Source organism: Pseudomonas sp. 273, assembly GCF_029201425.1.
Lineage (GTDB): Bacteria > Pseudomonadota > Gammaproteobacteria > Pseudomonadales > Pseudomonadaceae > Pseudomonas > Pseudomonas delhiensis.
Window position 1 is genome coordinate 1,675,865 of sequence record NZ_CP116775.1, and the last position, 112,962, is coordinate 1,788,826.

Annotated in this window: 100 protein-coding genes, 3 tRNA genes and 8 pseudogenes (2 of these 111 only partly in view); 66 read left to right on the forward strand and 45 right to left on the reverse strand. The window is 62.5% G+C overall.

Annotation, left to right across the window (positions count from 1 at the left end):
• The 11 genes and pseudogenes from PKO50_RS08080 to PKO50_RS08130 all read left to right on the forward strand — a co-directional run.
• Positions 1-27: the 3' portion of a 3-hydroxyacyl-CoA dehydrogenase gene (locus PKO50_RS08080; protein WP_058490384.1), read on the forward strand. The gene continues 879 nt to the left of window position 1, outside the view; the window shows 27 of its 906 coding nt (coding positions 880-906); its start codon lies beyond the left edge, outside the window; the stop codon is at positions 25-27.
• Positions 24-1,199, forward strand: a complete 1,176-nt coding sequence (locus PKO50_RS08085) for a thiolase family protein (RefSeq protein WP_058490383.1) — start codon at positions 24-26, stop codon at positions 1,197-1,199. Before PKO50_RS08080 ends, PKO50_RS08085 begins: the two co-directional genes overlap by 4 nt.
• A gap of 55 nt (positions 1,200-1,254) precedes the next feature.
• Positions 1,255-1,725 carry a carboxymuconolactone decarboxylase family protein gene (locus PKO50_RS08090; RefSeq protein ID WP_225617172.1) on the forward strand — a complete coding sequence of 157 codons (471 nt, stop codon included), beginning with the start codon at positions 1,255-1,257 and terminating at the stop codon, positions 1,723-1,725.
• Between the two features lie 162 nt (positions 1,726-1,887).
• A complete protein-coding gene (locus PKO50_RS08095) occupies positions 1,888-3,162 on the forward strand; it encodes a cytochrome P450 (protein WP_058490381.1) in 1,275 nt (424 codons plus the stop codon).
• A 151-nt stretch (positions 3,163-3,313) separates the two neighbouring features.
• Complete coding sequence (locus PKO50_RS08100) at positions 3,314-4,621, forward strand: amidohydrolase family protein (RefSeq protein WP_058490380.1); 1,308 nt, start codon at positions 3,314-3,316, stop codon at positions 4,619-4,621.
• Positions 4,622-4,720: 99 nt separating this feature from the next.
• Positions 4,721-5,869 (forward strand): acyl-CoA dehydrogenase family protein, encoded by a 1,149-nt coding sequence (locus PKO50_RS08105; protein ID WP_058490379.1) that lies wholly within the window; start codon positions 4,721-4,723, stop codon positions 5,867-5,869.
• Positions 5,870-5,871: 2 nt separating this feature from the next.
• Positions 5,872-6,915, forward strand: a pseudogene (locus PKO50_RS08110) (acyl-CoA dehydrogenase family protein); the annotation flags it as partial.
• Positions 6,916-6,937: 22 nt separating this feature from the next.
• On the forward strand, positions 6,938-7,738 hold the full coding sequence (locus PKO50_RS08115) for a crotonase/enoyl-CoA hydratase family protein (protein WP_058490377.1): 801 nt from the start codon (positions 6,938-6,940) through the stop codon (positions 7,736-7,738).
• A gap of 28 nt (positions 7,739-7,766) precedes the next feature.
• Entirely contained in the window at positions 7,767-8,891 is a 1,125-nt protein-coding gene (locus tag PKO50_RS08120) for an acyl-CoA dehydrogenase family protein (protein WP_058490376.1), read from the forward strand.
• Positions 8,892-8,909: 18 nt separating this feature from the next.
• A complete protein-coding gene (locus PKO50_RS08125; protein ID WP_082816376.1) occupies positions 8,910-9,803 on the forward strand; it encodes a cache domain-containing protein in 894 nt (297 codons plus the stop codon).
• Between the two features lie 95 nt (positions 9,804-9,898).
• Positions 9,899-10,834 carry a DMT family transporter gene (locus tag PKO50_RS08130; protein WP_275629297.1) on the forward strand — a complete coding sequence of 312 codons (936 nt, stop codon included), beginning with the start codon at positions 9,899-9,901 and terminating at the stop codon, positions 10,832-10,834.
• On the opposite strand, the gene PKO50_RS08135 is transcribed toward PKO50_RS08130, so the two are convergent.
• On the reverse strand, positions 10,835-11,854 hold the full coding sequence (locus PKO50_RS08135) for an amidohydrolase family protein (RefSeq protein ID WP_058490373.1): 1,020 nt from the start codon (positions 11,852-11,854) through the stop codon (positions 10,835-10,837). It abuts the gene before it with no gap.
• A gap of 157 nt (positions 11,855-12,011) precedes the next feature.
• Between PKO50_RS08135 and PKO50_RS08140 the strand changes: the two genes are divergently transcribed.
• Together PKO50_RS08140 and PKO50_RS08145 are read left to right on the forward strand one after the other, a co-directional pair.
• Positions 12,012-12,851: an oxidoreductase gene (locus tag PKO50_RS08140; protein ID WP_058490372.1), complete on the forward strand. Its 840-nt coding sequence runs from the start codon at positions 12,012-12,014 to the stop codon at positions 12,849-12,851.
• A 96-nt stretch (positions 12,852-12,947) separates the two neighbouring features.
• A complete protein-coding gene (locus tag PKO50_RS08145; protein WP_061562285.1) occupies positions 12,948-13,739 on the forward strand; it encodes a hypothetical protein in 792 nt (263 codons plus the stop codon).
• 813 nt (positions 13,740-14,552) lie between these two features.
• Here PKO50_RS08145 and PKO50_RS08155 read toward each other — a convergent pair.
• A complete protein-coding gene (locus PKO50_RS08155) occupies positions 14,553-15,245 on the reverse strand; it encodes a TetR/AcrR family transcriptional regulator (RefSeq protein ID WP_181926015.1) in 693 nt (230 codons plus the stop codon).
• Positions 15,246-15,375: 130 nt separating this feature from the next.
• On the opposite strand from PKO50_RS08155, the gene PKO50_RS08160 reads away from it, so the two are divergent.
• Positions 15,376-15,711 (forward strand): hypothetical protein, encoded by a 336-nt coding sequence (locus tag PKO50_RS08160; RefSeq protein WP_242425428.1) that lies wholly within the window; start codon positions 15,376-15,378, stop codon positions 15,709-15,711.
• Between the two features lie 251 nt (positions 15,712-15,962).
• On the opposite strand, the gene PKO50_RS08165 is transcribed toward PKO50_RS08160, so the two are convergent.
• From PKO50_RS08165 to PKO50_RS08175, 3 genes are read right to left on the reverse strand one after another with little or no spacing between them, the layout of a single operon-like run.
• Positions 15,963-16,517: a hypothetical protein gene (locus PKO50_RS08165; RefSeq protein ID WP_225617171.1), complete on the reverse strand. Its 555-nt coding sequence runs from the start codon at positions 16,515-16,517 to the stop codon at positions 15,963-15,965.
• The gene (locus tag PKO50_RS08170) at positions 16,510-16,755 is read right to left on the reverse strand and encodes a hypothetical protein (protein WP_141679811.1); all 246 of its coding nucleotides are present in this window, start codon (positions 16,753-16,755) and stop codon (positions 16,510-16,512) included. Before PKO50_RS08170 ends, PKO50_RS08165 begins: the two co-directional genes overlap by 8 nt.
• Entirely contained in the window at positions 16,752-17,390 is a 639-nt protein-coding gene (locus PKO50_RS08175; RefSeq protein WP_275629298.1) for a WYL domain-containing protein, read from the reverse strand. The genes PKO50_RS08170 and PKO50_RS08175 overlap by 4 nt, the downstream gene beginning before the upstream one ends.
• Before the next feature lie 130 nt (positions 17,391-17,520).
• Here PKO50_RS08175 and PKO50_RS08180 point away from each other — a divergent pair, with 130 nt between their 5' ends.
• From PKO50_RS08180 to PKO50_RS08195, 4 genes are all read left to right on the forward strand, one after another.
• Positions 17,521-18,711, forward strand: a complete 1,191-nt coding sequence (locus PKO50_RS08180) for a hypothetical protein (RefSeq protein ID WP_061562284.1) — start codon at positions 17,521-17,523, stop codon at positions 18,709-18,711.
• On the forward strand, positions 18,708-20,933 hold the full coding sequence (locus PKO50_RS08185) for a Mov34/MPN/PAD-1 family protein (RefSeq protein WP_061562283.1): 2,226 nt from the start codon (positions 18,708-18,710) through the stop codon (positions 20,931-20,933). The genes PKO50_RS08180 and PKO50_RS08185 overlap by 4 nt, the downstream gene beginning before the upstream one ends.
• A 77-nt stretch (positions 20,934-21,010) precedes the next feature.
• Positions 21,011-21,757 carry a hypothetical protein gene (locus tag PKO50_RS08190; RefSeq protein WP_275629299.1) on the forward strand — a complete coding sequence of 249 codons (747 nt, stop codon included), beginning with the start codon at positions 21,011-21,013 and terminating at the stop codon, positions 21,755-21,757.
• A gap of 30 nt (positions 21,758-21,787) precedes the next feature.
• A complete protein-coding gene (locus tag PKO50_RS08195; RefSeq protein ID WP_145923929.1) occupies positions 21,788-22,006 on the forward strand; it encodes a hypothetical protein in 219 nt (72 codons plus the stop codon).
• Between the two features lie 157 nt (positions 22,007-22,163).
• Here PKO50_RS08195 and PKO50_RS08200 read toward each other — a convergent pair whose 3' ends face one another.
• Positions 22,164-22,619, reverse strand: coding sequence for a PaaI family thioesterase (locus PKO50_RS08200; protein ID WP_116424773.1), 456 nt, complete (start codon positions 22,617-22,619; stop codon positions 22,164-22,166).
• A 449-nt stretch (positions 22,620-23,068) separates the two neighbouring features.
• Here PKO50_RS08200 and PKO50_RS08205 point away from each other — a divergent pair.
• Positions 23,069-23,314, forward strand: a pseudogene (locus tag PKO50_RS08205) (hypothetical protein); the annotation flags it as partial.
• Positions 23,315-23,335: 21 nt separating this feature from the next.
• Here PKO50_RS08205 and PKO50_RS08210 read toward each other — a convergent pair.
• The 3 genes from PKO50_RS08210 to PKO50_RS08220 form a co-directional block, all read right to left on the reverse strand.
• Positions 23,336-24,847, reverse strand: a complete 1,512-nt coding sequence (locus PKO50_RS08210; RefSeq protein ID WP_042913351.1) for an IS66 family transposase — start codon at positions 24,845-24,847, stop codon at positions 23,336-23,338.
• A 63-nt stretch (positions 24,848-24,910) separates the two neighbouring features.
• The gene (tnpB, locus tag PKO50_RS08215) at positions 24,911-25,246 is read right to left on the reverse strand and encodes an IS66 family insertion sequence element accessory protein TnpB (RefSeq protein ID WP_028629613.1); all 336 of its coding nucleotides are present in this window, start codon (positions 25,244-25,246) and stop codon (positions 24,911-24,913) included.
• Positions 25,243-25,578, reverse strand: a complete 336-nt coding sequence (locus PKO50_RS08220) for a transposase (protein WP_275628599.1) — start codon at positions 25,576-25,578, stop codon at positions 25,243-25,245. The genes tnpB and PKO50_RS08220 overlap by 4 nt, the downstream gene beginning before the upstream one ends.
• Before the next feature lie 250 nt (positions 25,579-25,828).
• On the opposite strand from PKO50_RS08220, the gene PKO50_RS08225 reads away from it, so the two are divergent.
• Positions 25,829-26,020, forward strand: a complete 192-nt coding sequence (locus PKO50_RS08225) for a hypothetical protein (protein ID WP_153562516.1) — start codon at positions 25,829-25,831, stop codon at positions 26,018-26,020.
• 243 nt (positions 26,021-26,263) lie between these two features.
• Here the strand turns inward: PKO50_RS08225 and PKO50_RS08230 are convergent, their stop codons facing one another.
• The 7 genes and pseudogenes from PKO50_RS08230 to PKO50_RS08260 all read right to left on the reverse strand — a co-directional run bounded on the left by PKO50_RS08230 (position 26,264) and on the right by PKO50_RS08260 (position 36,944).
• The gene (locus tag PKO50_RS08230) at positions 26,264-26,464 is read right to left on the reverse strand and encodes a DUF4158 domain-containing protein (protein ID WP_116424772.1); all 201 of its coding nucleotides are present in this window, start codon (positions 26,462-26,464) and stop codon (positions 26,264-26,266) included.
• A gap of 3 nt (positions 26,465-26,467) precedes the next feature.
• Positions 26,468-26,761 (reverse strand): annotated as a pseudogene (locus tag PKO50_RS08235) (recombinase family protein); the annotation flags it as partial.
• Positions 26,758-29,013, reverse strand: a complete 2,256-nt coding sequence (locus tag PKO50_RS08240; protein WP_145923928.1) for a hypothetical protein — start codon at positions 29,011-29,013, stop codon at positions 26,758-26,760. The gene PKO50_RS08240 and the pseudogene PKO50_RS08235, both read right to left, overlap by 4 nt.
• Before the next feature lie 24 nt (positions 29,014-29,037).
• Positions 29,038-31,728 carry an AAA family ATPase gene (locus PKO50_RS08245; protein WP_042929796.1) on the reverse strand — a complete coding sequence of 897 codons (2,691 nt, stop codon included), beginning with the start codon at positions 31,726-31,728 and terminating at the stop codon, positions 29,038-29,040.
• Positions 31,729-31,943: 215 nt separating this feature from the next.
• Entirely contained in the window at positions 31,944-32,315 is a 372-nt protein-coding gene (locus PKO50_RS08250; protein WP_042929798.1) for a tyrosine-type recombinase/integrase, read from the reverse strand.
• Positions 32,316-32,645: 330 nt separating this feature from the next.
• A pseudogene (locus PKO50_RS08255) lies at positions 32,646-33,892 on the reverse strand (ribonucleotide-diphosphate reductase subunit beta).
• Between the two features lie 160 nt (positions 33,893-34,052).
• Positions 34,053-36,944, reverse strand: coding sequence for a ribonucleoside-diphosphate reductase subunit alpha (locus PKO50_RS08260; RefSeq protein ID WP_089394613.1), 2,892 nt, complete (start codon positions 36,942-36,944; stop codon positions 34,053-34,055).
• A gap of 754 nt (positions 36,945-37,698) precedes the next feature.
• Here PKO50_RS08260 and PKO50_RS08265 point away from each other — a divergent pair.
• The 5 genes from PKO50_RS08265 (at position 37,699) to PKO50_RS08285 (ending at position 41,561) form a co-directional block, all read left to right on the forward strand.
• Positions 37,699-38,403 carry a response regulator gene (locus PKO50_RS08265; RefSeq protein WP_275629300.1) on the forward strand — a complete coding sequence of 235 codons (705 nt, stop codon included), beginning with the start codon at positions 37,699-37,701 and terminating at the stop codon, positions 38,401-38,403.
• Positions 38,404-38,572: 169 nt separating this feature from the next.
• The gene (locus PKO50_RS08270) at positions 38,573-40,186 is read left to right on the forward strand and encodes an ATP-binding protein (RefSeq protein ID WP_275629301.1); all 1,614 of its coding nucleotides are present in this window, start codon (positions 38,573-38,575) and stop codon (positions 40,184-40,186) included.
• A 79-nt stretch (positions 40,187-40,265) separates the two neighbouring features.
• On the forward strand, positions 40,266-40,697 hold the full coding sequence (locus tag PKO50_RS08275) for a YeeE/YedE (RefSeq protein WP_109931680.1): 432 nt from the start codon (positions 40,266-40,268) through the stop codon (positions 40,695-40,697).
• Between the two features lie 2 nt (positions 40,698-40,699).
• Complete coding sequence (locus PKO50_RS08280) at positions 40,700-41,125, forward strand: DUF6691 family protein (RefSeq protein ID WP_089394617.1); 426 nt, start codon at positions 40,700-40,702, stop codon at positions 41,123-41,125.
• Between the two features lie 73 nt (positions 41,126-41,198).
• The gene (locus PKO50_RS08285) at positions 41,199-41,561 is read left to right on the forward strand and encodes a DUF202 domain-containing protein (protein WP_275629302.1); all 363 of its coding nucleotides are present in this window, start codon (positions 41,199-41,201) and stop codon (positions 41,559-41,561) included.
• A 205-nt stretch (positions 41,562-41,766) separates the two neighbouring features.
• On the opposite strand, the gene PKO50_RS08290 is transcribed toward PKO50_RS08285, so the two are convergent.
• Positions 41,767-42,195: a TOBE domain-containing protein gene (locus PKO50_RS08290; RefSeq protein WP_275629303.1), complete on the reverse strand. Its 429-nt coding sequence runs from the start codon at positions 42,193-42,195 to the stop codon at positions 41,767-41,769.
• 95 nt (positions 42,196-42,290) lie between these two features.
• Here PKO50_RS08290 and modA point away from each other — a divergent pair, with 95 nt between their 5' ends.
• From modA to modC, 3 genes are read left to right on the forward strand one after another with little or no spacing between them, the layout of a single operon-like run.
• Positions 42,291-43,046, forward strand: a complete 756-nt coding sequence (gene modA / locus PKO50_RS08295; RefSeq protein ID WP_275629304.1) for a molybdate ABC transporter substrate-binding protein — start codon at positions 42,291-42,293, stop codon at positions 43,044-43,046.
• Between the two features lie 12 nt (positions 43,047-43,058).
• Positions 43,059-43,739: a molybdate ABC transporter permease subunit gene (modB, locus tag PKO50_RS08300; protein ID WP_109935355.1), complete on the forward strand. Its 681-nt coding sequence runs from the start codon at positions 43,059-43,061 to the stop codon at positions 43,737-43,739.
• Between the two features lies 1 nt (position 43,740).
• Positions 43,741-44,829 carry a molybdenum ABC transporter ATP-binding protein gene (modC, locus tag PKO50_RS08305; RefSeq protein WP_275629305.1) on the forward strand — a complete coding sequence of 363 codons (1,089 nt, stop codon included), beginning with the start codon at positions 43,741-43,743 and terminating at the stop codon, positions 44,827-44,829.
• A 351-nt stretch (positions 44,830-45,180) separates the two neighbouring features.
• Here the strand turns inward: modC and PKO50_RS08310 are convergent.
• The 3 genes and pseudogenes from PKO50_RS08310 to PKO50_RS08320 form a co-directional block, all read right to left on the reverse strand.
• Positions 45,181-46,541 (reverse strand): annotated as a pseudogene (locus PKO50_RS08310) (OprD family porin).
• A 241-nt stretch (positions 46,542-46,782) separates the two neighbouring features.
• Complete coding sequence (locus PKO50_RS08315) at positions 46,783-47,490, reverse strand: 4'-phosphopantetheinyl transferase superfamily protein (protein WP_275629306.1); 708 nt, start codon at positions 47,488-47,490, stop codon at positions 46,783-46,785.
• Between the two features lie 374 nt (positions 47,491-47,864).
• The gene (locus PKO50_RS08320) at positions 47,865-48,659 is read right to left on the reverse strand and encodes a dienelactone hydrolase family protein (RefSeq protein WP_275629307.1); all 795 of its coding nucleotides are present in this window, start codon (positions 48,657-48,659) and stop codon (positions 47,865-47,867) included.
• A 159-nt stretch (positions 48,660-48,818) separates the two neighbouring features.
• Between PKO50_RS08320 and PKO50_RS08325 the strand changes: the two genes are divergently transcribed.
• The 5 genes from PKO50_RS08325 to PKO50_RS08345 all read left to right on the forward strand — a co-directional run bounded on the left by PKO50_RS08325 (position 48,819) and on the right by PKO50_RS08345 (position 53,773).
• Positions 48,819-49,490 (forward strand): polysaccharide lyase family 7 protein, encoded by a 672-nt coding sequence (locus PKO50_RS08325; RefSeq protein ID WP_275629308.1) that lies wholly within the window; start codon positions 48,819-48,821, stop codon positions 49,488-49,490.
• A 77-nt stretch (positions 49,491-49,567) separates the two neighbouring features.
• Positions 49,568-50,701, forward strand: coding sequence for a lytic murein transglycosylase (locus tag PKO50_RS08330; RefSeq protein ID WP_275630442.1), 1,134 nt, complete (start codon positions 49,568-49,570; stop codon positions 50,699-50,701).
• A gap of 398 nt (positions 50,702-51,099) precedes the next feature.
• The gene (locus tag PKO50_RS08335; RefSeq protein ID WP_109933090.1) at positions 51,100-51,705 is read left to right on the forward strand and encodes an outer membrane beta-barrel protein; all 606 of its coding nucleotides are present in this window, start codon (positions 51,100-51,102) and stop codon (positions 51,703-51,705) included.
• A gap of 50 nt (positions 51,706-51,755) precedes the next feature.
• On the forward strand, positions 51,756-52,433 hold the full coding sequence (locus PKO50_RS08340; protein WP_089394853.1) for a response regulator: 678 nt from the start codon (positions 51,756-51,758) through the stop codon (positions 52,431-52,433).
• Entirely contained in the window at positions 52,430-53,773 is a 1,344-nt protein-coding gene (locus tag PKO50_RS08345; protein ID WP_275630443.1) for an ATP-binding protein, read from the forward strand. Before PKO50_RS08340 ends, PKO50_RS08345 begins: the two co-directional genes overlap by 4 nt.
• Positions 53,774-54,629: 856 nt before the next feature.
• Here the strand turns inward: PKO50_RS08345 and PKO50_RS08350 are convergent.
• Positions 54,630-55,631, reverse strand: coding sequence for an AraC family transcriptional regulator (locus tag PKO50_RS08350; protein WP_109935214.1), 1,002 nt, complete (start codon positions 55,629-55,631; stop codon positions 54,630-54,632).
• Positions 55,632-55,984: 353 nt separating this feature from the next.
• Between PKO50_RS08350 and PKO50_RS08355 the strand changes: the two are divergent.
• Positions 55,985-57,276: pseudogene (locus PKO50_RS08355) on the forward strand (dicarboxylate/amino acid:cation symporter).
• An 806-nt stretch (positions 57,277-58,082) separates the two neighbouring features.
• On the opposite strand, the gene PKO50_RS08360 reads toward PKO50_RS08355, so the two are convergent.
• The 3 genes from PKO50_RS08360 to PKO50_RS08370 all read right to left on the reverse strand — a co-directional run bounded on the left by PKO50_RS08360 (position 58,083) and on the right by PKO50_RS08370 (position 61,146).
• Positions 58,083-59,471: an adenylate/guanylate cyclase domain-containing protein gene (locus PKO50_RS08360; protein WP_109935946.1), complete on the reverse strand. Its 1,389-nt coding sequence runs from the start codon at positions 59,469-59,471 to the stop codon at positions 58,083-58,085.
• A gap of 131 nt (positions 59,472-59,602) precedes the next feature.
• Positions 59,603-60,181, reverse strand: coding sequence for an HD domain-containing protein (locus PKO50_RS08365; RefSeq protein ID WP_275629309.1), 579 nt, complete (start codon positions 60,179-60,181; stop codon positions 59,603-59,605).
• Positions 60,182-60,345: 164 nt separating this feature from the next.
• On the reverse strand, positions 60,346-61,146 hold the full coding sequence (locus PKO50_RS08370) for a LuxR C-terminal-related transcriptional regulator (protein ID WP_275629310.1): 801 nt from the start codon (positions 61,144-61,146) through the stop codon (positions 60,346-60,348).
• 194 nt (positions 61,147-61,340) lie between these two features.
• Between PKO50_RS08370 and PKO50_RS08375 the strand changes: the two genes are divergently transcribed.
• Together PKO50_RS08375 and PKO50_RS08380 are read left to right on the forward strand one after the other, a co-directional pair.
• Positions 61,341-62,705, forward strand: a complete 1,365-nt coding sequence (locus tag PKO50_RS08375; protein ID WP_109935943.1) for an APC family permease — start codon at positions 61,341-61,343, stop codon at positions 62,703-62,705.
• A 17-nt stretch (positions 62,706-62,722) separates the two neighbouring features.
• Entirely contained in the window at positions 62,723-63,823 is a 1,101-nt protein-coding gene (locus PKO50_RS08380; RefSeq protein WP_089394845.1) for a P1 family peptidase, read from the forward strand.
• 379 nt (positions 63,824-64,202) lie between these two features.
• On the opposite strand, the gene PKO50_RS08385 is transcribed toward PKO50_RS08380, so the two are convergent.
• The 9 genes from PKO50_RS08385 to gcl form a co-directional block, all read right to left on the reverse strand.
• Positions 64,203-65,201, reverse strand: a complete 999-nt coding sequence (locus PKO50_RS08385) for a sulfate ABC transporter substrate-binding protein (RefSeq protein WP_109935941.1) — start codon at positions 65,199-65,201, stop codon at positions 64,203-64,205.
• A 118-nt stretch (positions 65,202-65,319) separates the two neighbouring features.
• Positions 65,320-66,570, reverse strand: a complete 1,251-nt coding sequence (gene sstT / locus PKO50_RS08390) for a serine/threonine transporter SstT (protein WP_109935940.1) — start codon at positions 66,568-66,570, stop codon at positions 65,320-65,322.
• 237 nt (positions 66,571-66,807) lie between these two features.
• Positions 66,808-66,954, reverse strand: a complete 147-nt coding sequence (locus PKO50_RS08395) for a hypothetical protein (protein WP_275629311.1) — start codon at positions 66,952-66,954, stop codon at positions 66,808-66,810.
• Positions 66,900-67,685: an urea transporter gene (locus PKO50_RS08400; RefSeq protein WP_275629312.1), complete on the reverse strand. Its 786-nt coding sequence runs from the start codon at positions 67,683-67,685 to the stop codon at positions 66,900-66,902. Before PKO50_RS08400 ends, PKO50_RS08395 begins: the two co-directional genes overlap by 55 nt.
• A 466-nt stretch (positions 67,686-68,151) precedes the next feature.
• The gene (gene pyk / locus PKO50_RS08405; protein WP_275629313.1) at positions 68,152-69,582 is read right to left on the reverse strand and encodes a pyruvate kinase; all 1,431 of its coding nucleotides are present in this window, start codon (positions 69,580-69,582) and stop codon (positions 68,152-68,154) included.
• Positions 69,579-70,856, reverse strand: a complete 1,278-nt coding sequence (locus tag PKO50_RS08410) for a glycerate kinase (protein WP_275629314.1) — start codon at positions 70,854-70,856, stop codon at positions 69,579-69,581. Before PKO50_RS08410 ends, pyk begins: the two co-directional genes overlap by 4 nt.
• Before the next feature lie 259 nt (positions 70,857-71,115).
• A complete protein-coding gene (locus PKO50_RS08415; RefSeq protein WP_275629315.1) occupies positions 71,116-72,006 on the reverse strand; it encodes a 2-hydroxy-3-oxopropionate reductase in 891 nt (296 codons plus the stop codon).
• 183 nt (positions 72,007-72,189) lie between these two features.
• The gene (hyi, locus tag PKO50_RS08420) at positions 72,190-72,972 is read right to left on the reverse strand and encodes a hydroxypyruvate isomerase (protein WP_275629316.1); all 783 of its coding nucleotides are present in this window, start codon (positions 72,970-72,972) and stop codon (positions 72,190-72,192) included.
• Between the two features lie 127 nt (positions 72,973-73,099).
• Positions 73,100-74,875 (reverse strand): glyoxylate carboligase, encoded by a 1,776-nt coding sequence (gcl, locus tag PKO50_RS08425; protein ID WP_275629317.1) that lies wholly within the window; start codon positions 74,873-74,875, stop codon positions 73,100-73,102.
• Between the two features lie 109 nt (positions 74,876-74,984).
• Here gcl and PKO50_RS08430 point away from each other — a divergent pair, with 109 nt between their 5' ends.
• Together PKO50_RS08430 and PKO50_RS08435 are read left to right on the forward strand one after the other, a co-directional pair.
• On the forward strand, positions 74,985-75,899 hold the full coding sequence (locus PKO50_RS08430; RefSeq protein ID WP_275629318.1) for a LysR family transcriptional regulator: 915 nt from the start codon (positions 74,985-74,987) through the stop codon (positions 75,897-75,899).
• A gap of 186 nt (positions 75,900-76,085) precedes the next feature.
• Complete coding sequence (locus tag PKO50_RS08435) at positions 76,086-76,517, forward strand: heme-binding protein (RefSeq protein WP_089394834.1); 432 nt, start codon at positions 76,086-76,088, stop codon at positions 76,515-76,517.
• Between the two features lie 268 nt (positions 76,518-76,785).
• Here PKO50_RS08435 and PKO50_RS08440 read toward each other — a convergent pair whose 3' ends face one another.
• On the reverse strand, positions 76,786-77,439 hold the full coding sequence (locus PKO50_RS08440; protein ID WP_275629319.1) for a TetR/AcrR family transcriptional regulator: 654 nt from the start codon (positions 77,437-77,439) through the stop codon (positions 76,786-76,788).
• A gap of 179 nt (positions 77,440-77,618) precedes the next feature.
• Here PKO50_RS08440 and moaA point away from each other — a divergent pair, with 179 nt between their 5' ends.
• From moaA to PKO50_RS08465, 5 genes are all read left to right on the forward strand, one after another.
• Positions 77,619-78,614: a GTP 3',8-cyclase MoaA gene (gene moaA, locus PKO50_RS08445; protein WP_275629320.1), complete on the forward strand. Its 996-nt coding sequence runs from the start codon at positions 77,619-77,621 to the stop codon at positions 78,612-78,614.
• A gap of 85 nt (positions 78,615-78,699) precedes the next feature.
• Positions 78,700-79,218 (forward strand): hypothetical protein, encoded by a 519-nt coding sequence (locus PKO50_RS08450; protein ID WP_275629321.1) that lies wholly within the window; start codon positions 78,700-78,702, stop codon positions 79,216-79,218.
• 151 nt (positions 79,219-79,369) lie between these two features.
• The gene (locus tag PKO50_RS08455; protein WP_275629322.1) at positions 79,370-79,765 is read left to right on the forward strand and encodes a PA2779 family protein; all 396 of its coding nucleotides are present in this window, start codon (positions 79,370-79,372) and stop codon (positions 79,763-79,765) included.
• Positions 79,762-80,718, forward strand: a complete 957-nt coding sequence (locus PKO50_RS08460; protein ID WP_275629323.1) for a PA2778 family cysteine peptidase — start codon at positions 79,762-79,764, stop codon at positions 80,716-80,718. Before PKO50_RS08455 ends, PKO50_RS08460 begins: the two co-directional genes overlap by 4 nt.
• A 76-nt stretch (positions 80,719-80,794) precedes the next feature.
• Positions 80,795-81,709 (forward strand): formate/nitrite transporter family protein, encoded by a 915-nt coding sequence (locus PKO50_RS08465; RefSeq protein ID WP_275629324.1) that lies wholly within the window; start codon positions 80,795-80,797, stop codon positions 81,707-81,709.
• Positions 81,710-81,735: 26 nt separating this feature from the next.
• Here PKO50_RS08465 and PKO50_RS08470 read toward each other — a convergent pair whose 3' ends face one another.
• Entirely contained in the window at positions 81,736-83,019 is a 1,284-nt protein-coding gene (locus PKO50_RS08470; RefSeq protein WP_275629325.1) for an FAD-binding oxidoreductase, read from the reverse strand.
• A 184-nt stretch (positions 83,020-83,203) separates the two neighbouring features.
• On the opposite strand from PKO50_RS08470, the gene PKO50_RS08475 reads away from it, so the two are divergent.
• Together PKO50_RS08475 and PKO50_RS08480 are read left to right on the forward strand one after the other, a co-directional pair.
• Positions 83,204-83,280, forward strand: a tRNA-Val gene (locus tag PKO50_RS08475).
• Positions 83,281-83,336: 56 nt separating this feature from the next.
• A tRNA-Val gene (locus tag PKO50_RS08480) sits at positions 83,337-83,413 on the forward strand.
• 451 nt (positions 83,414-83,864) lie between these two features.
• Here the strand turns inward: PKO50_RS08480 and PKO50_RS08485 are convergent.
• Complete coding sequence (locus PKO50_RS08485) at positions 83,865-84,014, reverse strand: hypothetical protein (protein WP_275629326.1); 150 nt, start codon at positions 84,012-84,014, stop codon at positions 83,865-83,867.
• A gap of 259 nt (positions 84,015-84,273) precedes the next feature.
• Here PKO50_RS08485 and PKO50_RS08490 point away from each other — a divergent pair, with 259 nt between their 5' ends.
• A complete protein-coding gene (locus tag PKO50_RS08490) occupies positions 84,274-84,756 on the forward strand; it encodes a DUF4946 domain-containing protein (protein WP_275629327.1) in 483 nt (160 codons plus the stop codon).
• Positions 84,757-84,973: 217 nt separating this feature from the next.
• On the opposite strand, the gene PKO50_RS08495 is transcribed toward PKO50_RS08490, so the two are convergent.
• Together PKO50_RS08495 and PKO50_RS08500 are read right to left on the reverse strand one after the other, a co-directional pair.
• Positions 84,974-85,198 carry a hypothetical protein gene (locus tag PKO50_RS08495; RefSeq protein WP_074980397.1) on the reverse strand — a complete coding sequence of 75 codons (225 nt, stop codon included), beginning with the start codon at positions 85,196-85,198 and terminating at the stop codon, positions 84,974-84,976.
• Positions 85,199-85,631: 433 nt separating this feature from the next.
• The gene (locus tag PKO50_RS08500) at positions 85,632-86,000 is read right to left on the reverse strand and encodes a histone-like nucleoid-structuring protein, MvaT/MvaU family (RefSeq protein WP_275629328.1); all 369 of its coding nucleotides are present in this window, start codon (positions 85,998-86,000) and stop codon (positions 85,632-85,634) included.
• Positions 86,001-86,286: 286 nt separating this feature from the next.
• Here PKO50_RS08500 and PKO50_RS08505 point away from each other — a divergent pair.
• The 15 genes and pseudogenes from PKO50_RS08505 to PKO50_RS08575 all read left to right on the forward strand — a co-directional run bounded on the left by PKO50_RS08505 (position 86,287) and on the right by PKO50_RS08575 (position 103,118).
• Positions 86,287-87,119: pseudogene (locus tag PKO50_RS08505) on the forward strand (alpha/beta hydrolase).
• Between the two features lie 223 nt (positions 87,120-87,342).
• On the forward strand, positions 87,343-89,265 hold the full coding sequence (thrS, locus tag PKO50_RS08510; RefSeq protein WP_109933353.1) for a threonine--tRNA ligase: 1,923 nt from the start codon (positions 87,343-87,345) through the stop codon (positions 89,263-89,265).
• On the forward strand, positions 89,265-89,816 hold the full coding sequence (gene infC / locus PKO50_RS08515) for a translation initiation factor IF-3 (RefSeq protein WP_176450353.1): 552 nt from the start codon (positions 89,265-89,267) through the stop codon (positions 89,814-89,816). Before thrS ends, infC begins: the two co-directional genes overlap by 1 nt.
• A gap of 60 nt (positions 89,817-89,876) precedes the next feature.
• Entirely contained in the window at positions 89,877-90,071 is a 195-nt protein-coding gene (gene rpmI / locus PKO50_RS08520) for a 50S ribosomal protein L35 (protein WP_009617012.1), read from the forward strand.
• A 21-nt stretch (positions 90,072-90,092) separates the two neighbouring features.
• Positions 90,093-90,449: a 50S ribosomal protein L20 gene (gene rplT, locus PKO50_RS08525; RefSeq protein WP_003099086.1), complete on the forward strand. Its 357-nt coding sequence runs from the start codon at positions 90,093-90,095 to the stop codon at positions 90,447-90,449.
• A gap of 97 nt (positions 90,450-90,546) precedes the next feature.
• Positions 90,547-91,563 (forward strand): phenylalanine--tRNA ligase subunit alpha, encoded by a 1,017-nt coding sequence (gene pheS / locus PKO50_RS08530; protein ID WP_109933354.1) that lies wholly within the window; start codon positions 90,547-90,549, stop codon positions 91,561-91,563.
• Positions 91,564-91,600: 37 nt separating this feature from the next.
• Positions 91,601-93,979 carry a phenylalanine--tRNA ligase subunit beta gene (gene pheT, locus PKO50_RS08535; RefSeq protein WP_275629329.1) on the forward strand — a complete coding sequence of 793 codons (2,379 nt, stop codon included), beginning with the start codon at positions 91,601-91,603 and terminating at the stop codon, positions 93,977-93,979.
• A 3-nt stretch (positions 93,980-93,982) separates the two neighbouring features.
• Positions 93,983-94,285 (forward strand): integration host factor subunit alpha, encoded by a 303-nt coding sequence (ihfA, locus tag PKO50_RS08540; RefSeq protein ID WP_003090661.1) that lies wholly within the window; start codon positions 93,983-93,985, stop codon positions 94,283-94,285.
• Positions 94,266-94,622, forward strand: a complete 357-nt coding sequence (locus tag PKO50_RS08545; protein WP_009617038.1) for a MerR family transcriptional regulator — start codon at positions 94,266-94,268, stop codon at positions 94,620-94,622. The genes ihfA and PKO50_RS08545 overlap by 20 nt, the downstream gene beginning before the upstream one ends.
• An 85-nt stretch (positions 94,623-94,707) precedes the next feature.
• Positions 94,708-94,784, forward strand: a tRNA-Pro gene (locus PKO50_RS08550).
• 832 nt (positions 94,785-95,616) lie between these two features.
• Positions 95,617-96,351 (forward strand): WYL domain-containing protein, encoded by a 735-nt coding sequence (locus PKO50_RS08555; RefSeq protein ID WP_275629330.1) that lies wholly within the window; start codon positions 95,617-95,619, stop codon positions 96,349-96,351.
• Complete coding sequence (locus PKO50_RS08560; RefSeq protein ID WP_275629331.1) at positions 96,333-97,832, forward strand: Wadjet anti-phage system protein JetA family protein; 1,500 nt, start codon at positions 96,333-96,335, stop codon at positions 97,830-97,832. The genes PKO50_RS08555 and PKO50_RS08560 overlap by 19 nt, the downstream gene beginning before the upstream one ends.
• Complete coding sequence (locus tag PKO50_RS08565) at positions 97,829-98,506, forward strand: DUF4194 domain-containing protein (protein ID WP_275629332.1); 678 nt, start codon at positions 97,829-97,831, stop codon at positions 98,504-98,506. The genes PKO50_RS08560 and PKO50_RS08565 overlap by 4 nt, the downstream gene beginning before the upstream one ends.
• The gene (locus PKO50_RS08570) at positions 98,503-101,946 is read left to right on the forward strand and encodes an SbcC/MukB-like Walker B domain-containing protein (RefSeq protein WP_275629333.1); all 3,444 of its coding nucleotides are present in this window, start codon (positions 98,503-98,505) and stop codon (positions 101,944-101,946) included. Before PKO50_RS08565 ends, PKO50_RS08570 begins: the two co-directional genes overlap by 4 nt.
• A gap of 2 nt (positions 101,947-101,948) precedes the next feature.
• Positions 101,949-103,118: a Wadjet anti-phage system protein JetD domain-containing protein gene (locus tag PKO50_RS08575; RefSeq protein WP_275629334.1), complete on the forward strand. Its 1,170-nt coding sequence runs from the start codon at positions 101,949-101,951 to the stop codon at positions 103,116-103,118.
• A 1,022-nt stretch (positions 103,119-104,140) separates the two neighbouring features.
• On the opposite strand, the gene PKO50_RS08580 is transcribed toward PKO50_RS08575, so the two are convergent.
• The 4 genes and pseudogenes from PKO50_RS08580 to PKO50_RS08595 form a co-directional block, all read right to left on the reverse strand.
• Positions 104,141-104,542, reverse strand: coding sequence for a hypothetical protein (locus tag PKO50_RS08580; RefSeq protein WP_275629335.1), 402 nt, complete (start codon positions 104,540-104,542; stop codon positions 104,141-104,143).
• Positions 104,543-104,806: 264 nt separating this feature from the next.
• Positions 104,807-105,262 carry a hypothetical protein gene (locus PKO50_RS08585; RefSeq protein ID WP_275629336.1) on the reverse strand — a complete coding sequence of 152 codons (456 nt, stop codon included), beginning with the start codon at positions 105,260-105,262 and terminating at the stop codon, positions 104,807-104,809.
• A gap of 245 nt (positions 105,263-105,507) precedes the next feature.
• A pseudogene (locus tag PKO50_RS08590) lies at positions 105,508-106,027 on the reverse strand (Sir2 family NAD-dependent protein deacetylase).
• Positions 106,020-107,033, reverse strand: a complete 1,014-nt coding sequence (locus tag PKO50_RS08595) for a WYL domain-containing protein (RefSeq protein ID WP_275629337.1) — start codon at positions 107,031-107,033, stop codon at positions 106,020-106,022. The pseudogene PKO50_RS08590 and the gene PKO50_RS08595 overlap by 8 nt, the downstream one beginning before the upstream one ends.
• 137 nt (positions 107,034-107,170) lie before the next feature.
• Between PKO50_RS08595 and PKO50_RS08600 the strand changes: the two genes are divergently transcribed.
• The 3 genes from PKO50_RS08600 to PKO50_RS08610 are packed head-to-tail and all read left to right on the forward strand — an operon-like array spanning position 107,171 to position 108,781.
• Entirely contained in the window at positions 107,171-107,707 is a 537-nt protein-coding gene (locus PKO50_RS08600; protein WP_275629338.1) for a hypothetical protein, read from the forward strand.
• Positions 107,694-108,359, forward strand: a complete 666-nt coding sequence (locus tag PKO50_RS08605) for a hypothetical protein (protein ID WP_275629339.1) — start codon at positions 107,694-107,696, stop codon at positions 108,357-108,359. The genes PKO50_RS08600 and PKO50_RS08605 overlap by 14 nt, the downstream gene beginning before the upstream one ends.
• Before the next feature lie 41 nt (positions 108,360-108,400).
• Positions 108,401-108,781: a hypothetical protein gene (locus PKO50_RS08610; RefSeq protein ID WP_275629340.1), complete on the forward strand. Its 381-nt coding sequence runs from the start codon at positions 108,401-108,403 to the stop codon at positions 108,779-108,781.
• Positions 108,782-109,279: 498 nt separating this feature from the next.
• Here PKO50_RS08610 and PKO50_RS08615 read toward each other — a convergent pair whose 3' ends face one another.
• Genes PKO50_RS08615 through PKO50_RS08625 form a run of 3 tightly spaced genes read right to left on the reverse strand, consistent with a single transcriptional unit; the run spans position 109,280 to position 111,652 of the window.
• A complete protein-coding gene (locus tag PKO50_RS08615) occupies positions 109,280-110,224 on the reverse strand; it encodes a 5'-methylthioadenosine/S-adenosylhomocysteine nucleosidase (RefSeq protein WP_275629341.1) in 945 nt (314 codons plus the stop codon).
• A complete protein-coding gene (locus PKO50_RS08620; RefSeq protein ID WP_275629342.1) occupies positions 110,197-110,802 on the reverse strand; it encodes a hypothetical protein in 606 nt (201 codons plus the stop codon). Before PKO50_RS08620 ends, PKO50_RS08615 begins: the two co-directional genes overlap by 28 nt.
• Before the next feature lie 31 nt (positions 110,803-110,833).
• Complete coding sequence (locus PKO50_RS08625) at positions 110,834-111,652, reverse strand: WYL domain-containing protein (protein WP_275629343.1); 819 nt, start codon at positions 111,650-111,652, stop codon at positions 110,834-110,836.
• 339 nt (positions 111,653-111,991) lie between these two features.
• Here PKO50_RS08625 and PKO50_RS08630 point away from each other — a divergent pair, with 339 nt between their 5' ends.
• Positions 111,992-112,936 (forward strand): CBASS oligonucleotide cyclase, encoded by a 945-nt coding sequence (locus tag PKO50_RS08630; RefSeq protein WP_275629344.1) that lies wholly within the window; start codon positions 111,992-111,994, stop codon positions 112,934-112,936.
• A protein-coding gene (locus PKO50_RS08635; protein ID WP_275629345.1) for a hypothetical protein crosses the window boundary here: on the forward strand, positions 112,933-112,962 show its 5' portion. 462 nt of this gene lie beyond the right edge of the window; the window shows 30 of its 492 coding nt (coding positions 1-30); it begins with the start codon at positions 112,933-112,935; its stop codon lies off the right edge, out of view. Before PKO50_RS08630 ends, PKO50_RS08635 begins: the two co-directional genes overlap by 4 nt.

Here is a 112,962-nt window from a genome sequence, read left to right on the forward strand (position 1 = left end):
TCCGGCCTCAAGGCGAGTGCACTATGAAAGACATAGTGATCGTCGATGCAGTACGTACGCCGATTGGCCGTTTCCGCGGTGGTTTGGCCGGTGTGCGTGCCGATCACCTGGGAGCACTGGTGATTGGCAAGCTGCTGGAGCGCGTAGGCCTGTCGCCAGCGCAGGTTGATGACGTGATACTCGGCTGCGTCACCCAGATCGGCGAACAGTCGGCCAACATTGCCCGAACCGCGTTACTTGGTGCCGGCTGGCCGGTGGATATCCCTGGGCTGACCATCGACCGCAAGTGCGGGTCGGGAGAGGTGGCGGTGCATGTCGCCGCTGGCGCCATTGCCGCCGGGGGCGTTGACATCGTGGTTGCCGGCGGGGCGGAGAACATGAGCCGTGTACCGATGGGGAGCAACCGCGAGATCCACGGCGAAGCTTTTGGTTGGATGGCTGCCGAGCGTTATGAGCTGACCAGTCAGGGTGAGGCCGCCGAGCGTATTGCCGACAAGTGGTCGCTCAGCCGTGACGAACTGGACGACTACGCCTTCGTCAGCCATAGCCGGGCGGCCGCTGCGGCTGATTCCGGGTATTTCGCTAATGAAATCGTCGAAGTACCGGTCGAGGGTTTGCGCGAGCATGGGTTTAGCGAACCTGTAGCACCGCTGCGGGCGGACGAGACCATTCGTCGTGACACGTCCCGGGGTAAGTTGTCGACCTTGAAGACCAGTTTCCGCCCTGAGGGCGGCCGCATCACCGCCGGAAACTCTTCACAGATTTCCGATGGTGCGGCAGCACTGCTGTTGATGTCGGTGGAAACTGCTCAGCGTCTGGGATTGAAGCCTCGGGCTCGGATTCGTGCGTTCACCACGGTGGGGGCTGACCCGACGCTGATGCTTACTGGCCCGATCGCTGCCACCTACAAGGTGCTGCAGAAAGCTGGCCTGGGCATCAGTGATATCGATTTGTTCGAGGTCAACGAGGCCTTCGCTTCGGTACCGCTAGCCTGGATGCATGAAACCGGTGTCTCGCACGAGCGACTCAATGTCAACGGTGGTGCCATCGCCCTGGGCCACCCGCTTGGCGCTAGTGGCGCACGGCTGATGACCACGCTGCTGAACGAGTTGGAGCGGCGCGGTGCCCGTTATGGGCTGCAGGCGATTTGCTGTGCCGGAGGCATGGGGACCGCAACCATCATCGAGCGCCTTGGTTGAACAGATGGAGAGGGCTGCAGGCATAGCGCGAATTTCCATGGTACCGCTGGAGGATATGCCGGCCGAGCTGCGCGAGGCCATCGTGTGGGGGCAGGAAACCCGCATGCTCAGTTCGACAAGGCCGATCCAGGTCTGGGCGCATCGCCCTGGCCTGGCCCTGGCCTGGCTGGAGCTGATGGCCGGCTTCTATCGGGACAGCTTGCTGGACGAGCGCTTGCGCGAGCTGTTGCGGCTGAAGATCGCCAGTATCACCACCTGCCAGGCATGCCAGTTGGCGCGCAAGTCCGATGAGGTCAGCGAGGACGATATTGCCTGCTTGGCGACCGACAGTGAGCGCTTCACTCCTGCCGAGCGGGCTGCTCTGCGTTTTGCCGAACTGTTCGCGGGTGACTACATGGCCATCGACGACGAGCACTACGCACGAATGGCCGAATTCTTCAGTCCGGCTCAGGTGACGGAAATCAACCTCTATTGTGCCCTGATGCTAGCCGGTGGTCGTATGACTTACGTCCAGCAAGCTTATTGAACGCATTGTTCATACGCCTTGGCTGGGCATTTCTTTTCTTGATTTTGGGCAAAATGTAAAAAATCGTTCAGATTTATGCATAGCGTGCCTAATATGCCCGATAGGGCGTGTCCCTCACGGGGCCACGCATACCGGCTACGTACAACAAGAAAGGAGATGTCCATGTCCGCCCCGGCCCAAAGCAACTTGGAGCAAGTCTTCGCCAATGTCGCGAGCAACTACCGAGGTGCCGATATCGATCTGCACGCGGTATATCGTGAGATGCGCGAGAAATCCCCGGTTCTCCCGGAGAACTTCATGGCGCGCCTGGGTGTGCCGTCGATTGCCGGACTTGATCCTGACCGTCCGGTTTTCACGCTGTTCAAGTACGACGATGTCATGGCGGTGATGCGCGATGCCACGAATTTCACCAGTGGCTTCATCGCCGAGGGGCTGGGGTCGTTCTTCGATGGCCTGATCCTCACCGCCATGGATGGACTCGCGCACAAGAACATCCGCAGCCTGCTGCAGCCGGTGTTCATGCCCGAGACAGTCAATCGCTGGAAGGAATCCAAGATCGATCGGGTTATCCGCGATGAGTATCTGAAGCCCATGGTTGCTAGCAAGCGTGCGGATCTCATGGAATTCGCCCTGTACTTCCCCATTCGCGTGATCTACTCGCTGATCGGCTTCCCCGAGGACCGTCCCGAGGAGATAGAGCAGTATGCCGCCTGGGCGCTGGCTATCCTGGCTGGTCCGCAGGTTGATCCCGAGAGGGCTGCCGCCGCACGTGGCGCGGCGATGGAGGCCGCCCAGGCTCTCTATGACGTGGTCAAGGTGGTAGTAGCGCAACGTCGTGCCGAAGGCGCTGCGGGCGATGACCTGATCAGCCGTCTGATTCGGGCCGAGTACGAGGGGCGCTCACTTGATGATCATGAGATCACCACCTTTGTCCGTTCGCTGCTCCCGGCGGCGAGCGAGACTACCACTCGTACCTTTGGCACCTTGATGGCACTGCTGCTGGAGCGGCCGGAGCTACTGGCGCGTATCCGTGAGGACCGCAGCCTAGTGCCCAGAGTCATCGACGAAACGGTGCGCTACGAGCCGGTGGCCACTTTCAAGGTGCGCCAGGCGGCCAAGGACGTCGAGATTCGTGGCGTGGCCATTCCCAAGGGGGCCATGGTCTCGTGCATTGTCAGCTCGGCCAACCGTGACGAGGACGCGTTCGAGCAGGCCGACAGCTTCAACATCGACCGCAAGTCCAGGCCGTCGTTCGGTTTCGGTTTCGGTCCGCATATGTGCATTGGTCAGTTCGTCGCCAAAACAGAAATCAACTGCGCGCTTAATGCCGTCCTCGACCTGATGCCCAATATTCGCCTCGATGTCGGCAAACCGGCCCCACAAATTATCGGAGCGCAACTGCGTGGCCCCCATCACCTACATGTGATCTGGGATTGAGCCACGTGGCCCTGGTCTTTGCGGGGCGTGCTCGATGTGTTCCTGATAGAATATGTAGTTGAACATATTTAAAAAAAGTGTTTAATTTATCTCGGTCGTGCTCTATGATCGGAAACACATCAGGAACCCGTAAGCCAAGGGGAAAACAACAATGAAGATTGAAGATCTGATTCTTGTCAGCGTTGATGACCACGCGATCGAGCCGCCGAATGCCTTTGCACGTCACATGCCGGCCCGCTTCAAGGGGCGCGAGCCCCACGTTGTCAAGCGCGGAGAGCGCGATGTGTGGGTCTTCGAGGAGCAGGCCACCGGTTATATGGGCCTCAACTCGGTGGTCGGGCGGCCCAAGGAGGAGTACGGCATGGAGCCGCTGGGCTATGAGCAGATGCGCCGCGGCACCTGGAACATCAGTGATCGTGTGGACGACATGAACGCCAATGGCGTACTCGGCTCACTCTGCTTCCCGACCTTTCCTGGCTTCGCCGGCCAGCGCTTCCAGAACCACTCGGACCGCGCCGTGTCCCTGGCGGCCATCCAGGCCTACAACGACTGGCACCTGCACGATTGGTGCAATGCCGCGCCGGGACGTTTCATCCCGCTGATGCTGGTGCCCTGGTGGGACATGCAGGCCGCAGCCGCGGAGGTTGCGCGCTTGGCCAAGCAAGGCGTGCATGCCCTCTCGCTATCCGACAACCCGGCGATTCACGGCTTCCCGTCGATCCACAGTGACTACTGGGACCCGCTATGGAAAGCCTGCGCCGACCACAACGTGGTGATCTGCTGCCACATCGGTACCGGCGTCAAGGCCGAGCACGCCTCCGACCTGTCTCCGATCGACGCCTGGATCACCTCTATGCCGATCTCCATCGCCAACTCGGCGGCCGACTGGATTTGGGCGCCGATGTGGAAGAAATTCCCGAGCCTACGTATGGCCCTGTCCGAAGGCAGCATCGGCTGGATTCCCTACTTGCTGGAACGCGCCGACTTCACCCATCGCCATCACAACGCTTGGACCAATTCCAACTTCGGTGGACAGATGCCTAGCGACATCTTCAAGAAGCATTTCATCACCTGCTTCATCGAGGATAACTTCGGGCTGCAGAACCTGAAGTTCATGAACGAAGAGATGGTGACCTGGGAAAGCGACTACCCGCACTCCGACTGCACCTGGCCGAACTCGCCGGAAACGGCCTGGGAAGGCCTGAGGCACTTGCCCAAGGAGACCATCGACAAGGTCACCCACCTCAACGCCATGCGCGAGTTCTCCTACGACCCGTTCGCGATTCTCGGTCGCGAGAACTGCACGGTCGGCGCCTTGCGCGCCCAAGCTGCGCACGTGAAAACCGAGCCGGCGCTGGGCCTTGGTGGCGCCGACCACGGGCGTGCCGATGGCAAGCCGGTCACTTCTGGCGACATCAATGCGATGTTTGCGAAGGCAGACGCCGGCACTGCTCTCTGATAAGGCGCCTACCAGCCCTCTCCCTTAATGTCGGGGAGGGCTGGCGGGTTTCGGCTCACCTGTCAGTGATTGGCCTTGTGCCCCATTTCGAGAGTTCGCATGTCTATCGCTCAATTCACTTACAGCAGGATTCCCCACGAAGCGGAGTTGCTCCGCCACGAGGTGCGGACATTTCTCCAGGACTATCTTGCCGAGTATCCGGCGACCGCCCGGGCGCAATCCTGGATGGGGTTCGATGCGGGGTTCAGTCGCCAGCTCGGCGCCCGGGGCTGGGTCGGCATGGCGTTGCCGAAGCGCTATGGCGGCATTGAAGCCGGTCCTTTCTCTCGCTACGTAATCATTGAGGAGTTGCTGGCCTCCGGTGCACCGGTGTCGGCGCACTGGATTGCTGACCGGCAGAGCGGCCCGCTGATAAACCGTTTCGGCAGCGAGGCGCAGAAAGACCGTTACCTTCCGTCGATCTGCCGCGGCGAAAGCTATTTCTGCATTGGTATGAGCGAGCCGAACTCAGGTTCCGACCTAGCTTCGATCAAGACCTCCGCTCGTCGCAATGACGGTGGTTGGTTGCTCAACGGACAGAAGGTGTGGACCACAAACGCCCAGCACTCGCATTTCATGATCGCCCTGGTGCGTACCGGCGAGAAGCAGGCGGCGCGCCATGAGGGTATGTCGCAGTTCATCGTCGACCTCAGCCTGCCGGGGATCATCATCCGTCCCATCCGAGACCTGGCCGGTGGCGAGCATTTCAACGAGGTGTTCTTCGACAACGTTCAGCTCGATGCGGATGCGCTGATCGGTACCGAAGGCAAGGGCTGGGAGCAGGTCACCGCCGAGCTGGCTTTCGAGCGTAGCGGTCCGGAACGCTTCCTCAGCTGCATGGCCTTGTTCAGGACACTGATCGATGCACTCGGCCACAGTCCGGATGCCCTACAGTGCCGCGAGGTTGGCCGCCTCACGGCGAAGCTGCTGACCTTGCGCAATATGTCATTGGCAGTCACCGCGCAACTGGCTGCCGGCGAGCATCCGACCTGGGCTGCTTCCTGCGTCAAGGATCTGGGCAATCTGTTCGAGCAGGAACTGCCCGAGGTCGCCCAACTGCTGGTCGAGGCCGAGCCTCGCCTAGTTGGTGGCAGCGAACACGCCCGGGTCCTGGCCTATCTGATGCAGATGGCACCTTCCTTCTCTCTGCGCGGTGGTACTCGCGAAATCCTGCGCGGCATCATCGCGCGTGGCCTGGGGTTGCGATAATCATGCGAGAACTATTTGAATCGACCATTGAGCGCCTGCTCGGCAATCTGGCCACGTCGGAATACGTGCTCGGCTGCGAAGGTGGTGCGTGGCCAGCAGAACTCTGGAGCGTCCTGGAGGACTCTGGTTTCACACTGGCTGCCGTACCTGAAGCCCTGGGTGGGGGCGAGGCGGGGTGGGCTGATCTCTATGTGCTGGCTCGCGCCGCCGGCCGTTTTGCTGCGCCAGTGCCCCTGGGTGAAGCGCTGCTGGCCAACTGGTTGCTTGGCAAGGCCGGGCTCGAAGGACATAGTGGCGTCCTCAGCTTTGGCGCCAGCGTTCAACTCAGCCTGCGGCGCGACAAGGTGGATGGCTCCGTGCATGACGTGCCTTGGGGGCGGTATGTCGATGCGGTGGTGGCCGTTGCCGATACCGCTGATGGTCCACGTGTAGTCCTGTTGGACCGTGCCGCGGCGGCTGAACAGATCCTGGCCCTGAACGTGGCTGGAGAGCCACGCGATGGCCTGCGCTTCAGCTCGGCTCCGGTGCTCGCCAGTGCACCCCTGCCGGCGGGGATGCCGGGTGATGTTCTTTTGTTGGGGGGGGCGTTGCTGCGTTCCGCACAGATCGCCGGGGCCTTGCGAGCGCTGCTGGACATGACCTCTGACTACGCCTGCGAGCGCAACCAGTTTGGCCGCCCGATCGGCGCCTTCCAGGCTATCCAGCAACAGCTCGCGGTATTCGCCGAGCAGGCGGCGGCCGCTGGTGTCGCTGCGGAGGCTGCCTTCGTCGAATCGGACACTGACCTGGCCGCCCTCAGTATTGCTGTTGCAAAGGTCAGTACCGCCGAGGCAGCCAGCGTCGGCGCCAGTATCGCCCATTCTGTGCACGGCGCCATCGGCTTTACCCAGGAGTATTCGCTGCACCTGCTGTCGCGTCGCCTGTGGGCCTGGCGTAGCGAGTTTGGTTCGGCCAGCCTGTGGAGCCAGCGTATCGGCCAACTGGCCTGCGCCGCTGGTGGCCAAGGCTACTGGCCGTTGCTTACAGGGCACGCAACCCAATCTCTACCTGGACTCGGGGACATACAGCATGAATCCCTTTCTGCAGATCGAGCGGGACGGCGCCATCGTCACCGTGCGCATGAACCACCCGGAAACCCGCAACGCGCTGACCTCGCCGGAGCAAATCCAGGAGTTCGTCGACCTTTGCGCCGAACTGCGTCGGGATCACTCGGCGCGGGTTATGGTACTGACCGGCAACGGCAGCGCCTTCTGCGCCGGCGGCAACGTCAAGGACATGCGCAGTCGCGAGGGGATATTCGCCGGGTCCCCTTACGAACTGCGTAATACCTATCGTGATGGTATCCAGCGCATCCCGCTGGCGTTGTACGAGCTGGATATTCCGGTGATTGCCGCTATCAACGGCCCGGCGATTGGCGCCGGACTGGACCTGGCTTGCATGTGTGATATTCGCCTGGCGTCGACTTCGGCACTGTTCGCGGAAAGTTTTGTCCGACTGGGGATTGTACCGGGCGATGGGGGGGCTTGGTTGCTGCCACGCATCATCGGCATCCCCAAGGCAAGTCTGATGGCTTTCACCGGTGACACCGTCAATGCCGCCAAGGCTCTGGAGTGGGGGTTGGTGGAGCAAGTCTGCACCCACGAGACGCTCCAGGCCGAGGCCCGGTCGCTGGCACAGCGCATCTCTGTGAATCCGGGGCATGCCCTGCGCCTGTGCAAGCGATTGCTGCGAGAGGGCCAGCACATGCGCCTCGATTCGCTGCTGGAGTTGTCCGCCGCTTACCAGTCGCTGGCCCACCACACGGAAGACCATCAGGAAGCGGTCTCCGCCTTCTTGGACAAGCGCAAGCCGGATTATCTGGACCGTTGAGAAGACCGACTGAACTGGAGTGATAGTTATGCGTGGTGTTTTCCGTGAAGACCACAACTTGTTCCGCGAGCAGGCGCGACGTTTCGTCGATCGCGAGATCGTGCCTCACCTGCATGAGTGGGAAAAGAACGGCATCGTGCCCAAGGAGATCTGGCTGAAGGCGGGCGAGACCGGGCTGCTGTGCTCCACCGTGCCGGAAGAATATGGCGGCTCCGGTGGCGATTTCGGCCACTCCGCTGTGATGATCGAAGAGTTGGCCAGGGCCAATGCGACTGCCGTGGGCTTCACCACTCACTCGGAGATAGTCGCACCCTACATCGTCGCCTATGGCAGCGAAGAGCAGAAGCAGAAGTGGCTGCCACGGATGGTCAGTGGCGAGCTGATTGGCGTGATAGCCATGAGCGAACCTGGCATCGGCAGCGACCTGCGCTCGATGCGCACTCTGGCACGCCGCGACGGTGGCGACTACATCGTTTCCGGACAGAAGACCTTCATCACCAATGGCGGTAATGCCGGACTGGTAGTCACCGCCACCAAGCTCGACCCGGCGGCCAAGGAACTGACGCTGATCTGTATCGAGGAAGAGCGCAAGGGCTTCTCCAAGGGGCGCTTGCTGGAGAAGATAGGCCTCAAGGGCCAGGATACCGCCGAGCTGTTCTTCGACGAGGTGCGGGTACCGGCTAGCAACCGCCTGGGTGAGGAGGGGCAGGGCTTCAAGTATCTGACCCACCAGTTGGCCTGGGAGCGTCTGATCATCGCCATCCGTGCGGCGCAGTCAATCCATACCCTACTGGAAGAAACCATCGAATACACCCGCGATCGTAAGGTATTTGGTAAGCCGGTACTGGATTTCCAGAACACCCGTTTCAAGCTAGCCGAGGCCAAGGCGCAGGCGACCATGTTGCGGGTTTTCGTCGACGACTGCCTAGCCAAGGTTATGCGTGGTGAACTACCGGCGGATGTCGCCGCCATGGCCAAGTTGCTCGGTTCGGAGATGCAGGGCAAGTTGCTCGACGAATTCCTTCAACTGCACGGTGGCTACGGCTTCATGAGCGAATACAAGGTCAGTCGCGCCTGGGTGGATGCACGAGTTGCACGCATCTATGGCGGCACCTCTGAAATCATGAAAGAAATCATTGGACGTACCCTGTAATCGGAGGGCTTCGAGCCAATGACTATTGCTGACACCGAGGCCTCCAAGTTGTCTATTTTTCGCCATGTATTGCTACTGCTGCTCGGTGTGCTTTGCCTGTCCAGCGCCCTGGCCCAAGACGAAGGAAATTATGCGGCGGAGGCTATGCAGGCTAATCGTCTGTTGGACCGAGCTGTTGCCTACTACCGGGAAAAGGGGGAGGCTGCTTTTGCTGCCTTCAGTCGTCAGGGAGAGTTCGTCGATGGCGAATTCTATGTTTATGTCGTCGACACTAGCGGCGTGATGTTGGCCAGCGGAGGGCCGTCGGCGAACTTGGTGGGGCGCAATATCGGTGGCGTGCTTGACGCTGAATTGAACAAGTCCTTCAAGGCGGCGTTGGCGTTGCCAGAGGATGGTGAAACCCATAGCGCCGATTACCACTGGGTGAACTGGGTTGATGGCAAGACCGAGCGCAAGCGAGTGTTTTTCAGGCGTGTTGGTGAGCGGATCTTCGCGGTCGGCTATTACATGCCTCGCTCCAGCAAGCAGGAGGCTATCCAACTGTTGGAGCGCGCGAGTGCCGCGATAGCAGTCAACCCCGCGAAGGTGATCGAGCAGGTCAACAGCCTGGACATGGAGTTTATCCGTGATGATCTGTATGTCTTCATCGTCGACCTGGATACTCTGAAGTTCAGCGCCCACGGTTACAACCTGCGCTTGGTTGGTACTGAATTCCGTGCTTTGCAGTCCGCCGACCAAAAGCGGATCGGTATACAGATGCTCGATGCGCTGAAGAAGGGTGGTGGATATGCAGAGGTGAGCTATCTGTGGCGCAACCCTGCGAGCAATCGCCTTGAGCAGAAGAGCACCCTGCTTCGCCAAGTAGGGCGATACGCCGTGGCGGTCGGTTACTACATACGCCCTGGGACCTGAAGGGCGTTGTGGTACGCGAAGCGGGGAGCCTGTGGAGCTTGTCTGGATGTGCGCTGGTTTCCAGTGACTCCTGGGTTCGTTAGGACGGATGACTCATGATCTATCTGTTCCCCATTCTAGCTTCGCTGATCTGGGCCGGTAGCACGGTAGTCAATCGACTGGCCGTCGGTGCTATCGAGCCGGCGGCCATTTCCTTCTATCGCTGGCTCCTGGCGTTCATCTTGCTCAGCCCCTGGTTGCTGCCCAGGGCCTGGAAGCAACGGCGGTTGATCCGCCGGCACTTCTGGCAGCTGTTTGCCCTCGGAGTGTTGGGCATGGCCCTGTATCAGTCGCTAGCCTACTTCGCCGCGCATACGGTTTCTGCCACCTCGATGGGCCTGATTCTCGGTACCATGCCGCTGCTGACCACGCTGCTGGCATTACCGTTGATGGGGGTGCGGCCGACGCCTTCTGTCTGGCTCGGTTGTCTGGTCTCATTCTGCGGGCTCGCCCTGCTTATCAGTGCCGGACAGCCGAGTCGGCTGTGGCGGGAAGGAATGGGCTTGGGCGAGTTCCTCATGCTCATGGCGTCGCTGTCCTATGCGGTCTACTGCCTGCTGCTCAAGCGCTGGCAATTACCGATAGCGACCTGGGAGTCACTCTATGTGCAGGTGTTCTGTGGCTTGATCGTGTTGCTACCAGCGTTCCTGCTGGCCCCTTCGGTGCAACTGACAGCGCACAACTTGCCGCTGGTGGTCTATGCCGGTCTGTTCGCGTCGGCGCTGGCGCCCGGGCTCTGGAACCATGCGCTTGGGGAGATCGGAGCGGAGAGGATTGCGGTGTTTATGAACCTTACGCCATTGTTCACCGGCTTGCTGGCAGTGGTGCTACTGGGTGAGGAACTGCATGGCTATCACGCTATTGGTGGTGGCCTGATTCTGTTTGGCATCGCTGTGGTACAGGGACTCGTACCGATGCCGCGCAGGGGACCAGGACCGGTACGGGAGGGACGGGACCCAGGTGCTCCGACACCTGAGCCCGCTTGGGGATGATCAGCGGCTGACCTGGGGCTCCAGTTTGAGCAGGCGGATCGCGTTGCCACTGCGAATCTTCTCCCGGTCATCTCCGCTCAGGCCCAGGTTCTCGGTGAGGTCGCCATGGGCATAGGCTCCCCCGAAGTTAGTGCCGTAGACCAGCCGATCCACGCCGACGACCTCCACCACGCCACGGCGCAGGCCTAGCGCATGTACGTCGAGGTCGAAGTAGAAGTTGTCCAGGTAGTCCATCAACGGCCTGCGGTTGCGGGCATCCGGTGCCATGGCCTGGTTCAGTTCGCTGAGGCGGCCGAGCTGAAACACCGCCATACCGCCAGCATGGGTGATGTAGGCCTTGAGTTTAGGATACGCATCCAGCGCACCACCGCAGATCAGGTACCAGAAGAACAGCGTTTCATCGACGCAGTCACCAACGATCGAGGTGGTCTCGAACTTGTCGTCGGTGTGCTTCTCGCCCCAGTAGATGGACTGGTTGAAGCCGTGCACCATGATAGGCACATCCAACTGCTCGATTTTCTCCCAGACCGGAAACAGGCGTTCGTCATGGGTTTCGATACCATTGAAATTGGTACCGCCGACACAGACTCCCTTGGCGCCCAACTGCTGGACAGCGCGCTCGATCTCCCTTGTTGCTGCTTCCGGCTCGGCCAGGTTTGCATGGCACCAGAAGTCGAAATGCTGCGGATCCTGACGGCAATAGGCGGCCATTTCGTCATTGCATATGCGTGCGTATTCGGTCCCGAACTCACCTGCCCAGTACATGAATGCATGAGAGGGTACTGAAACTACCAGTTTGTCTACGCCGCGCTCGGCCATCAGGCGTCGGCGGCTTTCATGGGTCATGCGACCCAGTAGGTTGGCTTCGGCTTCCTCGTCGCTTCGCGCCTTGGACGGCTGCTTGGTGCCCAAGGAAAAGTGACCGACTGTAAAGCCTGTGGTCTTCATGAAGGGGCCCCAGAACTCATGGCGGTTCAGCATTCCCTTTGTCACGAGGTGGGCATGGATATCGATCAGCACGGTGTAGTCCTCAGGGTGGGTTGCAAGGCAGTGGCACGGATTTATAAAATCTTATTTGAACATAAATTAAAAATTTGTTCATATGCTTTCCAGGCAACCATCAAGCCGGCCTTCGACATTGGCTGGCCCAGGAATCCACCGAGCCCGGAGATCAACAATGAATAAGACTTGGTTCGTCACGGGGGCCACCCGTGGTCTCGGCGAGGCCATTGCCAGAGCAGCGCTGGAAGCAGGTGACAATGTTGTTGCGACAGGTCGCCATCTGACTCGTCTCGAACGGGTGTTCGAGCCCTTTGCTGAGCGTGTACTGGCTCTGCAATTGGATGTCACCGAGGCTGGCCAGGCGGCCGCCGTGGTTGAGGCAGCAGTACAACGTTTCGGGCGTATTGACGTTGTCGTGAATAATGCGGGATATGGCCAACTGGGTCCCTTCGAGGAGAACGACGCCGGAGCAGCAGAGCGGCAGTTTGCAACCAATGTCTTCGGCCTGTTCCATGTCTGCCGTGCAGTGCTGCCAACGTTGCGCCGACAGCGCAGTGGACACATCTTCAATGTTTCCTCCATTGCTGGTCTGACCGGTATGGCTGGTGCGGCGCTGTATTGTTCGGCGAAGTTCGCTGTGGAGGGGTTTTCCGAATCCCTTGCCCAAGAGGTCGCGCAATTCGGCATACGCGTAACTCTGATCGAGCCTGGCGCCTTTCGTACCGACTTTCTCGATGGCAGTTCGGCCGCTTTGGGTAGCAACAGCCTGGAGGACTATGCCGAGCTCAGTCGTCGTATCAAGGCGTCGTCGGCGGCTAACAATCACCAACAGAAGGGCGATCCCGCCAAGCTGGGTGTGATGCTTGTGAGGCTGGCCGGTGAAGAGCATCCGCCGCTGCGCTACCTGGCCGGTTCCGATGCCCTGCAAGTAATGACAGGAAAACTGGTGGCGTTGACTCGCGAAGTGGAGCAGTGGCGCGATTGGTCGGCACTCACCGACGGGAATTTCAGCTGAGGCCAGGGAGATCGTTGAGGGTGGGTTCGGCTCTGCCTGGAGCCGGACATTGCCATTGGGTCGAAGGCATCACAGGATTTGTGAAGGAACTTCTACTTGAATCGCGATAACAAGAAAGACAATCGGTTTCGGAGTTACCTGCTGATATTGATGCTGCTGGCTTGTGCCAGGGGAGAGGCTTTGGGGGCACAGGACCGACAGGCGTTGCACGGGATGCGCACTCTGGCGACCCGGGCGGCCGTCAATGCGCTGCTCTACTACAACCTCAACGGCACCCCCTATGAGGCAGAGAACATCGAAGTCTCCACCCGTGAACTGGAGCGCTTGCACGAAATGGCCACGCAAGTGGGGGATGCGTCTCTGATTGAGCAGGTCCGCCGGTTCGACAATGCGGTTGTCGAACTCAAGCACCTGCCACAAAGCATCGCTGACGCTCGCCAGGTTCAGGCAGCTTATACACGTTGGTTGCCCGCTGTCGTTGAGGGGTATTCCAACCTAGAAAGGTTACTGACCGAGCACTACGACGCTGCTCCTGATCCGGGGAAGATGCAAGACGAACTGCACGAGCTAAGTCAGAATATCGGGCAGATGTTGATCTCGTACCAACTGGCGTCCTTTCCGAACTTCGGCGGCGACCTCTGGATTCTCGACGATCAAGCACTCGCCTCGCTGGATAGCAGTATCGAACGGCACTTTGCTGAGCTATCCGCGCGCGGCCACGATCTGTCCACGACTCTGAACGCTCCACAGCGTGACTACCATTTCGTGCGTCCGCGCCTTCTGGAGCCGTCAAGGCACTGGGCGCCGAATGCGGTAGCGCTGTACCTGATGAAAGCGATGACCGCCCTTGATGATGAAGTACGGCGCTTGGGGACTAGGTCCAGATAATTCGCGCGTGTAGTTGCTTGGTCTCTTAGAAACCAGAAATTACCCTACCGGAGGACTGTAATGATGTTTACGCATTTGACTGTGGGCACCAATGACCTGGTAAAGGCGCACGCCTTCTACAATCTTGTTCTTCCCACACTGGGCTACGTCTGTTTGGCATCCATGGAAAATTCCGCAGTCTGGGGAGGAGCAGATTCTCGCTTCGTGGTCCTGAAGCCAACTGATGGCAATGTCGCAACAGTAGGTAACGGCGTAACGATAGGTTTCACCGCCCCACCCGGGCTGCGGTGGATGAATTTCACAAGGTGGCTCTGCAGGCTGGAGGCGTCGATGCGGGGGCCCCCGGTCCGCGGAACTACGGCCCTCACGTATATTCCGCGTATGTACGTGATCTGGATGGCCACAAGATCGTTGCCACTTGTCTGAACCTCGAATGAGTCGGGCAGACGTAGAGTGCATCCATGTGCCGACGTCAGTCGAGGTGTCGCAAATTCTGGCGGATGCCCGGTTGAGCGCTTCTGCCTGGCTAGTCCGGCAAATAGCCTGGTGTTGGGGCGGCTGCTCTGTGTCGATGGCGTCACCGAAGTTCTGGAGCGGGGGGGGGGCACTGGTAAGCCCGAAGTGCTAGGTTGTCAGGTTCAATGGAGTCGCTGTTGAAGATGCTGCGACTTTATTTAATGCAGCGGTTCGACAAACTGGTAATGGTTCAGGCATAGGCTGACGAGCCGGTTTTTTCCACGAGCTTTTGCTGTGACTTTGGAATGGCCTGTTTTCAGCGGTTGAAAAGAATGGTCATGACACTTGGTTTTGCCTCTAGGTGCGAGTACTTGGGGTGATTGTGGCTATGTCAAGTTGTTGAGTGTCGCTAGAGTAATTCTGGCCTGCCGCCAATAGACCTGCCAGGAAGAAACTATGGAAGAAGTCTAAGAGCGCGGCGGCTGTAGTTTTCTTCATGTCGATGGTGGGATTTTTGTAAGTGTTTTCCATGAGTAGAGCAATACAAGGTCCGACAATGCAGAGTACGAAGTACGGCAGGTCGGGAGCGGTTCTAGGAATGCCGCTAATCTGGCTAGAAATCTCCAGTAGTCTCGATATTTGAGCATCACCCTCTTTTTCAAAGAGCTTCTGAAGTCTCGAAGATGGCTGGAATAGTTCTCTTATAAGTATCTGGACATACCATATGTCTTTTGTTGTAATTATGTCGATCAGACGCTCTAAGGTGCGACGCAATTGTATCGATGCCGGGAGCCCTAGGTCAGAGGTAGGGCTCAGTTCTGGAAGGCGATCTATTCGCCTTTTAGCTTCGGAAATAACCTCCTCGTAAAGCTTTGCGCGACTGCCAAAATGGTAATTTATTGAGGCAGAGCTGGTGCCAGATTTCTCTGCAATTAATGCGCTTTTCACTCCTGCCAGACCGTACTTAGCAATAAGCCGACCGGCCTCCTCAATAATGTGCTCGCGAGTGGCAGCGCCGTCTGATCTTGATGAGGAATGACTGTTGGTCACGTGAGTCTCCGCTTTGATCTGCTTTGTGGCCTGATCCGCAACTGATGTGCAGTTAGTTAAGGCTATTACTTGCATTTCGCCGCTCAAACTCCATCGGACGGAGATTGCCCAATATCGAGTGGCGACGGAGGTGATTGTAAAGGTAGATGCAGTCGAGCAAGTCACTTTTCGCATTCTGGTTGCTGGTGTAGTGCGTCAGGTACAGCCGTTCTGCTTTCGGCGAGCGGAAGAAACGCTCCACCTCCGTATTGTCCCGGCAAGCCTCTGGTTGCGAGGGGCTGTGCAGGATGCGAATTTGCCGGGACCAAGGCTAAGTAGTCGTAGGTACAGCCGTACCAACCGTTCCTTCGCCGACTTCAACAACACCATGTGCCTGAGCCCGGCGCTGACCATCGACCGCGAACAGGCCGACCAGATCCTTTCGATCCTCGATGAGGCTCTGGCAGAGGAGGGGAAAGTTTTCTAATGAAGTCCCATGGGCAACGACGGGAAGCGGTGTCGATGGGCTTTGTCAGAGCGATTCCGGTGCTGTCCCTAACATGCCCCCTTGAAGTGAAAAATTCCAGCTCATAGTGACAAATGACGCAAATAGAGCAACGTGGTTACATCTTCACTTTCGCGGTTTCGACATAAAGAAAGTCGATCTCGAAGTAGTCAGATATACATATTTTTCACTCTAGATCACCAAAGTATCTGTGATTTTGCACATACTAACGATCAGGGTGTCTTGGAAGGCGTGGATGTTCCGCTGGGCGGCGGCGTTGGTTCTCCGGCAAGGGTTTTGGCGCTTCTTGATTTGTCAATCCCCCAAACGGCCTTCGCTACCTCTTCAATTTTTGCAACGAACTTGTCGACGTTGAAACCGGCGATGAATGCAAGGGCGAAGAAACCAATCTCGCTTGCGTCGGCCTTTGAGCTCGACTCCAGCACAAGGAGGCCAGCTTTGAGGAATAGAAAACTGACTGCCCCGGCAATAGTGCTGGTGATGGGGCGAATGAAATACCAGATGTGCCAGTCTGGGTCCCAACGCTTATGAACGCATTTGTTTAGGTATATCGCCCGGAAGCAATACAGCGCCCCGCCCACATAAGCGATAGCGCCACACATGAGCGGCACGCGCAATGGCGCGTAGGGGACTGGTAACCAACCTAATGCCATGGCACCTATCGAGTAGGTTGCGAAGATGAGCCAGCCCAATAGATAGAACAGGATCCCTAGGATCATCCATATGTGCTTGGCTGGAGCGTCCCCTGTTACGCCGTTATCACTCATTTTGCTGTGCCTCCCCTATAGGAATATGTTCCTCGATGCGAAGCATGACGATTTGCTGGGAGTCATTCACGGGGTCGCCCGCCTTGAGATTCAAGTTCAGGCGGCGATTGAGGTAGTAGAGCTGGGCTTTGCGGGCACGAAGCTTGGTTTCTCCATTTACCATTTGGTAGTCGTGCTCAATCGCTCGGCGCTTATTAGGGGGGTAAGTCGGATTGGGTCCGATGACTACGTCGATCAATGTTTCCCACTCTGCATCTCGTGGGATAGGTGAGGGGGGGGGGAGGAGTTGATGACCTCTGTAATTCGCCCCAGTACAAAGTCCTTGAAAATGAGCGACCTGAAACAGAATGCTCGGACGTGCCACCGGAAGCCGTCGCTTGCAAACGACGTCGGGTAAATGGTTCGTAGTGTCGGCTCATCGAAGTGAGTCATTGAGCGATAGTCAACGGTGAGCGCCTCACTTCTTTGGATCGCTCTGATCAGATGTATGAGTATTTGCGCGTCGACCTGTCGGGTAGGTGAGGGCAGGCTTGCCACTGGTGGTGCCCACCCAACGAAGCTGTCACTGGCAGCGACCGTACCAGTCTCTCGCAACAGCAGTTCATTGAGGTAATGGCTGCTGCTTGGATTAGTCAGGACGGGCCGAAATGCTGAAGTGGCCACGTAGGTCTTCAGCGTGCGGTCATAGACCATATTGCCTGGCGCCAGCTCTTGATAAGCCGCAAGGTCAAGTGATGCCTGGGGTACCGATATCCGGAAGAAGGTCGTCAGATCAGAGCGGTTAAGCCGCCCCTCCCAAAGCAATCGAAAATCGATGAACTCCAGGCGACGATCTTGTCCCCAGCGTCCGGTGCGAGCTGTTGGACTGGTCATAGGCGTTCCGCTAAAGTAATTGTGGGCATAAAAAATAGTCGCATAAAGTCTAGACGGGTAGTTTTTCTATGCGTATCTTAGCGTGCCTGTTGGCTTTCTCAAGCTCGCGTAGCGACCCGGGGAGGGTTTTATGGCGGCGAAGATCACATTTTTCCAAGTCGGCAATGGTGACATGACGCTTGTTCGTCTCGCGGACACGCGTGTTACAACTATTCTCATTGACAGCAATATTCGTGCAGCAGCTGATGATCCTGATGATGAGACGCCAGACGTCGCAAAGGCGCTTCGCAAGCGGCTGATGATCGACAAGGACGGACGTCCGTTTGTTGATGTGTTTCTGCTGAGTCACCCCGACCAGGACCACTGTCGAGGTCTGATTAAGCATTTCTGGCTGGGTGATCCCGCCGATTATCCCGACGACGATCTGGATCAGGCTGACAGGCGCATCCTGATCGGTGAGATCTGGTCTTCGCCCCTGATTTTCCGTCGTCGCTCAGCAAACCATACGCTGTGTAACGATGCCGGGGCATTCGACAAGGAAGCCCGGCGCAGGGTCAAATACTGGCGTACCTATAGGAGTGCCAGCACCGGCAACCGTATCCTCATCATGGGAGAGGACATCAAGGGTAAGACTGACGACCTTGGATCGATTGTCATCAAGTCGGGCGACAAGTTCAGCCGAATTGACGGAGAGGATTGCTCTGCATTTTTTAGAGCTCACCTGCTGGCCCCGACGCCGCATGACGATGATGAGGCGCTCGAGGAGCAGCTCAGCAAGAATGAGTCCAGCGTTGTCATGAATATGGAGATCTCTCAATCGGCGTATTCGCCTTCTAAGGCTCGTTTCCTGATTGGCGGTGACGCAGCGGTGCTTATCTGGGAGCGCCTGTGGGATCGTTTTGAGCGGTCCCCTGAGACCCTTGAGTACGATCTACTTCTTGCTCCCCACCATTGCTCTTGGCGCACCCTGTCTTACGACAGTTGGTCGGAGAATGGGGAGGACGCCAGGCTCAACGAAGGTGCGCGTAATGCCCTTGGCCAAGCCCGTAGTGGCGCAACCATTGTCTCCAGTAGCAAAGAGATTCTCGACGACGACATCGACCCGCCGAACATTCGTGCAAAGCGTGAGTACAAGGATATCCTGGACGGGGTGGATGGCTGGTTTGGCTGCACGGGAGATCTGAAGGATGAAGCAGTTCTGGAGTTCACGGTGGAGTCGGGCGGTACAGTCAGGCGGGCCACTGTGGCGGCGGTCCTGGCTGGGGCTGCAACGACTTCGGTAGCGGCTGCAGTCGCGCCGCGGGCTGGAAGCGGAAAATGATCGAGTACTTCGAGCTCGGCGACGCTGTGGCGTGCTTCCAGGAGGATGCACTCTATCCCGAGACGATCACGCTTCTGAACGCTTGTCGTGCGAGCCCGCACATCGATGTACGCGAATTGCGGTGTGAGACGATTGATGGGGCTCGCACGGATTACATTATCATTGATGCTGGCGACGGCACCGTAGACTCTGGAAACCCCGCTGGCATTCGTCGACGAGAGCGCTTGGCAATAGGGATCAATCCGCAGTATCGGGTACCTATTTTGGTACACACGCTGCGTAAGGATTTTCCTGCGCTCTCACATCAGCACCCGACCGTGCTTGGGCGTCCTAGGATGCTCTGCTTGTATGATTCTGCATGGGCAGCAGTGCAGCGCGGTTGGACGCCACAGCGCTTCATTGCACGGATGTTCTGGTGGCTAAGAGAGTCGGCACAACTCAAACTACATCGGGAGGATCAGCCTCTCGAGCCGCTTTTCTATATGAGCCCCTGCCAGCTGATTCTTCCTGCCAATTATGCGGATTACATCGCCTCAGATGATCAGGCACTTAACTTTTTGAGGGTGCCGTCAGAAGAATCGATCATCCTTCGGGCTGTACCAGCTGATCCGTCAAATCAATCCAAAGCCGTTAGGGTAATCTCCATCAACGTGCCACCCGTGGATTCAACCGCAGTGGTTGCTCTGCCTGGCACGCTTGGTTCATTGCAGGAGCAGTTGGAGGCCTGGGGGAGCGATCTAGCAGAACAGTTGTACACCAGTGTCTTTGACGCCATCCCAGATGGTGTTGTGCTCGCTGACGGGGCTGGTGAGGGGATGTTGATCCTCCTGTGGGTTCCTCGCACTCGCGCTGGGGCTCTCGAGCGGGCAGATGTGATCGGTTACTTGATGACTTCGTCCCTGCTTGAGCTTGCTGATGCGTTTGAGATGCTTGGTATGCCCGATCAGAATGGTCGTCGCTTGCGGATCGCTCTGCTTGATGGGTACCGGGGCTCTGGATGGCGCTCCCTGCCGCTATTGCCGGTAGAGGTGCGTTCGGCTCTCACTGCACAATTCGCTCGAGAGCTGTCTGCGGTGGAGCCAGAGAGCGCACAGTTCGACGGAGTCTTAGCCGGTGTAGGTGCGCTAGGTAGTGCTTTGGCTGACCTCTGGGTTCGTCAGGGCTGGGGGCGGTGGACGTATGTCGATCCGGATCGGCTCATGCCACACAACCTCAGTCGTCACCTAGCATCCGATGACTGCATCGGCTTTCTTAAAGCTGACGTCATGCGCGCATTTGCACGGGACATTTACCCCAATGAACTGGCGCCAGTTGCCATTGCAAAAAGCATTGTCGCCGATGACGAACAGGTCCATGCCGCATTGGATAAAGCTCAACTCGTCGTCGACGTTACGACTACCTTCGAAGTTCCTCGCGAGCTGGCTCATATGCAGGATGCACCTCGTACGGTGAGCCTTTTCCTGGCGCCGTCGGGGCTTTCGAGCGTGATGATTCTTGAAGACCAGGATCGAAAGCAACGCATCGATGGACTCGAGGGACAGTACTACCGGGCGATTTTGACCAGCGAATGGGGTAGCACACATTTAGCCAATCACTTGGGCGATCGCTGGGTCGGTGGTGGATGCCGAGATATTTCGGTACGGATGTCCAATGAGAGTGTTCATACCCACGCAGGTATTCTGTCGCGTCAGCTGCGGCAGTCGGTGCTTAGGCCGGACGCGCGCCTCTGCATCTGGACCTATGAGGAGCATTCCGGAGCAGTGTCTGCTCATGAAGTGCCGGTATGGGACGTAGTTTCCCGGGAGTCGAACGGCTGGACAATTAAATACGATACTTTCTTGGTCGAGAAGCTCAGGCACGCTCGGGTTGCGGCTCTTCCTAATGAAACTGGTGGAAGCGTCCTAGGTGTCACGGATTTTAAGTCCAAGACTATTGTTGTTGTCGACGTGCTTCCCACTCCGAGTGATAGTCGGGCTAGCTCCAGTCATTTCATTAGAGGGGAAGAGGGCCAGCAAGAGATGCTTGAGGAGGTGCACCGCCGAACTGCGCGAGTGGTGGACTATATTGGCGAATGGCATTCCCACCCAGATGGTTGTTCTTCTCGCCCAAGCCAAGATGATGAGAAATTGCTCGATACGTTGCACCGCAAGATGAGTGCGGAGGGCCTCCCTGCCTTGATGGTCATTGTCGCCAGGGATGAGGAGTCATTCCTTGTGCGTTAGCGCACTCCGCAGGCAAGCAGCGCGCATAGATTATGCTGTAGGGGGGGGATTTAGTCCTGCGCTAGGTGATTGATTGCTTGGAGTTTGGAGGTGTTCTTGAAAGTCTTTTGGTATTTGTTGAACTCAATATCTGGTATGTTTTTCATGGGGACATGCTACTTCAAACCGAAAAGGCTAGGCAGTTTATGCAAGAGGTTGATCGTGGTTATTTTTCGATGATCTCTATAGCTAGGCGTTCGCAAGTCTCGGTGGTATTGGTTTGGGTCGCCAAGGTCTTTGGTGGATTGGCTTTCTTTTCTTTTTTAATGATTCTAATCGCAGGCTGGTTTCGTTGGAGGCTGGATGGTATCGGCTTCGCTTTAGTTACCACGTTTCTTGGGGCTGTGCTACTTACAGGGTCTTTATTTTGGGTTCTCCGACATAGAATAATTATTCGGGAGTTTCTGGGGATTGCCGGATTTTTTGGGGGTTCCTGCCTGATGCTGCCAATGGGAGATATGCTATTGAATATAAATGTCACCCAAGGTATCGCATCTCTGATTGCTCGTGATTATGGCTACTTGTGGGGTGGTGCTATTCCTGTTGGTTTACTTCAAAGTGCTCTTGTTCTGGGGAGTATCTTTATTATATCGCTTGCGTGCCTATACCTGTTTGCCTGGGTGTACGCAGCACCAGTAGCTCTGTTTGCGATTTCTATTGTCGCCATGCCGATACTTTGGGCTCGGCTTAATTTGAGGTTGTTCCCGAAGCGACCAATAGTCCTTTTGTTTTTGGTTGTCTTTTTAATTAGTACTGCTGCTCTTGTTTTCTTCAATTGGGATTGACGTCTAGGTGATGGTTTGCCAGGTTTCTCGTTGAGCCTCGTCCGTGCTGTGCAGATACTTGCTTCTCATTTGTGTTTTCGAACTATCAATCTGTTCACCATCGGCAAAGAGTCACCTAGCTATGATAATGATGAGCTGTTCGTCAATCACGTGCTCAGGGACGATCGTGATGTCTTTCATACGCAGGCTACGGACACCGTAGTCGAGTTCGGCGTGACAATTTTGGCACAGGCAGATACTGATGGATGAATGCCAGCAAAGCTATGCGGAGACGTCGCATCCTGGGCCGAGTTTTAGCAAGAGGCATTGGAAGCGACGACATCTGTACCACAAATACAACAGAACCCACCGAACGGTCGTATGATGGCTTCTGGTTTTAGTTTTAATCTCGTGCTGACTCTTACGCTCACGCGTTAAAGCGAAATACAATCATCTCTCCCGTGGCACACACTTGGCCATTGGCACTCAGAGAAAGTTCTATAATCGCCTTTCTACCCTCCAGAGACTTAAGCTTCCCCTCGAGACTCAACTCGACACAGAGCGGGGTTGGCTTGCGATAAACAACCGTGAGTGTTCCGGTGACAAATCGAATCGCCTCAACCTCGTCGCCCATCTGGCGATTCTCAGCTAGATAGCAGAAGGCGGCTGCGCTTGCGGCACCGTGGCAATCGAGGAGCGATGCAATCAGTCCGCCGTAGGCATTGCCTGGATAACCACCGCTGTACATCGGGTCGGGAAGAAATCGTGCTTGCACCACGTCCCCGATTAGGTAGCTCTTCAGCTTGTGGCCATTTTCATTCTCCGTGCCGCAGTCATAGCAGTGTGCGAACTCCTCCGGATAGTGATCCTGAGTTGCCAACATACCGTTCCTTCTTTTGATTGGTCGTAAACGCACATTGATATTGCCTTCCTGTCGCAACGTATCAGAGCAATCTGCTGGTGGTCATCTATTAAATTGTGAGAATGCGCATGTGGGGACACTTGGATTGCAGCGAGGCTCAGGGCTGTGTGAAAGGTTGTTCGAAGAGCTCATCGGAGGCGAGACAGGCTTTGTGCCTGTTCACTTTCACTCATTCGATGACGGAAGGCAGTATGCCGTCTGTGTTTGAAATGGCTCAATACCGGCCTCGGACCGGTGAATGCCTGAATGCGGCCCAAGCTGTGTGAAAATCTCTGCTGAGTTCTGCCGCTGGTCCGGAGCACCGAAGGGCCGTTTTCGGGGAGCACATAACCCCACCGTGCAAGGCACCTGAAGGAGTATCGTGTGTCGGATAAACGATGTCGTACATGTACCCGAGCAGGAGGTTCTCAATGAAGATCACAGCTATGGAACAGACCGAATCGGTCAGAGATGTCCTATGCGACGTTTGTGGCGATAGCACGCGTGTTGAAGGGTATGGATTGCAATTTGGTACTCTTCGCGCCAGTTGGGGTTATGGCTCGTCCCATGATGGTGAGCGCTATGAGGTCCATCTGTGCGAGCCCTGCTTTTTTAGGGTGCTTTCCGGGCTCAGGCGAGAGCGCATGGTGAGCTTCATGTTCGGCGATGAGGACCAAGAGCTCGTAAGCGAACGGGCATCACACCTTGCCGGCGGGTACCCAGTTATGCGGCAGCAGCTCGGTCAGGGCGCTGGCCTTCTGCGTCGGCAGGCGCATGAGCACGTCCTTCAGGTAGGCGTACGGATCGTGCCCGTTCAGGCGGGCTGACTGGATCAGCGTCATCAAAGCTGCGCCACGCTGGCCACTGCGCAGCGAGCCGGCAAACAGCCAGTTGGAGCGCCCCAGGGCCCAGGGGCGGATCTGGTTCTCGATCCAGTTGTTGTCGATGGGCAGGTTGCCGTCATCCAGGTAACGCACCAACGCTGCCCAGCGCTTGAGGCTGTAGTCGAGTGCCTTGGCGATCGCGCTGCCTTCCGGCACCTTCTGCCGCTGCCCAAGCATCCAGCTATGCAGGCCCTCGATGATCGGCCTGGCCTTGTCCTGGCGCAGTTGCCGTCGCTCTTCGGCGAGCAGCTCTCGCCCTTCACGCTCCACCTCGTACAACTGTCCGATGTACTGGAGGGCCTGCTCGGCCAGTTGGCTCTGGTTGGCGGCATGCAGGTCGAAGAACTTGCGCCGTGCATGGGCCATGCAGCCGATCTCGGTCACGCCTTGCTCGAAGCTGGCCTTGTAGCCGGCGAAGTCGTCGCAGACCAGTTTGCCTTGCCAATCGCCCAGGAAGCTGCGCGCGTGCTCACCGGCCCGGCTCGGCCTGAAGTCGTAGACCACTGCCTTGAGATCGGCGAAGGGACTGGGTGCATAGGCCCAGACGTAAGCCCGCTGGGTTTTCTTCGTGCCCGGGGCGAGCATCTGCACTGGGGTTTCGTCGGCGAGGATAATGTCCTGCTGGAGCAGGCAGTCGCGCAGGGCATCGACCAGGGGTTGCAGTTGGGCACCGCAAGCGCCGACCCATTGCGCCAGCGTGGAGCGCGCGATGGCCAGCCCGGCGCGGGCGAAGATCTTTTCCTGACGGTACAGCGGCAGGTGATCGGCGAACTTGGCCACCATGACCTGAGCCAGTAGCCCGGCAGTCGGGATGCCCTTGTCGATCACCTGCGCAGGCACCGGGGCCTGGATCAATGTTTCACACTTGGCGCAGACCCACTTGCCACGGATATGCCGCTCGACGGTGAAGGTGCCCGGGGTGTAGTCGAGCTTCTCGCTGACGTCTTCGCCGATGCGCTTGAGTTGGCAGCCGCAGGCACACTGGGTGCTGTCCGGCTCATGGAGTATCAGCGTGCGCGGCAGTTCGGCTGGCAGAGGCGCCCGCTTGGGCTGCTGCCGTAGCTCACGCTTGGCTGCGGCCGGGCGCGCCGCTTCAAGCTCTGCCTCGATGGCGGCGATGTCAGCCTCGATCATCTCATCCAGCAAGTTGAGCTGGTCGGCATTGAGCTGCTCGCTACGGCGGGCGAAGCGGTGGCGCCGCAGCACGGCGAGTTCGTGGTTCAACCGCTGGTTGAGCGTTTCCAGATGATCGATGCGCTGACTCAACTGCGCGGCCAGTTGGCGCAGTTGCTCAGGCGTCAGATGATCGAAAGCGGCAGAATTCATGGCGCCGAGTGTGCGAATTTCTGGCCCCCTCGACGATAGGCCATTGGCCTAATTGCACCCCAGTTACAGGAGCCTGATCTCGGCATCAGGCCCAAGACGCTGCCAAGGCAGGCCGACCACCAGGGCCTGCAACTGCTCGGGGCTGAGTTCCAACTGCTGTCCCTGCCAATTGCCCGACCAGACGAAGCGACCCTTATTCAGCCTCCGAGCGGCCAGCCAGATGCCGAAGCCATCGTGCACCAGCACCTTCATCCGGTTGGCGCGCTTGTTGGTGAACAGGTAGGCACAGTGCGGCTGCGCCGCACCGAACACCTGAACCACCCGGGCCAACGCTGTTTCAGTGCCGGCGCGCATGTCCAGCGGCTCGGTGGCGAGCCAGATGCGCTCGATGCGGATCACTTCAGCAACTCGCGCAGGAAGCGGGCGCAGCCTTCAGGGTCGTTGCCCGGCCACTGCACTGACAGCTTGCCGGCCCGATGGGGAATGGCGATCTGGATGGCCATGTCGGCCGCACTCGGGGTAGCCGGCAGGCTCGGGACGAGAGGAATCGGAATAAAACTTGAGGGTACAGCGGGCAGCTGTGCCTGCTGGCGGCGAATCCACTTGTGCACGAGATTGGCGTTGAGGCCGTGGCTCAAGGCTACACCGGCAACCGAGGCGCCGGGCTGGGTACACTCATCGACGACCTGGGCCTTGAAGGATTTGGGATAGGAGCGGCGTTGGCCTGGCACAGGAGATCCTCCACAAGGGGCTTGAAATGGTGTCCACCAAAAACAGGTGGACACCATGCCGCTAGCTGGAAGAACCGGGGAGGTGTGTTGGCCGGACGCTTACAAGAGCTCAGCCATTTTGGACGCCTTGCTCGCGATGATTTCTTCAATGACTGCGGTAGCACGACCTCCTGATTTCCTGCTACGAGGGCTTTGCCCAGCGCTGGCATGCGGATATGCGGTGAGCGAAAGGCGGCAGGAGGAATAAGCCATGAAGGGAGTACTCCAGCCAGCGGCGCTATCGGTCGCCGAGCTGATCGACTGCCTGCGTCCCACGAACGAGGCGCCCTATTCGGTTGAGCACTATGCCGAGATCTTTGGCCTCAGCCCTGCCGTGTTTGCCGACCAGATCATTGCCTATCGTCGCAGCCACCTATCGCACTGTCTTGCGCTCCGTGGATGAGCGTTATGACGTTCGCGGCTATGACGGTGGCGGCCTACCTGGCGCACCGCGCCACCCTGCCTGAGGCGCAGCGGGCATACTTCGAGCAGCATGCACCAGCGGAGGTGGATGGCCTGCCTGGAAAAGTTCACGGCCAAGTTGCTGTTTGGCTGCAAGGGGCGCTTTTCGCCGCAAGAGTACCGTTACTAATGAGCGACTGATCTCGAGTTCGGAGTCGCATGCGAGAACCGCACGTCAAAATACCTACGATGACATCACGTGACGAGGACATGGGCCATAGTTGACCTCAGTACCTGGCGAGCGGTTGGCGTCGCCGCGCCGCTGGCGAATCAGCGACAGATCGGAGTCGTTGAAGGTGTAGTAACGGACCAGGTCATCCTGGCTTTCCGGCAGCGCGAGCAGGCTATCCCGCCCCGTGGCTGAGAGGATCAAGCGACGCGGCATGTATCAATCGTCCGTGCGGAGGTACTGATAGAGGGTTTCCCGGCTGATGTTGAATTCACGGGCGAGTTGCGCCTTGGACTGGCCGGCCCTCACCCGCTGCCGCAGGGTAACAGCTTGCTCGTCGGACAGGGCTTTCTTGCGGCCCCGATACGCGCCGCGTTGCTTCGTCAGGACAATACCTTCGCGCTGCCGATCACGGATCAGGGTGCGCTCGAATTCAGCAAAGGCCCCCATCATCGACAGCATTAGGTTGGTCATCGGCGAGTCCTCACCAGCGAATACTAGGCCCTCCTTCAGGAGTTCATGAGGAGATCGGCAGCTTCGTGAATATTTTTCGATCTCAGTTTTATATTTTCAGGCCGCCCAAGCTGAGTATATTTCAAGGTATCTACCATGCTTCCCCAAAACTTGCACCGCTCTACAGTCTCCTTTTCCTCAGCGACTGATCTTTTACAAATCTCCGCAACAACCTGTTCATACCAGTCAGCAGACATAGAGTTAATAGCATTATTTGCAATCAGTTGAATGCCGGGGCGATCTATTATATTAATTATTTTTGCCTCATTAATTAAATTTTCGATTAGCTCTGTGCAAAAAGTCATTCGCAGCATTCCGCTCATGAGCCCTCGCCAAGGCATGTAGCTTACATTTTTTACCACCATTGGAAGCAGCATTGACATGCGGAATAGAAGTCGAGCAATGAAGGAGGCGGATTGAACAGCGTTCACAGGTAGAAGCGTTCCAAGCACTGTCATAGCTCCTAGTGCAAGCATACCGCTAGCGGTTGCTCCGTGTCCGCCATCTACTGGAATAGTATCGCAAGCACTGAGCAATACAATAGGAGGCATATTGATCTGGCTCTGTAACTCCCAAACATTTAATTCCTCGCCCCCAACTATAATTGAGCCCATAGCAGAATCTGTTTTTAGTGAGCCGTGACCATCAAAAATCATCAGCGCCCCTTTGAAGCTATTAATTATAGCAACAAATTCTTCAGATGACTCAATATCAACAATCCTGTATTTTGGATATTCCTCATGCATGTTGGTCCAATGCTGAAGAGTGGTTTCAAGAGTGTATTTGATTTTGTCGCTTTCCGAGAAAGATCGAACAATCAATATCTCATCAAAGTCAGAGAGAGCTATTGTCTTATGTCGACTTCTAAGGGTTTGGAGTAAGTTTATATTGCCTGGAGTTGCTGGTATCCGGCTGACGTCACATCTTAACATCAATGGCAACCCCCTCAGCGGAAGCCATTCAAGTGGTAAATCAGTTACTATAGACACCCCGGAAAACTCGGGAAGCTTTTCTTTAAAAAAAGACAAAAATCGCTTGTCAACCAACAAGAGCATTCGCTCCTTAAGTGTCATTCCGAGCTTGTTTAATTTAAAATTGGCATGACAGCCATTCCCTCTGGCGCAATTGGCTAGATTGATTAAATCGCCTTTGATCTTATTTATTTTAGGCTCAATTCGGATGATCGGAAATAAATCAGACAAGCCCAATATGCCCAAGGAGATATTGAACAACTCAAGCTCTTGCCGATGTAGCGAAATAAAAGTTTTCCCCACAGAATCTGAGGTTATGGCAGCTATCGCTTCTGATTGATAGCCAACCAATCTTCTAATGTAATTCTCAGACTTTACAGCTGAGTTAACATAGATTCTGAGGGCGGCGACAAGTTCTTTTTTTAGAGAGCCATCAGGGAATAGCTTATCTAAATCTACCTTGTAGATTCTCCATAGAATCGGCTCTACACTGATACATAAACGGTTTTCAGTAGAAGCGTTATCTGTCAGGCTCGATCTGCTCCCCCATAGCGCTCGACTACTACGTAGTATCGCCGGGATGTAGTTTTCATTGCCGCTGGGCATGAGTCTCCCCTCGCGGACAATGTCCAAGCATAAACTTTCGGCTATCAATTCATTTGCATATGTCAGCCCATGACGATAGCCAGGGAAAGCTAATCGCTTCCAAGACTTTTTCTTGGGCCCTAGCACTTCACTTACTGCCTCAAAAAACTCTTGCGGCACTCTACCGTCTTCTAGAAGAGCAAGAGCTCTTGCTATGGCATAGTTACCTATTTTTCTTGGACTAAAATCCCTTTCTTCCTTGCTCGCTGATTTTGCGGTAGATATGTGCAAGAACCCATTCCCGTACTCGCTCGAGAGGAAGTCTTTGACGGGGAGATACATTCGCTCGTCGGATAGCACTATTTTTAATACTGGAGTTGACTTTGCGTGCGTGTACATTGACTCGATATTAACTGGTATGCACACAAAGCTAGTTATGCCAGAAGCTCTAGCAGTTGCCACGCTTTTCCTACTGGCCTTGATCTCTCTTACATCAAATGGAAGTTTTGCTGCAAAATCTAACAGCCATCTGGATTTTACAACTTCAGGCCAATACGCTAGAAAGAAAGTTTCCGTATTGTACTCACGAAAGTGCGGGATAAAATAACTGATAGCGAATCTTATATCTCGAAAATGTTCTTCTTCAAAAATCCGCTCCGCTAAATCAGATTCACTTACATATGATTTTCTTGTCATTTGAAAATCCTTTTCAATTACTCACTAGCCACCGAAAAGCTTCTTGCGTTGTGCGGTTCGTTCCCTGCGTAGGTTTTCGTAGGCGGTTCGCCGCTTGGCCGCTTCGTTGATTAGCTCCAAGATCAGAGTGATGTCGCTGTGCAATTCCTCGCGCGTGGGCAGTGGCAGTTGGCGTTCACCCGGGGTGTCATGGGCCTCAGTGGCTTCACAAGCCCGAGCATAAACCGCCAGCATCTTCTCCCACTCATCTGCAGGGTGGCCGATGACGGCGCCAAAGGCCTCGACGCTCACCACGTCGCTGAACGGTTGAACCGTATTGTTCAGGAAAACTTCCCGGATGGCGCGCTCGACGGTACCTCTGAGGCTTGAGTAGCCCGCAGCGATTTGCCGCTCAAGTTCATCATCCGGGTAGCTGTCTTCCGGAGCGCTCAACGCTTTCGCACGATCACGCAGATCAGCCAGGCGGGCTTTGGTGTCCATCGTGGCCCATGTTAGCCCTTCGCTTACCAGTCCTGGCGACTCATCCCAACCAATGGTCTTGTAACTGGCCGGGCGATCAGCGCGCTGAAGTGCCATGGCCAGTTCGGTCAGGAATACCGCGTCATGTGTGAACACCAACACCTGGCGGGTCTCGGCTAGCGCAACCAAACGCCGAGCGATGGCCCGACGATAAACATGGTCTAGAGAGGTTGAGGGGTCGTCAAAAATGACCGTCGAGGTATGTGGCAGAGATTCGAGTTCGGCGATGAACATGGCCATCCCCAAAGCACGCTGTTCCCCCTCGGAAAGCACTTTAGAAGCCTTCGCCGTGATTTCCTGCAGGCGTAGGGTAACCTTGGTCACCCCCAGCTCCGTGCGTCCGGTCAGGTCGGGTTGCACTCGGCGTTTATAGCCCAAGGCTTTCAATTCGGCATTCATGGCGGCGGCCAATGCCTCGGTTACATACGTCGCGGCCAGAGCCGTCAGCTTGCGTGATACCGTTCCAGGATTTAGGGCTGCATGACAGCGGCTTAACACAGCATGAGTCTGCTTGTCCTGAATGAAGCGCTCCACCGCGCCGAGCTGGCCGGAAAGGCGCTGACGCGCATCCAGGTCTGCCAGTTCTTGGCTCAGCGCTAAACGCACAGCAGGATCGGTGGAGGTCCGGAGGGTACTGGCGTCAGCGCGCAGCGAAGCAGCCTTGCTGGCGAACTCACTGTCTAGGTTCGCTTCCGGTGAAAGTGGCTCTGATTCAGGAGACCAGTCTCCCGCTTCCAATGTTTGACTGACCCAAGTGTGCCGGACGGCCCAAACCGAGGCCGCTGTAGTAATGGTGGCGTGTAGATCGGGGAGCCGCTCCGCCACTTCAGCCAGCGTGGGCGCATCCAGGATGCTGAGGTCAACGGCCTTCACTTTCCCCAGAGCGGTCATACGGGCATCGTTGGCTGTTTGTGCATCTGCTGTCGCAGTATCCGAGATAAAAGCTGCAAAACGCCGCATGCGTTCCGCTGCATCGACTGAGTAGGGTTGCTGGCAGAGCACGCAGCGTGCGTCGAGTTCCAGGTGCGGGAATAAATGTCCGGAATATGCTGCCCGCTGAGAGAAGGCTTCAGCGGCCCGGTACATCGTTTGCCAAAGCACATCGCCGGTGCCCTCTAACAGAGTGGCGGTGTGTGAAGCCAATGTTGGTGGTTCCGTGGTGTCCTGTGTCCCCCGCCCCTGGAGGCGCGCTTGTGCTAGTTGCATGGCGAGGTGTGCAGCTTTTTCCGCGGTGATGAGTTCCTTTGCCCTCGCAATGGCCCGGTCACCCACCCATCGTTGTGCCGCCTCGGCACGGCGTTGCGCTTGGTCCAGGCGGGTCGCCAGGCGCTCCAAGGCCAGCGCTTGGGGAGTAGGATCGGTTTCCAGCAGTGTCCGCTTCAGAAACTCAAGCCTTCGGAGTTCCTCGTCAGTGAGCGTTCCCAATCGAACCAGTACTGCGCGATCCGAGTCTGCCCCCAGGCTGGCGATGTAACGGCCGACTTCGGTATTACCCTTCAGCGGCTCGAACTGCTGGGAATCCAGAACCAACGCATTGCGCTCAGCTCCAATCCGGGTCTGCAAGTCGCGCTGCAGCAGGACCAGGCGCGTCAGGTGGATCAGTCCGTATGGCTGAAATGCCGGGGTGCCTTCCGCATCGATATAGTCGTTGGCACAGGCTACGTCGTATACCGATACCGCGCTCAAATGTGGATGGGCTGGCCCGCTCTGAACCCAACGCGCAGTTTCCGGCGTGCCATCCACCAGGATGGAGAATTCAGCAGATGGAGGCCGAGGTGGAGTTGCGGCCCCAAAGGCGTTGGGCAGCACCTCCACTCGATGTCGGGCTTTGCAGGCGTTCTTGAAGACGCGGGCATAGCCGGATTTGCCGGCCCCGTTGTGACCAAAAAAGATGGTCATGCCCTCCGGCACGAGGTCAAATGCTCGACCAGAAGGGAAACCGTTGACCTGATCCAGCCCGGAGACACCGGTCAGTCGCACGGTGGCGCCACTGCAGGCCCCCGGAACGTCATCCAATGTGAATGGTTTGGTGGCCCCTGTGGTCGCATTTTCCCGTTCTTGCTCGCGAACCATTTGCAGGATGGTTTCGATGTCATCTTGGGCGAGTTCGGGCCGCGTAAAAATCCGGCGCAGTGCCTCTTGTTGCCAGGGCCTAAGTCCACCAGTCCACGCGATGATCTCGTCCAGCAATGACATAGCAGTCTCCTTTGCCTGGGCACCCGATTAAAGGACGAGGCTGCACAAATGGCAAGTAGCCATCTGGGGTAGATCGAGGCCATCAGCTGACCGCTACGCACAAGAAATACCGCATGCTTCTGCCTCGGTATCCGTCCCGAACTGGTTGTTGCCAGGCGCCATAGCATCGCCCCCCGGAATCAGATCGATCAGTTATCCCTGTGCCTTCACTCCTGTCACCTGTCGATGTGAGCGAGCAAATGCGTCGAAGTGCCCACAGAGGATTCCAATGCTGGCCTCGCCGCGAGGCTACCGAAGGAGATCGCCGGGTCGGTGTAGCGCATCGCTGATTTAATGTCCTTCCAGCCCACGTAGGTCATCAGCGCTTTGAGATCCCAGCCATTGGCCGTGGCCCAGGTGGCGAAGCCGCGGCTCAGCGAATGACTGGTGTACAGCTCAGCCGGGACACCGGCGCGCAACAATATCTGGCGTAGCAGGCTGATCAGGCTGCCGGGGTGCAGCGCCTTGTTGTTCAGGTGCCCCCAGCGATCCAGGCGGCGAAACACGGCCCCGCGCGCCATGCCGGCGAACTTCGAGGTTCTTGGCATCCATCTGGTGACTCCTTTCCTGCGGCAGTCTGAGTCTAGCGTTCAGTCTCGTACGCAGCCTGTCTGCGATGTGCCGGGAGTGGCTTTATACACATAGGCCACGCCCGCTTAGATTTTTCGGTGTGTGGCGGACGCTTGCGTTTGGCGGGCATCATCAAAAAAAGGCCGGTGTGCATAGCAGCACTCCGGCCCTTTCGACTGCTCCTCTTCACCGCCATCCTTAACGGCTCCAAGGTTCTTGCTTGTTACACTCCGCACTCATTTGGTGCGTTTATTCCACTTTGAAGTGAATAAATTCCAATTCTTAGTGAAAAATGACGACTACTTCCGTCAGTCCCAGCTCAGCGCGCCGCCGGTCTGGTACTCGATCACGCGGGTCTCGAAGAAGTTCTTTTCCTTCTTCAGGTCCATGATTTCGCTCATCCACGGGAAGGGGTTGCTGGTGCCCGGGTATTCTTCCTTCAGGCCGATCTGGGTCAGGCGGCGGTTGGCGATGAACTTGAGGTAGTCCTCCATCATTGCTGCGTTCATGCCCAGGACGCCGCGCGGCATGGTGTCGCGTGCGTATTCGATTTCCAGCTGGGTGCCCTGCAGGATCATCTGCGTGGCTTCGTCCTTCATCTGGGCATCCCACAGGTGCGGGTTTTCGATCTTGATCTGGTTGATCACGTCGATGCCGAAGTTCAGGTGCATGGATTCGTCGCGCAGGATGTACTGGAACTGCTCGGCGGTGCCGGTCATCTTGTTGCGGCGGCCCATGGAGAGGATCTGGGTGAAGCCGCAGTAGAAGAAGATGCCTTCCAGCACGCAGTAGTAGGCGATCAGGTTGCGCAGGAACTGGCGGTCGGTTTCCGGGGTGCCGGTCTGGAACTGCGGGTCGGAGATCGAGCGGGTGTACTTCAGGCCCCAGGACGCTTTCTTCGCGACGCTCGGGATCTCGTGGTACATGTTGAAGATCTCGCCCTCGTCCATGCCCAGCGACTCGATGCAGTACTGGTAGGCGTGGGTGTGGATCGCCTCTTCGAAGGCCTGGCGCAGGATGTACTGGCGGCATTCGGGGTTGGTGATCAGGCGGTACACCGCCAGCACCAGGTTGTTCGCCACCAGGGAGTCGGCGGTGGAGAAGAAGCCGAGGTTGCGCATGACGATGCGGCGCTCGTCTTCGCTCAGGCCGTCCTTGCTCTTCCACAGGGCAATGTCGGCGTTCATGTTCACTTCCTGCGGCATCCAGTGGTTGGCGCAACCATCCAGGTACTTCTGCCAGGCCCAGTCGTACTTGAAGGGTACGAGCTGGTTGAGGTCGGCGCGGGCGTTGATCATCTGCTTGTCGCCGACCTGTACGCGGGCGGCGGAGCCTTCGAGGTCGTCCAGGCCTTCCTGGATGTCCAGGGCGTCCAGGGCCTGCTTGGCGCGGGCGACCGCGTCGGAGTCGCTGGCGGAGACGGCGCGGGCTTCTTCCACGGAGCCGGCGGCTTCGTCGTCCAGCTTGTCGGCGGCCTGGGCGGCGGCCTTGGCCACGGCCGGGCGGCCTTGGCTTCGGTGGGGTCTTCTTTGTCGAATTCGTCCCAGCTCAGCATTGGGGGCTCCTTTCAGTCGCAGCTACAAGCCACAAGCTTGAAGCTACAAGAGGTTTGGTGTTGCCGGTGAAGCCAGGGCGCACCTGGCTTCACCGTCGTCGAGCACGTTAAGGCAACTGCGGACGGCTTGCGGCCTGTCGCTTGCAGCTTGCCGCTGCTCTTATTGGCAGGCTTCGCAGTCCGGGTTGTCGATGCTGCAGGCCTTGGGCACCGGGGCCGGCTGCGGGGCAGCGGCCGGGGCGGCTTGCAGGCCTTCGTCAATCACCGAGCTCACGGCGTTCAGCTTGCCGGTGTTGATGGTGGACTTCTCGGTGCTGGTGGCGGCCAGGGCACGGAGGTAGTAGGTGGTCTTCAGGCCGCGGTACCAGGCCATGCGGTAGGTCACGTCGAGCTTCTTGCCCGAGGCGCCGGCGATGTACAGGTTCAGCGACTGGGCCTGGTCGATCCACTTCTGGCGGCGGCTGGCGGCGTCGACGATCCACTTGGTCTCGACCTCGAACGCGGTGGCGTACAGGTCCTTGAGGTCCTGCGGGATGCGCTCGATCTGCTGCACGGAGCCGTCGTAGTACTTCAGGTCGTTGACCATGACCGGGTCCCACAGGCCGCGGGCTTTCAGGTCGCGTACCAGGTAGGGGTTGATCACGGTGAACTCGCCGGAGAGGTTCGACTTCACGTACAGGTTCTGGTAGGTCGGCTCGATGGACTGCGACACGCCGGTGATGTTGGCGATGGTCGCGGTCGGCGCGATGGCCATGATGTTCGAGTTGCGGATGCCTTTGCGCACGCGCTCGCGCACCGGGGCCCAGTCCAGGCTCTCGCTCTGGTCGACTTCGATGTACTTGGCGCCGCGGGCCTCGATCAGCAGCTTCTGCGAGTCGATCGGCAGGATGCCTTGCGACCACAGCGAGCCGTCGAAGGACTCGTAGGCGCCGCGCTCCTCGGCCAGGTCGCAGGAGGCCTGGATGGCGAAGTAGCTGATGGCTTCCATGGACTTGTCGGCGAAGTCGATGGCGGCGTCGGAGCCGTAGGCGATGTGCTGCAGGTACAGGGCGTCCTGGAAGCCCATGATGCCCAGGCCCACCGGACGGTGCTTGAGGTTGGAGTTCTCCGCCTGGGGCACCGAGTAGTAGTTGATGTCGATGACGTTGTCGAGCATGCGGACCGCGGTCTTGACGGTGCGGCCGAGCTTCTCGACGTCGAGCTTGCCGTCGACGATGTGGTTGACCAGGTTCACCGAGCCCAGGTTGCAGACTGCGATCTCGTCCTTGTTGGTGTTCAGGGTGATCTCGGTGCACAGGTTCGAGCTGTGCACCACGCCCACGTGCTGCTGCGGGCTGCGCAGGTTGCACGGGTCCTTGAAGGTCAGCCACGGGTGGCCGGTCTCGAACAGCATGGAGAGCATCTTGCGCCACAGGTCCTTGGCCTGGACGACCTTGTGCAGCTTCAGCTTGCCGTACTGGGTCAGGGCTTCGTAGTACTCGTAGCGCTCTTCGAAGGCCTTGCCGTAGAGGTCGTGCAGGTCGGGGACGTCGGCCGGGGAGAAGAGGGTCCAGGTGCCGTCTTCGAACACGCGCTTCATGAACAGGTCGGGAATCCAGTTCGCGGTGTTCATGTCGTGGGTGCGGCGGCGGTCGTCACCGGTGTTCTTGCGCAGCTCGAGGAATTCCTCGATGTCCAGGTGCCAGGTTTCCAGGTAGGCGCACACGGCGCCCTTGCGCTTGCCGCCCTGGTTCACGGCCACGGCGGTGTCGTTGACCACTTTCAGGAACGGAACCACGCCCTGGGACTTGCCGTTGGTGCCCTTGATGTAGGAGCCCAGCGCGCGCACCGGGGTCCAGTCGTTGCCCAGGCCGCCGGCGAATTTCGACAGCATGGCGTTGTCGTGGATGGCGCTGTAGATGCCCGACAGGTCGTCCGGCACGGTGGTCAGGTAGCAGGACGACAGCTGCGGGCGCAGGGTGCCGGCGTTGAACAGGGTGGGGGTGGACGACATGTAGTCGAAGGACGACAGCAGGTTGTAGAACTCGATGGCGCGTTCTTCCTTCTGCGGCTCTTCGATGGCCAGGCCCATGGCCACGCGCATGAAGAACACCTGCGGCAGTTCGAAGCGGATGCCGTCCTTGTGGATGAAGTAGCGGTCGTAGAGGGTCTGCAGGCCCAGGTAGGTGAACTGCTGGTCGCGCTCGTGGTTCAGCGCGGCGCCCAGCTTGGCCAGGTCGAAGGTCTTCAGCTTGGGATCGAGCAGCTCGAACTCCACGCCCTTCTCGACGTATGCCGGCAGGGCCTTGGCGTAGAGGTCGGCCATCTCGTGGTGGGTGGCGCTCTCGACCACGCCGAGGAAGCCCAGGGCTTCGGCGCGCAGGGTGTCCATCAGCAGGCGGGCGGTGACGTAGGAGTAGTTCGGCTCGCGCTCCACCAGGGTGCGGGCGGTCATCACCAGGGCGGTGTTGACGTCCTTCTCGGCCACGCCGTCGTACAGGTTCTTCAGGGTCTCGCGCTCGATCAGGCCGCCGTCGACCTCGGCCAGGCCTTCGCAGGCTTCGCGGATGATGGTCTGCAGGCGGCCCATGTCCAGCGGCTGGGTGCTGCCGTCGGCCTTGGTGATGCGGATGCTCGGGTGCGGCTGGGCGACTTCGCCGGCGGCGCTGGCGGTCTTGCGCTCGGCGGCGCGGGCTTCGCGGTAGATCACGTAGTCGCGGGCGACCTTCTGTTCGCCGGCGCGCATCAGGGCCAGTTCGACCTGGTCCTGGATTTCTTCGATGTGGATGGTGCCACCGGACGGCATGCGGCGCTTGAAGGTCGCGGTGACCTGCTCGGTCAGGCGCGCGACGGTTTCATGGATGCGCGACGAGGCGGCAGCGGTGCCGCCTTCCACGGCGAGGAACGCCTTGGTGATGGCTACGGTGATCTTGTCATCGGTGTAGGGGACTACGGTGCCGTTGCGCTTGATCACGCGCAGCTGGCCGGGCGCGGTGGCGGCCAGATCCTGGGCGGATTCGGCGGCCTGCGGCGCTGCGGCCTGCGGGTTCTCGCGAGTGGTGTCGATTTGCATGGGTGGGTGTCTCCACGTTCTCGTAATGGGTTCTGTTACCGGCGCCGGGCGCCGTCCCGAAAAAAGAGCAAAAAGAGCGTGTGCGTCCGGCGTGGCCGGCCGCGCAAAAAACGTCTGGAGCAGGGGATGGGGACTCAAGCGCCTCCCTGGCCCAAGTCGGGTGTCCGGCTTTACGGGCCGGAACCACAATACCTAGTGGTGTTGACCGATCGGTTGCAACACCCGTACCGCATGGCCATCGACATCGATCACTCCTTTGCGGCCTGCGCCGCGTCGGACTTCCGTACGCCTGGATGCAGCTGCTGGGGGAACCGGAGGAGCCGTGGAAAAGGCTCGCGACTGCGTCTTTCTTCTTGTGTCCGGTTCCAGGTTGCGGACCCAACATGTAGGGGTTATCCGCAACGGGGATACAAGATAATGCGCTGCCGGGGGCTTTGCAAGATGACAGGCTGGGGGAAACCTGTGGATAAATTGTGGGTGGCGTGTGGGTGAGCGCGTATGGATCGCGCCAGGCCGCACCACCGCTGAATTTCGCCGTTCGTCACGGACGCGCAGGCTTTTTCGTACGCCGGCGCTGTGGGGCAGGGGGCGAACCCTACCACAATATCTTGTGGTCATGCCCGCGCGCGTTCCGCCCGTGCCATGGCGCGGCTTCCTGGCTACAATGCGGCACGTCCGCACGCGCCGCGCGGCGCCCCGGCGCCTGCCTCGCGGCGGTGCGCGGCGGACCCGTTCAGGTGCATTGGGAGGCGGTGTGGAGCAAGAGGCGCGAATCCTCATTGTCGAGGACGACCAGCGGTTGGCCGAGCTGACTCAGGATTATCTGGAAAGCAACGGCCTGAAGGTGAGCGTCGAGGCCGACGGCGCCCGCGCGGTGGACCGCGTGCTGGCGGAACGGCCGGACCTGGTGGTGCTGGACCTGATGCTGCCCGGCGAGGACGGCCTGTCGATCTGCCGGCGCCTGCGCCCGGACTACGACGGCCCGATCCTGATGCTCACCGCGCGCACCGACGACATGGACCAGATCCAGGGCCTGGAGATGGGCGCCGACGACTACGTGTGCAAGCCGGTGCGCCCGCGCCTGCTGCTGGCGCGCATCCGCGCCCTGCTGCGGCGCAGCGAGGGGCCGGAGGAGGCGCCGGCGGCGGGCAGCAAGCGCCTGACCTTCGGCAAGCTGGTGATCGACAACGCCATGCGCGAGGCCTGGCTGGACGGCCAGACCATCGAGCTGACCAGCGCCGAGTTCGACCTGCTCTGGCTGCTGGCCGCCAACACCGGGCGCATCCTCTCCCGCGAGGAGATCTTCAATTCCCTGCGCGGCATCGAGTACGACGGCCAGGACCGTTCCATCGACGTGCGCATCTCGCGCATCCGCCCGAAGATCGGCGACGACCCCATGCACCCGCGGCTGATCAAGACGGTGCGCAGCAAGGGCTACCTGTTCGTTGGCGAGCAGTAGGGGCAACGCTCTCGCCAGCGTCCGTGTTCACGTAGGATGGCGTGGAGCGCAGCGATACCCATCGATGGGAATCGCTTCGCTCATCCCATCCTGCGTGTTGCATCCATACTTCCCGGCGCCACCCCCGCGCCTCCACGCCGGCCGCTGAACCCGGCACAGGGCTTCGCCGATGAAATCCATCTTCCTGCGCATCTACGGCGGCATGCTGCTGACCCTGGTGCTGGTCGCCGCCCTCGGCGTGCTGACCCTGCACCTGGTCAACGAGGTGCGCGGCGACCGCTACCGCGAGGAACTGGCCCGCGGCACCTTCCGCCTGATGGCCGACGAGATGGCGCCCATGGAGGAGGTGGACCGCAAGCGCGCGCTGCTGCAGTGGAGCCGCCTGATGGGCATCCCGCTGAGCCTGCAGAAGCTCGACGCGCTGGGCATGGACGGCCGCGACCGCGCGCGGCTGATGAACGACCAGGTGCTGGTGGAGGCCTTCGGCCCGCACCAGGTGAATATCTACACCCAGGTCAGCCTGCAGGAAGGGCTGGTGCTCACCGGCGAGGTGGAGCAGGTCAGCGAGCAGCTGGCGCGGGCCACCATCTATATGCTGATGGACGAGCTGCGCCGCTTCCCTGCCAGCGAGCAGCCTTACCACCTGGCGCGCATCGTGCGCGACAAGCGCTTCGGCTTCGACGTGCACCTGCTGCGCCTGAAGGAGATCGACCTGGACGACGACCAGAGCCGCCGGGTGGAGGAGGGCGACACGGTGCTGGCGCTGGGCAAGAACGGCGACTCCATCCGCGTGGTGGCCGGCATCGTCGACACGCCCTGGGTGCTGGAGCTGGGGCCGATCTACCAGATGAACCCCTACCCGCCGCAACTGCTGCTGCTGATCGCCGCCGTCGGCCTGTCGCTGATCGGCCTCACCCTGTACCTGCTGGTCAGCCGCCTGGAGCAGCGCCTGCGCGGCCTGGAGTCGGCCGCCTCGCGCATCGCCCGCGGCAGCCTGGAGACCCGCGTGGAGGAGCGCGGCAGCGACTCGGTGGGGCGCCTGGCCGGCACCTTCAACCACATGGCCGAGCAGATCCAGCGCCTGGTCAGCGTGCAGCGCGAACTGGTCCGCGCGGTGTCCCACGAGCTGCGCACGCCGGTGGCGCGGCTGCGCTTCGGCCTGGAGATGATCGAGTCCGCCGAGGACGACAAGGCCCGGCGCAAGTACATCGAGGGCATGGACGGCGACATCCAGGACCTCGACCAGATGGTGGACGAGATGCTCACCTACGCGCGCCTGGAGCAGGGCTCGCCGGCGCTGAGCTACCAGGCGGTGGAGCTGGGCGCGCTGGTGCGCCAGGTGGTGGCGGAGATCGCCCCGCTGCGCCGCGAGGTGCAGGTGAGCTGCGAGGCGGGCGCGCTGGTGCCCTTCGACCAGGGCAGCTGGATCGAGGCCGAGCCGCGCTACCTGCACCGCGCCCTGCAGAACCTGCTGAGCAACGCCATCCGCTACGCCGAGACGCGGGTGCGGGTGAGCTACCGTGTCAGCCTGGACCGCTGCCAGGTGGACGTCGAGGACGACGGCCCGGGCGTGCCCGAGGACCGCTGGGAGCGCCTGTTCACGCCGTTCTTCCGCGTCGACGACAGCCGCACGCGGGTCACCGGCGGGCATGGCCTGGGGCTGTCCATCGTGCGGCGGATCATCCGCTGGCACGGCGGCCGGGTGTCCATCGCCCACAGCCAGGGCCTGGGCGGCGCCTGCTTCACCCTGACCTGGCCGCGGCGCCAGGCGCCCAGGGAATAGGCCGGCCGGCGGCCCTGGTTGATACTTTGCGAAAATACATTATATATTTTTGTATATTGTTTTCCTGGAAGCCCTGCCCATGAGCATCGACTGGAATGCCTTCACCCCCTGGAGCGCCCTGGCCGGCGGCGCGGTGATCGGCCTGGCCGCCGGCCTGTTCGCCCTGCTCAACGGCCGCGTGGCCGGCATCAGCGGGCTGCTCGGCGGCCTGCTGGCCAGGGGCGGCGCCGGCGGCGAGCGCCTGGCCTTCCTCCTCGGGCTGTTGCTGGCGCCGCTGTTGTGGCTGGCCTTCGGGCCGCTGCCGACGCTGCACTTCGACAGCGCCTGGCCGGCGCTGCTGCTGGCCGGGCTGCTGGTGGGGCTGGGCAGCCGCTACGGCGCCGGCTGCACCAGCGGCCATGGCGTGTGCGGCCTGGCGCGGTTATCGCCGCGGTCGCTGGTGGCCACGCTGTGCTTCATGGCCAGCGGTTTCGCCAGCGTCTTCTGCATCCGCCACCTGCTGGGAGCCTGAACATGGCCCGACTGAGCGCCTTCCTCTGCGGCCTGCTGTTCGGCCTGGGCCTGCTGCTGGCGGGCATGGCCGACCCGGCTAAGGTGCTGGCCTTCCTCGACCTGGCCGGGGCCTGGGACCCGTCCCTGGCCCTGGTGATGGTCGGCGCCATCGCCACCGCCCTGCCGTTCTTCGGCCTGGCCCGGGGCAAGGCCCATGGCCTGCTCGGCGGCGCCATGCAACTGCCGGCGCGGCGCGACCTGGACCGCCGCCTGGTGCTGGGCAGCCTGCTGTTCGGCGTCGGCTGGGGCATTGCCGGCATCTGCCCGGGGCCGGCGCTGGTCGGCCTGGGCGCCGGCCACTGGCAGGCGGCGCTGTTCGTGGTGGGGATGCTGGCCGGCATGGGGCTGTTCGAATGGCGCCAGCGGCGCGAGGGTGACGGGGCATGAGGCCGCGGCTGCTTGGACGCGCGGCGGCCCGCCGCCTACGCTACCGGGGAATTCCCCGGCAAACCGAGGCCCCATGTCCGACCTGAACGACCCCCGCGTCTTCTTCGCCGCCGAGCGCACCCTGCTGGCCTGGAACCGTACCGCCCTGGCGCTGATCGCCTTCGGCTTCGTGGTGGAGCGCACCGGCCTGCTGCTGCGCCTGATGCACGCCGGCCTCGAGACCGCGGCGGCGCAGCGCATGGCGTTCTGGGTGGGGCTGGGGTTCATCGCGCTCGGCTGCGTGGCCGCCTGCAGCTCGGCGCTGCAGTACCGCCAGGTGGTGCGCGGGCTCAAGCCGGTGGAGATTCCCGAGGGCTACCGGGTCAACGCCGGGCCCTGGCTCAACCTGGCGGTGGCCGGCCTGGGCCTGCTGCTGACGCTGTACCTGGCGTTGTAGCACCAGGTAAAGTTGACCTTTAAGTCAATAAATGCAGAATGCTGGCGTGCTCCCCGGCACGGACGCCCACGGCCAGGCTGATGGCGTTGCCCTTAATGGGTATTGCAGTGCCGCGGGTATCGTTATGTAATTTTTGATATAACGAATCTCCAGCGGCGGGCCCCGCTCTCGACCGGGGCCCGCCAGCGAGGTGCCGTGGCATCCATCAGGAAGGAACACCGAGAATCACATGGGAAGCCTTGATCACCGCCGTGGCCTTGACGCCGGCCGCCAGCCCCAGCTCGGCGACGGCGTCGCGGGTGACCATCGCCACCACTTCGCTGCCGCCGCCCAGGTCCAGCACCACCTCGGCGTTCACCGCGCCATCGGCCACCGACTTCACCGTGCCGGCCAGGCAGTTGCGCGCCGACAGGCGGATGCCCTCGGCGTCGGTCATCAGCATCACCCAGGGCGCCTTGACCAGTGCCACCACGTCCTTGCCCTGGGCCAGGCCGAGGCTCTTCACGCTTTCCTCGGTGACGATGGCCACCAGGTCGTTGCCGCCGGGCAGTTGCACCACCACCTCGGCATTCACCGCGCCGTTGCGCAGTTGCCTGACCTTGCCGCGGAACACATTGCGCGCGCTGACTTTCATGTCTTTCACTCCCTGGCTCCAGTGAGGTCAGGAAGGTATAGCAGAGCCGGCGCGCCCTTCGAAGCAGAACAACAGCCAACCACTGGAGCATATCGATGAAACACGCATTCGCCCGCCTTTCCCTGGCCCTGGCCGCCTGCCTGGCCGCCCACGCGGCGCTGGCCGACGAGGTGCAGGTCGCCGTCGCGGCCAACTTCACCGCGCCCATCCAGGCCATCGCCAAGGACTTCGAGAAGGACACCGGGCACAAGCTGGTGGCCTCCTTCGGCGCCACCGGGCAGTTCTACGCGCAGATCAAGAACGGCGCGCCCTTCGAGGTGTTCCTCGCCGCCGACGACACCACCCCGGCCAAGCTGGAGCAGGAGAAGGCCACCGTGCCCGGCTCGCGCTTCACCTACGCCATCGGCAAGCTGGCGCTGTGGTCGGCGAAGGACGGCTACGTCGACGCCAAGGGCGCGGTGCTGAAGCAGGGCGGTTTCCAGCACCTGTCCATCGCCAACCCGAAGACCGCGCCCTACGGCCTGGCCGCCACCCAGGTGCTGGACAAGCTCGGGCTGAAGGACAAGCTGGCCGGCAAGCTCGTCGAGGGCCAGAACATCGGCCAGGCCTACCAGTTCGTGTCCAGCGGCAATGCCGAGCTGGGCTTCGTGGCGTTGTCGCAGATCTACAAGGATGGCAAGGTGACCGGCGGTTCGGCCTGGATAGTCCCGGCAGACCTCTACGAACCGATCCGCCAGGACGCGGTGATCCTCGAGAAGGGCAAGGACAACGCCGCGGCCAAGGCCCTGGTGGACTACCTGAAGGGGCCGAAGGCGGCCGCTGTGATCAAGGCCTACGGCTACGAGCTGTAAACAGGGAAAACGATGCATCTGACCGCGGCGGACTTCACGGCGATCCGGCTCACCCTCGAGCTGGCCACCGTCAGCACCCTGATCCTGTTGCTGCTGGGCACCCCCATCGCCTGGTGGCTGGCGCGCACCCGCTCGTGGCTCAAGGGCCCGCTGGGCGCGCTGGTGGCCCTGCCACTGGTGCTGCCGCCGACGGTCATCGGCTTCTACCTGCTGGTCACCCTGGGCCCCCACGGCCCGGTGGGCCAGCTCACCGACGCGTTGGGCTGGCAGCGCCTGCCGTTCAGCTTCGCCGGGCTGGTGGTGGGCTCGGTGATCTACTCGCTGCCCTTCGTGGTGCAGCCGCTGCAGAACGCCTTCGAGGCCATCGGCACGCGCCCGTTGGAGGCCGCCGCGACCCTGCGCGCCGGGCCCTTGGACAGCTTCTTCAGCGTGGTCCTGCCGCTGGCGCGGCCGGGCTTCGTCACCGCCGCCATCCTCGGCTTCGCCCATACCGTGGGCGAGTTCGGCGTGGTGCTGATGATCGGCGGCAACATCCCCGGCCAGACCCGCGTGGTCTCGGTACAGATCTTCGACCACGTCGAGGCCATGGAGTACGCCCAGGCGCACTGGCTGGCCGGCGGCATGGTGGTGTTCTCCTTCTTCGTGCTGCTGGCGCTGTACTCCACGCGCCGCAGCCATTCGGCCTGGAACTGAGATGCCGGCAGACATCCAAGCGCGCTTCCTGCTCGAGTACCGCAGCTTCACCCTGGACGTCGACCTGCACCTGCCGGGCCGCGGGGTGACCGCGCTGTTCGGCCATTCCGGCTCGGGCAAGACCACAGTGCTGCGCTGCGTGGCCGGCCTGGAAAGGCCGCGCGAGGCGCGCCTGGTGGTCAACGGCGAGACCTGGCAGGACAGCGCCAGCGGCCTGTTCCTGGCGCCGCACAAGCGCGCCATCGGCTACGTGTTCCAGGACGCCAACCTGTTCGAGCACCTGTCGGTGCGGCGCAATCTGCGCTACGGCATGAAGCGCGTGCCGGCGCGCGAGCACCGCGTGGCCATGGACCAGGCCTGCGAGCTATTGGGCATCGGCCACCTGCTCGAACGCATGCCGCGCCATCTGTCCGGCGGCGAGCGCCAGCGGGTGGGCATGGCCCGCGCCCTGCTGACCAGCCCGCGGCTATTGCTGATGGACGAGCCACTGGCGGCCCTGGACCTCAAGCGCAAGGCAGAAATCCTGCCCTACCTGGAACGCCTGCACGACGAGCTGGACATCCCCATCCTCTACGTCAGCCACTCGCCGGACGAAGTGGCGCGCCTGGCCGACCACCTGGTGCTGCTGGAGGCCGGCCGCGCCCTGGCCAGCGGCGCGGTGGTCGAGACCCTGGCGCGCACCGACCTGCCCACCTCGCTGCTGGAGGACGCCGGCGTGGTGATCGACGGCCAGGTGCTCGGCCACGACGCCGGCTACGGCCTGCTCGAACTCGGCCTGCCCGGCTGTGCCGAACGCATCCGCCTGGCCCATGAGCCCCTGCCGCCGGGCAAGGCGCTGCGCATCAAGGTCCAGGCCCGCGACGTCAGCCTGGCCCTGCAGCGCCCGGCGCAGAGCAGCATCCTCAACCTGCTGCCGGCCACCGTGACCGAACTGGCCCCCACCGACACCCCGGCGCACCTGCTGGTGCGCCTGGACGTGGGCGGCAACCCGCTGCTGGCGCGGATCACCCGCTATTCCTGCGACCAGCTGGGGCTGCGGGTGGGGCAGGGGGTGTGGGCGCAGGTGAAGTCGGTGGCGCTGCTGGCTTGAGGGCGGATGGCTTTATGGCTTTTCGTAGGAGCGAGCTTGCTCGCGAACAAATGCGGTGCCATGCGGTTCGCGAGCAAGCTCGCTCCTACGAAGAACACCTCCGGCGCGGCCCGGTGGCTTTTGGGCTTTGGGGTGGCTCCGTTCCCTCTCCCCAGCCCTCTCCCTGAAGGGAGAGGGGGCTTGTCCGTGCCGGCGGAAAGCATGGCTTCAGCCGGACGCCATAATGTCCGGCTAACTCCGAAATACCCGAGCACTCCGAACGGTCCCCTCTCCCTTCAGGGAGAGGGTTAGGGAGAGGGGCTCTTGGCTTTTGGCTCTGTTGCTCTTAACAACCCCCTCCAGACCCAAGACCTAGAACAACGGCAACGTATAACTCACGATCAACCGGTTCTCGTCCTGGTCCCGCTGCGTCGCCGTGCCCGAGCCGCTGACCGGCAGGCCGCTGCGCATGGTGGCGTTCTTCCAGGCCAGGCCCAGGCCCTTGAAGGTGCCTTCGGGACCACGTAGCCCACGGCGATGTCGCGCTCCCACTCGCCCTGGTCGCCGCGGCCGGTCTTGATGTCGTCGGCGTTGAGGTAGAGCACGCTGAAGGTCAGGCCCGGCACGCCGAGCTTGGCGAAGTCGTAGGCGTAGCGGCCAATCCAGGTGCGCTCGCCAGCGTGGTTGAACTTCAGCAGCTGGGCGTCGGTGTGCAGGTAGGTGCTGGTGCCTTCGCCATCGCCGCGGTTCAGGTAGGGGAAGTCGCTGTCGCCGGTGAGCACCTGGTAGCCGGCGCCGAGGCTGTGGCCGCCGAGGCTGTAGGTGAGCAGGCCGCTGTAGACGTTGTTGTCCACCTCGCCCTTGGTCACGCCGCTGCCGTAGTAGCCGCTGCTGACGTAGCCGTCCTTGCGCCCGGCGGTGCTGCCGTTCTTGCCGTCGGAATCGCTGATGAACACCCGCAGGTCGGTCTTCAGGGTGCCCGGGCCGATCGCCCAGTTGTGCGTCAGGCCGAGGAAGTGCTGCTGGTAGAAGTCGGTCAGCTGGCCGTAGTAGTACTGCAGCGTCAGGTCCTTGGTGGCCTTGTAGTCGCCGCCGGCGAAGTAGAACTTGTTGCTGTCGCGGGAACTGGCGGTGCTGCCGTTGGCGCCGGCGATGGACATGCTGCGCCAGTCGGTGGAGTTGCGGCCCTTGGTGTGGCTGAGCTGGCCGCCGATCAGGGTCAGGTCCTTGAACTCGTTGGAGGTGACCTGGCCGCCCTCGTAGGTCATCGGCAGCAGGCGCGCGTCGTTGTAGACCACCACCGGCAGCTTGGGCTGCAGGGTGCCGTAGCGGAATTCGGTCCTGGAGACCTTGGCCTTGGCGGTCAGGCCCAGGCTGCTGAACTCGTCCACCGCGCTGCCGTCGCTCTCCAGCGGGAAGATGGTGCCCGGCTGGCGGTCGATGCCGCTCTTGCCGGACTTGCCGCCGCCGTCCAGGCGCACGCCGAGCAGGCCCAGGGCGTCGACGCCGAAGCCGACGGTGCCCTCGGTGAAGCCGGAGGCGTAGTTGAGCATGAAGCCCTGGCCCCATTCTTCCTGCTTGCTCGGCGAGGCGGGGCCGTTGCGGTTGTCGGTGTTGATGTAGAAGTTGCGCAGGCCGAGGCTGGCCTTGCTGTCCTCGATGAATCCGCCGGCACTGGCCTGCTGGGCGAGGGCCGCCGTGGCGATGGCCAGGGCGAGGGTGGATCGCTTCATTGTCATGCTCCTTGGTCCGTTCTTGTTCTGTCCTGCTGGGCGGGGCTTGCCGACGCCGGATTGGGCAGGGTAGCCGGGCTTTTCCGCTATCGCTATGTGTTTTTCTATATAGCGAATGGCGTGACGCTGGTCGTCATGGGGGTGGCGTCTTCAGGCTAGCGGAGGGCTACCGCCGGGTGGCGGGACGGCGTGCATGACGCCAGATTCTGACTTTAAAGTCAATAAATCCCGCGGCGGCCGTTCAGGCCGGCACCGCCACCAGGCTCAGCAGGCGCCCGTCGAACAGGACGTACTGCGCATCCAGTTCGCGGCCGCGGTGCCATTCCCCGGACAGGTCGCAGAGCAGGCGCAGGCGCGCGCGGCCCTCGGCGTCCCAGGCCAGCAGCTCGGCGTCCTCGAAGTAGAAGCGCCGGCCCACCAGGGGGTAGAGGGCCTTGAACAGGCTCTCCTTGAGCGAGAAAGTCAGGGTTACGCCCAGGCCCAGCTGCTCCGGCGCCAGGCGCTCGCGCTCGGCGGGGGTGAGGATTTCCTCCAGCAGGCGGCTGGCGCGGGCCGCGTCGAGCAGCGTCTCGACGTCCAGGCCCAGGCTGCGCCAGGCGTCGCGGCGGGCCACCACGGCGGCGGCCCAGTCGTCGCCATGGGTGATGGAGCCGGCCAGGCCGCCCGGCCAGATCGGCGAGCGGTCGGCCGCCAGGCCCGGCGTCTGTGGCAGCCCGGTCAGGCGCTGGATGCCGGCGCGGGCGCACAGGCGCCCGGCGAGGAATTCGGCGCGGCGCTTGGCCACCGCGCGGCCGATATTCGGCGGCAGGTCCACGCCATGGCGGCCGAAGGCCTGGGCGTCGAGCTTCTGCGGCTGGAAGCGGCAACTGTGGAGGAGGGCGCCGGGCAGTGCCTGGGGCAGCGGCCAGTGCGCCTGGGGCGGGGTGAGGAAGTCGTCGGTGTCGAGCATGGCGGGGATTCTGCCCGGCCGCCGGACGCGGTGCCAGTGGATTCGTGTGGCGAGTGACCGTCCAGTCGCGTCCGGGCGGTCACGAAGCCTTTACATTCGCTTGCAAAGGTTTACCGAAGCGCTACGGATCGGCGCCCGGGGAATTTGCCACACTGCGCCTCGCGTTCCTTTGCCGGAACGCAGGTGAGGTTGTTGTCGGAGCCGCGTGCTCCGGCTTTTTCACAGATCGTGGCGGGAGCCCCTTTTCGGGCTCTCGTTTTTTTTGCCCGGCCAAACGCCAACACCCTCGTAGGATGGGTTGAGCGAAGCGATACCCATCGCCACGACCGCATGGGTTTCGCAGGCTCAACCCATCCTACGAAGAGCATCCCGCTTCAGTCAGCCTTCTGCTGGAAGATGTCCTTGAGGAAGGCCTGCAGGTCGGCCCAGGACTTCTGGTCGGCGGTCTTGTCGTAGCCCACGTCCAGGCCGTGGCCCTTGTGCTTGTCGGCGTCGGGGTTGGTGAAGCTGTGCTTGGCGTTGGGCTGGACGACGAACCTGTAATCCACCTTGGCGGCGTCCATCTCCTGCTTGAAGGCGGCCACGCTGTCGGCCGGCACCAGGGTGTCGGCGCCGCCGTGCTCCACCAGCACCTTGGCGGTGACCGCGCCCGGCTGCGCCGGGGTGGCGGTGGCCAGCACCCCGTGGAAGCTGGCCACGCCCAGCAGCGGCAGGCCCTGGCGGGCCATGTCCAGCACCACCTTGCCGCCGAAGCAGTAGCCGATGGCGGCGATCTTCGCCGGGTCGGTCTGCGGCTGTTTCTTCAGCAGGTCCAGGCCGGCCTGGAAGCGCGCCTTGGCGGCGTCGGCGTTCTTCAGCGCCTCCTGCATGAAGGCCTGGGCCTGCTCGGGGTGCTCGGCCACCTTGCCCTCGCCGTACATGTCGATGGACAGCGCCGCGTAGCCCAGCGCGGCGAGGTCGCGGGCGCGGCGCTTGGCGTAGTCGTTCAGGCCCCACCATTCGTGGACCACGATGATCCCCGGGCGGATGCCGGATTGCGCGTCGTCGTAGGCGAAGTAGCCGACCAGCTTGGTGCCGTCGGTGGCCTGGTAGGGGATTTCCTGGGTCTTGACCTCCGCCTGGGCGGCGAAGCCCAGGCCGAGCAGCAGCAGGGTGGCGAGCAGGCGCATGGGCGTTTTCTCCAGAGGGTGGACTGAAAAAGATAGCCGGTTGTGCGGCGGCGGTCGGATTTTCCCGGCGCAACCGCTCAAGCCCGCGGCATCGCGTGAAAGCCGCGGCGCCATCGGCTACCCTTGCCGGGCCAGTCAGCCGTGCGGGACCCACAACGGATGTTCGACCTCAGTACCTGGAACCTCACCCTCCCCGAAGGCCGCCCGGCCAGGACCATCTCCACCCCGGCGCTGCAGCGCGACTACCAGAGCCCGTACTTCCACCGCAGCATCGACGGCGTGGAGTTCTGGGTGCCGGTCAACGGCAGCCACACGCCCAACAGCGAGTTCCCGCGCACCGAACTGCGCGAGACGCGCAGCGACGGCACGCCCTACACCTGGCGCTACCCGAACGTCGACAGCCTGCTGCGCGCCACCCTGAAGGTGGACGCGGTGCCCTCCATGCGCCGCATGGTGATCGGCCAGGTCCACAGCGACGGCGCCGGCAGCGGGGATGCCGCGCCACTGCTGAAGCTGGTCTACCAGCTGCGCCTGGACCAGGGCCGGGTGCTGGCGCAGATCCGCGAGCGCCCGGGCGACGCCACCGCCATCACCTACACGGTGCTCGACGGCATTCCTCTGGGGCGCAGCTTCGACTACCGCATCGGCGTCTCGCGCACCGGCGTGCTGAGCATCGAGGTCAACGACCAGCGCCTGGTCCGCCAGCTCGACCCGCGGTGGGCGCGCCAGGGCCTGTACTTCAAGGCGGGGCTGTACCTGCAGGATAATCGCGGCCCCGCCAGCGAAGGCGGGCGGGCGACCTTCAACGCCCTGTCGATCATGCACCGTTGAGGAACCGTCCCATGCTGCCTTCCCGAATCCTCCCGGCCCTGCTGCTCGCCGCCGGCCTGTCCCAGGCCCCGGGCGCCATGGCCGACGACTTCTCCGCCTGCCTCGCGCGCCTGCAGCCGCAGGCCGCCGCCAAGGGCGTGAGCGCTGCCGCCTACCAGCGCTACACCGGCGGCCTGGCGGCCGACCTCAGCGTGCTCGACCTGCTCAACGCCCAGCCGGAATTCGTCACCCCGCTGTGGGACTACCTGGCCGGCCTGGTGGACGATCAGCGCGTCGCCGATGGCAAGGCCATGCTGGCGCAGCACGCCGAGCTGTTCGAGCGCGTCGCCCGCCAGTACCGGGTGGACAAGTACACGGTGGCGGCGGTGTGGGGCGTGGAGAGCGACTTCGGCCGCATCACCGGCAAGCGCCCGCTGCTGGTCTCCCTCGGCACGCTGTCGTGCTACGGGCGGCGCCAGGCGTTCTTCCAGGGCGAGTTCTTCGCCACCCTCAAGCTGCTGCAGCAGGGCGACCTGCGCGATGCCGGCATCACCGGCTCCTGGGCCGGCGCCTTCGGCCAGACGCAGTTCATGCCCAGCACCTACGCGCGCATCGCCGAGGACTTCGACGGCGACGGCCACCGCGACCTGGTCAGCAGCGTGCCCGACGCCCTGGCCTCCACCGCCAACTACCTGCGCAAGGCCGGCTGGGTGCCGGGCGCGGCCTGGGGCTACGAGGTGAAGCTGCCGGCGAACTTCGCCGAATCCCAGGCCGGGCGCACCAAGCGGCGCACGGTGGCGGACTGGCAGGCCCTGGGCGTGAAGCGCATCGACGGCAGGCCGCTACCGGCCGGCGACGCCCGCGCCGCCATCCTGCTGCCCACCGGCAAGGCCGGCCCGGCCTTCCTGGTGCTGCGCAACTACGACGCCATCTATTCCTACAACGCCGCCGAGAGCTACGCCCTGGCCATCGCCCTGCTGTCCGACCGCCTGCGCGGCGAACCCGGCCTGCGCACTCCCTGGCCGACCGACGACCCGGGCCTGAGCCGCGCCCAGCGCAAGGAGCTGCAGCAACTGCTGCTGGCCCGCGGCCACGCCATCGGCGAGCCGGACGGGCTGATCGGCGACAACACCCGCCGCGCCATCCAGGCCGAGCAGCAACGCCTGGGCCTGCAGCCGGCCGACGGCCGCGCCGGACAGAAGATCCTCAAGGCCCTGCAAGCCGCGCACTGAACCGCCGCTTTTCGTAGGGCGAATAACCGTTCGCGGTTATCCGCCGGTACACCGAGGCCGCAGCCAACGCCCAGGTCAACCCCGGAGCCGCCGGGCACCGAGGCCAAACGGCGGATAACGTCGAACGTTATCCGCCCTACACCAGGCCCGACCTTGACGTAGGGCGAATAACCGTTCGCGGTTATCCGCCGATACGCCGAGGCCACAGCCAACGCCCAGGTCAACCCCGGAGCCGCCGGGCACCGAGGCCAAACGGCGGATAACGCCGTAGGCGTTATGCGCCCTACAACCGTTTTCCGTTCAGGCAAGGTTCAGCGGCCGGACAGGCTGCGTTCAGTGGCCGCCCCTTAACCTGCACTCCGTCAACCAGTTACAGACATCCCTGACGGAGAAACGCCATGAACATGCTGAAGCAGCTCACCCTCGCCACCGCCATCCTCGGCGCCACCGCGGGCCTCGCCCAGGCCTCGGAAAACTTCGCCGGCCTGACCTGGGGCGAAACCAGCAACAACATCCAGAAATCCGGCGCGCTGAACCGCAACCTCAACGATCCGAAGCTGGACAGCGTGATCAACAACAGCAGCACCTGGGGCGTGCGCGCCGGCCAGCAGAACGAGAACGGCCGCTACTACGCCACCTACGAGAACACCTCCGACACCTATCGCGGCCTGAAGCTGCGCCAGCAGAACCTGCTCGGCAGCTACGACGCCTTCCTGCCGCTGAACGACCAGGGCACCAAGGTCTTCGGCGGCGGCACCCTCGGCCTGACCAAGCTGGAGCAGGACTCCCGCGGCTACAGCCGCGACAGCGACATCGGCTACGCCATCGGCGCCCAGGCCGGTATCCTCCAGGACATCGGCAGGAACGCCTCGCTGGAAGGCGGCTATCGTTACCTGCGTACCAATGCCAGCACGGAGATGAGCCCCCACGGCGGCGACAAGGTCGGATCGCTGGACCTGCACAGCAGCTCGCAGCTCTACCTGGGCGCCAACTACCGGTTCTGACTGGCAGGGGGCCGGGCCCGCAGCCCGGCCCCGCATAAGGAGGAAGTTCCATGAAACTACTGGTGGTGGAAGATGAGGCGCTGTTGCGCCATCACCTGTACACCCGCCTCGGCGAACAGGGCCATGTGGTCGACGCCGTGGGCAATGCCGAAGAGGCCCTGTACCGGGCCGGCGAATACCATCACGACCTGGCGGTCATCGACCTGGGCCTGCCGGGCATGAGCGGGCTGGACCTGATCCGCGAGTTCCGCAGCCAGGGCAAGACCTTCCCGATCCTCATCCTCACCGCCCGCGGCAACTGGCAGGACAAGGTCGAGGGCCTGGCCGCCGGCGCCGACGACTACGTGGTCAAGCCGTTCCAGTTCGAGGAACTGGAGGCACGCCTGAACGCCCTGCTGCGGCGCTCCAGCGGCTTCGTCCAGGCCACCATCGAGGCCGGCCCGCTGCTGCTGGACCTCAACCGCAAGCAGGCCACGGTGGACGGCCAGGCGCTGGGCCTGACCGCCTTCGAGTACCGCATCCTCGAATACCTCATGCGCCATCACCAGCAGGTGGTGAGCAAGGAGCGGCTGATCGAGCAGCTCTACCCGGACGACGACGAGCGCGACCCCAACGTCATCGAGGTGCTGGTCGGCCGGCTGCGGCGCAAGCTGGAGAGCCACGAGGGCTTCCGCCCGATCGACACCGTGCGCGGCCAGGGCTACCTGTTCACCGAGCGCTGCCGCTGATGCGCTCGCTGCGCCTGCGCCTGATGCTCGGGGCCGCGGCCCTGGCGATCCTGTTCATGCTGGCGCTGCTGCCGGCCCTGCAGCGGGCCTTCAGCATCGCCCTGGTGAACGCCATCCAGCAGCGCCTGGCCTCGGACGTCGCCACCCTGGTGTCTTCCGCGCGCATCGACGGCGACCGCCTGAGCATGCCCAAGCACCTGGCGGTGGAGGACTTCAACCTGCCGGAGTCCAAGCTGCTGGGCTACATCTACGACCGCGACGGGCAGATGGTCTGGCGCTCCACCTCGACCCAGGACGAGAGCGTGCAGTACGTGCCGCTGTACGACGGCGAGCCCGACGTCTTCACCCGCGCCCGCGACGACCATGGCAACGAGTTCTTCGTCTACGACGTGGAGATCGACCTGGTGGGCGGCAAGCAGGCCGCCTACAGCATCGTCACCATGCAGCCGGTGAGCGCCTTCCGCGAGCTGGTGCACGGCTTCCGCGAGCAGCTGTACATCTGGCTCGGCGGCGCGCTGTTGCTGCTGCTCGGGCTGCTCTGGCTCGGCCTGGGCTGGGGCTTCCGCTCCATGCGCGGGTTGCGCGAGGAACTGGACCAGATCGAGGCCGGCGAGCGCGAAAGCCTGAGCGACGAGCACCCCAGCGAGATGCTGCGCCTGACCGACTCCCTCAACCGCCTGCTGGCCAGCGAGCGCAGCCAGCGCGAGCGCTACCGCAACTCCCTGGCGGACCTGGCGCACAGCCTGAAGACGCCGCTGGCGGTGCTGCAGGGGGTGAGCGAGAACCTGGCCAACGCGCCGGGCAACCGCGAGCAGGTGCAGGTGCTGCAGAGCCAGATCGAGCGCATGAGCCAGCAGATCGGCTACCAGCTGCAGCGCGCCAGCCTGCGCAAGAGCGGCCTGGTGCGCCACCGCGTGCAGCTGGCGCCGCTGCTCGACACCCTGGCCGGCGCGCTGGAGAAGGTCTACCGCGACAAGCGGGTGATCCTCGAACGCGACTTCCCCGAGGGCCTGAGCCTGCCGCTGGAGCAGGGCGCCTTGCTGGAGCTGCTCGGCAACCTGCTGGAGAACGCCTACCGCCTGTGCCTGGCCCGCGTGCGCGTCAGCGCCCGCCAGCGGGACGGCGGCTACGAACTGCGGGTGGAGGACGACGGCCCGGGCATCCCGCCGGACCAGCGCCAGCGCATCCTCCAGCGCGGCGAGAGGCTGGACACCCAGCACCCGGGACAGGGCATAGGCACGGCGGTGGTGAAGGACATCATCGACAGCTATGGCGGCAACCTGGCGCTGGACGACGCCGAGCTGGGCGGGGCCTGTTTCCGCATCTGGTTGCCGGGGTAGGTGTGTCGGAGCGCTCTTCGTAGGAGCGAGGGGGACGCCTGGTTCTTGCTCGCGAACCGCATGGCACCGCGTTTGTTCGCGAGCAAGCTCGCTCCTACGGGGGAGGAATACCGTGTTTCCCGGCAACCTGTAGGAGCGGGCCCTGCCCGCGAAATCGCGCGCAGGGCGCGCTCCTACAGGGAAATGGCGTGGGTGGGGCGGCGTAGGAACGGATCTCATCCGCGAATCGCGCCGGTGGTTCCGGCTATCGCGGACAAGGTCCGCTCCTACGGGGGAGAAATACCGTGTTTCCCGGCAACCTGTAGGAGCGGGCCCTGCCCGCGAAATCGCGCGCAGGGCGCGCTCCTACATGGGAATGGCGTGGGTGGGGCAGCGTAGGAGCGGATCTCATCCGCGAACCGCGCCGGAACCTCCGGCTATCGCGGACAAGGTCCGCTCCTACGGGGGAGGAATACCGTGTTTCCCGGCAACCTGTAGGAGCGGGCCCTGCCCGCGAAATCGCGCGCAGGGCGCGCTCCTACAGGGAAATGGCGTGGGTGGGGCGGCGTAGGAACGGATCTCATCCGCGAATCGCGCCGGTGGTTCCGGCGCGGTTCGCGGACAAGGTCCGCTCCTACGGGGGAGAAATACCGTGTTTCCCGGCAACCTGTAGGAGCGGGCCCTGCCCGCGAAATCGCGCGCAGGGCGCGCTCCTACATGGGAATGGCGTGGGCGGGGCAGCGTAGGAGCGGATCTCATCCGCGAATCGCGCCGGAACCTCCGGCTATCGCGGACAAGGTCCGCTCCTACAGGAGCAGGAAAAACACCGTCGTAGGATGGCGTTGAGCGCAGCGATACCCATCGCCCGCAAGGCCCTTCACTCCCCCTGCTGCGCCCGGTACGCCCCCGGCGTCAGCCCGGTCCATTTCTTGAACGCCCGGTGGAACGCCGAGGGCTCGGAGAAGCCGAGCTGGTCGGCGATGTCCTGGATCGACAGCTCGTCGCGGCCCAGGTGGTAGATGGCCAGGTCGCGGCGCAGCTGGTCCTTGAGTTCCTGGAAGTTCGGGCCTTCCTCGCGCAGGTGGCGGCGCAGCGTCTGCGGGCTCATGTGCAGTTGCTGCGCCACGCTTTCCAGGTCCGGCCAGCGCCGGCAGTCGCGGCCGAGCAGGCGGCGGATCTGGCTGGTCAGGCTGTCGCCGCCATCCGGGCGGGCCAGCAGGTCGGCCGGGGAGTCCTTGAGGAAGTGCTTGAGGCTGCGCTCGTCCTGCAGCAGCGGCATGTCCAGGTAGCGCGCCTGGAAGCTCAGCCCGGTGCTGTCGGCGTCGAAGCGCCGCGGGCAGGGGAACAGCAGGTCGTACTCGGCGGCGTGGGCCGGCTGCGGGTAGGCGAAGCGGGCTTCTTCCAGGCGGATGCGCTGGCCGATCAGCCAGCTGCCCAGGCGGTGCCAGATCACCAGCAGGCTCTCGGTGAGGAAGTGCTCCGGGTCCTGCAGCAGGCTGTGGTCGAGCACCAGCTCGGCGCGCTCACCGTCGCGGCGCAGTTCGATGCGCGGGGCGGCGGGGAACAGGTCGTAGAAGAGCGCGCCGCGGCCCAGGGCCTTCTCCAGGGTGCGGCACTGGATGATGGCGTGGCACATCATGGCGAAGGTGCCGCGCTTGCTGCGCACCTCGCCGAAGCCCATGTACTCGTCGTCGAGGTCCTCCCAGACCACCTGGATCAGCCGGCCGAACTGCTCCGGCGAGACCCGCGCCCGCGGCTCCTCGAGCAGCGCCGGCTGGATGCCGGCGGCGCGCAGCAGGGGCAGGATGTCGCGGCCCTGGCGCTGGGCGCCGCGCAGGGCGGCGCGGACGAAATGGCTGGCGATGGTGCGTTCACGCATGGGTTTTCCTTGTTCTGCTGCGTGTGTGCCGGGCGCCGCTTCGCGGCGGCCGTGGGGCAAATCTAAGGCACCCGGGGCCCTGGCGGATACCCGCCAAGTGGCGGGAAACCCGCCGCGGGCCTGGCGGGTTTCCGCCATCGGCCACTCTGCCCGGTCGTTACGTGTTTTTATAACTCATTGAAAATAAAGTAAAAATCAAGAAATGGCGATTTGGCACAGGGCTTGCCAATAGGGTTCCAAGGCCTGCCGACGGGCAGGACGAAAACAAATTCTCCCACAGAAGGGAGATAACGCTTCGGGCAACGCGCCGCCGCCAGGAAGGCGGGCCGCCAGCTCAAGAGGACCCTGCCGCAATGACCAAGCAACCCTTCTACAAGAGCCTGTACGTGCAGGTGCTGATCGCCATCGCTATCGGCATCGCCCTGGGCCACTACTACCCGCAGACCGCCGTGCTGATGAAGCCCCTGGGCGATGGCTTCGTCAAACTGATCAAGATGGCCATCGCGCCCATCATCTTCTGCACCGTGGTCACCGGCATCGCCGGCATGCAGAGCATGAAGGCGGTAGGCAAGACCGGCGGCATGGCCCTGCTGTACTTCGAGATCGTCTCCACCGTCGCGCTGATCATCGGCCTCGTGGTGGTCAACGTGGTCCAGCCCGGCGCCGGCATGCACGTCGACCCGGCCAGCCTGGACACCAGCAAGATCGCCGCCTACGCCGCCGCCGGCGCGAAGCAGAGCACCGTCGACTTCCTGATGAACATCATCCCCAACACCGTGGTCGGCGCCTTCGCCAACGGTGACATCCTGCAGGTGCTGTTCTTCTCCGTACTGTTCGGCTACGCCCTGCATCGCCTGGGCAGCTATGGCCAGCCGATCTTCCAGTTCATCGAACGCTTCACCCAGGTGATGTTCAACATCATCAACGTGATCATGAAGGTCGCCCCATCGGCGCCTTCGGCGCCATGGCCTTCACCATCGGCGCCTACGGCGTGGGTTCGCTGGTGCAACTGGGCCAGTTGATGGCGTGCTTCTACATCACCTGCCTGCTGTTCGTGCTCGTCGTCCTGGGCGGCATCGCCCGCGCCCACGGCTTCAACATCCTGAAGTTCATCAAGTACATCCGCGAGGAACTGCTGATCGTCCTCGGCACCTCCTCCTCGGAATCGGCGCTGCCGCGCATGATCGCCAAGATGGAGAAGCTGGGTTGCGACAAGAGCGTGGTCGGCCTGGTGATCCCCACCGGCTACTCCTTCAACCTCGACGGCACCTCCATCTACCTGACCATGGCCGCGGTATTCATCGCCCAGGCCACCGACACCCCGATGGACATCACCCACCAGCTGACCCTGCTGCTGGTGCTGCTGATCGCTTCCAAGGGCGCCGCCGGCGTCACCGGCTCGGGCTTCATCGTCCTGGCCGCCACCCTGTCCGCCGTGGGCCACCTGCCGGTCGCCGGCCTGGCGCTGATCCTCGGCATCGACCGCTTCATGTCCGAGGCCCGCGCCCTGACCAACCTGGTGGGCAACGGCGTGGCCACCGTGGTGGTCGCCAAGTGGTGCAAGCAGCTGGACTCCGCGCAACTGGACCGCGAACTGGCCGCCGGCCCGTCGGCCCTGGAGGCCAAGGAAGCCCAGGCCGCCTGATACCCGGTTCTCCGGTTGGGCGCGGCGACGTGAAGCGTCGCGCCTCCTTCAAGCCCGCCCCGCAGCGGGCTTTTTTATGGGCGGGGGAAAGGGGGCGCCGGAGGGTTCGGTGGGGTTCCAGGTCGTAGGGCGCATAACCGTTCGCGGTTATCCGCCGCTGGTCGTGCCGCCGGGGTGTCCGGTGTGGCTGGTGAAGCCCATCGTCATTCCCGCGAATGCAGAAACCCCAAAAAATACATCGGGTTTGGGTGTAACGCGCCGCTCCGAGTGTTCGGATGTTTCTCGTTTCGCCCCTCGGGCGAGTCACTTTTGTCAGTCGCCACAAAAGTAACCAAAAAGGCTTGCCCCGGCATACGGGCCCGATGAAGCCGGGCTACCCTCACGAACTCCCCCGCCACGGAGGCCCGCCCCGACAGCACGTCCCTGTGCTGATCGGGGCTCTCGCGACATCCATGTCGCATGACCTCCTGAGCGCCGGTTTCGCTCGGCCTTCTGAAGGGGCGTTCCGGTGCGCTCGGTTGTTTCTCTGGAAGTCCCAAACACAAATGCCAGAGCAAAAGCCGCTTTTGCTTTTCGTAGGATCGAGGGGGACGCCTAGTTCTTGCTCGCGAACCCTGGGTTCCCGCGTTCGCGGGAATGAAGACGCATGAGGATAATGCCTGACCCCAACGCCACTCAGGACAGCCCCCTCTCCCTTTTCAGGGAGAGGGTTGGGGAGAGGGTGTTCTTAAACGCAGCACCGTAGCCACCGGCAAACCCCGTTCGCGAGCAAGCTCGCTCCTACGAAGGCAGCCAGCCGCACAAACTCAGAGAATGATCTTGTCCTTGAGCTTCTCCACCGCCAGCTGCAGCGCCTGGATCACCCGGTCCTTGTCGAAGTTCTGCACGTTGTTGGTGTCCAGGTACATGGAGAAGCCCGGCAGCTCGTGCTCGATGAAGCTGGGGTTGGCGCCCAGGTCGCGGCGGAAGTCGACCGCCTGGTAGATCTGCACCGGCTTGCTGAAGCCCTTGACGCTGATCTGGCCCTTGTCGCGGCACATGATCACGTCCTTCACCAGCGAGTAGGACTCGTGGCTGAGGAGGATCTCGCCGGCCTCGGCGGCGCTTTCCAGGCGGCTGGCGAGGTTCACCTCGCGCCCGATGATGGTGTAGTCCATGCGCGTGTCGGCGCCGAAGTTGCCCACGGTGCAGTAGCCGGTGTTGATGCCCATGCGCACTTCCAGTGGCTTGGTGATGCCCTGGGCGCGCCACTGCTGGCGCATCACCTTCATGTGCTTGCGCATGGCCACGGCCATGGACACCGCCGCCACGGCGTCCTTCTTCGCGCCCTGGGTGCTGGGGTCGCCGAAGAACACCATCACGCAGTCGCCGACGAACTTGTCGATGGTGCCGCCGTACTTGAGGGCGATCTTCGACATTTCGTTGAGGTAGTTGTTGAGCATGTCGGTCAGGGTCTCGGCTTCCAGCTCCTCGGACAGCTCGGTGAAGCCCTTGATGTCGGAGAAGAACACCGTGAGCTTCTTGCGCTGGGTTTCCAGGCGCACGCTGCGCTTGCCGCTGAAGATGGATTCCCAGACCTGCGGCGACAGGTACTTGGCCAGGTTGTGCGCCAGCCGCGCGGCCTTTTCCTGCTCGAGGGTGATCTCGCCGCGGGCCTGGGCCAGGCGCAGGCCCTGCTGGTGCATGAAGTAGGCGGTGACGCAGATGTAGAAGGCGCAGAACAGCACGCTGACCAGGTTCACCAACAGCGGTGCGTTGCCCTTGAAGCCCGCGCTGGCCAGCGCGCCGGTGAGCACCGCGGCGCTCAGCGCCACCAGCAGGGCCAGGCCGAGGGTGCGCAGGCCGCCGATCACCAGCGAGGAGAAGGCCAGGATCAGCACCAGCATCAGCGCCGGCACCACCGAGAAGCCCAGCAGCGCGGCGCCGGCGCCGGTGTGCAGGGCGTCCATGGCCAGCAGCACCTGGCGCGTCTGCTGCGGGTGGGTGTGCTTGTAGCGCTGGCTCAGGTTCTGCGCCAGGTGCGGGTAGAGCAGGGCGTAGGGCACCATCCAGAGCGCGTCGTAGCCGAAGTACTGGCCGAAGGTGCCGGCGCTGACGGTGGCAGCCACGGCGATATAGGCCAGGACGCGCGAATGGTATTCACGCAGGGGGGCGGAGCCGAGTCGAGGCGGCCTTTCGGTACGGTTGGGCTTCATGCGCTGGGGTTATCCCTGATCGGTGATGGCGCATTCTGACGTGCGCCTTCCACAAGTACGACCCGGCGATCTTAACCAAGCGCCCATCCGCCGGCCAGTGACGATTCATCGCCCCCGGCCGGCGGATGGTTTCAGCCTGCTTCCTTGGCCATGTAGATGGAACGCTTGGGCTGGGCGAACACCCGGCGCAGCATGGGCTCGAAGAACTCCAGCGGCAGCGTCTCGCCCTCGGTGTCGAAGGCCGCGGCGTCGTAGCGGGCGCAGAACTCGATGGTGCGCTCGTATTCCGGGTGGTTCTTGAACTGCTCGCGCAGGTGCCGGTCCAGGCCCAGGTGGTGGAAGAAGTAGTAGCCCTGGAAGATCCCGTGCTTCTCGATCATCCAGAGGTTCTCGGGGCTGACGAAGGGCTTGAGGATGGCCGCGGCGATGTCCGGGTGGTTGTAGGAGCCCAGGGTGTCGCCGATGTCGTGGAGCAGGGCGCAGACCACGTATTCCTCGTCGCGGCCGTCGCGGTAGGCCAGGGTGGCGGTCTGCAGCGAGTGGGTCAGGCGGTCCACCGGGAAGCCGCCGAAGTCGCCGTCGAGCAGGCGCAGGTGCGCGAGGATGCGCTCGGGCAGCTGGGCGGCGTACTCGGTGAAGTGCTGGGAGATGGCCGACCAGTCCTCGGCGGTACCGTCTTCCATGTGGGTGAATCTGGCGCGGGCGTTCATCGGGCAGTCCTCTTGTGCTTGTGATGTGGACGGCTGTCAGTCTAGGTCCGCGCGCGGGCCCCGCCAGTGGCCTGGCGGGACAGGCCGCTGTCCCGGCGGACAGTCCCATTGCGGCGCTGGATGGGGCGCCCGCGAAGCATTCGCCGGCCTGATCCGGCGGGCTTTCAGGGGTTCTCCGGGTCGTGCCCGAGGGACTGCAGGAACAGCGAGAACAGTTCCGGCTGCGAGGAGATGTCCAGCTTGGCGTAGAGGTGCCGGCGGTGCACCTTGATGGTTTCCGGGGAGATCGCCAGGCGCTCGGCCATGGCCTTGGAGGAGTAGCCGCGCAGGATCAGCCGGGCGATCTCCAGCTCGCGCTCGGAGAGCACCCCGGCGCCGAAGTGGCTGAGGGCGTCGCGCACCTGGCTGGCCACCGGCTCGCTGGCCGGCAGCAGGCGCTGGCTGCGTTGCTGCCAGTGCTGCTGCAGCAGCGCCAGCACCCAGGGGCAGAGCATCGCCAGCAGGCCGCACTGTTCGGCGTCGAACGGCTTGCGCACGCCCAGGGAGAGCGACAGCGCGCCCTGGCCGGGGAGCTGGAGGATGAACTGCACCTCGTCCTCCAGCACGTTGTCGTGGAAGTAGCTGAGGAAGTACTCGCTCTGGCGGAACTGGTCCGGGGCCACTTCCTCCAGGCGGTACAGGCCGCTGGGCAGTCCTTCGCGGCAGGCCTGGTAGAAGGGGTCGAGCTGGTACAGGCCGCTGAGGTAGGCGGGCATCGCCGCCGGGCCTTCCTGCGGCACGGCGTCGTATTCCTCCAGCGCCACCGGGGTGCCGCTGGCGGGGTAGAAGGCCGCCAGGGCGTTGTCGAACGGCAGCCACTGGTGCAGCAGCAGGATCAGCTGCTTCCAGAAGCGCGGCTGGCCGATCTGCTCGATGGCGCGGCCGAGGTTGGCGTGCATGCCGACTTCGCGAAACAGGTTGTGCATCCCGGGGCTCTCCGCAAGAGGTGAACCGGTTTCCTCCTTTTCAGGCCCCGCCGTCAAGGGGCGTAACCCCAAATGGTGATTGGCCGCCAGGGCCGGCCCGCCCAGACTGCGGGCCATGCAGCGCCCCGTGCAGAGGGCGCCACATGGGTCTTCGTTGCTGCCTCAACCATCAATAACAATTCGAGGAAAACGACATGAGCTCTCCCGCAGCGCCGGACGGCGTGCTCAAGCCCAGCCTGGGCGTGTTCGACGTGGTCGCCATCACCGTCTCGGCGGTCACCCCAGCCAGCAGCGTGTTCGTCATCGCTCCCTTCGCCATCCAGCAGGCCGGCAGCGGCGCCTTCCTGGCCTTCGTGATGGCCGCGGTGCTGGCGCTGATGTTCGCCTGGTGCTACGCCGAACTGGGCCGGGCGCACAGCTCGGCCGGCGGCGAGTACGTCTACGCCAAGCGCGTGTTCGGCGGCATGGCCGGCTACGCCACCTTCCTCACCGTGCTGGTCTCGCTGCTGTTCATCCCGCCGGTGCTGGGCACGGGGGCGGCCACCTACCTCAACGGCGCGCTGGGCACGCAGTTCGACACCCAGACCGTGGCCCTGGCCATCGTCGCCGCCAGCTACGTGCTGGGCATCCTCAACATCCGCGTCAACGCCTGGGTCACCGGCGTCTTCCTGCTCTGCGAAGTGGCCGCGCTGCTGGTGATAGTGGTGCTCGGCTTCGGCCACGCCAGCCAGCCGCTGAGCGTGCTGCTGCAGCCGCAGGTGCTGGACGGCGGCGTGCTGGCGGCGGCGCCCTGGGCGCTGGTGATAGGCGCCGTGGGCACCGCGGTGTTCTCCTACAACGGCTTCGGCGGCGCCGTGCTGCTGGCCGAGGACATGAAGGACGGCGGCCGCACCGTGCACCGCGCGGTGCTCTGGTCGCTGGTGCTGGTGGTGGTGATCGAGCTGGTGCCGCTGACCGCGCTGCTGATCGGCGCGCCCTCGCTCAAGGACATGCTCGCCAGCCCCGACCCCATCGGCTACCTGCTCACCGCCCACGGCAACGGGACGCTGTCGCGGCTGGTCAGCGCCGGCATCTTCCTCTCGGTGTTCAACGCCATCGTCGCCATCGTCATCCAGGTCGGCCGGGTGATCTTCAGCAGCGGCCGCGACGCCCTCTGGACGCCGGCGCTGAACCGCGCCTTCACCCGCATCCACCCGCGCTGGGAGTCGCCCTGGCTGGCTACCCTGTTCCTCGGCGTGCCCTCGGCGGCGCTGAGCTTCAGCTCCAACCTGGAGGAACTGACCTCCTTCACCGTGCTGCTGCTGGTGCTGATCTACCTGGTGGTGGCCCTGTGCGCGCTGTTCAGCCGCGTGCTGCGCCGCGACCGCGAGCACCCCTACCGCATGCCGCTGTGGCCGCTGCCGGCGCTGCTGGCGGTGGTCGGCGCCGGCTACCTGCTGCTCGAGCTGCTGATGGAAGCCTCGGCGCGGGACGTGATGACCATTATCGGGATACTGGCCGTATCGGTGATTCTCTACAGCACCTACGGCAAGTTGAGCCCGGCTTTCCAGAAACTCTGAAGACCACAGGAGTCCCCATGCGCGCTCGTCAACTCGGCATCACCCTGGGCCTGGGCACACCCGGCGCATTCAATGCCATCACCGACGTCCCCGGCGTCCGCGTCGGCCACAGCACCCTGGTCGCCGAGCACGGCGGCAGGCAGGTGCGCACCGGCGTCACGGTGCTCCAGCCCCGCGCCGGCGAGGCCCGCCTGCAACCCTGCTTCGCCGGCGCCCACGTGCTCAACGGCAACGGCGACGCCACGGGCCTGGAGTGGATCCGCGAGGCCGGCCTGCTGGCCACGCCCATCGCCATCACCAACACCCACAGCGTCGGCGTGGTGCGCGACGCCCTGGTGGCCGCCGAGCGCGATGCCCTGGCCGACCCGGCGGTGTACTGGTGCATGCCGGTGGTGATGGAGACCTACGACGGCCTGCTCAACGACATCTGGGGCCAGCACGTCGGCCCCGGGCACGTGCGCGACGCCCTGGCCGCCGCCGAGTCCGGGCCGGTGGCCGAAGGCCCGGTGGGCGGCGGCACCGGGATGATCTGCCACGAGTTCAAGGGTGGCATCGGCAGCGCCTCGCGCAAGCTGCCGGCGGAGCAGGGCGGCTGGACTGTCGGTGTGCTGGTGCAGGCCAACCACGGCCAGCGCCGCGAACTGCGCGTCGACGGCTACCCGGTGGGCCGGGTGCTGGGCGACATCCCCTCGCCGTTCGCGGAAAAGGGCGAACCGGGCATGGGCTCGATAGTGGTGATCATCGCCACCGACGCGCCGCTGCTGCCGCACCAGTGCCAGCGCCTGGCGCAGCGCGCCTCCATCGGCATAGCCCGCACCGGCGGCGGCACCGAGGACAGCAGCGGCGACATCTTCCTGGCCTTCGCCACCGGCAACCGCGACCTGCCGCCGGCCGACTACGGGCGCAAGGGCCTGCCGCAGAGCACGCCGCTGCAGATGCTCAACAACGAGCACATCTCGCCGCTGTTCGCCGCGGCGGCGGAAGCGGTGGAGGAGGCCATCGTCAACGCCCTGCTGGCCGGCCGCGAGATGCGCACGGCGGACGGCACGCGGGTGCCGGCGCTGGAGGGGGAGACGCTGCTGGAGGCGCTGCGCGAGGTGGGGTGGCGGCCGCGCTGAGGCGGCGGGAGACAACTGTAGGAGCGGGCCCTGCCCGCGATTTCGCGCGCAGGGCGCGCTCCTACAGGGGAATGGCGTGGGTGGGGCGGCGTAGGAGCGGATCTCATCCGCGAATCGCGCCGGAACGTCCGGCTATCGCGGACAAAGTCCGCTCCCGTGCTTCCCTGGAGCTGTAGGAGCGGGCCCTGCCCGCGATTTCGCGCGCAGGGCGCGCTCCTACAGGGGGAAGGGCGTGGGTGGGGCGGCGTAGGAGCGGATCTCATCCGCGAATTGCGCCGGAACGTCCGGCTATCGCGGAAAAGTTCCGCTCCTACGATCGTGCTTCCCTGGAACCGTAGGAGCGGATTCCATCCGCGATTCGCGCCCGTGGGGCGCTACATCAGTTCGGGGTGTAGATCTGGTCGAAGATCCCGCCATCGGCAAAGTGGGTCTTCTGCACGGTCCGCCAGTCACCGAAGGTCTTCTCCACCGAGAAGAAGTCCACCTTCGGGAAGCGGTCGGCGTACTTGGCCAGGATCGCCGGGTTGCGCGGGCGCAGGTAGTTGTCGGCGGCGATGGTCTGGCCCTCGTCGGACCACAGGTACTTCAGGTAGGCCTCGGCCTGGGCGCGGGTGCCTTTCTTCTCGACCACCTTGTCGACCACCGCCACCGGCGGTTCAGCCTCGGCGGATACGCTGGGGTAGACCACCTCGAAGCCGCCGCGGCCGAATTCGCGGGCGATCATCTCGGCTTCGTTCTCGAAGGTCACCAGCACGTCGCCGATCTGGTTCTGCATGAAGGTGGTGGTGGCCGCGCGGCCGCCGGTGTCCAGCACCGGGACGTGCTTGAACAGCTGGCCGACGAATTCCCTGGCCTTGGCTTCATCGCCGCCGTGCTTGAGCGAGTAGCCCCAGGCTGAGAGGTAGGTGTAGCGGCCGTTGCCCGAGGTCTTCGGGTTCGGCACCACCACCTGCACGCCGTCCTTGAGCAGGTCCGGCCAGTCGTGCAGGCCCTTGGGGTTGCCCTTGCGCACGATGAACACGGTGGCCGAGGTGAAGGGCGCGCTGTTGTTCGGCAGGCGGGTGGCCCAGTCCTTGGGCACCAGCCCGCCGTTGTCGGCCAGGGCGTCGATGTCGGTGGCCTGGTTCATGGTGATGACGTCGGCCGGCAGGCCGTCGATCACCGAACGGGCCTGCTTGCTGGAGCCGCCGTGGGACATCTGGATGGTGATCTTCTCGCCTTTCTCCGCTTCCCAGTGCTTCTGGAAGGCGGGGTTGTACTCCTTGTAGAAGTCGCGCATCACGTCGTAGGAGACGTTGAGCAGCGGCTGCGCGGCCTGGGCGGCGCTGCCCAGGGCCATTCCGGCGGCCAGCAGGGAGGCGGCGAAGAGTCGTTTCACGGGCGGTTCCTTCTCGGCAGTGTTGAATTGCCGATTATGCCCGTGGGTTATATGCCGCTTAAATACCCAAAGGCTATTTGCTTATGCAAGGACGCGCCCGTGGGGCGCGTCCAAGACTTCAGCGTTTCTCGCCCAGGCCGGCCTCACTCGCAACGGGCTCCTCGGCCAGGCAGGCAGCGGCGGTGAAGAGCACGTCGGTGGAGGAGTTCAGCGCGGTTTCCGCCGAGTCTTGCAGGATGCTGATGACGAAGCCCACCGCCACCACCTGCATGGCCACCTCGCCGGAGATGCCGAACAGCCCGCAGGCCAGCGGGATCAGCAGCAGCGAGCCGCCGGCCACGCCCGAGGCGCCGCAGGCGCACAGCGCCGAGACCACGCACAGCAGCAGGGCGCTGGGCAGGTCCACGGCGATGCCCAGGGTATTGGCCGCGGCCAGGGCCAGCACGCTGATGGTGATGGCCGCGCCGGCCATGTTGATGGTGGCGCCCAGGGGGATGGACACCGAGTAGGTGTCCTCGTGCAGGCCCAGGCGTTCGCACAGCTGCAGGTTGACCGGGATGTTGGCCGCCGAGCTGCGGGTGAAGAAGGCGGTCACGCCGCTTTCGCGCAGGCAGGTGAAGACCAGCGGGTAGGGGTTGCGGCGCACTTTCCAGAACACGATGGCCGGGTTCACCACCAGCGCCACGAAGAGCATGCAGCCCAGCAGCACGGCCAGCAGGTGCAGGTAGCCGAGCAGGGCGTCGAGGCCGGCCTCGGCGAAGGTGCTGGCCACCAGGCCGAAGATGCCCAGCGGGGCGAAGGCGATCACCACGCGGACGATCAGGGTGACGCCACCGGCCAGGTCGTCGAGCAGGTCGCGGGTGCTCTGGCGGGCATGGCGCAGGGCCAGGCCGAGGCCCACGGCCCAGCCGAGGATGCCGATGAAGTTGGCCTCCAGCAGCGCCTGCAGCGGGTTGCTGGCGACGCTGAACAGCAGGGTGCGCAGCACCTCGCCGATGCCGCCGGGCGGCGCCGCCTCGGCGGCGGCCGCGGTGTTCAGCACCAGGGACGAGGGGAAGGCGAAGCTGGCGGCCACCGCCACCACGGCCGCGGCGAAGGTGCCGACCAGGTAGAGCAGCAGGATCGGGCGGATGTGCGTGCGCTGGCCGACCTGGTGGTTGGCGATGGAGGCGCACACCAGCACCAGGACCAGCACCGGGGCCACGGCCTTGAGCGCCGCGATGAACAGCTTGCCGAGCAGGCCGACGGCCTGCGCCGCGTCGGGCGAGACCAGGGCCAGGGCGATGCCGGCGAGCATGCCGACGAAGATGCGCATCACCAGGCTGCTGCGCTGGATGCGTTGGAAGAGGGTGGGAGAGGGAAGCGTCATGACCTTACCGCTGCTTGCAAATGGAAACGCGAACCCGGCGGGCCGCGGAAGGGCGCGGATTATGCCGTCACGGGCGGGAAAATGCGCGGCGGCCGTCGGAAACCCGGCCCACGCCCCGCCAGCATGGCGGCGCGAAGCCGGGCCGGCCTTGACCTATGCCGGCCCGGAGGGGATTGCCCTGTGGCATGGCGTCACGGCCGCGGGGCTTCGCCAGCCCGCGCGCCAGGCCAATCCGCCTCATCTGCCGGCCAGCGGGGCGCGCCGTGAGGTTGGGCGCAGCAGGCGTTCGCCCAGTAGCACCAGCAGGCAGGCGAAGATGAAGGGCGCGGTCATGAAGGGGATGCCCAGGGCGACCATGGCCTGTTGCAGGATGAGCGCCAGCACGGCGCCGGCCAGCGGGGCGAGGGGGCAGGGCCGCGCAGGGCCAGGGCGAGGGCGGCCAGGGCGCTGTTCATGCCGAGCAGGCCGCTCTGCACGGCGTCCTGGGGGAGGCCGGCGAACACCGCCACCGGCAGCACCAGCACCGCGCCGAACAGCGCCCAGGTGGCGGCGCGCGGCGCGCCCAGCAGCAGGCCGAGGAAGATCAGCGCGCCGGCCAGCGGGGCGTCGAGGAAGATCACCTGGCCGAAGGCCCGCGCGGTGGCTTCGAGGAAGACCGGCAACGGCAGGTCTGCCAGCCCGGCCAGGGGCGCGGCGGGCTGCAGCGGGAGCGCCGGCAGGGCCCAGCCGAGCAGGACGAAGGCCAGGGTGTAGGGCGGCAGGCCGTGGCGCCGGCGCGAGGCGCGCAGCAGCAGGCGCTGCAGCGCCACGCTGGCGAGGCTGGCGAACAGCACCAGGGCCACCAGCAGCGGCGACCAGGCGAACTTCAGCGGCAGCAGCAGGCCGATCAGCACGGCGTTGTAGCCGTACAGGCCGTCTTCGATATCCGCCTGGCGGCAGCGCAGCAGGCGGGCGAACGCCGGGCCGGCGGTGGCGCCGAGCAGGGCGCCGGGCAGCAGGGTGGGGGCGCAGGCGCCGATCAGTGCCAGGCAGAGCAGGCCGAACAGCGGCGCGGGTTGCAGGAACACCTGGCTGAAGCCGCGCAGCCAGAGGGTCAGTAGCGGTAGTGGGCGCATCGGGGGCCTGGGCAGTTGAAGGGGGAGTCCGGGGCTTCTCCGGTTCCGCGTCGGCGGCCGTGCCTTCCATCGGGGAGGGCATCGCGGGAAGCTCCGTGGGTATCAGCGGGCGCATTCTGCCATGGCACCATTTTGGGGCGTGAATAAAAAAGAGGCCGGTCCCCGGGATCGCCGGAGGGTGGCCTCGAATCTCCATAGCCTGCGTGGGGGTTGCGAGGGTGGCTATGGCCGACAGAACTGCTGGCCGTTCAAGGCCAATCCCGGACGGACGGGGTCGCGGCCCCGTTTTCCCGGCCCCGTCCGTCCGGGAGTGACGCGGTGTGGAACCAGGCCTGGGCATGGTTCCGGAACTCTTTTTGCCCCTGGGGCAGTCCGGCGTGGCCGGTGACGCCGGCGCTGCGCCTTCTGCCGTTCAGCTCCCTCTCCCGCTTGCGGGAGAGGGTTGGGGAGAGGGGCTCTTTGATCTTCAGACCGACAACGCCGGCGCCACCGTCTCGATCCTCAGCATATTGGTGCTCCCCGGCTGCCCGAACGGCAGGCCGGCGGTGACCACCACTGTGTCGCCGCGCTGGGCCATGCGTTGGGCCAGGGCGATCTCCAGGGCGGTGGCGCAGATCTCGTCGACGTGGGCCAGTTGCTCGTTGACCACCGAGTACACGCCCCAGGCCACGCTCAGCCGCCGCGCCGCCTTGAGCTTGGGCGTCAGGCTGAGGATCGGCGCCTTGGGCCGCTCGCGCGAGGCGCGCAGGGTGGAGGCGCCAGACTCGGTGTAGTTGACCAGCACCGCCACCGGCAGGATGCGGCTGATGCGGCGGATGGCGCAGCTGATGGCGTCGGACACGGTGGCGTCCGGCTCCGGGCGGTTGAGTTCCAGCTGGCCCTGGTAGTCCGGCTCGGCTTCCACCTGGCGGATGATCTTGGCCATCATCTCCACCGCTTCCAGCGGGTACTGGCCGGAAGCGGTCTCGGCGCTGAGCATCACGCAGTCGGCGCCTTCGCTGACCGCGGTGGCCACGTCGGTGACCTCGGCGCGCGTCGGCGCCGGGGCGAAGCGCATGGATTCGAGCATCTGCGTGGCCACCACCACCGGCCGGCCGAGCTGGCGGCAGACCTGGATGATGCGCTTCTGGATGCCCGGCACGTTCTGCGCCGGCACTTCCACGCCGAGGTCGCCGCGGGCCACCATGATGGCGTCGGCCAGGCGGGCGATCTCCTCGATGCTCTGCACCGCCGAGGGCTTCTCGATCTTGGCCATGATGAAGGCCTTGTCGCCGATCAGCGCGCGGGCTTCCTCTATATCCTCGGGGCGTTGCACGAAGGACAGCGCCACCCAGTCCGCGCCCAGTTCCAGGCCGAACGCCAGGTCGCGGCGGTCCTTGGCGGTCAGCGGGCTGAGCTTGAGCACCGCCTCGGGCACGTTGACGCCCTTGCGGTCGGACAGCTCGCCGCTGTTGAGCACGCGGGTCTCGATGGCGTCGCCGTGGTTGTTCAGCACCTGCAGGCGGATGCGGCCGTCGTCCAGCAACAGGCTCATGCCCGGCTCCAGGGCCTGGATGATCTCCGGGTGCGGCAGCATCACGCGGCGCTCGTCGCCCGGGGCGTCATTCAGGTCGAGGGTGAAGCTCTGGCCCTTCTGCAGGGCCACCGCGCCGCCTTCGAAACGGCCGACGCGCAGCTTCGGCCCCTGCAGGTCCATGAGGATGCCGATGGGCATGCCCAGTTCGGCCTCCACCTCGCGCACCCACTGGTAGCGCTGGGCGTGGTCGGCGTGCTCGCCGTGGCTGAAGTTCAGGCGGAACAGGTTGGCGCCGGCCTCCACCAGGGCACGCACGTCCTCGCGGCCCTTGATGGCCGGGCCGAGGGTGGCGAGGATCTTGACCTTCTTGTCGTTGTTCATTGCTCGGCACTCTCGAGGACCAGGATGGCGCGGAAGTCGTTGACGTTGGTGCGGGTCGGCCCGGTGACCACCAGGTCGCCCAGCTCGGCGAAGAAGCCGTAGCCGTTGTTGTCGTCCAGCTCGTGCAGCGGGTTCAGCCCGGCGGCCAGGGCGCGCTTGTAGCTGCAGGGGCTCATCAGGGCGCCGGCGTTGTTCTCCATGCCGTCGATGCCGTCGGTGTCGCCGGCCAGCGCCCAGATGCCCGGCTCGCCCTTGAGCGCGGCGGTGAGGCTGAGCAGGAACTCGGCGTTGCGCCCGCCGCGGCCCTTGCCGCGCACGGTCACGGTGGTCTCGCCGCCGGAGAGGACCAGGCAGGGCGCGGCCAGCGGCTGGCCGTGCTTGCGCACCTGGCGGGCAATGCCGGCGTGGACCTTGGCGACGTCGCGCGACTCGCCCTCCAGGTCGCCGAGGATCAGTACCTCCAGACCGGCGGCGCGGGCCTTGGCGGCGGCTGCGTCGAGGGCCTGCTGCGGCGTGGCGATGAGGGTGAAGTAGCTGCGCGACAGGCAGTCATCGCCGGGCTTGACCGTCTCCGAGCGCGGGTCTTCCAGCCAGGCGCGGATGTGCGCCGGAGTGTCGATGCCGTAGCGCTTGAGGATGGCCAGGGCGTCGGCGGAAGTGGTCGGGTCGCCCACGGTGGGGCCGGAGGCGATCACCGTGGCCTCGTCGCCGGGCACGTCGGAGATCGCGTAGGTGTACACGCTGGCCGGCCAGCAGGCGCGGGCCAGGCGGCCGCCCTTGATCGCCGAGAGGTGCTTGCGCACGCAGTTCATCTCGTCGATGGCGGCGCCGGACTTGAGCAGGGCCTTGTTCAGGGCGCGCTTGTCGTCCAGGGAGATGCCCTCGGCGGGCAGGGCGAGCAGCGCCGAGCCGCCGCCGGAGAGCAGGAAGATCACCCGGTCGTCCTCGGTCAGGTCGCCGACCAGTTCCAGCACGCGGCGGGCCACGCGCTCGCCGGCGTCGTCCGGCACCGGGTGCGCGGCCTCCACCACTTCGATGCGCTGGCAGTTGGCGCCGTAGCCGTAGGGGGCGACCACCAGGCCGGCCACTTCCTCGTCCTGCCAGTGCGCCTCGACCACCTCGGCCATGGCCCCGGCGGCCTTGCCGGCGCCGATGACGATGGTGCGCCCGCCATGCACCCGCGGCAGGTGGCGGGCCAGCGTCTGCGCCGGGTGGGCGGCGGCGATGGCGGTGTCGAACAGCTCGCGCAGCAGGGCGCGTGGGTCGAGGCTCATCTGGGGCTCCTCAGGTTTCTTGTCGTTGTTCTTTCATTGCGGCATTGCGCAGGCGCCTGGGGGCAAGCGCCTGGGCAATGCCTTCGAAGCGCCCGGCCGGCGAAGCCGTGTTCACGCCGGCCGGGGTTCGAAAGCGAGTCGCTGGGCCCCCGCGTTCGCGGGGGTGACGTTGATTCGTATGCCTGTCCGTCACTCCCATAACGATCAGGCGTACAGCGTTCCCGTCATTCCCGCGAACGCGGGAACCCAGTGACTCTCCTCAGTCCTTGCGGATCGAGAAGTTGGCCATGTGCTCCAGGCCCTTGATCAACCCGGAGTGGTCCCAGTTGCTGCCGCCCAGGGCCGCGCAGGTGCTGAACACCTGCTGGGCGTTGGCGGTGTTGGGCAGGTTCAGGCCCAGTTCGCGGGCGCCGGCCAGGGCCAGGTTGAGGTCCTTCTGGTGCAGGCTGATGCGGAAGCCCGGGTCGAAGGTGCCCTTGACCATGCGCTCGCCGTGCACCTCGAGGATGCGCGAGGAGGCGAAGCCGCCCATCAGCGCCTCGCGCACCTTGGCCGGGTCGGCGCCGTTGCGCGCGGCGAACAGCAGGGCCTCGGCCACCGCCTGGATGTTCAGCGCGACGATGATCTGGTTGGCCACCTTGGCGGTCTGGCCGTCGCCGTTGCCACCGACGCGGGTGATGTTCTTGCCCATGGCCTGGAGCAGCGGCAGGGCGCGTTCGAAGGTGTTCGGGCAGCCGCCGACCATGATGCTGAGGGTCGCCGCCTTGGCGCCGACCTCGCCGCCGGACACCGGGGCGTCCAGGTACTGCGCGCCGGTGGCCTTGATCTTCTCGGCGAAGGCCTTGGTGGCGGTGGGCGAGATGGAGCTCATGTCGATCACCACCTTGTTCGGGCCGACGCCTTCGGCGATGCCGTCCTGGCGGAACAGCACGTCCTCGACCTGCGGGGTGTCGGGCACCATGACGATGATGAACTCGGCTTCCTGGGCCACTTCCTTCGGGTTGGCCAGGGCCACGGCGCCGGCTTCGACCAGCGCGGCCGGGGCCTTGTCGTGGTGGCTGGAGAGGAACAGCTGGTGGCCGGCTTTCTGCAGGTTCTGCGCCATGGGCAGGCCCATGATGCCGGTGCCGATGAATCCGATCTTGGCCATGAGGGTGTCTCCTGGTGTTCTGTATTGGGTTGAGGAGTCGCTGGGTTATTCCCCTTCGGGCCAGCGCAAGCGCTGTTCGCGATGGGGCCGCGTCCCGCGTTCGCGGGAATGACGTTGGAAAGCTTCTATCTCCCCGTCACCCCGCGAACGCGGGGGCCCAGCGCCTTCGGACTCGTGTCCGGTTCAGATCGCGTTGTGGCTCTTCAGCCAGCCCAGCCCCGCCTCGGTGGTGGTGGCCGGCTTGTACTCGCAGCCGATCCAGCCCTGGTAGCCGATGCGGTCGAGGTGGCCGAACAGGAAGCGGTAGTTGATCTCGCCGGTGCCCGGTTCGTGGCGGCCGGGGTTGTCGGCCAGCTGGATGTGGTTGATGGCCGCCAGGTTCTTCTCCATGGTCCGGGCCAGGTCACCTTCCATGATCTGCATGTGGTAGATGTCGTACTGCAGGAACAGGTTGGGGCTGCCCACCTTCTCGCGGACGTCCAGCGCCTGCTTGGTGGTCTGCAGGTAGAAGCCGGGGATGTCGAGGGTGTTGATCATCTCCATGACCAGCTTGATGCCCGCGGCCTCGAGCTTCTCGGCGGCGTACTCCAGGTTGTTCAGGAAGGTGTTCTCGAGGGTGGCGCAGTCGTACCCCTGCGGGCGGATGCCGGCCAGGCAGTTGACCTGCTTGTTGCCCAGCACCTTGGCGTAGGCGATGGCCTTGTCGACGCCGGCGCGGAATTCCTCGACGCGGTCGGGGTGGCAGGCGATGCCGCGTTCGCCCTTGCCCCAGTCGCCGGCGGGCAGGTTGAACAGCACCTGCTCCAGGCCGTTCTCCTGCAGCTTGGCCTTGATGACCTCGGCCTCGAAGTCATAGGGGAAGAGGTATTCGACGCCGCTGAAACCGGCCTTGGCGGCGGCTTCGAAGCGGTCGAGGAAGTCCACCTCGGTGAAGAGCATGGACAGGTTGGCGCAGAAACGGGGCATGTCGGGGCCTCCTGGTGGTGAAACACGTATTTCCGTAAGGGTGGGCCCCGCCGTGCACAGGTTGTGGTTATCCCTGCCACGGCTCCCCTGCACGCGGGGCCCGGTACTTCGTCAGTCGAGCAGCGGCTCAATCCAATAGAGAGACGGCGGTGGGCGCGTCGGCGCGGGACTGGGCCAGTTCCTCGAACTCGTTGATGGCGTCGATCTCGGTGCCCATGGCGATGTTGGTCACGCGCTCCAGGATCACTTCCACCACCACCGGCACGCGGTGCTGCTGCATCAGTTCGCGGGCCTGGGCGAAGGCGGCGCCGATCTGGTTCGGGTCGAACACGCGGATCGCCTTGCAGCCCAAGCCTTCCACCACGGCGACGTGGTCCACGCCGTAGCCGTTGAGTTCCGGCGCGTTGACGTTGTCGAACGCCAGCTGCACGCAGTAGTCGATCTCGAAGCCGCGCTGGGCCTGGCGGATCAGCCCCAGGTAGGAGTTGTTCACCAGCACGTGGATGTACGGCAGGTTGAACTGCGCGCCGGCGGCCAGCTCCTCGATCATGAACTGGAAGTCGTAGTCGCCGGACAGCGCCACCACCTGGCGGCTGGGGTCGGCCTTGACCACGCCCAGGGCCGCGGGGATGGTCCAGCCCAGCGGGCCGGCCTGGCCGCAGTTGATCCAGTGGCGCGGCTTGTAGACGTGGAGGAACTGCGCGCCGGCGATCTGCGACAGACCGATGGTGCTGACGTAGCAGGTGTCCTTGCCGAAGAACTCGTTCATTTCCTCGTACACGCGCTGCGGCTTGACCGGCACGTTGTCGAAGTGGGTCTTGCGCTGCAGGGTGCGCTTGCGCTCGCGGCAGGCCTCGACCCAGGCCATGCGCTCCTTCAGCCTGCCCGCGGCCTTCCACTCGCGGGCCACTTCGAGGAACACGTCCAGGGCGGCGCCGGCGTCGGAGACGATGCCCAGGTCCGGGGTGAACACACGGCCGATCTGGGTCGGTTCGATGTCCACGTGGATGAACTTGCGCCCGGCGGTGTAGACGTCGACGGAACCGGTGTGGCGGTTGGCCCAGCGGTTGCCGATGCCGAACACCAGGTCGGACTCCAGCAGGGTGGCGTTGCCGTAGCGGTGCGAAGTCTGCAGGCCGCACATGCCGGCCATCAGCGGGTGGTCGTCGGGAATCGTGCCCCAGCCCATCAGGGTCGGGATCACCGGCACGCCGATCAGCTCGGCGAACTCCACCAGCCTGGCCGAGGCGTCGGCGTTGATGATGCCGCCGCCGGCGACCAGCAGCGGGCGCTCGGCGTCGTTGAGCAGGGCCAGGGCCTTCTCGGCCTGGGCGCGGGTGGCGCTCGGGCGGTGCACCGGCAGCGGCTCGTAGGCGTCGATGTCGAACTCGATCTCGGCCATCTGCACGTCGAACGGCAGGTCGATCAGCACCGGGCCGGGGCGGCCGCTGCGCATTTCGTAGAAGGCCTTCTGGAAGGCGTAGGGCACCTGGCCCGGCTCCAGCACGGTGGTGGCCCACTTGGTCACCGGCTTGACGATGCTGGTGATGTCCACCGCCTGGAAGTCTTCCTTGTGCAGGCGGGCACGCGGCGCCTGGCCGGTGATGCAGAGGATCGGGATGGAATCGGCGGAGGCCGAGTACAGGCCGGTGACCATGTCGGTGCCGGCCGGGCCCGAGGTGCCGATGCACACGCCGATGTTGCCGGCGCTGGTGCGGGTGTAGCCTTCGGCCATGTGCGAGGCGCCCTCGACGTGGCGGGCCAGCACGTGGTCGATGCCGCCGAGCTTCTTCATCGCCGCGTACATGGGGTTGATGGCAGCGCCCGGTACGCCGAAGGCGGTATCCACGCCTTCGCGGCGCATGACCAGGACGGCCGCCTCGATCGCTCTCATTTTGGCCATGACCTTTCCTCTTGAGTCGGTGGTTTTCTTGTTGGGGGCAAGGATGCCGGCTGTGCCAAGGCGACGGAATTGATGGATACTTCAGTTCTGTCGATATCTGGAGTATCGAATGGACCGCTATACCCTCATCCGCAGTTTCGTCCTGGTGGCGGACAACGGCAGCTTCGCCTCGGCGGCGCTCAGCGAAGGCGTGACCCCGGTGGTCATGGGCCGGCGCCTGGACGCCCTGGAGCGGCACCTGGGCGTGAAGCTGATGCACCGCTCGACCCGCGGCCTGCAGCTGACCGACCTGGGCGAGCAGTACCTGGAGCGCGCGCGCAGCCTGCTCAAGGACTTCGACGAGGCCGACGCCAGCGTCACCCGCGGCGGCAACTCGGTGCGCGGGCACCTGGTGGTGTCGGCCCCGGCGGCGTTCGGCCGGCGCCACATCGCGCCCCACGCGCCGGCGTTCCTGGCGCGCTACCCGGACCTGAAGCTGTCGTTCAACTTCACCGACAGCCTGGTGGACCTGGTGCGCCAGGGCTACGACATGGGCATCCGCATCGGCGAGGTCACCGACCCCAACTACGTGGCGGTCAAGCTGTTCCCCAACCGCCGGGTGGTCTGCGGCGCGCCTTCGTACTTCGAGCTGCACGGCGTGCCGCGGGTGCTGGAGGACCTGGCGCGGCACAACTGCCTGGCCTTCAACCTGCAAGGCGGCCAGCAGCGCGGCTGGACCTTCCTGCGCGACGGCCGGCAGGTGGCGGTGCGGGTCTCCGGCAACCTCGACTGCAACGACGGCGAGCTGCTCTACGACTGGGTCAAGCAGGGCCTGGGCATCGGCTGGCGCTCCACCTGGGAGATCCAGGCCGAACTCAAGGCCGGCGAACTGGTGACGGTGCTCGACGAGTACGAGATCCCGGCCTACGACATCCAGGCGGTGTACCCGCAACAGCGCTATCTGCCGGCCAAGGTGCGCTTCTTCATCGACTACCTGAAGGACATCTACAACACCCCGGGGTACTGGGAAACCCGGCATCCTTGAGCGGTTTATTCGATACTGGCGTTGTATTTTTCTTGGTTTGTTGTTGTGTACAAAATGTCGCAGGATTGTATTTATTCGTTGCGTCCGGGGCTTCCTTCGGCTATTCCATCAAGGGCTTTGCCATGCCGCGTCCTTCCACGGGAGGGCGTGGGTGAACGTCTTATCCCTTTCCGCGAGGAACCCCTCATGAGCGAAATCAACCTCGACACCGCCCTGGCCATCACCCGCAGCGCCCTGGCCGCTGGCCGCGAACTCTCCACCGCGCCGCTGACCGTGGCGGTGCTCGACGCCGGCGGCCACCTGGTGGCCCTGCAGCGCGAGGACGGCGCCAGCCTGCTGCGCCCGCAGGTGGCCATCGGCAAGGCCTGGGGCGCGGTGGCCCTGGGCAAGTCGTCGCGCGCCCTGGCCGCCGACGCCCAGCAGCGCCCGTCGTTCATCGCCGCGGTGAACACCCTGGCCCAGGGCAACGTGGTGCCGGCGCCGGGCGGCGTGCTGATCCGCGACCGGGACAACCGCGTGCTCGGCGCCATCGGCATCAGCGGCGATGCCTCGGACATCGACGAGCAATGCGCCATCCGCGGCATCCAGGCCGCCGGCCTGGTGGCCGACGCGGGATAGGGCGAATAACCGTTCGCGGTTATCCGCCGATACACCCAGGCCATTAATGGCGCCGAGGTTGAACCCGGAGCGGCCCGGGGCCAAGGTCAGGCGGCGGATAACGCCGTAGGCGTTATGCGCCCTACGCAAAGGTCGGGCCTGGCGTAGGGCGAATAACCGTTCGCGGTTATCCGCCGATACACCCAGGCCATGAATAGCGCCGAGGTTGAACCCGGAGTGGCCTGGGGCCAAGGTCAAACGGCGGATAACGCCGTAGGCGTTATGCGCCCTACAGCGGCAACGGCCGCAGGCGCGCCTCGGCCTTGGTTGGCTCGCTGCCATCCGGCGCGGTGCCGCGCAGCACCAGGCGGGTGATGGTCTCGGCGGCAGCCTCGAAATCGGCGTCGCTGAGGCTGTCCTTGCCGGTGACCATGGAGATCTGCCAGTCGAAGTCGGCGTAGGTCTGGGTCGCCGCCCAGATGGTGAACAGCAGGTGGTGCGGGTCCACCGGGGCCAGCAGGCCGCGGTCGATCCAGCTCTGCAGGCAGGCGATGTTGCGCTGGGCCTGGGCGTTCAGCTCGTCCAGGTACTCCCTGGGCAGGTGCGGCGCGCCGTGCATCAGCTCGCTGGCGAATACCTTGGAGGCGTGCGGCAGCTCCTGGGAGATGCGCACCTTGGAGCGGATGTAGGCCTTGAGCGCCTCGGCCGGCTCGTCGTCCTCGCGGAACGGCGCGGAGGCCTGCAGCAGCGGCTCCACCACGCTTTCCAGCACGCTGCGGTAGAGGTTTTCCTTGGACTGGAAGTAGTAGTAGACGTTGGGCTTGGGCAGCCCGGCGCGCGCCGCTATGTCGCTGGTCTTGGTGGCGGCGAAGCCCTTTTCGGCGAACTCTTCGCTGGCGGCGCGGAGGATCAGGCGTCGGTTGCGTTCGCGAATGCTGGTCATGGTCTGCTGGGTCTTCTTGTGCGCGGTTGCCCATGGCTGGGCCGGCGATGGTAGCACCGGCCTCGCGGGCCCCTCAAGCAAGGGCCCTGTGCTGAAAGTTGACCCGTGGTTCAGCTTTTCTGTAGAGTCTGCGGACCCCGGCGTCGCCACGGCGCCCGGCCTTCCACGAGAGCGTCGCCATGTCCGACAGCCAACTGGTCGACCCCTTCGGCCGCCGCATCACCTACCTGCGCCTGTCGGTGACCGACCGTTGCGACTTCCGCTGCACCTACTGCATGGGCGAAGACATGCAGTTCCTGCCGCGCGACCAGGTGCTGAGCCTGGAAGAGCTCTATACGGTAGCCGACGCCTTCATCGCCCTGGGCGTGCGGCGCATCCGCATCACCGGCGGCGAGCCGCTGGTACGCAAGGGCCTGACCTCGCTGCTGGCGCGCCTGGGCGCGCGCCCCGAGCTGGAGGACCTGGCGATCACCAGCAACGGTTCGCAACTGGCCGGCCGCGCGGCCGAGCTGCGCGCCGCCGGCGTACGCCGGCTGAACATCAGCCTGGATTCGCTGCGCCGCGAGCGCTTCGCCGCCTTCACCCGCAGCGACCGCCTGCCCCAGGTGCTGGCGGGGATAGACGCGGCGCGGGCGGCGGGCTTCGAGCGCATCAAGCTCAACTGCGTGGTGCAGAAGGGGCGCAACGACGACGAGGTCTGCGAGCTGGTGGAATATGCGCTCGCCCGCGCCCTGGACATCAGTTTCATCGAGGAGATGCCGCTGGGCAGCATCAGCAGCCACGACCGCACGCGGACCCTCTGCAGCAGCGACGAGGTGCGCGCCCGCCTGGCCGAACGCTGGCAACTGACGCCCAGCCTGGAGCGCAGCGGCGGCCCCTCGCGCTACTACCGCGTCGACGGCCTGCCCAGCCGCATCGGCTTCATCTCGCCGCACAGCCACAACTTCTGCGGCGACTGCAACCGCGTGCGCGTCACCGCCGAGGGCAAGCTGGTGCTCTGTCTCGGCCATGAAGGCGCGCTGGACCTGCGCCAGCTGCTGCGCAGCCACCCCGGCGACGGCGCCCGGCTGCGCGCGGCGCTGGTCGAGGCGCTGCAGCTCAAGCCGCAGCGGCATCACTTCGACGCCGCCGAGCAGGTCCAGGTGTTGCGCTTCATGAGCATGACCGGCGGCTGAGGAGCAGGGACGATGCCCCGACAGGGCTTTCCGTCGGCCAGGGGCTTTCCCTAGAATCACGCGGCCGATGTGCTGCGAGGCCGATGTGAGCGAGAGTCAACTGCGAATTCCACTGGGCGACTGCTGCCTGGTCTGCGACGGTTTCCGCCAGCGGGTGGCGGGGCGGCCGTCGCTGGAAGTCGACGGCGACCTGCTCTGGGCGCTGGAGCACAGCAGCTGGCAGCCGCTGGCGGTGACGCTGGAGCCCCTGGCCGGCGGCGCCAGGGTCCGCCCGTTGCCGCTGGCGCGCCAGGCCGCCTTCGACGCGCAGCAGGCGCTGGACTGGCGCGACGACGAGGTCAGGATCGCCTGCCTGCCCGCCGTGCGCGACGCCCGGGTGCTGCGCGATTGGTGCCGGGCGTGCTGGCCGGAAGCCACCTTCGGCCCGCAGGCCTTCGATGCCCAGGCATACGCCTGGGGCCACCTGTTGCGCCTGGACTGCCGGCGAGCCGGGCTGGCCGTGGCCGGCCACGAGCACTTTCTGCTGCCCCATGCCTACCCTTGCGTGTACCTCGGCCACCTGGCCCTGGACTGGCGACGCTTGCGCTTCGAACCAAACGCCTGACGCCGTGATCTGAACAGAAGGCGCCTCGTTCGGCGGCAGCTTTTGCCCGCCTGCGGTGCCCGGGCTTTGCTTGTGCAACCGTGCTTGGCCGCGCGGAACCTCCGGTTGTCGCCGGCGGTCTGCTAGCGCGTCAAAGTGGAGGAGACCCAGAATGACAATCACAAAGCGGGTGAAGCGGCTGGCGGCCGTGCTGGTGCTGGCGCAGTTGGGCGTGGTCGCCGAGATGCCCCTGGCGCAGGCGGCGATGGTGGGCACCGGTGAGGTGTTGCAGGCGCAACAGCAGCACGTCGACCGCGAGCAGTTGCTGCGCATGCTCGATGACCAGGGCGTGCAGAAGAAGCTGCAGTCCATGGGCGTGGAGCGCAGCCAGGTCGAGCAGCGCATCAAGAGCCTGTCCAACGAGGAGCTGGCGCAGTTCAACCAGCAACTGGACCAGGCGCCGGCCGGTGGCATCATCGGCATCATCATCCTGTTCCTGCTGATCTTCATCATCACCGACATGCTCTGCATCACGCATATCTTCACCTTCGTGCGGTGCCAGCGTTGAGGCGTGCCGCCGCTGCCGTGGCCCTGGCCGCGCTGCTGCTCGGCGGCTGCGCCACGGCGCCGCGGCTGCCGGCGGACGTCGACGCGCTGCCGCGGCGCGTCGAGCAGGCCGAGGTGCAGTTCTTCCCCCAGCAGCAATACCAGTGCGGGCCGGCGGCGCTCGCCACCGTGCTCAACCAGCGCGGTGTGCGGGTGACGCCGAACCAGCTGAAGGAGCGGGTGTTCCTGCCGCAGCGCCAGGGCAGCCTGCAGGTCGAACTGGTGGCCGCGGCGCGCGAGCGGGGCCTGCTGGTCTACCCGCTGCGCCCGCGCCTGGAGGACGTGCTCCGGGAAGTGGCCGCCGGCAACCCGGTGCTGGTGCTGCAGAACAACGGCCTGGACTGGTTGCCGATGTGGCACTACGCCGTGGTGGTCGGCTACGACCGCGACCGCCACGAACTGGTGCTGCGCTCCGGCATCACCAGGCGCCTGGTGATCGACTTCACCGCCTTCGACGTGACCTGGCGGCGCAGCGGCCGCTGGGCTGTGCTGACGCTGCCGGCCGACCACCTGCCGGCCAGCGCCGAACCGACGCCCTGGCTGCGCGCCGCCCACGACCTGGAGGAGACCGGCCAGCGGGCCCTGGCCGACCAGGCCTACCGCACCGCCACCCGGGCCTGGCCGCAGGAGCCGCTGGGCTGGTTCGCCCTGGCCAACGCCCGCTATGCCGCCGGCGACCTGGGCGGGGCCGAAACGGCGCTGCGCCACAGCGTGGCCGCCCGGCCGGACTTCGCCGCCGCCTGGTACAACCTGGCCAACGTCATGGCCGAGCGCGGCTGCGCCGAGCGGGCCCGCGCCCCGGCGAGCTGCGCGCACCAGTTGGCGCCGACGGATTCGCGCTTCCTCCAGGTGCCCCGGGCGGCGCCGGTGGCTTCCGGGCAATGCAGCGCCGCGCCGGCCTGCCCCGCACCTTGAGGCGCCGCGTGCATTTTCTTTGAACCGCTGCGCTTGGCCGCCGGCCTAAATGGCATTCCTCCAGGAGGTGCAGGCCATGGCCAGCGACAAGCAGCACCCGGCGGGCGATGGCGCCGGGAAGGTCCGCCCCGGTTCGGCCAGGGCTGGCGAGAAGGGCGATACCGCGGACGATCTTTCCGCCGAGGAGCGCCGCAAGGTCGAGAAGGCCCAGCCGCCCCGGGCGCTGGTGCTCCACGAGGTGATCCGCCTGCAGGGCAACCACGAGTTGGAGCGCACCCTGGCGGCGCTCTGGTGGTCGGCCCTGGCCGCCGGGCTGACCATCGGCCTGTCGCTGATGGCCATGGGGCTGTTCCGCGCCAGGCTGCCGGAGCACGACAGCGCGGCCATTGTCACCAGCCTCGGCTACCCGGTGGGGTTCCTCGCCATCATCCTCGCCCGCCAGCAGCTGTTCACCGAGAACACCCTGACCGCGGTGCTGCCGCTGATGAGCGAGCCGACCCTGCGCAAGGCCGGGCAGTTGCTGCGCCTGTGGGGCGTGGTGCTGCTGGGCAACGTCGTCGGCGCGCTGCTGTTCGCTTACGCCATGCTGCACCTGCCGATCTTCGATGCGAAGACCGACCAGGCCTTCCTCGAGATCGGCCGCGAGGTCATGGAGAACGACGGCTGGCAGATGTTCTCCCGCGGCATCGTCTCCGGCTGGATGATCGCCACCATGGTCTGGCTGGTGCCGGCGGCGGAGAGCGCCAAGGTGTGGATCATCATCCTGGTCACCTACCTGATGTCGCTGGGCAGCTTCAGCCACATCGTGGTCGGCACCTGCGAGGTCGGCTACCTGATGTGGGCCGGAGAGCTGGGCTGGAAGGCCTTCCTGCTGGACTTCGCGCTGCCCACCCTGGCCGGCAACATCGTCGGCGGCAGCCTGATCTTCGCCCTGATCAGCCATGCGCAGATCCGCAGCGACAGCGGCGCGCCAACGAAAACGGCGCCCTAGGGCGCCGTCGTCGTTCGCGGGGTAGGTTACACGCCCAGCTTGTCGCGCAGGTTGTAGTACCAGGCGCCGATCGCGGAGAAGGGCACCTGGAACATGCGGCCGCCCGGGAAGGGGTAGTGCGGCAGGTCGGCGAAGGCGTCGAAACGCTCGGCCTGGCCGCGCAGGGCCTCGGCCAGCACCTTGCCGGCCAGGTGGGTGTAGGTGACGCCGTGGCCGCTGCAGCCCTGGGAATAGTAGATGTTGTCGCCGATCCGGCCGACTTGCGGCAGGCGCGAGAGGGTCAGCAGGAAGTTGCCGGTCCAGGCGAAGTCGATCTTCACGTTCTTCAGCTGCGGGAACACCTTGAGCATCTTCGGACGGATGATGGCTTCGATGTTCGACGGATCGCGGGCGCCGTAGACCACGCCGCCGCCGAAGATCAGGCGCTTGTCGCTGGTCAGGCGGTAGTAGTCGAGCAGGTAGTTGCAGTCCTCGACGCAGTAGTCCTGGGGCAGCAGGCTTCTGGCCAGCTCGTCGCCCAGCGGCTCGGTGGTGATCACCTGGGTGCCGCACGGCATGGACTTGGAGGCCAGCTCCGGAACCAGGCCGCCGAGGTAGGCGTTGCCGGCGACCACCACGAACTTGGCCTTCACCCGGCCTTGCGGGGTGTGCACCACCGGGTTGGCGCCACGGTCGATCTTCACCGCCGGGGACTGCTCGTGGATCACGCCGCCGAGGGATTCCACGGCCGCGGCTTCGCCCAGGGCGAGGTTCAGCGGGTGGATGTGGCCGCCGCTCATGTCGAGCATGCCGCCGATATAGCTGTCGGTCTTCACCACTTCGCGGATGCGCTTGGCGTCCATCAGTTCCAGCTGGGTGTGGCCGAAACGCTCCCAGAGCTTCTTCTGCGACTCCAGGTGGCCCATCTGCTTGGCGCTGAGGGCGGCGAACACGCCACCGTCCTTCAGGTCGCACTGGATGTCGTACTTGGCGATGCGCTCGCGGATGATGCGGCCACCCTCGAAGGCCATCTGGCCGAGCAGTTGCGCCTGCTTCGGGCCGACGGTGCGTTCGATTACGTCGATGTCGCGGCTGTAGCTGTTGACGATCTGGCCACCGTTGCGGCCGGACGCGCCGAAGCCGACCTTGGCGGCCTCCAGCACGGTCACCTTGAAGCCGTTCTCCAGCAGGAAGAGGGCAGTGGACAGACCGGTGTAGCCCGCGCCGATGATGCAGACGTCGGTTTCGGTCTCGCCCTTGAGCTCGGGGCGCGGCGGGACCGGGTTGGCCGAGGCTGCATAGTAGGAAGTGGGATAAGAAGTGTGCGGCATATTGCACCTGTGTTTGTTATTTTTTACGAGATGGGCTGATGCTACCCGAGTCGAAATCACTCGGCTAGTGGCCGTGCAAAATTTTTTACGCGAGAACGAACATAAAAAAATTCCCTTTTTCAGGGGGTTAGCGAAAAAATGCTTGACGGCTCAACGCCTTCGCGTAGAATGCGCCCCCATCGCTAGGCACATAGCTCAGTTGGTTAGAGCACCACCTTGACATGGTGGGGGTCGTTGGTTCGAGTCCAATTGTGCCTACCAAATTCCCGCTTCGGCGGTAGCGAAAGGGCGATCGATACAGGGTCGCCTTTTTCTTTAGGCACATAGCTCAGCTGGTTAGAGCACCACCTTGACATGGTGGGGGTCGTTGGTTCGAGTCCAATTGTGCCTACCAATTCACCGCTTCGGCGGTAGCAGAAAGGGCGATCCGCGAGGGTCGCCCTTTTTGTTTGGGTGCGTTTTGGGGCTGGTCGCGGACGGAGCCCTACGTTGCCACCGCTGTCCCGCCTGTAGGAGCGCGCCCTGCGCGCGATTCGCGGGCAGGGCCCGCTCCTACGTTGTTGCGCCCCGCGCCGATATGCTCTTCGTAGGATGGGTTGAGCCTTGGCGAAACCCATGCGGCCATGGCGATGGGTATCGCTTCGCTCAATCCCTCCTACGCCGCCCCCTTGCAGCCCGTAGGGCGCATAACGCCTACGGCGTTATCCGCCAATGGTCCCGGACGCCGCTGTTGCGGCCGGCGGCGGATAACCGCGAACGGTTATTCGCCCTGCGGTCGAGTATGGGCGAGGACTCCGTCCGCGATTGGATTCACCGGCCGCGCCGGGCGTCCCTGCGGTGCTGCCTCAGCGGCGCTCGAAGCCGGGCCCGCCGCCATGGCCGCCACCACCGTGTCCGCCGCCTCCTGGGCCACCGAAGGGCGGGAAGAACGGCCAGCAGCCGGACAGCGAGACAAGGGCGAGCAGCAGGGTGACTTTGGTCAGTCTGGAAAGCATGGCGACACCTGGGTTGGAAAAACGGGCGCAAAGTAGACACGCCCGTGCCGCGGGTGTCCCGCGAAACTTGGTATCGGCAGGGTAAGGTTTGTATCGGTGTCGATGCGTTCAGCCTGTTTGGCTGATTGCCGTTCGTGCCGGGCGCCAATTGGCGGTGATCGGTATAGTTTGCCTGGCAAAAGTGCGGTGTTTCTCGGTTGTGGGAGGTGGCATGGGCGGTAGGTGGGCCGGTGTTCTCGGTGGTTTGCTGTTGGCGTGTATGGCCAGTGGACTGGCAGCGGCTTCCGGGCTGGCGGAATGGCCGGAGGGCTGGCAGGTGACGCGTTCGCCCGAGGCGCCGGACGAGGCCGCGGCGCTGCGCCGCGAGCGTGGCGTCAGGCTGGCGGCGGACGGCTCCCAGGCGCTGGTGGTGGAAATCACCCGTAGCCGCCTGGCCGAGGCGAAGGATGTGGATCTGCAGCGGGTGATCCTGCAGATGCGCAAGTCGCTGCAGGTCGACTTCCTGCGCCAGGGTTTCCAGGCGGCCTGCAGCAAGCCGCGGCAGGCCGTGCTGGGTGGGCTGGATGGGCTGGAGCTGGTCTGCTCGGTCAGCCAGAACGGCAACGAGGTCCTGAAGCAGGTGGTGCAGGTGGCGCTGGGGCGGGAGGCGGCCTATTCGCTGACCTACGCTGCCCCGGCGGCGGAATACCCGCAGCGGCTCGCCGAGATGGCGGCGTTCAAGGCCGGCCTGCGCCTGGAGTGAAATCGCCGGGCATGAAAAAACCCCGCATCGCAGGCTGTGTGAAAACCTCAGGATCGGTCCCACTGGTTAAAAAACAACCTGGATTTCGCGTTTCTACGTGGATTCTGGATTGGCTGAATAGCCAAGCCTCTTCAGATTTCACGTAGGAACGCGCTCTTCGAAGAGCCGCTCGGTTTTTCACACAGCCTGATCGGCGGGGCTTTTCGTCGGGTGCCGGTCAGGCGGCCAGGGTGCTCTGCACGCGGGCGATGACGGCCTGCAGCGGCTCTGCGGCCTGATACTGCTGCGGGTAGAGCCGCTCGCTGTGGCAGGCGATGCCGTGCTCGTCCACCAGGGCGAAGCTGAAGCTGTCCTTGCGCGGTGCCAGGATGATGCAGTTGAGCGGGGCGAAAGCTGCCTTGAGGGTGCGGATCGCCTCCTGGATCTGAGTGCTTTTTTTCATATTGTCTTTCTTCCAAATAGTCACGGTCCTATGACCGCGTGAAACGTAAAAAACTCCGGTCGAACGCAGAATGCGTGATATCCATGACCGGAATGTGGCAGCGAATGAAAACTCGAAGGGTCTTTCGAGGGCGCCATGGCGGGAGAATACGCCAGCCCCCGAAGTTCGGGCTTGCCAAATATGTAAGGACGATTTGCTGCGCTCTCAAGAGGGAACGCTGGATACGCCTGCCAGTGACTGGCTGCTGGCCGTGGCCCTGTGTATCCCGACTGCGGCGCCCTGGTTGGGGTGGGTGGCGTCGGGAGGGGCGACCTGAAGTTCATGACTCGCGGCGGCATTATCCGGGTGTTGGCCGGGCCTTTCAAGTGCGAGTCGTCAGCGGATGTTTCCGCGAAAGTTCCCGCGGCGGCTTCGGTCGTCGCGGGACGGGGCATCACTTCTGCAGCCAGGACTCCACGGTCTCGGCGCCGTACTGCTGTTTCCAGGCCTTCAGGGTCTTGTGGTTGCCACCCTTGGTCTCGACCACTTCGCCGTTGTTCGGGTTCTTGTACACCTTCAGCTGGCGGCTGCGGCGCGGGGCGCTGGCGGCCGGCGCGGCGGCGGCGGTGTTGGCGGTGCCCTGCGGATCGAGGATGTCGATGACGTTGCGCAGGTTCATGCCGTATTCGTCCATCAGGGCCTGCAGCTGATCCTTGAATTCCAGTTCCTTCTTCAGGGAACTGTCGTTCTTCAGCTTTTCCAGCAGGGCCAGTTGTTCTTTGAGCAGGCGTTCGGCTTCACGGAATTCCGCGAGTTTGGACATGTTTGCACTCCAGGGCAGGTCATTCCGAAACGGATATCGGTGCGCAGCTGTTCGGCGACCATTGTGTTCGGAAAGTTATGTGGGCGGCGAATTATTAATTTAAATAAGCGGGCGACGCAATAATTAATCTTCGACCGGGTACTTTTCGCCGCAATGCAAAGGTCCTTCCCAATGTATGGGTTTATCGCCATGGCGCGAATCGCGGATAATCGCGCCCATCAACTAGATGGCGGTTCGCCATGGGTTCCGCCGATATCTTGCGTGCGCCATGCAACAGGGGATGTAGATGCTTTCGAATGTCCAGTCGTATTCGCTCAATGGACATGAACTGGCCTGCCTGGTGCAGGGGAGGGCGTGCCGCTGGTGCTGGTGCACGGCTCGCTCTGCGATTACCGCTACTGGCAATGGCAATTGCGCGGCCTGGGCGAGCGTTATCGCCTGCTGGCGCCCAGCCTTCGACATTATTACCCGCAGCGCTGGAATGGCGAGGGTGCGGATTTCACTACCGGCCAGCATGTGGAGGACCTGCTCGCGCTGATCGAAATGCAGGGCGAGCCGGTACACCTGCTGGGGCATTCGCGCGGCGGCAATATCTGCCTGCGCCTGGCGCTGGCGGCGCCCGAGCGCCTGCGCTCGCTGGTGCTGTGCGACCCGGGCGGGGACTTCGCCGCCGACCTGTTCCAGGCCGCCGGCGTGCCCGTGCCGGCGGCGCCGGCCGAGCGCAACCGTTTCCGCGAGCAGGCGCTGCAGCTGATCCGCCAGGGCGAGGTCGAGGCGGGCCTGGAACTGTTCGTCGACACCGTCAGCGGGCCCGGCATCTGGCGGCGTTCCTCGCGGCACTTCCGCGACATGGCCAGCGACAACGCCATGACCCTGATCGGCCAGGTCGCCGACCGCCCGGAGCCGCTCGGGCGCTCGCGCCTCGCCACCCTGGCGGTGCCGACCCTGCTGCTGCGCGGCGAACTCAGCCCCGAGCCCTTCCCGCAGGTGGTCGAGGCCCTGGCGCAGACGCTGCCAGACGTGCGCAGCGACGTCATCGCCGGCGCTTCCCACGGCATGAACGCCACGCGCCCGGCCGCCTTCAACCGCGCCGTGCTCGCTTTCATCGACTCGCATTGATGCCGCTCGTCAGTTGCCCCGACATGCAGTACCATGGCGACCTGCCCCGTTCGTCGGGGCTTCGTTCGTTTTTCTTCCAGTGATCTCCGTCCGCGCGCGCAAGCGCAGGGTGCCGAAAAGGCGCCTGCCACTGTGAGGCAGGCCTGCCCGGCGGGCGACGCTTACTGGCACATCCCAACCCATGTGGCCTTTCGTAGGGGTCACCACTAGGAGAGGAGGCGCCATGCCCATCATTACTCTTCCCGACGGTAGTCAGCGGTCCTTCGATCACCCGGTCAGCGTGGCCGAGGTGGCGCAATCCATTGGCGCGGGCCTGGCCAAGGCCACCGTGGCCGGCAAGGTCAACGGCAAGCTGGTCGATGCCTGCGACAAGATCGAGCACGACGCGACCCTGCAGATCATCACCCCGAAGGACGAGGAAGGGCTGGAGATCATCCGCCACTCCTGCGCGCACTTGGTCGGCCACGCGGTCAAGCAGCTGTACCCGAGCGCGAAGATGGTCATCGGCCCGGTGATCGACGAAGGTTTCTATTACGACATCTCCTTCGAGCGCCCCTTCACCCCCGAGGACATGGCGGCCATCGAGAAGCGCATGGCCGAGCTGATCGACAAGGACTACGACGTCATCAAGAAGATGACGCCGCGCGCCGAGGTCATCGAGGTGTTCAAGTCCCGTGGCGAGGACTACAAGCTGCGCCTGGTCGAGGACATGCCCGACGAGAAGGCCATGGGCCTGTACTACCACGAAGAGTACGTGGACATGTGCCGCGGCCCGCACGTGCCCAACACCCGCTTCCTCAAGGCCTTCAAGCTGACCAAGATCTCCGGTGCCTACTGGCGCGGCGACTCGAAGAACGAGCAGCTGCAGCGCATCTACGGCACCGCCTGGGCCGACAAGAAGCAGCTGGCCGCCTACGTCCAGCGCATCGAAGAGGCTGAAAAGCGCGACCACCGCCGCATCGGCAAGCAGCTGGACCTGTTCCACCTGCAGGAAGAAGCCCCGGGCATGGTGTTCTGGCACCCCAACGGCTGGACCGTCTACCAGGTGCTCGAGCAGTACATGCGCAAGGTGCAGCGCGAACATGGCTACGTCGAGGTTCGCACCCCGCAGGTCGTCGACCGCATCCTCTGGGAGCGTTCGGGCCACTGGTCGAACTATGCCGAGAACATGTTCACCACTTCATCGGAAAGCCGCGACTTCGCGGTCAAGCCGATGAACTGCCCGTGCCACGTGCAGATCTTCAACCAGGGCCTGAAGTCCTACCGCGACCTGCCGCTGCGCCTGGCCGAGTTCGGCGCCTGCCACCGCAACGAGCCCTCGGGCGCGCTGCACGGCATCATGCGCGTGCGCGGCTTCACCCAGGACGATGCGCACATCTTCTGCACCGAGGACCAGGTGAAGAAGGAAGCGGCCGACTTCATCAAGCTGACCTTACAGGTCTACTCCGACTTCGGTTTCTCCGACATCTCCATGAAGCTGTCCACTCGTCCGGCCAAGCGCGTGGGTTCCGAAGAGTTGTGGGACCGCGCCGAAGGCGCGCTGGCCGACGCCCTGAACGAATCCGGCCTGGAGTGGGAATACCAGCCGGGCGAGGGCGCCTTCTACGGCCCGAAGATCGAGTTCACCCTGAAGGACTGCCTGGGCCGCAACTGGCAGTGCGGCACCCTGCAGTACGACCCGAACCTGCCGGAGCGCCTGGACGCCAGCTACATCGCCGAAGACAACAACCGCAAGCGCCCGGTCATGCTGCACCGCGCGATCCTCGGTTCCTTCGAGCGCTTCATCGGCATGCTGATCGAGCACTACGCCGGCCTGTTCCCGGCCTGGCTGGCGCCGACCCAGGCGGTGGTCATGAACATCACCGACAAGCAGGCCGATTTCGCCGAGGAAGTGGTCCGTACGCTCGAGGAAAGCGGATTCCGTGCCAAGTCCGACTTGAGAAACGAGAAAATCGGCTTTAAAATCCGCGAGCATACCTTGCTCAAGGTTCCCTATCTCCTGGTTATTGGGGACAGGGAGGTTGAATCGAAGGCCGTCGCCGTACGTACGCGCGAAGGGGAAGACCTCGGCTCGATGCCGCTTTCCCAGTTCGTCGAGCTGTTGACTCGGGCGGTTTCCCGGCGTGGTCGCCAAGACTCGGAGTAATCATTATTAAGCGTGAAATGAGACAGGATAAGCGGGCTCTCCCGAAACCGCCGATCAACGAGAACATCACCGCACGCGAAGTGCGACTGATCGGTGCCGACGGTCAGCAGATCGGCGTAGTGTCCCTTGATGAGGCGCTGCGCCACGCCGACGAGGCCAAGCTGGACCTGGTTGAAATCTCTGCCGATGCGGTGCCTCCTGTCTGCCGCATCATGGATTACGGCAAGCACCTGTTCGAGAAGAAGAAGCAGGCGGCTGCGGCGAAGAAGAACCAGCACCAGCAACAGATCAAAGAAATCAAGTTTCGTCCAGGGACGGAAGAAGGGGATTACCAGGTAAAACTACGCAACCTGGTACGTTTCCTTAGTGAAGGGGACAAGGCCAAGGTATCCCTGCGATTCCGTGGTCGTGAGATGGCCCACCAGGAGCTGGGCATGGAGCTGTTGAAGCGGGTCGAGACCGACCTCGCCGAATACGGCACCGTGGAACAGCATCCCAAGCTGGAAGGACGCCAGCTGATGATGGTCATCGCTCCCAAGAAGCGTAAATAACCTCCCGGGCACTGGCAGGCCTGATGGTTATCAGTTGTTAACGAATGCGGAGTACCAAACATGCCAAAGATGAAAACCAAGAGTGGCGCCAAGAAGCGCTTCAAAGTGACTGCTGGTGGCATCAAGCACAAGCACGCTTTCAAGAGCCACATCCTGACCAAAATGACCACCAAGCGTAAGCGTCAGCTGCGCGGCACCTCGATGCTCGCTGCTTCCGATGTACGCCGTGTAGAACGCTCCCTGCGTCTGCGTTGATTTCTGGTAGAGGATAGTTAAATGGCTCGTGTTAAGCGTGGCGTGATTGCCCGTCGTCGTCACAAGAAGATTCTGAAACTCGCCAAAGGCTACTACGGCGCGCGTTCCCGCGTGTTCCGCGTTGCCAAGCAGGCGGTGATCAAGGCCGGCCAATACGCCTACCGTGACCGTCGTCAGCGCAAGCGTCAGTTCCGCGCCCTGTGGATCGCCCGTATCAACGCTGGTGCTCGTCAGAACGGTCTGTCCTACAGCCGTCTGATCGCCGGCCTGAAAAAGGCGGCCATCGAGATCGACCGCAAGGTCCTGGCCGATCTGGCTGTGAACGAAAAAGCGGCGTTTACCGCGATTGTCGAGAAAGCGAAGGCCAGCCTGGCTTAAGCCCCACGACAGTTACCGGATTTCGGTCCGGACGTAACGTCACCGATAGGGGAAGAGCCTTACCGCTCTTCCCCTATTTTGTATCTGGAGTTGGTACATGGAAAACCTGGACGCGCTGGTTTCGCAGGCCCTGGACGCTGTGCGAAACACCGAAGACGTCAACGCCCTGGAGCAGATCCGGGTTCACTACCTCGGCAAGAAAGGCGAACTGACCCAGGTGATGAAGACCCTGGGCGACCTGCCGGCCGAGGAGCGCCCCAAGGTCGGTGCGCTGATCAACGTTGCCAAGGAAAAGGTCCAGGAGGCGCTCAACGCCCGCAAGACCGACCTGGAAGGCGCCGCGTTGGCGGCCAGGCTTGCGGCCGAACGCGTCGACGTGACCCTGCCGGGCCGCGGCCAGACCTCCGGCGGCCTGCATCCGGTGACCCGTACCAAGGAACGCATCGAGCAATGCTTCACCCGCATCGGCTATGAAGTGGCCGAGGGCCCGGAAGTCGAAGACGACTACCACAACTTCGAAGCGCTCAACATCCCCGGCCACCACCCGGCGCGGGCGATGCACGACACCTTCTACTTCAACGCGAACATGCTGCTGCGCACCCACACCTCGCCGGTCCAGGTGCGCACCATGGAGAACCAGCGCCCGCCGATCCGCATCGTCTGCCCCGGCCGCGTGTACCGCTGCGACTCCGACCTGACCCACTCGCCGATGTTCCACCAGGTCGAAGGCCTGCTGGTCGATGAAGACGTCAGCTTCGCCGACCTCAAGGGCACCATCGAGGAATTCCTGCGCGCCTTCTTCGAGAAGGAATTCTCGGTGCGCTTCCGCCCCTCGTTCTTCCCCTTCACCGAGCCCTCGGCGGAAGTCGACATCCAGTGCGTGCTGTGCAGCGGCAAGGGCTGCCGCGTGTGCAAGCAGACCGGCTGGCTGGAAGTCATGGGCTGCGGCATGGTGCACCCCAACGTGCTGCGCATGTCCGGCATCGACCCGGAGAAATACCAGGGCTTCGCCTTCGGCATGGGCATCGAACGCCTGGCCATGCTGCGCTACGGCGTGAACGACTTGCGCCTGTTCTTCGACAACGACCTGCGCTTCCTCGGGCAATTCCGCTAGGCCGCGCACGACGTCAACGACTTCTTAGGAGAACAGGATGAAATTCAGTGAACAATGGCTGCGGAGCTGGGTGAATCCGCAGGTTTCCCGCGACGAGCTGGTGGCTCGTCTGTCCATGGCCGGCCTCGAGGTCGACGCCGTGATCCCCGTCGCCGGCGCCTTCAGCGGCGTGGTGGTGGGCGAGGTGCTGAGCACCGAACAACACCCGGACGCCGACAAGCTGCGCGTCTGCCAGGTCAGCAACGGCAGCGAGACCTTCCAGGTCGTCTGCGGCGCGCCCAACGTGCGCCCGGGCCTGAAGATCCCCTTCGCCATGATCGGTGCCGAGCTGCCGGGCGACTTCAAGATCAAGAAGGCCAAGCTGCGCGGCGTCGAGTCCAACGGCATGCTGTGCTCGGCGAAAGAGCTGGAAATCAGCGACGACAACGCCGGGCTGATGGAGTTGGCCGCCGACGCCCCAGTGGGCGCGAGCATTCGCGACTACCTGGCGCTGGACGATGCCTCCATCGAGATCGGCCTGACCCCCAACCGCGGCGACTGCCTGTCCCTGACCGGCCTGGCCCGCGAAGTCGGGGCGCTGTACTCGGCGCCGGTCACCTTCGTCGATGTGAAGCCGGTTGCCCCCGGCATCGATGAAGTCCGCTCCATCGAGTTGCTGGCGCCCAACGCCTGCCCGCGCTACCTGGGCCGCGTGATCCGCAACGTCGACCTGAGCAAGCCGACGCCGCTGTGGATGGTCGAGCGCCTGCGCCGTTCCGACATCCGCAGCATCGACGCCGCGGTGGACATCACCAACTACGTGATGCTCGAGCTGGGCCAGCCGATGCACGCCTTCGACCTCGACGAGATCAAGGGCGGCATCCGCGTGCGCATGGCCGAGGAGGGCGAGAAGCTGGTGCTGCTGGATGGCCAGGAAGTCACCCTGCGTGCCGACACCCTGGTGATCGCCGACCACGAACGCGCCCTGGCCATCGCCGGCGTCATGGGTGGCGAGCACAGCGGCGTCAGCGCCAAGACCCGCGACCTGTTCCTGGAAAGCGCCTTCTTCGACAACATCGCCGTCGCCGGCAAGGCCCGTTCCTATGGCCTGCACACCGACGCCTCGCACCGCTACGAGCGTGGCGTGGACTTCCAGCTGGCCCGTCGCGCCATTGAGCGCGCCACCGAGCTGCTGCTGCAGATCGTCGGCGGCGAGGCCGGCCCGGTGGTCGAGCAGGTCAGCGAAGCCAACCTGCCCAAGGTCGAGCCGGTCGTGCTGCGCGCCGAGCGCGTCGAGCAGATGCTCGGCATGAAGATGGAAGCCGCGGAAATCGAGCGCCTGCTCACCGCCCTGGAGTTCCAGGTGCAGGCCGAAGGGGAAGGGCGCTGGAAGGTCGGCGTGCCCAGCCACCGCTTCGACGTTTCCCTGGAAGTGGACCTGATCGAGGAGCTGGGCCGCCTGTACGGCTACAACCGCCTGCCGGTCCGCTACCCGCAGGCGCGCCTGGCGCCCAACACCAAGTCGGAAACCCAGGCCGAGCTGCCGGCGCTGCGCCGCCTGCTGGTCGCCCGCGACTACCAGGAAGCCATCACCTACAGCTTCATCGATCCCAAGCTGTTCGAGCTGTTCAGCCCGGGCGTGAAGCCGCTGATGCTGGCCAACCCGATCTCCGCCGACATGGCCGCCATGCGCGCCTCGCTGTGGCCGGGCCTGGTCAAGGCGCTGCAGCACAACCTCAACCGCCAGCAGACCCGCGTGCGCCTGTTCGAGAGCGGCCTGCGCTTCGTCGGCCAACTCGAAGGCCTGCAGCAGGAAAACATGCTGGCCGGTGTGATCTGCGGTAGTCGCGAGCCGGAAGGCTGGAGCAACGTCCGTGAAGGCGTGGACTTCTTCGACATCAAGGCCGACGTCGAAGCCCTGCTGGCCAGCGCCAGTGCCGCCGATGCCTTCGCCTTCGTCCCCGGCGAGCACCCGGCGCTGCACCCGGGCCAGACCGCCCGCGTCGAGCGCGATGGCGAACTGGTCGGCTACGTCGGTGCCCTGCACCCCGAGCTGGCCAAGGCCCTGGACCTGGATCGCCCGGTCTACCTGTTCGAACTGGTGCTGGGCGAACTGGTCCGCGGCCGCCTGCCGAAGTTCAGCGAACTGTCGCGTTTCCCCGAGGTGCGCCGCGACCTGGCGCTGGTGGTCAACCGCGATATCCCGGCGGAATCCATCCTGTCGACCATCCGCGAAGAGGCCGGCGAATTCCTGACCGACCTCAGGCTGTTTGATGTCTATCAGGGTAAAGGTATTGATCCGCTTGGAAAAAGCTTGGCCGTCGGCTTGACCTGGCAGCATCCATCACGCACTCTTAACGATGACGAGGTGAACGCGACTACGCAGAAAATCGTCGCCTCGCTGGAGCAAAGGTTCAACGCCACGTTAAGGAAGTAGCGTATGGGGGCTCTGACGAAAGCTGAGATTGCCGAACGTCTGTATGAAGAGCTGGGCCTGAACAAACGGGAAGCCAAGGAACTGGTGGAGCTCTTCTTCGAAGAGATCCGCCAGGCGCTGGAGCATAACGAACAGGTGAAACTGTCCGGTTTCGGCAATTTCGACCTGCGCGACAAACGCCAGCGCCCGGGGCGCAACCCGAAGACGGGAGAGGAAATCCCGATCACGGCCCGCCGCGTCGTCACCTTTCGTCCAGGCCAGAAACTGAAAGCCAGGGTTGAGGCTTATGCTGGAACCAAGTCATAACGACGAACTGCCCCCCATTCCGGGCAAGCGCTACTTCACCATCGGTGAAGTGAGCGATTTGTGCGCAGTGAAACCGCACGTGCTGCGGTATTGGGAACAGGAGTTCCCGCAGCTCAACCCGGTCAAGCGCCGCGGCAACCGCCGGTACTATCAGCGCCAGGACGTGCTGATGATCCGCCAGATCCGCGCGCTCCTGTACGATCAAGGCTTCACCATCGGCGGGGCGCGCCAGCGCCTCTCCGGCGACGAAGCCCGCGAAGACATCACCCAGTACAAGCAACTCATCCGCCAGATGATCGCGGAACTGGAAGACGTTCTTCACGTGCTGCGCAAGTAGCTGAAAAAAATGAAAAAAGTGCTTTGCCGAAAGAAAACCTTACGGTATAGTGCGATCCGCCAACCGGGCAACCGGAAAGCAACGTCGGGGCGTAGCGCAGCCTGGTAGCGCACTTGCATGGGGTGCAAGGGGTCGAGTGTTCGAATCACTCCGTCCCGACCAAAAATCCCTAGAAAATCCAGTCACTTAGCGGTGACTGGATTTTTTTATGCCTGATGCTTTTGTAGCCTTCCCGAATTTTGCCCCACTTTTTACCCCACCCGGAGGATTCGGGGTTTTTATGAGGCGTTGGCGCGTCCAAACGCGCTTTCCCTGCACGGAGTCCAGCGGGGTTGTGTTGGAGAGCCTCTGCGTTAGGCTCTGTTTGCATTCGGGCTGAGCCTGATCATTGCACGGCTTAGTCTCCGCCTCACCTCCGAGCAGACGTTTGCTGGAGGATCTGCGGCACCTGCAGTGTGCTCGCGATCTCCGGCACGCTAGCCGGCGTGCCGCCGAAATGCGTTCGTACCGACCTGAACCAGTAGCCGGCCTCGGGTTGGACGCGTCGCATGCGGCAGTAACAGTTTGCGTCGGCCAGGGTAGGGGGCTGTGGATTGAGTCATTTCTATGGTTGCTCTCGCCCCTGGGGTTCTGATCAACGGGGTGCCTACTGTCTTGCGAATCAAAAGCGCCTCACTGGGTGAGATCGTTGGGCAGTGTACATCCCTGTTACGGCCGCCGAATTCAGCATTCTGATTGCTCAAGTTCTGCATGCGCCAGTAGTTTCGGGATCTGGCACACTGATTTTACACTTTATTGTATCTTGCATAATTGTGTATCTTATGATTTTGTGTAAGATGATGCGTGTTAAGTGGGCTTCAGCTTATGCTGGAGCCAGATGCAAGGAGATCTAGTGTCAAACGGCCAACCGCAACAAAGCGAATCGCTCAGAGCTTTGCTTCTATGGGAGGGGCGGCTGAACAACGCCCGCCTGAGAGAATTGCTAGGAGTCGGAGTGACGCGCACTAGCCAGTTGATCCGCGCTTTTCGTGAAAGTCATCCGACTTGGTTAGAGTGGGACTCGGTCACGCGCAGCTTTATTGCCACCCCTGTGGCCTACCGCAGTAACTTCGATGCAGCGGCAAGCCTGGCACAGTACCTTTCGATTGTGGGCATCCCGCATACCGCCACAGTCTCGCCAGATGGACAGACGCTTTGGAGCGCATTCCCAGATTGGTCGGTTCCCTCCCCGCGAGTTTTTGCTCAGCTTTCGCAGGCGATAGATAGCTCGACTCAGGTAGAGATTACCTATCGCTCCATGAGCAATCCCGAGCTCCACTCCAGAGAGATTTCGCCTCACAGCTTGGTTCGAGCTGGGCGTCGCTGGCATGTCCGAGGCTTTTGTTCATCACGAGGGGATTTCCGTGATTTCGCACTGGGGCGCATAGATCGGATCAAGATCCTGGCCAAGCCGTGCGAGAAAGGCGCGGGGGAGGATCTGGCGTGGAACAACACGGTGGATGTGCGCCTTGTGGCACATCCGGCCTTGAGCAGTGAACAGCAGGATGTCGTCCGAGCAGAGTATTTCGCCAACACGGCCGCCCGGGTGGAGCGCTGTCGTGCTGCGTTGGTGATGTACTTCATCCAGGACCTCCGAGCGGCCACCGATGTAGTTCGGCAAGCTCCGCCGGAGTATCAGCTGGCGGTGGAGAACATAGAGGAACTGCGACAATGGACGTTCGCACATTAGCTTCAGGAAATGGAAACCTGTTCGAGCTGATTCCCGATAGGCTTTTTGGTCCTCTTGCTTCGGCCAACCGCCTTGGGTATTGGTCGCTTCTGTGTTACTTGCACCGTAAGCGATTTGGTCCTGACGCACCCCTGCCGCCGAGCTACGGCTATACGCAGCGCGATATCGCCCAGGACATCCAGAGTCATCTTGAGTTTTCGCCGATCTGGCAGCCCGAAGAGGGAGAGACTCCAGATACGCCGTTAAGCATGAGGGCTTCGAACTGCTTCCATCGACTGGTCAATGCTGGCTGGTTCAGAAGCGAGAAGTTCGGCCTCACGCCAACCGTATCGATGCAGCCGGCAGTCAACCAGCTGCTGACGCAACTGATCAGTTTTGCAGATACGGGACCGGTCTTCGTCTCCGGGAAGATCCGTTCGATAGATGCAGCTATTTCGCAAGTACTGGGCGGTGAGGCCGGCGGAGACTCATTGCAGGAGGCGGCCGAGCAATGCCGGAACTTGCTGGTGCATATCCGCAACACGGGGATCAGTGTTCGCGATTTCATGACCACCATCAGCGCTGAAGACACGACCGCTGAATACGTCCGCAAGTTCTTCCTCCACTATGTCGAACAGGTCTTCATTGGTGACTATAAGGAGCTGCGCACGCAAGAGCACCCGCTATCTAGGCGTCCGCAGATCCTGGCGGCAGTGGAAAAGCTCAGCGAGCAAAGGGAACACCGTCAGCGCTTGCTGGAGTGGTACATTGGCCGACTGGCAAATGGCGACAAAGCCAAGGGGGAGGCGGCATTCGAGCGCGACCTTTCCCGTCTCAACGAGCTCAGTCGCATTGAGGAATATCTCGAGCGCCTGGACGATGAAATTCGTAGCGCAAACAAGCGCGCCCTGGTGGTCATTCAGTATCGCCTGAGGTCAACGCGACCAATCGATGACCTCCTGCGCCAAGCTATCGACGGCTTGATTGTGACTGGGCTAGAAGGCGACTTCGACGGTGAAAGTGACGAGCGTCCGAGACTCTTTGCACCTGACGCGCTTATCGCAGGAAATCGCCTTGCTCAGCCACGCAAGGAAACTCACCGACAGCCTCCGTCTCCCTTGCGCCAGACCGTGCTTTCCGAGCATACCCGAGCGGTAGGCAATCTGGTGAAGCGAGCTCAGGAGCGTCGTCGCATCACGCCTGCAAAGCTTCGTGCCTATGCCGAGCTTGCCTTGGGCGACAAGACGCAGGTCGACGGCATCGAATTACCCGTTGAGAGCATTGAGCAGATTCGTGCGTATCAGGCTTTTGCTAGCCTCGCTGCCTCGTTGAACTCCGGTATCCCGAGCCTGGCCTTGCGCGCACGCACGCAAATTCCTGGTCTGGATGTTTCCTACGGCGATGATGACGAAGCTGGAGAGCATCCTTACCTGATCAGCAAACCTTTCAAATTGAGTCTGCGTAGGCGAGTGAGCCGAGCGAGCGATGAGGAGAAGTCATGAACAGTCTCTGGCTAGAACTGGCAGGCAACTCCGACGGGTACTACCAGCCGGAAGACTTCGAGTCGGCCGCGTACAGGCTGATGGCAGAGCAGGTCATTTATCACGCTGATCGGGGTAGCCGAAAAGTGTACAACCTGATTGAGCGGTACGAGCGCCAGTTCGCCAAAGTGCTAGATCCCTTCGGAATTTCACTAGGTGTCGACCGTCAGCTGCTTTTCGCTTACGCCATTCCACGTCACGGATCGCCAACCACCGCGACAGTCACTCAGACGCTGTTCGCTCTTGTTCTTCGCGGGATCTACGAGGACGGCATGCGTGCTGGGCAACTGTCGGACGAAGGGGCAGAAATTTTCTGCGATTTTGTTGAGCTGCGTGAAAAATACCAGCTGATGACTCATCGAGAGCTTCCTGGCAAAGGGGACCTCGAGGTACTCATCCGGACGATGAGGCGTTGGGGCATTGCTCGTCGCCTGGAAGATGAGGACGACATAGGCTCGCTCAGTGAAGCGGAAGCTGGTGGTGGAGGCGTCGCGATCCGGCCTGCGATAAGGGAAGTCCTGGGGGAGTCTGCCTTACAACAGCTTGCTCTGTGGTCGGCAGAGCGCAACGCAGACTCACCGCGCAATGACGATGTGGCTACCCCGGCCGATGAGATGGAGGGGGGAGACCAATGAAGCGTCTTGAGAGCGTCAAGCTTGTCCAGTTTCTGCTGTATGAAGCCGAGGTGTTCCCGCTGGGAGAGGTTACTGGAATTTTCGGGCTGAACGGCAGCGGTAAGAGTTCTGCGCTTGATGCCGTACAAGTCGCGATGTTCGGGGCTAACGCAAGCTCCATGGCTTTCAATGCCCAAGCCAACTCCGGCGGGGCCCGCCAGACTCGAACGCTACGCTCATACTGCCTTGGACAGTATGGTGACGATGCTTCCCAGTGCGTGCGGCCTAATGCAACAACCTACATCACCCTGACCTGGCGCAACCTCGAGACAAACGAGCCGATCACCGCGGGAATTTGCATTGAGGCGTCCCTTGAAACTGAGGATGCCAAAGTGCTGGGGCGGTACGTGATCTCTGGGGGCGAAATCCCCTTGGGTGACCATCTGCAGACTGTTGATGGGGTGACTGCTCCCCTGCCCTGGAACAGCTTCCGGCACCGCCTCCTTGAGCGGGCCAAAGCGGTCAATGAGAACCCCTTTTTTGATGATGCAACGAGTTTCACGAAGCAAATTCTCTTTGCTCTTCGGGGAAACGCAGGGCAGCCCACCTACGATGCTTTTGTGCGCTCTTTCCGCTTTGCTTTGCGTATGCGATTCGACAAGTCAGTGGATCAAATCGTCAGGCAAGACGTGCTGGAGAGCCGCCCAACCAACATCAAAAAGTTCAAGGCCATCGTCGAGTCGTTCAAGCGATTGACTACCTTGGTGGATGACGTCGAGAAGAAAATCGAGCACGGCCAGAAGGTTGTCGGTGCTTATCGCAACGCTCAGTCTCGCTTGGCCCAGGCCGCATCATGGAGGTTTCTTGGGGCCTTGGCCGAAGAAGAAGAAGCCCAGCTTAGAAGTGAACAGGCGCAGGAGCAGTTCGAACAAGGAACTCGGACTGCAAGCAAGCTGCGTGCGGAGAGCGAAAAGCTTAATCGACGCGTATCGGACATGGAGATAGAGCTGGGGCATCTCTCTAATCGTCAGCAGACTCACAAAGCTCACCAGGAGAACGTGAGCGCGCAGATTGATCAGACAGAGGCGGTTCGGCTCGCCGTGCAGGGCCAAGCGAAGTTACGCCAAGAGTTGACTCAACTAGCGGGGACTCTTCGTCAGTTAGCGCAGTCGACCTATCTGGGGGAGTGGCTGGATACACTTAGTGATCTGGAACAGTTGGTCCGTGACTACATCTCGGACATGAGCGGGCAGCTTCCTGAGGAGCTCCAGGCGCAACTGGGGGATCTGCACGTACTCGGCGCGCGCATCGAAAAAGCGCTCGATGCTATTCACCTTCATCGTTCAAATCGCGCTGACGTCATCAATGACGAGTTGAGAGTGATCGACTCGTCGCTCAAGCGTGTGAGCGAGGGCAAGGCCCCGCTCAGCCCCCAAGCTGAGAAGTTGATCAACGAGCTCAAGGATCATGGACTGAACCCGATTCCGGTCTGTGATCTGATCAAGGTTACCGATGCTCAGTGGCAGCCGGCGATTGAGGCTTACCTGGCCAGCAATGTTGAGGCTCTTCTGCTACCGGCCGACCAGGAAGGAGAAGCGTTTGACATCTACAGGGGACTCAAGGAGCAACGAGCGATCTATGGTGTGAAGATCGTCCGTAGCGGTCGCGTAAACCGTTCGGTCTCGAATCAGCAGGGACGAGTTTCTGAATTGATCACAGGTACGGACCCGGTCGCCGTCGCCTACGTTCGAAATCAGCTAGGCAGTCTGACACGGGCCAATCAGCGCGAGGAAGCGTTGGCCGAAGAGCGGACGCTGACGATGGATGGGATGCTCGTCACTCCTGAAGGCTATGAACGCCTGAGGCTCAACAGCAGCAAATTGAAGATCGGCGAGGCAGCCATGCATGCTGGTCGCCTGAATGCGGAACGGCGCCAATTGGCGATGGAGATGGCGGGCATTCAAGTTGAACTCGGTGCACTCGTTCCATTGCGTCAGTTCGCAAGTGCCTTCTCCAGTCAGACTGCATCGAAACTCTTGCTGAATCTGGCTAGCGGATATCGTGAAGCCCTGCATCAGCGTGAATTGGCCAATCAGCGTGTTGAACGTATCGCTGATGCCGAGTACCTCGATATCTGCCGTAAGCTCGAAGGGCTGCAGGGTGAGATTGCAGGCGCGCGAGAAACTGCTCAAGCTGCCAATAATTCAGCAATCAGAGCTGAACTCGGTCTGGAGACACTGAAGTCGGCAGTTGTGAGCTCTGCCCTGCGTTATCAGTCGTGCATCGACTCAAAGCAAGACTGCAAAACGCATGTGGACTTCAACGAAAGCCATGCGATGGGCATGTGGGACAAAGTGACTGAAAAGCATGAGGACGCACAGGCACTGATAGAGCACTGCCGGTCTCAAGCCAAGACCGCTGAACAGAACGGCCAGAGTCTTGCTAACGCTGCACAAAACGAGCTGTGGGGTTATCAGCGCGAATATCAGGAGTTCCTTGATGAGCAGGATCTCCAGGACTGGCGTAGAGGCAAGGTGTGGATCGAGGGGCAGGTTGCCCGTCTCGTCGAAACGGAACTCCCCGCACACAAGGAGCGAGCGCAGGATGCTTACCAGGCATCGCAGGATACCTTCCGTAAGGATGTCGCCCTAGCGCTCAATAATAATCTGCAGTTCCTGCGGCAGACGTTTAAGCGTCTCAACTCAGCGCTCGAAAAAACACCCCTGTTCAGCAACGGCGAGCGTTATCAGTTCATCTACAGCGTACGCAAGGAGCTGAAGCCTCTACTGGATTTTGTTAAGTCCGTGGCAGACATGGGAGTGGACGGCGGTCTCTTTGGCGATCCTGGCAGTGTTCCTCCACAGTTTGAGGAGCTGCTGCGTGAGAAAACCGTGGCCGGCAACGCCGCGGTTAAGAGCCCCCTTGACGACTACCGGGAATTCTTCGAATTTGACGTCCGTATTGACCGGGTGGACAGCGACGACAGCGTGAAACCTATCGGTCACTTGAGCAGACGAATTGGCCAAGGGTCGGGAGGCGAGCATCGCGCGCCGCTGTACGTGATTGCCGGCGCTGGGCTCTGGTCGGCATATCGCATGGACCAGGGGGATCGCGATGGTTTGCGTCTCATTCTTCTGGATGAGGCGTTTGACAAGATGGACCCATCAAACGTGATTGCCACGATGAGATACCTTCAGGAGCTGGGACTGCAGGTTCTGATGGCAAGCCCAGGAGAAAACCTCGGTACGCTGAACGCCTTCCTAAATTGCTATTTTGAGATCCAGAAGGATCCCGTGCGCCATACGATTCAGGTGGATCGGGTCGAGGTTTCCGAGGCTATGCGCGAGCAATTCCGTGTGGACCTGTGGGAGTTCAATCCAGACCTGATCGAGCAGGAGATCGAGGCGATGAGGTCGAAGGCTATCGTTCCAGGGCTGCTGCCTGATCAAGGGGCGAGCTGATCATGGAGTCGATCGCCAAAGAGCTCCTGGCCAAACTGCTGGAGCAAGGGAACAAAAGCGCAGCTGGAGTTCGTCAAACGGCCCCTGTCCTGACACGTACGAAATTGAAGCCCTACCAGGGCCTCCGAAACTGGCATCAGAGACAAGCTTGTGAGGAAGTATTCTTGGCTGCCAGAGATGCGGGGGCAATCAGATTTTTCCGCGACAAGTTGGATCCTTCTGAAGGCACCATCGAACGAATCGAGCTGCTGGACACCCAGATCTTGGCTAGCTTCTTGGGGCGCGCTACCTATGCCTCTGCGCTCGAAAAAGCGAAACATCATTTGGAACCCCTGCTTCAGCCCTATGACGTCATTGCAGAGGTTATTTCGAGATGGTCTCGCATGCTAAAAGTGCGAGGTATAGGACCGTTGGACACTGCCGTTTGGCTTGATGCAGCTAGAGCTATCGAAGCGGCCGCGCGAACGATTGGACAGGATCCTGTTCCTGTTCGCGAATTCAGTGCACGGGTTTTCCAAGACAGCAAACGGCTTGAGAAACTGACAGGACCACTGGACATCCTATTGATGGGGTCGCTCGAATCAGCGCCACGCCTTGCTGCTGAGGTGTGGCAAGAAATGGGGCTTTTCAAGGAGGAGCAGCCCGTGCTTCTTGCAGGCTACGTGCATGTGGACAGAGGTCGAGTTTCCGCGCTTCTGGATGCTCCCTTCATCGGCCTGCCTGCAAGTGCAATCCTCGGAGTGTCGGGGGCGGTCGAGTCGGTCATCACTATTGAGAACCTGACCACTTTCCACAGTGAAGCAAAGCGCTCGACGGAAAAGCCCGTACTAGTGATCTACACTGCCGGGATGCCCTCCCCAGCTTGGCGAGCCGCCTATGAGCGTTTGCTTTCCAGCATTCCTACGTCGGTTCCGGTTTACCACTGGGGAGACGTCGACGAAGGGGGATATCGCATTGCTTCGGTCCTTGCTGAATCTGCATCACGAGTCGGTCATCGCTTGCAGCCGCATTGTATGAGCCCGGAGGATGTCCCTGCGAAAATGCGAAAGCCAGCCTCTGAGCGGACTTTACTACGCATGAAACACTTCGCGGAGGCGGCGGGATGGCACAGCCTTGTAACTTCCATTGCAGAGGCGGGGTTCACTGTTGAGCAGGAGGCGCTGGCAAGTTAACGCACTATCTATAGGCGAGCTGGATATCTCGCTTGAATAAGAGGATGCCTGAGTCGCCAAGCAGATGTAGTGCGTGCTAAAGGATGTTCGCTTTCAGCCGAGGCTGTGGAAAAACACCCGCTCAACTTCATTGCCCATACTGCTGCGTGAAGTCTGCGGAAGCTTTCTCAACTGACTCTGTTGGAAATCACTAGAAAACGAAAAATTTTCTTATTTTTGTGCACTGATTATTATGGAGAAGTTTACATGGTCTGGGCCAATAGTAGCCATTCACACTTGGGTCCTATAGTTATGCCTCGAGGAAGGCCGCGAGCCACCCCCCTATCCATTAATAGGTGAACAGTAGGTCTGCGGCAGATAAAAACGAAGGAGAGCCGGCCATTTTCGCTCGCCTGTTTTTGGGTCTGGACTTATTGAGTGTGGTAGAGGCTTGCGGTGGTTCTTGTTCCTGATCTATTCGGAGGTAATTAATGGTTGTTGAAGAAACTCTATGGAGATGATGCTTCCTATACTCGTGGTGCAGGGTTTTTGAAGAGGGGGTGTTTTATATTATTTCTGGTTGGGTTAATTTATATCGACGCTTTTCTGTACGTATCGGCAAAGCCAAGGTAGTGACCGCCACAAGACGCAAGATCGTCATCTTATTCTACAACGCCATGCGTTCGGCATGGCCTACCAGGATCCAGGCGCCGACCACTACGAGCAAAGTATCGCAAATGCGTGGTCAAAGGCTTGCATCGGCGGGTGGCTGAATTTGGCTTCACCCTGTAGGCGGTCGAAGGTGTTTCTTAGGAATGGGCAAACGCTTATGCGCAACTTTGGCTGGTTTGAGCTGCCTTGCCTGATTGCTTCTAACCTAAGCTACCGGTCTCTACCGGTCTCTACCGGTCTCTACCGGTCTCTACCGGTAGCAACCGGGCAGAAGCAGCCATCTGGTCTGCAAAATTTTCAGCCGTTATCAGCCTGGGATGTCTGCCAGAGCGGACCAGACATCCCGGCGTCCGTACGACACTTACCCGTACCTAAAAAATCACTCGGTAGTAATCGGGGTGGTCGTCAACCGTCTTGTAGCAAACCACGGCAGATAATGTTTCGAGCATGGTCTTCCCAGCAGTTGTATTCTCCAGCAGCTGCCCGACGGGCACGCTGATCAGTTTGCGAACATCTTCCAGACTGTTCACCTCGGTCAGTCGCAAGGTGTAGGTCCACCAACCATCATGGTCATCGGCATCCCAGCGCAAGAGTCGAGCTGTGCCGTCCCGGAGCCTAGGCTGCAATTCGCAGCTGAGGGTGGTCATCGGGAACCCCATGAATTCATCATTACGAAAACTGACGGAAGGCTCCCAGAAATTGATGTGCAAAAGGGGTTCAGGAGAACTCCCGGCCTCTGGATCACTGCATAGAAGGCTGATCTGGAAGCTCAAGTGAGCAGCAATCTTAGGTTTACCTCTGCGTTTGGGAACGAGGGGTAGCGACCAGGCCATGTCGGAATAGATCCACCCCTTGGTGTTGTAGCTGCTTGACCAGCTCTCGGGCTATACATGTCCTTCAATGGCCCGTGCACAAAGAGATCCCCCAGCTCTTGCTTGAGTACGTTCGCCAATGCCTCGCACTCTTCTCCAACTTGGTATACGAATTTGAAGCCACTCGAAATGGCTTGGCCTACATCATTCATGGCATGACCTCTATCAATCATCGCAGCTGCGAAAGAAAACGGGGCTGTAAGTTGGGATGTCGGGCGTGGTCATGCGGCCGAAACCATCGAAGCGATGAACGCCGAGTAATTTCAGGAATTGCTCAACTTGTGCACACCACAAGTGCAGCGCTGGGAGCTGACCGGTTTGCAGGCCTTTGATGGTGGTAAGTACATCACACCACGTACGCAAGAGGAGCTTCCCCTCCCAGACGTCCCCACGGCTAAGCGCATGTAGCCCTTCGCTGGTATCCAGACCGATGAACAGATGCAAAGCTCGGATTCGTTCATCCGGAAGTAGGTAGTGATCCCATTGATCATGCAGTTGGTCTGCGCCACTCAACGGCGCACGCCATTTGAACTCCACCAGGAAAATCCGCCTCTCGCTTCCCCAGCTCAGGTCGACTCGCAAGTCAGGCTCAATGCCCTTGTTCCGATCCCAAAACTGCATGCTCACCTCGGTAGGTGCCCCCGGGGGAGAACAAGCTTGGGGTTTCTCAGGTTGGCCAAGGCCACCCAGAATGCGCCACTGGCGGCGGGAGGCATATACGCGAGCGGCCCCGTGATGATTGACGTTATTTCATCTTCCGCCGCTATCCGTCGCTCGCCGGGCTCTTCTCGTTGGCCAAGATAACGTCGGTAAAGTCGGGACTTGCTTTGGACAAAAGCATGCAGCACTTATTGCTCCTTTCGTAATCAGTCGGACTCGAACGTCTTGGCAACCAACCGGGGCAACCACTCCCCTGCCAGCCCCTGCAGGCAAATGTCATGCGGTGCCTGCACCAGCTCCGGATTGATATGAATGATCTGGGCGCCACTGTTTCTCGCGATTACGGGAAGTCCCGCCGCGGGATATACAACGCAGGATGTGCCGATCTGCGCGTTCGTGCAGGTTGTCTACGTTTTGCGTGAGCACAGTTAGCCGAGGTACTCGCTCGGCCAAGACCACCAACGCGCGGTGCGCCGCATTGGGTTGGGCCTGCGCCACCAGTGCTCTTCGCCACTGGTACCAGCCCCATACCAGGCCGGGATCTTGGCGAAACGCTGCGACGGTCGCCAACTGCTCGGGCTCATAGTTTGCCCAGAAGCCCGTGAGCCGGTCTCGAAACGTGGGGATGCCACTTTCGGCGGAGATCCCGGCTCCACTCAAGACCACCAGACGGGTAACGTTTCTCAGCTGCTCGGCGGCCCTCGAAAGTTCAGTATCGCTACTCATCGTAAAGCTCCAAGCCATTGCGCAACCGCTGGATCAACCGCTGCCTCAAGGTCTCGGGCGCTGTCACGGCAATTGATCCGGTATGGGACAACAACCACCACTCCAACTCCCAACTGTCCGGCACACTCGCGCGAATCCAGCCTCCGTCATCGGCGGTCATCGACTCCATATCCTCGGAGAGAGGGGTTTCGCGCAGTAGTCCCAAGAGGCCTGCGCTCACCCATGCCTCAAGGGTGATGGTCTGGACGGCGTTGTCTCCAAACTGCATAGCCCCGGACGCCACGTACGCGTGCAGATCAAAGCCCTCGGGGTGTTCGCCCGGTATGTCCAGCAACTCGGCTTGGCTGATCCGATGCAGGGCAAATTGCCGGACATCCGAATGTGGAGGAGTTGTTGCAATGACATACGTAATTCCCCCACGCTGAACCAATCCCAAGGGCGTAAGGGCCAGATCGGCAGATTGGTTCCGGTGAGCGGAGTAATAACGGCATTTGAGCGTCCGCTCGGTGAGCACGGCCTGTTGAACGCACGAAAGCGTGGCCGGGTCGATTGCGGGTGCCTGCAAAGGTAGATAAGCCGAAACGCTTGCCACCTTGGCTGGCCAATCTGCGGCCGGGGATATTCCTGCCAGTGCCTTTAGTTTGCTATGCGCTTGTTCGAAGCGTGGTTTCAGCGCTGCAAGCATGGCTGAGGGCATCAATGGCCGAAGCGCTTCCTGTACCAACTGCAAGGTAAGCGCCTCATAAACGCTGACGGCCGAAAGTTGCAGGCTGGTGGGAGGCGTCCAGCTGAAACCATAGGGTCTGCTTTTGTCGTTGGTACGAATGGCAAATACGCTCGACAAGTCCTCCAGGTCGCGTTCAACCGTGCGCTTAGTTGTAGGAAAGCCCGCCTCGGCCAAGCGGTTCTGTAGCGAGCGTGCAGTTTCTCCGCTGCCTGACGTGGGCAACAGCTTCAGCAGCTCCCACTGACGGCTAAGGGTATTTCTGCTCTTGTTCGATGGCACGGTGTCGGTCCTTGGAGACGCGCATGAGGTAGCTGACATTGTGCATGAAGTCGCGACGAAATGAGTCGCGTCTGGTTGCGGCATAAACCGTCGCGGCGCTGGCGATAATGGCAGGGATAGTCGAAGGAAGGCCAAACATGCGCCGCAACATCCCTATATTCACGCCTGAGCAAACCGACCGTCTTATTGTCTTAAATCGGCATCTCACCGAATTGGAATACTGGTGTCTTGTGCGCACGAAAAGCCTTGTCGAAGACTACAGAGACGTAGCCGATACGCCTATTGGCTGGGGTAAGGGTGAGGACTTCGAGCTTGAAAGCCGGATCGAATATTACCGAGCCGAGCCTCTGGATGAGGAGCAGGAGGAATTGATTCTTCAGACGAGCTTTCTCCCTATGCCGCCATTCAAGTGGTACCACCTCAAACCCACGCCGGAGCAGGAAGCCGACCTATTCGAGCTCCTCCACAACAACTGGTCCGATGGGGTAGAAGACATTCCGCGCCTCAATGAAGAACGCATCTGCTGGTCGTTTCATGACCTACACGACCATCATCGCCTGGATTGGCAACAGGTCCTTGAAATCGAGAGAGTCTGGTTAGATGTGCATGCCATCCATCAAGTCGAAACGAGGATAGGGAAGCCGATCGGAGTGTTACACAATGACCGGTTTTGACTTGCACGAGGATGCCCTTTCGCCTTCCATGGAGGCGCTTTTTGACTTCGTTCCCCTGGACATTTTCGGTAGTACGTACAGTTACACGGATGAGGATGGTCTCACCGCCGGAATGAACGATACAGGGAGCTTCGTCCGGTTGGTTTTTATGCTGAATTCGGCCCCTAGCCAAGTAACGGAGTTACCCCACCCCTGGGCAAGCTACGCCTTCTACCTAGACGAACACCCTGTCGAGCGCCCGCACACTGCCCTTCACTTCCAACTGGTCTTCTCGCCAGCAGCAGGTGAGCCATCGTTTGAGGTATGGGCAGCAACGGTGATGCGCTACCTCTGTGCGTGTTTCCATTCGCCGTCGATTCCTGCTTTCGACTGCCACGACATCGCCTCTGTGCTGCTCGGAACATCGAACTCGCAGTTAAGCTTCAATCTAGTGCGCGGTATGGATGATGGCCAGCTGGAAACCTCGCTGGCCGGTGTACCCAAGAGCACTTTCCTACTGGCGGTACTGTTCGCCCCACCACTTTGGCCTCCCTCCAATGAAGATATGACCCGGCTCGATGCCGCGGTGGCTGTAAACAAAGGAGGAGTACTGACAAGCGCAGGAGCAAATCATCCCTACGAGGAGCGAGTATTGATGTTACTAGGAGACTAAAGGTTTGCTTAAAGTCTTCGCCACAATCCAAAGAGATGACCATGCCGGGAGCACAGCTGCAAATGATCCACTCAGCTGCCGGCGCATTCTTCATAGGCAATGGCGTCACGGAGTTGGGCATGCATGCCATAGCGCACCAGGGTGCAGAAGTTATTCCCGCGAGCGCCACATATCTCACAAATTCGAGAGCTCATCGTAATGGCCATTTCGCGGAGGGCTGCATCGGAAACGGTTTGCGCGATTCTACCAAACCGGAGGGTACAGAGTTTCTCCTTGAATATTCGGGTATCCGTGGTGAAGCGGTGTTCCAGCTCGGCTTGGCGAGTCAATTGTTCACCCAGCGTATCCAAGATACCGAACCAGCCGTCACCGCACTCTGCACGCAAAGTATTTCCATGAACGGCGGGATAATGCAGGCGTAGGAGCTTTAGTTCATCCCGGGGGCATTACTTAAACCTTAGGGAACGGTCCTGTAAATGGCTGAGAGAGCTTACAAAAAACTGTACAGGGCACCGCGATCCAGCGACTGAAGCCCGATGAGGAGATGCCAATAGATGTTACCAGAAGAGCTTAGGTCGGTAGCAGCTATCAACTGGATCTTACCTCTCTCCAGAACCAAATACATCAGATCTGATTTTCGTCTGCAAATTATTCCTGGTAGGCAGGCGCATTTTCATCCACCTGGACTGTAATTTTCACGTGTGCTGGCCATGAGTTGTTTCGAGTTTATCTTAAGCTGTATCGGTGAAGCCGGTAGAAATCGGCCAGATGCAGCCTTCTAGTGCAGAAAAAATAAATCTTTCCCTTTTCTAAGGGTATATCGCTAATCAACGTCGTATCAGAATAGGCGGACACCATCGCCCTTAGTTTTTGGGGATTCTGAAGGTGCGATTGCTGGCCGCTTACACAAGAGCTAGTTATCACATGGTCCTTCGGCTCCATCCGTGTGTGGCGTAATCAAGGGTCACAATGGCTGCAGCCTCGGACGCTACTTTATGGAAGGTATTGTCTTTAGTCGTGTCTCCATAATCGCTGATTCCTCGGACGACCAAGACGGGCACGTCCTGCTTATCGCATGCATCGAATACCCCGTAAGCTTCCATCTCGGCTACCAGTGCCTTTTCGTGAATGCCTTGGAAGCCTTCAAAGACCTCGGGATCTCGAATAAGCAACTCACCAGAAGCGATGGTTGCTGGCGAAACCATCAGCCTGGCTGCCACCTCGCCCGCCTTGGACTCGGTCGGCATTACGAAACCAAGCTTATCCGCACGTTCCTGCAGGCGAGCCGGTAGAGACTCAGTCGCAAAATAGGTATTGAGATCTTGCTGTGTGGAGAGTCCAGGGCGTTGCATCTCCGGCCGTTGGGCAATCTTGCCGCCTGAGTGCGCGGCTCCACCTTCATAATAAATGACTCGCTCGGACAGAATGACTTCGCCGAGGCTCAGCTTTTTACGCCGCCCGCCCGCGATCCCCATCATCAAGACTTTTTTGGGCTTGAGTTCTGACAGCAAAAGGCTGGTGATGGAACTCGCATTGACGTTGCCAGGGTTACCGAGAGAGGCAACGACACAAGAAAGAGGGCCATCTGCTCGCTGAATCGTCACAGGCCAATACTGCACACCGTTGACGGTATAGCGAGTCGGAACATCCTCACCGATGCCGAATACCTTCCTGGCAGCCGCGAGCTCAACGGCGATAGCCGTGATCACCAATAGGTCGGGAGAGCGTGCCACTTCTCTGGCATCAATTTCAGCTTGGAAGAGGCCTGTGGAGAGATCTGCGATTTTGTCCAAGCCATAGATGGGCTCCTGAAGAGACATACTATCTAGGCACCCTTTCACCTGCTCGCCGGTGAAGGGGAACATCGAGAGGGGATCCTTGAAGAAGTTGGCCCGAAGGCCGAGTGCCCCTCTCCATCCTCACTGAAGCCACCAAGCAGCAGATCAAACGGAAGCACAGGAAGCTTACGTTTGCGAAGCTTGCGGGCCCGGTCGGAGACGCCCTTACCACCGCCCAGGGCAATCATCGCAGTCGCGACTTCCACTTGCTCATCGCCGATATTTCCGCCGGTGACCAAGTCATCCTCGATGTAGATGATCTCCGCAAAATTCTCCGCCGATAGACGGCGTATGAGCGTTCGCTGCTCGAGCGTCATTTTGTCCCGCATGGCCAACTGCGAGGTAACGATCTTCAACTGGCGGGCAGGGGCGTACTCAGCCAACAGCTTCTCCGCCTGGTAAGCCACCGTCCAATCGAAGGTCAGCGCATCTCCGGTCTCATTGGTGGGTAGACCCGCTAGGTAGACGACCAGGCCACCCTTTGCGGCCAAGACGCTTTTGGTCACCGCGCGAGTGAAATCGTGCGCGAGGTCGATCGAGGCCTTCTCTGTTTTCTTGGAGATGCTGCCCGCAATCAGAATGAATTCATTTTCAAGGTTTGCCATCGCGACAATTCCGGTAGCTAGGTGTTGAGTGTTAGTACTTGAGCAACGCTTGGATCTCATCCCTATTTTTGAGGGCAAGCTGGATGACCTCGGGCCTCTGGCCAGCCTGATCTTCATTCAGGTTGAGCTGGAACATGAGGTACATGAGGAGTGCTCGGCGGCATTCGATGTGCATCTCACCGTCCTCCATTAGGAAGTCGCTCTCGATCAGCTGGCGCTGTGCAGGGCTGAGGTCAGGGTGTGGGGTGAGAACCACATCCACTATGGTGTTCCAAGCGTAATCTTCTAAAGCCCGCTCCCTGTCTTGCCCACCATATTTGCAGTGCTTGATGCGCGTCAGAGAAAAGTCTCGGAAACCTTTACGCTTGTGGCAGTAAGCCCGGACGTGCCAGCGGTTACCGTCATGCACCAAGGCATGAGGAGACAGCCGCCGCTCCCCACCTTCAGGGTCTGTCAGGGACTGATAGAAGACCTCGATGTAACCCATCTCGCGGATAGCACGCAGGACTTCCCCAACGACGTCTGCGTTGAGGCGACGGCCCAGTTTGGGAACGCCGGCAACGGGGGATTGCCACCCAAGGAAGCTTCCGTATGGGATCTCTGGCTGCACGGCGACCCGAAGAAGATCTTCCAGATAGCGCTCCACTGCGCTGGAAGGGAATACCGCCTTGAATGACTCAGTCGCCCGATAAACCCGGGCCCGGGTGTCGTACTCCAGGTTGCTCTCGGCAAGCTTCGCGTACTCGGTAATGTCCAGCGAAGCTTGGGGCACCGAGATGCCGAAGAAGTCAGTGAGGCTGCTGCGGTTGATCTGGCCATCCCACCGCAGTCGATAGTCGATGAATTCCAACCGACGTTCCTGGCCCCAACGTGCTCCTTGCCGTCCCTTGCTGGTGGGGTGGTCGTCCGTGGGTTTGGACTCGTTTGTCATGGTTGAACCTCTATAGCGTATAAAAACTAGACTGCATCTAAAAATTATGCGTATAGTAATCATACGCTAGCGAGGCGCGGTTCGCAATTTTCCTGGACGGATCTTCGGATGGTGCGGGGAGGTTGAACTGCAGTGAGCCGTAAGGGCGATTCGGGCCTGGTGCTCGAGTGGTCAAGCCATCTCATCCGTCGGCATGTGGTGTAGCTGCTGGTAGGGAGGCTTTGCGACGAACACAACATTTCTAGGAGGGGATGGCAGATGCCACTCACCAACACACAGATCAAGTATTACGACAGTAACGTGCTGCGCTTGCCGAAGGACAAGCGGGAGACCTACAACGCCCAGGTCGACCGCCTGATCGCAGCGCTGAAGGACAGCCTGAAGAAGCAGGACGAGATCACCATCAAGAAGGTGGTGAAGGCCGGCTCTTTCGCCAAGCACACCATCCTGCGGCCCAACGCTCAGAACCCTGCCGACGTCGACGTGGTTTTCTACATCAGCGGCCAGCAGGTTGATGAAGAGACCTTCGCGACTCTCAGCCAGAAAATCTACGACGCCCTGATCAAGCTGTACCCGAACAAGTCTGTTGAAGACTTTGAAATCCAGCGCAAGGCAGCAAAGGTCACTTTCGTGGGTACTGGGCTTGAGGTCGATATCGTTCCGGTCATCGAAAATCCGAACAAGGAGAACTACGGCTGGCAGTTCGACCGGATTGACGGCTCGAAAACTGAAACCTGCGCACCGTGCCAGGTGAGCTTCGTGAAGGTTCGGAAGGACGAAGATCCGGACTTCCGCACCCTAGTGCGCCTGGCAAAGCGCTGGCGCACCTGGAAGGAGGTGCCGCTCAAATCCTTCCACATCGAGCTGATCATGGCTCACGTCCTTGAGCTTAAAGGGAAGACCGGCTCGCTGGAAAAGCGCTTCCGTGACTTCCTCCTCTACATTGCGGACTCGGGGCTCAAGGACGTCATCAAGTTTCCCGAGAACAAGCGGGTTCCCGACTTCTCCGATACGGTCGTAATCATCGATCCGGTATGTGACACGAACAACGTTGCGAGCCGGATCACTGAAGAAGAGCGCAAGGAGATCGTTCAGCTTGCCGAGGAGTCGTGGGAGACCGCGCATTTCGCATCGGTGGAGGACGACTTCGAAATCTGGAAAGAGCTGTTCGGTAAGGGCTTCAAAGTCGAGGACGCAGCATGAGCTACAGCGCCACTCAAACCACTACC

Bases quoted from the DNA above. Each gene is read 5' to 3' on its own strand.
- PKO50_RS08325 (WP_275629308.1), top strand. From the start codon at position 48,819: ATGTTCGACCTCAGTACCTGGAACCTCACCCTCCCCGAAGGCCGCCCG.
- PKO50_RS08250 (WP_042929798.1), bottom strand. From the start codon at position 32,315: ATGCCAAGAACCTCGAAGTTCGCCGGCATGGCGCGCGGGGCCGTGTTT.
- PKO50_RS08630 (WP_275629344.1), top strand. From the start codon at position 111,992: ATGCCACTCACCAACACACAGATCAAGTATTACGACAGTAACGTGCTG.
- modC (WP_275629305.1), top strand. From the start codon at position 43,741: ATGCCGGCAGACATCCAAGCGCGCTTCCTGCTCGAGTACCGCAGCTTC.
- PKO50_RS08495 (WP_074980397.1), bottom strand. From the start codon at position 85,198: ATGAAAAAAAGCACTCAGATCCAGGAGGCGATCCGCACCCTCAAGGCA.
- PKO50_RS08565 (WP_275629332.1), top strand. From the start codon at position 97,829: ATGAACAGTCTCTGGCTAGAACTGGCAGGCAACTCCGACGGGTACTAC.
- PKO50_RS08245 (WP_042929796.1), bottom strand. From the start codon at position 31,728: ATGTCATTGCTGGACGAGATCATCGCGTGGACTGGTGGACTTAGGCCC.
- gcl (WP_275629317.1), bottom strand. From the start codon at position 74,875: ATGGCCAAAATGAGAGCGATCGAGGCGGCCGTCCTGGTCATGCGCCGC.
- pheT (WP_275629329.1), top strand. From the start codon at position 91,601: ATGAAATTCAGTGAACAATGGCTGCGGAGCTGGGTGAATCCGCAGGTT.
- PKO50_RS08365 (WP_275629309.1), bottom strand. From the start codon at position 60,181: ATGAACGCCCGCGCCAGATTCACCCACATGGAAGACGGTACCGCCGAG.
- pheS (WP_109933354.1), top strand. From the start codon at position 90,547: ATGGAAAACCTGGACGCGCTGGTTTCGCAGGCCCTGGACGCTGTGCGA.
- rpmI (WP_009617012.1), top strand. From the start codon at position 89,877: ATGCCAAAGATGAAAACCAAGAGTGGCGCCAAGAAGCGCTTCAAAGTG.
- PKO50_RS08330 (WP_275630442.1), top strand. From the start codon at position 49,568: ATGGCCGACGACTTCTCCGCCTGCCTCGCGCGCCTGCAGCCGCAGGCC.
- PKO50_RS08335 (WP_109933090.1), top strand. From the start codon at position 51,100: ATGAACATGCTGAAGCAGCTCACCCTCGCCACCGCCATCCTCGGCGCC.
- PKO50_RS08165 (WP_225617171.1), bottom strand. From the start codon at position 16,517: ATGAGTGATAACGGCGTAACAGGGGACGCTCCAGCCAAGCACATATGG.
- PKO50_RS08085 (WP_058490383.1), top strand. From the start codon at position 24: ATGAAAGACATAGTGATCGTCGATGCAGTACGTACGCCGATTGGCCGT.
- PKO50_RS08315 (WP_275629306.1), bottom strand. From the start codon at position 47,490: ATGCTCGACACCGACGACTTCCTCACCCCGCCCCAGGCGCACTGGCCG.
- PKO50_RS08575 (WP_275629334.1), top strand. From the start codon at position 101,949: ATGGAGTCGATCGCCAAAGAGCTCCTGGCCAAACTGCTGGAGCAAGGG.
- PKO50_RS08260 (WP_089394613.1), bottom strand. From the start codon at position 36,944: ATGCAAATCGACACCACTCGCGAGAACCCGCAGGCCGCAGCGCCGCAG.
- PKO50_RS08415 (WP_275629315.1), bottom strand. From the start codon at position 72,006: ATGGCCAAGATCGGATTCATCGGCACCGGCATCATGGGCCTGCCCATG.
- PKO50_RS08275 (WP_109931680.1), top strand. From the start codon at position 40,266: ATGAGCATCGACTGGAATGCCTTCACCCCCTGGAGCGCCCTGGCCGGC.
- PKO50_RS08375 (WP_109935943.1), top strand. From the start codon at position 61,341: ATGAGCTCTCCCGCAGCGCCGGACGGCGTGCTCAAGCCCAGCCTGGGC.
- PKO50_RS08440 (WP_275629319.1), bottom strand. From the start codon at position 77,439: ATGACCAGCATTCGCGAACGCAACCGACGCCTGATCCTCCGCGCCGCC.
- PKO50_RS08240 (WP_145923928.1), bottom strand. From the start codon at position 29,013: ATGACAAGAAAATCATATGTAAGTGAATCTGATTTAGCGGAGCGGATT.
- PKO50_RS08225 (WP_153562516.1), top strand. From the start codon at position 25,829: ATGAAGGGAGTACTCCAGCCAGCGGCGCTATCGGTCGCCGAGCTGATC.
- moaA (WP_275629320.1), top strand. From the start codon at position 77,619: ATGTCCGACAGCCAACTGGTCGACCCCTTCGGCCGCCGCATCACCTAC.
- ihfA (WP_003090661.1), top strand. From the start codon at position 93,983: ATGGGGGCTCTGACGAAAGCTGAGATTGCCGAACGTCTGTATGAAGAG.
- PKO50_RS08285 (WP_275629302.1), top strand. From the start codon at position 41,199: ATGTCCGACCTGAACGACCCCCGCGTCTTCTTCGCCGCCGAGCGCACC.
- PKO50_RS08115 (WP_058490377.1), top strand. From the start codon at position 6,938: ATGAATCCCTTTCTGCAGATCGAGCGGGACGGCGCCATCGTCACCGTG.
- PKO50_RS08610 (WP_275629340.1), top strand. From the start codon at position 108,401: ATGCCGGGAGCACAGCTGCAAATGATCCACTCAGCTGCCGGCGCATTC.
- PKO50_RS08615 (WP_275629341.1), bottom strand. From the start codon at position 110,224: ATGTTCCCCTTCACCGGCGAGCAGGTGAAAGGGTGCCTAGATAGTATG.
- PKO50_RS08120 (WP_058490376.1), top strand. From the start codon at position 7,767: ATGCGTGGTGTTTTCCGTGAAGACCACAACTTGTTCCGCGAGCAGGCG.
- PKO50_RS08370 (WP_275629310.1), bottom strand. From the start codon at position 61,146: ATGCACAACCTGTTTCGCGAAGTCGGCATGCACGCCAACCTCGGCCGC.
- PKO50_RS08105 (WP_058490379.1), top strand. From the start codon at position 4,721: ATGTCTATCGCTCAATTCACTTACAGCAGGATTCCCCACGAAGCGGAG.
- PKO50_RS08100 (WP_058490380.1), top strand. From the start codon at position 3,314: ATGAAGATTGAAGATCTGATTCTTGTCAGCGTTGATGACCACGCGATC.
- modB (WP_109935355.1), top strand. From the start codon at position 43,059: ATGCATCTGACCGCGGCGGACTTCACGGCGATCCGGCTCACCCTCGAG.
- PKO50_RS08620 (WP_275629342.1), bottom strand. From the start codon at position 110,802: ATGGCAAACCTTGAAAATGAATTCATTCTGATTGCGGGCAGCATCTCC.
- thrS (WP_109933353.1), top strand. From the start codon at position 87,343: ATGCCCATCATTACTCTTCCCGACGGTAGTCAGCGGTCCTTCGATCAC.
- PKO50_RS08430 (WP_275629318.1), top strand. From the start codon at position 74,985: ATGGACCGCTATACCCTCATCCGCAGTTTCGTCCTGGTGGCGGACAAC.
- PKO50_RS08270 (WP_275629301.1), top strand. From the start codon at position 38,573: ATGAAATCCATCTTCCTGCGCATCTACGGCGGCATGCTGCTGACCCTG.
- PKO50_RS08585 (WP_275629336.1), bottom strand. From the start codon at position 105,262: ATGCAGTTTTGGGATCGGAACAAGGGCATTGAGCCTGACTTGCGAGTC.
- PKO50_RS08200 (WP_116424773.1), bottom strand. From the start codon at position 22,619: ATGTTGGCAACTCAGGATCACTATCCGGAGGAGTTCGCACACTGCTAT.
- PKO50_RS08175 (WP_275629298.1), bottom strand. From the start codon at position 17,390: ATGACCAGTCCAACAGCTCGCACCGGACGCTGGGGACAAGATCGTCGC.
- PKO50_RS08210 (WP_042913351.1), bottom strand. From the start codon at position 24,847: ATGAATTCTGCCGCTTTCGATCATCTGACGCCTGAGCAACTGCGCCAA.
- PKO50_RS08125 (WP_082816376.1), top strand. From the start codon at position 8,910: ATGACTATTGCTGACACCGAGGCCTCCAAGTTGTCTATTTTTCGCCAT.
- PKO50_RS08410 (WP_275629314.1), bottom strand. From the start codon at position 70,856: ATGAGCCTCGACCCACGCGCCCTGCTGCGCGAGCTGTTCGACACCGCC.
- PKO50_RS08090 (WP_225617172.1), top strand. From the start codon at position 1,255: ATGCCGGCCGAGCTGCGCGAGGCCATCGTGTGGGGGCAGGAAACCCGC.
- PKO50_RS08400 (WP_275629312.1), bottom strand. From the start codon at position 67,685: ATGCGCCCACTACCGCTACTGACCCTCTGGCTGCGCGGCTTCAGCCAG.
- PKO50_RS08485 (WP_275629326.1), bottom strand. From the start codon at position 84,014: ATGCTTTCCAGACTGACCAAAGTCACCCTGCTGCTCGCCCTTGTCTCG.
- PKO50_RS08500 (WP_275629328.1), bottom strand. From the start codon at position 86,000: ATGTCCAAACTCGCGGAATTCCGTGAAGCCGAACGCCTGCTCAAAGAA.
- hyi (WP_275629316.1), bottom strand. From the start codon at position 72,972: ATGCCCCGTTTCTGCGCCAACCTGTCCATGCTCTTCACCGAGGTGGAC.
- PKO50_RS08340 (WP_089394853.1), top strand. From the start codon at position 51,756: ATGAAACTACTGGTGGTGGAAGATGAGGCGCTGTTGCGCCATCACCTG.
- PKO50_RS08455 (WP_275629322.1), top strand. From the start codon at position 79,370: ATGACAATCACAAAGCGGGTGAAGCGGCTGGCGGCCGTGCTGGTGCTG.
- PKO50_RS08490 (WP_275629327.1), top strand. From the start codon at position 84,274: ATGGCCAGTGGACTGGCAGCGGCTTCCGGGCTGGCGGAATGGCCGGAG.
- PKO50_RS08140 (WP_058490372.1), top strand. From the start codon at position 12,012: ATGAATAAGACTTGGTTCGTCACGGGGGCCACCCGTGGTCTCGGCGAG.
- PKO50_RS08600 (WP_275629338.1), top strand. From the start codon at position 107,171: ATGCGCCGCAACATCCCTATATTCACGCCTGAGCAAACCGACCGTCTT.
- PKO50_RS08180 (WP_061562284.1), top strand. From the start codon at position 17,521: ATGGCGGCGAAGATCACATTTTTCCAAGTCGGCAATGGTGACATGACG.
- PKO50_RS08360 (WP_109935946.1), bottom strand. From the start codon at position 59,471: ATGAAGCCCAACCGTACCGAAAGGCCGCCTCGACTCGGCTCCGCCCCC.
- pyk (WP_275629313.1), bottom strand. From the start codon at position 69,582: ATGAACAACGACAAGAAGGTCAAGATCCTCGCCACCCTCGGCCCGGCC.
- PKO50_RS08350 (WP_109935214.1), bottom strand. From the start codon at position 55,631: ATGCGTGAACGCACCATCGCCAGCCATTTCGTCCGCGCCGCCCTGCGC.
- PKO50_RS08095 (WP_058490381.1), top strand. From the start codon at position 1,888: ATGTCCGCCCCGGCCCAAAGCAACTTGGAGCAAGTCTTCGCCAATGTC.
- PKO50_RS08470 (WP_275629325.1), bottom strand. From the start codon at position 83,019: ATGCCGCACACTTCTTATCCCACTTCCTACTATGCAGCCTCGGCCAAC.
- modA (WP_275629304.1), top strand. From the start codon at position 42,291: ATGAAACACGCATTCGCCCGCCTTTCCCTGGCCCTGGCCGCCTGCCTG.
- sstT (WP_109935940.1), bottom strand. From the start codon at position 66,570: ATGACGCTTCCCTCTCCCACCCTCTTCCAACGCATCCAGCGCAGCAGC.
- PKO50_RS08380 (WP_089394845.1), top strand. From the start codon at position 62,723: ATGCGCGCTCGTCAACTCGGCATCACCCTGGGCCTGGGCACACCCGGC.
- PKO50_RS08545 (WP_009617038.1), top strand. From the start codon at position 94,266: ATGCTGGAACCAAGTCATAACGACGAACTGCCCCCCATTCCGGGCAAG.
- PKO50_RS08605 (WP_275629339.1), top strand. From the start codon at position 107,694: ATGACCGGTTTTGACTTGCACGAGGATGCCCTTTCGCCTTCCATGGAG.
- PKO50_RS08320 (WP_275629307.1), bottom strand. From the start codon at position 48,659: ATGCGCCTGCTCGCCACCCTGCTGCTGCTCGGCCTGGGCTTCGCCGCC.
- PKO50_RS08465 (WP_275629324.1), top strand. From the start codon at position 80,795: ATGGCCAGCGACAAGCAGCACCCGGCGGGCGATGGCGCCGGGAAGGTC.
- PKO50_RS08570 (WP_275629333.1), top strand. From the start codon at position 98,503: ATGAAGCGTCTTGAGAGCGTCAAGCTTGTCCAGTTTCTGCTGTATGAA.
- PKO50_RS08290 (WP_275629303.1), bottom strand. From the start codon at position 42,195: ATGAAAGTCAGCGCGCGCAATGTGTTCCGCGGCAAGGTCAGGCAACTG.
- PKO50_RS08435 (WP_089394834.1), top strand. From the start codon at position 76,086: ATGAGCGAAATCAACCTCGACACCGCCCTGGCCATCACCCGCAGCGCC.
- PKO50_RS08560 (WP_275629331.1), top strand. From the start codon at position 96,333: ATGGACGTTCGCACATTAGCTTCAGGAAATGGAAACCTGTTCGAGCTG.
- PKO50_RS08230 (WP_116424772.1), bottom strand. From the start codon at position 26,464: ATGCCGCGTCGCTTGATCCTCTCAGCCACGGGGCGGGATAGCCTGCTC.
- PKO50_RS08130 (WP_275629297.1), top strand. From the start codon at position 9,899: ATGATCTATCTGTTCCCCATTCTAGCTTCGCTGATCTGGGCCGGTAGC.
- PKO50_RS08185 (WP_061562283.1), top strand. From the start codon at position 18,708: ATGATCGAGTACTTCGAGCTCGGCGACGCTGTGGCGTGCTTCCAGGAG.
- rplT (WP_003099086.1), top strand. From the start codon at position 90,093: ATGGCTCGTGTTAAGCGTGGCGTGATTGCCCGTCGTCGTCACAAGAAG.
- PKO50_RS08280 (WP_089394617.1), top strand. From the start codon at position 40,700: ATGGCCCGACTGAGCGCCTTCCTCTGCGGCCTGCTGTTCGGCCTGGGC.